Source organism: Neobacillus sp. NPDC097160 (assembly GCF_044762155.1).
In the GTDB taxonomy this organism is placed as follows: Bacteria; Bacillota; Bacilli; order Bacillales; family Cytobacillaceae; genus Neobacillus.
Genome location: NZ_JBIWDU010000006.1, coordinates 1 through 115343, shown reverse-complemented (window position 1 = coordinate 115343; position 115343 = coordinate 1). Strand labels below are relative to the sequence as shown.

Sequence of the window (115343 nt, the reverse complement as noted above, 5' to 3'; positions counted from 1 at the left end):
GAATACATGGATCCAAACATGGTTTCAAAAAGGATTTTTAGCAGGTAAAAGAAACCAGGTAAAATGATAATATACATCCCAAAATGGATCAAAATCTTGACTGGAGGGAAAATAGCAAACACATTCATCTGAGGCACAGTTCTTGCGATAATACCAAGGGCAACATCAACAATAAACAACGTTCCGATAAGTGGCGCTGCCATCATAAAGCCAATCATAAACATCTGCTGGACACATTCCATTAGAAAGGTAGACATGCGGCCGTCCGACCAGGCAGGAATAGTGGCTTGCAAGGAAATCCAATCAAAACTAGCTAATATCCCTTGAATGAGGAGATGATGACCATTTGTAGCAAGCAACACCAGGATGGCTAGGATATTTTTGAACCGCCCAGTTATTTGTGAATTCGTCCCAAAAGTAGGATCAAAAAGACTGGCCATGGAAAAGCCAATTTGCAGATCCAATAAAGCCCCTGCCAACTGGACAGCATAAAACAGGATATTCGCGACCATTCCTAACACAATACCAACCATAAACTCTTTAAGAATTAATAGGACCATTGTCCCCAGTGAAAAAGAGTGGATGGGTTCATTCAATAAACCGAAACATAATACACTAAGCACCACACTAAAGCCAATCTTATAAGTGTTCGGTATTTGACGTCCGGAAAATACTGGGACGGTAACCATAAATGAAGTGATTCTTACGAATACAAGTAAAAAATTCAACAAGGTAGAAGTGTCAATAGTCATCACTTACCCCACAAATTTAGAGAGATTACCTAATAAATTTTCCGTGAAATCAAGGACATGCCGCAACATCCATGCCCCAAAGAAAAGAAGGGCTAGGAATACCGCAACGATTTTTGGGACAAACGATAACGTCTGTTCTTGAATCTGTGTGGTAGCTTGAAAAATACTTACCAATAACCCGACCAATAAGGCGATACCGACAACCGGAGCGATGACAATAAGGATGGTATAAACAGTCTCTTGGGCAAGTCCGATGATCATTTCAGTCGTCATGGATTACACTTCCTTCTTAAAAACTCATGAGCAGTGATTGGAAAATTAAATGCCAACCATCTACTAAAATGAATAATAGGATTTTAAATGGCAATGAAATCATCACCGGAGGCAGCATCATCATCCCCATCGACATCAGGATACTCGAAACAATCATATCAATCACTAGGAATGGGATAAAGATAATAAATCCCATCTGAAAGGCTGTTTTTAATTCACTAATTGCATATGCCGGAACTAAAGCAGTTAAAGGAATGTCCTGCACGGTGTTAGGTTTATCCATCCCGGCATAATTCATAAAAAGTGCCAAATCTTTCTCACGTGTATGTTTAGCCATGAACTCCTTCAATGGCGTACTCCCTGCATCAAAGGCTTCTTGCTGCGTCAATTTCCCAGCCATAAATGGTTGTAATGCCTCATTGTTGATTTGCGAAAAAGTAGGACCCATGATAAAAAAAGTCATAAAGAGCGAGAGTCCAATCAATACTTGATTGGGTGGCATTTGTTGAGTACCAAGGGCATTACGAACAAAGCCAAGTACAACAATAATACGGGTAAAACTTGTCATTAAAATAAGTATGGCCGGTGCAATAGAAAGTACCGTAATTAAAAGAATAATTCGCAATGTATTTGAGACTTTATCCGGATCACTTGAGCCCATGTCAATTCCAGGAAGAATTGTTTGGGTGGGAACAGCGGCATAAACAGTAGAAAAGAACCCGAGTAAAAGTAGAGGAACAAGAATGGCTAATTTTCGTATCATTGATCCTATTCCTCCCCGTTTTCTTTCCTCATGTTTTGCATATGCTTTCGAAAAACACTGTTCCACCCTTTTATGGAATCCTTTGTTAACCAATTAGGTGGGTGTCCTTCCGCCTGATTTTCATAGCTTTCAAGAAGATGCTGATATTCTTCCCCTTGTGAAATAGTGCGGATTATCGTAATGTTCTCTCCTACTCCAACTATATATATCGTCTGACCAACGAGGAGAACCTGTAACGATTTGTTCGTACCAAGCACATGACCGCCTAATGGAAGAACGAGGCCATTTGTTTGTATTTGTCTGCTTCGTTTTGAAAGAAAGCGCAATAATCCAATCAATAAACCCATAACCAAAATAAAAGAGAGAATAAATTTGATAAATAAGGGAAACACGGAAGGTGACCCGTTATCCACGACTTTTGCATCTGGAGGTGACGGCTTCCTCTCACCTTTTTGGATAGAGTCATAGGCGGAAATCTCGCCGCTAGAAGATGAACCCGCGGCAAAAATGGTGGGTTGAAAAGAAAATAAATAAAAAAACAAAACAAATAAGAACATAGTGCGTTTCATGATTTTCTCCTTCCTTGGAGTTATTTCTAGTTGTTTAAATTTGCCGCGATCGTTGCTGCCAATTTGTTATCAGATTTCGCTATTTCCGTTAAAATTTGCGAACGACTTGTTGTCTTAATATTTTTCATGAGGTTCATAGCTACTTGTGAGTTCGTAGCCATCATTGTTCGAATAATGTTAGCCGATTGAGCAGGAGGCATCCCTGCAACGGTTTCAGCTAAGGTTTCCGTTGGATTTTCATGTATTAGAGCGAGCTCATGTACCTGAGCTGCAAGCTCAGTTTGATTAGTTTTATCAAGTCCCGCAATCTCTTTTAACAATATGGTAATTTGAGCTGCTTTCTTGACATCCTTCATGCTGCCTAGGATGCTGCCCTGCAATTCCTGATCTAGCTGAGATATCGTTAACGAAGCTTCCTCAAGGGGCATGGATACCAGCATTGCAGCTGCTTTAGATGCAGGTATACTGGCATAAATCCCTGATACTTGTTTCATTTGATCCTGAACTTCTTTTATCTGTTTATCTTCTAACTGTTTCTGTAAATCTTCATTGTTTTTCTTTAAAACCTTTATTTCATTTTGATTAGAACTTAGTTGTTTATTCAACTCGGTTAGTTCCTGTTCCCTTTTTTTCAAAACAGCTTCGTTGTTTAAATATTTTTCTTTCCAATCATTAACACCAACAGGCACTTCGGGTTCTGTAGAATTAGAATCAGGAATGATAAGATTCAAAACAGGTATTTTATTTCCCCAATCTTGAAATGTCTTCCAAACAGGAAATCCAACAAAATTTAACAGGAACAATATTAATAGAACGGTCATTAGTAACGAAATCCCCCAGAATAAAATACTTCCTAGTATTCCGCGTCGTTTTTCTGCCATTGGTTAATCTCCTTATGTCCTTCGGGTATAGCGTAAGACTGCCATTTCGTCCAGCATCGCCTGTTCACTTCGATTGAGTCGCTTTTGGAAAGCTTCCATTGATTTCTCTTTCCACTGGTTCCACATTTTTGTTTCCTGATTTTTATTGATGAGTACTTGGTGTTTTTGTTCTACTTCCTGATGAATTTGCTGTGATTGATCCTCCAACCGTTTCATCCGTAGGCTAACATGGTCAATTTCTTGTTGAAACGCTAAAATCTCTTTGACCGTTTTGCGATCTACATCATTGTATTGGTTGAAAACATTCTCCTTGACCGCTTCTAGCCCTTCCATTTCTTCAGCTAGTTCCAATTGTCGGAGTTTAGTAGTTCCGTACTCTTGCTTAGCAATTTCCTGTTCTTTTTCTTTGACGTCCAGTACTTTTTGAAAAGAAAACGTAAATTTCATCGAATCATCGCTCCAAATTGTGAAAGTAGGAAGGACTCTGCCTCCTCAAGTTGTGAAGCTTCATAAATTCCCTGTCGTAAAAAATTATCCATTGTTGGCTTTAGCCTCATCGCCAAATCGATGTCCCGATTCGAGCCCTTCTTATAGGCACCAATATTGATCAAGTCTTCGGCCTCGTTATAGGAGGCAAGTAATTTCTTGAAGTGTTGTGCTGCAGTTATATGCTCTTCAGACGTAATTTCGGTCATAACTCGGCTTGCGCTGTTTAAAACATCGATCGAAGGAAAAATCCCTTTCCCTGCAATCGCACGATTTAGGACAATATGTCCATCTAAAATTCCCCTCACTGCATCGGCAATCGGTTCGTTCATGTCGTCACCATCGACCAGAACCGTATAAATTGCTGAGATCGAGCCCTTCGGCCCAGTTCCAGCACGTTCCAAAAGTTGTGGCAGCATCGCAAACACAGACGGAGTATACCCCTTGGTCGTCGGGGGTTCACCAATCGCTAAACCAACTTCTCGTTGCGCCATAGCAAAACGGGTAACGGAATCCATCACAAGTAATACGTCCTTTCCTTGATCGCGGAAATACTCTGCAATGGACGTAGCTGTCAGGGCACCTTTTATCCGAATAAGGGCCGGTTGATCAGATGTCGCTACAATCACGACAGATTTTTTCAACCCTTCTTCGCCTAAGTTTTGTTCAATAAAATCAAGTACTTCACGTCCTCGCTCTCCAATAAGTGCGATAACGTTCACTTCAGCTGTCGTATTTCGCGAAATCATGCCAAGAAGTGTACTTTTTCCGACGCCACTCCCGGCAAAGATCCCCATTCTTTGCCCTTTACCCATAGTTAATAACCCATCAATCGTACGTACCCCTACCCCTAGAGGTGAATGAATCCGGGGTCGACTGAGTGGGTTAGGTGGGATTGCGTGCGTAGGCACTTCCTCTAACCCTAGCGGCAATGGCTTACCATCGATTGGTTGACCCAAACCATCTAGAATCCGTCCCAGTAATTGATTGCCAGCCTTAACCCTCATCGGCTTACCACTTGCGACCACATCACAGCCAGGACCTATTGAGCGTACCTCGCCAAGTGGCATTAGCAGCACTTTATTCTCCTTAATACCTACAACCTCGGCTTGAATAGGGGTTTGCGATTGAGAGGGATAGATTGAGCACAATTCACCAATTTTAACATCAGGGCCTTGGGATTCAATCGTAAGCCCGATGATTTGGGTGATTTTCCCATTGACTCTAACCGGGTCAATCGTCCGAATGAGATTGATATAATTTTCAGCTGATAATCCCACTTTCCGGCTCCCTTCTCGCTTCAAGAATTACTTTTTTGATTTCCTCAATTTGGGTATCAATCCGGGCATCGACACTGCCGTATGCGGTACGAATAATACAGCCTTTGAGTGAAACGGAATGGTCCGGGATAATTTTGATTTCTGTTTCTCCGTTAACAACAGCAACGAGCTGTATACGATGCGATTGAATAAAATCAAAATCTTCAGGATGAACACAGACTGTAATCGACTCCTTTTCTTTAAAGCGAAGAATATGTTGTTTAATTAACTCCACAAAATGTTCAGGATTACTTTCTAATTCCTGTTTAACAATTTGCGAAGCAATAACAGTACTCATCTCGAGTAAAAACGGTTCTGCTTCTGCGATAATTGATTCCTTTTGTTCATAAGCAACATTTAACAAATGTTGAACTTGCTCTAATTTCCCTTGATATTCTTGCTGTATCTTCAGAATTGCCTCCTGTTTTCCACTTGCTAATCCTTCCTCAAAACCTTGCTGTTTAGCTTCAAGTGTCAAGACCTCAAGCTTTTGCTGGTTTTCTTCCCACCATTGGTTGATTTTATCTGAAGTGGCGGATTCTATTGAACTTGCATTTTGCTCTGCCATTTCAATAATTGCTTTCGCTTCAGCTTTAGCAGCTTGTATCAATTGGTTAGCTTTTTGTGTCCCAAAAATCTCATTGCCTTCTTGCTGGGACTCTGTATCAGGTGCCTCTCCTTGTGCGTTAACGGCGAGCAGCGGCTGGGAAATGACCTTCACCTCTTCTATCAAAGAGAGATTAGTAGCCTTAAATACTTTAGAATAGGATGCCATCTGTTCCACCTCGAGCAATGACAATTTCACCCGCATCCTCTAAGCGGCGAATAACGAAAACGATTCTTCCTTGTGCTTCCTCGACATCCTTGACTCTGACTGGTCCGAGGAATTGCATCTCTTCTTCGAACGTTTCGACCATCCTTTCTGACATGTTCTCGAAAATAACCTTTTTGACTTCCGGGCTGGCTGCTTTCAGTGCAAGGAGTAAATCATTATTCTCCACTTCCTGAATAACACGCTGGATAGCACGGCGATCAAGATTAATAATATCCTCAAAGAGGAACATGCGCTTTTTGATTTCTTCCACCAATTCCTCATCTTTAACAGCAAGATTCTCTAAGATACCTTTTTCCGTTCCACGATCCACACCGTTTAGGATATTGACAATCGATTCAATTCCCCCTACCACACTGAAGTCTTCGCGGATGGTAGATGATAACTTTTGTTCCAAAATATTTTCTACTTCCTTAATTACATCCGGTGAAGTTTGCTCAAACAATGCGATTCGTCTGGCAACATCGAATTGAAGTTCACTAGGGAGTGAAGATAGAATCATTGATGCTTGTTGGGTCTCTAAATGAGCTAATACTAACGCAATGGTTTGAGGATGCTCATTTTGCAAGAATTGATAGATTTGCATGGCGTCAACACGGCGGGCAAACTCGAATGGTTTAACCTGGAGCTCTGACGTTAATCGATGTATTATCTGTTTGGCTTTATCCTTACCCAGTGCAGATTCCAACACATCCTGTGCAAAACTGATTCCCCCCATTGCCAAATAATCTTGAGCAATGCACATTTCATGAAATTCCTTCAATACTTCTTCTTTTTCTTTGGCATCCACTTTATGAATATTGGCGATTGCAAGTGTAAGCTGATCGATTTCCTCCTCTGGCAAATGGTTAAACACCTTAGAGGAGGATTCCTTTCCCATCGAAATGAGCAAAATCGCTGCTTTTTGTTTTCCGGTCAACTTTAAGGCTGTCGCCATGGAAATTACGCCTCCTCTTCATGTAGCAATGTTCTAATCACTTTTGCGAAATCTTCCGGCCTTTGATCAAGCAATTTCTTTAACTGGCTTTCAACACCCATATCTTGTTCTGCAAAATAGTCCGGTTCTACGACTGGTGTTTTATAGGCTTTATCCTCTTCTAACTCAAGGTCATTTTGTTTTCTTCGATTTACTAGCCACCAAATTAAACCGCCAATCAAAAGCAGTCCTAGGGCTATGCCGCCGGCAATATAAAGCCATTTCGTGGATGAGCCACTTCCCATAGTTGTGTTTGTGGCGAATGTATGCGGAAAAATTGTAATCCGTTGGTCAATCTCTTGTTGGGTTAAATCAGGATGTCCGAGAGCAGTCCGAACTGTATTAGCAACTATGTTTTGAATATTATCTTGTGTTGCCTTTGATAACTTATCAGGATTGGCCGAATCTGCCTCAACACCAACATTAATTGTAATATCTTCTATTTGATAAGGACTTTTAATAATCTCGTTATTAATTCGATTTACCTCATAGTTCACCTTGTTATTCGACTCTTCGTAACTACTATCACCACTTGAACTTTCACCAGGATATCCAGGAACATCGGTTTCGCCGGTTCCGACTACACCCCCAGCACTTGCTCCTGTCCCAGTGGCTGTTTTGGAGTTTTTATCTGAACTTATGACAATACCGTTATTATTTTCATCTACCGGTTTTACCAATTTTTCTTCTGTTTTCACTTTATCGAAATTCATTTTTAAAAAGGTATGGACATACACTTTTTTTGATCCAAGGATTGTCCCTAGCAAGCCTTGAAGATTCTGTTGGATATCTCGTTCCAAATTCTGCTGTATTTTTCGCTGTTCGTCATACTTATCAACTGTTTGATCATTATTGTTTGTTTCTTGTAGAGCTAATGTCTCGCTGTATTGATTCATAATGGTGATGTTTTCTACGGGCAGTTTCGGTACACTGCGCGAGACTAATGTGTAAAGTGCCTTAATCTGCTGGGAGTTAAGTTGCACCCCTGGCTCTACCTCTACCATTACTGAAGCACTAGCTGTTTGATCTTGACCTTGTCTGATAAATACAGAATCTTCAGGCAAAGTCAATATGACTTCCGCGTTTTTGATTCCATCAATATGTGTAAGTACTTCAGCGATTTGATTTTGCATCGCTTCACGTTCAAGAATGTTATATTGGCGGTCTGTTGCTCCGAATGAGAGATTTTGACCAAAAATATCGTAATTAATTTTGTTATCTTTTGGATATCCCTTTGAAGCAAGACTAACTACTAAATCGGATGCGTCTTTTTTTGGAACAAGAAGCATAGTTCCATTATCAGATATTTTATAGTTTGAATGCCCTTGTTTATCCAATTCTGCTTTTATGTCTCCTACTTCCCTTTGTGTCAATTGACCCGTATAGAGCGGGACATATTGCGGACGAGACGCGAAAAAGATAAACATCGATAAGGCAACAATTAGAAATAAAAATGTCCCTATAATGAGCCCTTTTTGTTTCAGGCTTCTTGCTCTCCAGTAATCGCTGAAGCGCTCTCCGGTATGTTTGATTTGATCTGTCCATGATCGATTCATTTCTCACCCTGCCTAGCTTTCCATCATTCTTTAAATTTGCATGCGCATCATTTCTTGGTATGCTTCCACAGCTTTATCCCTGACGGTTACTGTTAGTTCCAATGATATCTGCGCTTTCTGTGATGCAATCATTACATTATGTATATTATCAATCTCACCTGTGGCCACTTTTGTACTTAGGTCAGCGGCCTGCTTAACCGTGTTATCCACATTCTCCAAATATCCTTGGAGTACATCTCCAAATGAAGATTTAGTTTTATCCACTTCTACGTTTTGGAAAGGATTTTGATTAATTTTGATTAATCCACTACCTACATTAGAAATATTCATTCATACGCCCCCTAACGACCTAAATCTAAAGCTTTTAACATCATTGATTTCCCGGTATTGAACGTCGTAATATTTGCTTCATAGGCTCTAGATGCAGCAAGTAAGTCGACCATTTCCTTTGACAAGTCGACATTTGGTAATTTAACATATCCTTCATTATCTGCATCCGGGTTAGTAGGATCAAAAATCGTCTTGAATGGTGTTTTATCATCCACAATTCCCGTGACCCTTACCCCTTGCAGTTTGGTCTCGGACCCGGTTTGTTTTTTTATTTCCCCCTGTAAAACCTGATTAAAAGCTCTTTCCCTAGGTTCCATCACGACCATCTTACGACGATATGGTTCCCAATTTCCATTCACCAATTTCCCTCGAGTAGTTGAGGCGTTAGCAATATTGGAGGAGGTTACATCCATTCGTAATTTTTGAGCTGATAAGGCAGATGCACTTATATTTAAGGAATCAAACATAGCTTTTAACTCCTTCCTTTAATCGCAATTGATAATTGATGGAATTCACTAGTAAGTTGCTGCGTTAGTGTATAATACCACAACGAATTTTTTCCCATCCGAGACATTTCTTCATCGATATCAACGTTGTTCCCGTTGCTTTGCATGACAGTATTCGTATTGTTGACCGTTTTTGCAGAAGGAATGGCAGACGAATACCCAATCGCAAAATGGCGGGAGTCAGTCCGATTGCCTACAAACTTGGATTGATTGTTTATTTGTTGCTTTAATATATCCTCAAACACTACCTGCTTTGTTTTAAAACCAGGAGTTTCTGCATTGGCTATATTATTAGAAATTACCTGTTGCCGTAAACTGGATGCATCTAAAGCCGATTGTAGTATGGCAATATTATTCAAGCCGCTAACTCTCCTTTTCAACTTGAGCGTATTTATTTGATTATCTTTGATAAATATCAAAAATTAAAAACATTCTATATCAATATACTATAAAAAAGTGCTTCAAAGCTACCATTTTTTTCATAGCTGAAGTCTATATCACTGCTTGTTACACAGTAAGCCGTTCAAAAAACTTGGTCACCCCAGATACCCATTGATTGTTTAAACCGGACGGATCATTATCCGCGCCAATAGGAGCATACTTCGCACCAATCCCAGGAATACTTGATAAGCCTTTTCCTAAATAATTCTTACTAAGATTGCGAGCCATATCCATAATGCTATCTTCAATGGAGGAGTACGATTTCAAGCCATTAATACCCATCATTCCAGCAATATTATTTTTTTCATTGGCAGCACGAGATTTCCCATTCCCTGTTTCATGCTGAGCAATAGCTGTTAACAAAGCCGGATTGATATTAAACCGTTTTCCAGCGTTAACAAAAACCTCGCCCATTCCTTTTAATTTCCCGCCCAAAACTTGATTTAATTTATCTGCGTTTAATGTCTGGAATCGTAACGGTTCATTCGTGTTTAAAGGCATGTTTTGATTACTCGTATATTGGTTGATTTCATTCATAATATTTGGGACAAAGGAATTGATTTGTGGTTGTACTGTCGATTGTAATTCCTGCTGCATTAAAAGTTGATTTAAGACTGCGGTAAATAAATTCTCACCTCCGGAAGTGGTTCCCTCCATAGGCGACCGTAATTTTTGCGTCCTGGATAATGTATTAACTAGCATTGTTTTCGTAAACCAATCCTCACCATTAATCAATGGATAGCACCCTTTCATCCCAGATATTCTATGTAACACTATTCATCCAAATTGTTGATTTTCATCGATTAATTAGCAAAATTCAGAAGAAACGTGACCACGAAATATGAATATGTGGTCAAGCAAACGAATTGAAACTTTTTGTCTCATTATTCTCACTTTCCGTATTTGTTCTTCCCGTAGTATCCTATAGAGTATTAAATAATTTTTTCTAACATCCCGCTAACTTCCACTAATACCTCTTCTGAGACCATAGAAACATGTATTAATTTCCCATCTTTTATTTCCGCTTCTACCAACATAATCGTCTTTGAATCCTTTTTTTGCTTCATTACAAGAATCTGCTTTCCCTTGTATACAACATTTTTTACCAGGTAATACGTTTCATTGATTGGGTTTCCCATTGTTATTTTAATAGGTTTTACGAAGAAGGGTCTCATCTTTTTATATTCCATAAAATTATAAAGCTGACCATACGTTCGTTTGTCCATTACTTGTTGATGAGTCATGGATATCTTCCCTCCGTTAACGGGTTGTTAAAGAGTACATAAGTTCCTCCCAAATTGTCGCAAAAAAAGAACCTCACCTTTACCAAAGGGAGGTAATAGACAATAAATATCTTTGTAGACACAGAAAATCTATCCTCATCTAGACATTTAGTACCTATGAATAATACCTTAATCTTTTTGGTAAACTGGCTGACATAGTACAAAAGCACCTTAGTCCCTATAGCTTTGCGACACTGATTTTCATCAGGTGTGCCTTTATCTTGATTCGGTTTTTTTATATTCTTCTTAAATAATAGAATGTTTTACCATTAGCGAATATACTACTATTTTATCATTTTGTGTCGAAAATACTAGTTCAAAAGATATATTTTTTTGTTGTACCCAAAAAAAGATTCTTTTTTCAGTAATTTTGATTTGTGCCAGAATAATTTATGAACCTTTTACTCGTTCAATTTTTAGTCATTTTAAACAAAAAAATGCGTGATCACTCATCAGATAATGAGAGACCACGCATACTATTATTTTTTTGAGTCTAAAAAAACTCCATTTGTTTGTTTGATATACGGGCGGTACTTTTTAGTAACTTGTTCCTTTTGTTTCATTTGATTTAAGGAGTGTTGGGTTTCACTTATGTTTACTTTTAAAAGTGATGTCAAACGCTGATCAATGGTACGAGTTTCTTCCAACAATTGTTTTTCTTTAGCTGTATATTGGAAGCCTGGGATTTCAGCTCTCACCGTATCAACTTTGATCATTATGCTGTTCCGAGTATTTAATAGGTGATCAAATTTCTCATAATCATCATCTTTTAGTGCATGATTCATTTCTACAGTGATGTCATAAATACGTGTTATCAATTCGTCCATTGCTTTATCAGACCTTAGTTCTTAGTTTTATTTAGCTTCATTGCCGTAGACCATGTTTCCGATAATTCTAAAGCATATCCTTCCACTTCTTCTAAAATCTCAATTTTTTTACTAATGTTGGCCTCAATTAAACGAGACTTCATGAAATCATATAACGAAAGCAAAGAATCTGAGATGGAGTACCCTTTTTTTAAAGATACCATTAACTCGCTCACAATATCCTGGGCTCTTAGATTGTAACCGTGACTCTCCTCTAGATTATTATTTTGAAGCGCCATTTTAGAAAGCCGAATAAATTTAATCATTCCTTGGTATAACAAATATGTTAATTCTTCTGGTTTAGAAGTAATGACCGCTTGTTTTTGATAGGTTTGATATGGATTACTAAAAGCCATAATTGATTACTCCTCTCAATTTCCATTTCATTGATGTTATTATTTATATCGGTTGAAATAAAAAATAGTTAAGGAGAAAAGATAAAAATAAATTGATGTTTTTTTGCTAATACCGTTTTTACATTCATTTTAAGAATTAAATTTAACCGCTAACTTGAAGGACTACACCAAAACTATCAATGATGTAGTTAAGTCTTTGATTATATGATTTCAAATGTTGAATTTTGGCCGCGTCTCCCAACTTGTTAAATGCTGTTATTTCTTTTGCCAGCTTAGCAACCTCTAATTGTAATTCATCATTGCGCTTTTTCTCCAGAATAAACTGTTGTTCTTTTTTCATTAACTGTTCTCGCATAGCTTCTTTTTCGAGGTTGATTTCCGATTTCATACTCGCTATCTGCTGAACTGCGTCCTGGTTCTGAAGCGCCATGTTTGTCAGTTGGTATAAACTTCTTAGAAGTTCGTTTAGATTAATTCCCGGTAGCTGCTGTACGTTAGTGATTAATCCCGATAAAATGTCCAACAAATCATTGTCTTCAGAGGATTCCTTATTAATGACTTGATGTTCTGGAGATGGTTCATCTATGACTTCAGTGGATACCACGGGAACCTCATTTTCTGTAATGGTAATGAATTGATAAGCATTTTGGTTGGCTACTTCTTTATTATTTTTTGCCTTAATAAGTGAGTAATATTTATAATTTACAGACTGATAACCTCGTGTTAAGAGTTGGGCAACTTCATCCAATATCTCTGTTATATTTAGAGCACCTTCCTCTTGACGTTCGTTAATATATTGAAACATGAACTCAATTTCAGTTTTAGTCCATTTGCGGTTGACTTTTTTTGAATCATCAAGGGACGGGCTTCCAGGTTCAGAATTATTCATACTCAACATCATCAAATTATTAAAATAAAAAATTAAGGTTCCAGCGCTCAATTGGTTTTTATTTTCTAATTTTTGAATGAAATCTTGTTCTGATCGACCTACTTTTTGATTCACTAAAGCTTCTTTCATCTCAAATAATGCAGGTTTTAAACTCATTTGAATACCTCCTAAATGAATATGAGAATTGAACAGATTTGGTTTTACAAACATTTTTGCCTATTTACAAAAAGGTAAAACTAATTTTGTTTTTTTCAAACTCTCTCCATAAACGATGCTTTACAAAATGATTCGCTCTTATGAATTTTTTTTTGGGTGTACATCAAAAAGACTAAAAAATTTTATTATTATAAAAAATGGGACCGCTTCCATTTTCGATTCTTCTAGCGAAAAGGCTCAATATAATCATACTAACATTGTAAAGATTTGTAAACAATTTGTTAGAATTTTATAAAAAAGGGATTAAATCTTTACTTTTTTTGCTTAATCAGTTTACATAAATTATAGCCCTCCTTATTAAAGAGGGCCTATTATGTATTCTAGCTTTTTTTGACATGCTTTTGACTATCGTGTTTTCAATCGCATTTGTCTTTGTTTTTCAAAACAATGTTGAACGATTTTCATTTGATCCTTCTTATCCATCTTAGTAAACTTCATCGCAACATTTTTTCTTTCTTGGTCTTGTAAATGAATACGTATGATTTCGCCCTGAAAAGGAATTAGTGAGGATTCCTTGTTCTGCGTATTAGGAACGAACAAAGTCCCCGATACCTCCTCCCCCTTCTCTAGTTGTACATCCACTCCGCAGGAAAGTAGCAGTCCACCTGAGCTAATATTGATGGTGTATAACTTATTTTCATTGATAATAAGACGTAAATTGGAATTCACTCGAAAATTATCTCGACGTTGAATCCTGATAATCTCTCTTTCTTGTGGTTTGGTTATCCGGCATAAAGGAATATTGTCTTTTTTCTTTCCAATGATTTCTGAGTGGAATTTATATTGATGGTCATCTGCCATAAAAATGATATCCACTTTCGTTCCTTCTGTTAACAGTCCAATAATATTTCTATCCAAAGGGAGACTGATTAAAATATCATCCTCCCCAACTTCTGCAATAATAGACCGACACGATTGATCATGGTATTTAATATCAATGATAATGTTCTGATTTATCTTGGGATACATCGACAACACCTACTATCGTAATTATTCTAATTTTCTATTTAATTTTATCAAAATAATAGGATAAATGAAACGTTTTTTTGGAAATACTAACCAAATAAGTATCGAAGGTTTTTAAAACCATAATTTCCTACTTTATCTGTATTCTTTTTTGATAAAAAAAAAGCAAGCACAATATTGCATGTGCTGCCCTTAAAAAATTAACGTAAAAAATCAACTAAGGAAGTTTGAATGATTCGAGCTCCTATGGATAAAGCAGCACGCTGCACGTTCTCCTGTGACTTCAAATCGATAATAGCTCGAGAAATATCCACATCCTCTTCTTTTGAAACTAAACTTGTCGTAGATATCTCCAGCCCATCTAGGCGTGAAATGCTTAGCTCCATACGATTCATACGGGCACCTAATTCTGAGCGTTCCTTTAAAAGGTTATCCATCTGGCCATCTAATTTAGCTAAATGATCATTAGTTCCCGCCTCTGGTGAATGAAAATAGTCAACGATATCTGACAATACTTTAAAAATACCGCCATCCCCATCATTATTAAACACATTTGTTCCCTGTACATTGATTTGCACATTGTTTGTTTGACCGACCTGAACATTAAATGCTTCTTGGTTTTCATTTAGAAATGCTTTTGGTGAGCCCTCGGCATTTGGGTCATCTTTACTAAATCTAAACGGAGGGTTTTTAAAATCTGTTCCGGCAAAAATATATTTTCCGGCAATTTGCGAATTAGCGATTTCCCCCAGATGTTCTTTTAACTGATTGATTTCTTCCGCAATCGCATAGCGCGCACCCTCATCATTCGATCCGTTAAGACCTTGAACCGTCAGTTCTCGGACCCGCTGTATTACTGCGTTTACCTCACTGAGGGCGTCATCAGTAGTCGTCATCCAGGCAAATCCATCATCAGCATTTCGTTTGTATTGGTCAACATCGTTTAGTGAGGAGCGATAGGTCATGCCTCGAACCACTGTCACAGGATTGTCCGATGGTTTTGTTACTTTTTTACCCGATGATATTTGATTTTGATACTTTTCCATTGCACGATTGTTTTGCTGTAAATTATTCAACATATTTTGATTTAATATACTTTGTGTCACTCGAAAGCCCATTCAGTTCCCTCCTACAATCCCACACGGCCCATGCCATTGATTACTTTATCCAAACATTGATCCATTGCCGTTACCATCCGGGCAGCAGCGTTGTATGCCTGTTGGAATTTAATCATATTGGCCATTTCTTCATCCAAGGATACTCCTGAAATGGATTGGCGGCGATTCTCTACTTGATTGACAATCCCTTCCGTATTGTTCAACATTCGCTGCGCTTCTTGTGAATCAATCCCTAAATGCCCGATAATATTCCGATAAAGATCACCAATACCGGATTTAATTTTTGCCATATCCAGAGCGTTTTTGCCATTTCCTGTTGAGGACTGATCTGGAGATCCATTGTTTTCTTTAGTTGCTGCAGAAATTAAGTTTAAATTTACCATGATATCCGGATTTACATTCAAATCTTTTGCAGTAAAATCTGTTCCTATTTTTGTGAAAAATTCCACGCTTTTAAGAGGATTCCCACTTTCGTCTAATTCACCATGGATATTTTCCAAATTCAATCCACTCAGATGAACCTTATTTACTTCCTCAGCAAAAGTCCTGGCTAATTCATTAATTTTATCCATCATACTTGGAATCGTTGATTTCGAACCACCGTCTTTTATTCCATAAGATTCAATCCGTCCTAACAATTCACCGGATTCTAAACTAATGGGTTCGCCACCTATCGTAATGCCGTTTTCTACATCCACTACATCATCAATAACTATTTTAAGAGGATTGGCAGGGTTACTGCCTGATACTAAAAGCCCTCCGCCTACAGATACGTTGACCATCCCAGTATCTTTATCATTTCCATTCAAAATGGGTGTCACCTTAACATCGACAAGTTTTGATAGTTGGTCGATTAGCACATCACGTTGATCATATAAATCATTGGGCTGATAATCGTTTGCCACTAGTCGGGAAATTTGACCATTTAAATCACTAATTTGTTTTGCCAAAGAGTTTACTTCTTTCTCTTTGGTGGTAATGATATTTTTAAGGTCATCCTTAATTTGTTCTAAGGAGTCCGAAATATATTTGAAGGTTTCAACAACTGCCACACCGTTTTGCCTAACAACAGCACGTGCTGCGGAGCTGTCAGGATCCTTCGATAGTTCCTGCCATCCCTTCCAAAATTCGTCCAGAACATGGCCTAGTCCATCGTCTGATGGTTCGTTTAATATGTCTTCAATTTTAGATAAGGTATCACTTTTAGCTTCATAGTAACCCAATTTTTTGTTTTCACCACGAAATTGTGTATCCAAATATTCTTCCCTTAATCGTACTAGGCTATTAACATTGACACCCGTTCCTAGTTGTACTCCGTTATTGGAAATGGATGGGGTTGCTTGCATTTCTGCCCGCTGCCGTGTATAGCCAATCGTGTTGGCGTTGGATATGTTATGGCCTGTAGTGGAAAGTGCTGTTTGCTGGGCAGAAAGTCCTCTTTTTCCCAGCTCAATACCATGAAAGGTTGAAGTCATTCATTTTCCCTCTCTCTATCAAAAAATAAAAAATCGGTCTATACTTTTGCATCTAACATATTCGAATAACGATTCTTTGCATATGGTCCATACCCGATCGCAGGCTCTTTCCGAACGAGCATCCCAATCGAGTATTGAACATAAGAAAGGGATGTATGAATTAATTGTTGGTTGCTTTCATTTAAATGGGTGATTTTTTGAACCAGTCCGCGAAGTTGTTTAGTAATGTGCTCCAATGTGGTCTTAGTAGTGACATCGTTCTGAATATTGATTAGCTCCTCAAGCGTGAAGGATTGGCCCATAAGACCCTTTTGGGCTATATATCCTTGAACTAGTTTCGTTCTTTTCTGTTCAAGTTTTTCAATTTCATTGACACATGAACTTTCACGGTTAATTAGACTCTGAAGTTCCTGAATATTTCCACCAACAAGGACTGTTCTCTTCTCTTCAGCTAAGTCAAGTAATCGTTTATGGGCGTCGGTCATTTCTTCCAATGTTTGAATGAGTTTATCCAGGGATTCCATCTTCTTGTCTCCCATTAAGAATTGCTTTTCCAGAATTCAATCATCTTTGCAGCAACTTTACTGCTGTCAACTTTGTAAGTCCCATCTGTGATCTGCTGTTTCAATTCTTGCAGACGATTTTGCCGCTGGGCTTGTTCTGACATCATCGCTTGAGAGATTTCTCGGCCGCGTGATGATATTTTCACTTCCGCAGAAGCAGAGGTCTTTTTTTGTATATCTTGTATATTTGAACGGTTCTGTTGATTTTGGTAGGTAATAAAACCAGATTTTACATCATTGATTCGCACGTATAGCCCTCCCTACATTTCCTATATAATAATTATCGGTAATTGCTGGACAAAGTTTAATTATTACGCAATAAAATCATTGCATGATCATTCGATCTTGTCTTCACTTACAAAATGTCTACATATCATATCTAATTGTATCAAAGTGAAAGGGATTTAACATTAAGTATTTTGAAGGGTTTTGTTGGAGTTTGATTTGTTTTCCCGATAGTTGTTGGACCATGAAGAAGCGGCGGAAAGTTTCATGTCCTTATGACTTTCGCCGCATTCTATTCAAATGAGATTACATTTAAAATTCACGAGTGTTTATTGACATTAATCCCAACAAAGTCGATTTGGAGCTGTCCCTTTTGACGAAGATATACTTCCGTTTTTCCAGGTGTATAGTTATGGATCGGTTTGTGAGGAGTAGCAGCAATTTCAGCTCCACCTTGTTTCCAATTGATGTGAACCTCTGTTGGAGTATAATGAAATTTGACGGATCCGTAACTAGGGATAAAGGCAATGTTGAAATCTGCTGGGCCAGGATTCGCCTTTTCCATTGCAATGGACGCAAATGGATCGGTGTTATTCTCAATCGCTGCTAATTGATCTCCTTCTTGGGCAATTTGCGCTACAGCCTCTAATCCTTCCTGCTTGGAGAAGTCAGCCATTTCGGCACATAATAAACTTGTCTTCTTAAAGCCCAATTCATTCCAAGCCTGCTCTTGATCAATCTCAAGATGGGATGGCTGCCGTTCGATAGTCATCTCAGCAGGAGTCTGTTTAATTGATTGCTCTGCAGGAATTTGTTGGATTTCTTGGACCGGTTGGGTTATTCGCAACCCGATTTGGGCGTATGTTTGCTGCAATCGGATTTGCGGAATTTGCATAGAATCACCACCCTATTTCTTATTAATTTTTTAATTGTTAGGCCTTGCGATCAACTAATAGACCGAGATAATCTGTCATTGCCGCATACATATCAAGAAGTTTCTTCGAGGGAATTTCTTTAATAACTTCATCGGTTGTATCATCAACAATGGAAACATAATATTCTTTTAAACCCTCATGAAACTGGAATTTCAAGTGGGAATTGGAAGCTTTTAAAAAGTCATTCATACTATTGAGGACTTTTTCGGTCCTTTCCCTATTAAATGCTTGTTGTTTAGGCTGATCTGGTTCTTCCTCCGAGACTTCCCTTATTTTTGGAATAGATTCCACTGGTTTTACTTGAAAATCCGCTGATTGACTAATCGAACTAGACAACTTCTCTAACATGCCAAGCCCACCTTTAACAAGTTATATTTATTTGTGTTATCGGATGAGAGACGAAAATGTTTAGGGGAGTGTTTTTAACTTTGCATATACCGGAGCCGCTTTTTTGTTTACTAATCTATTCGGGATCACTTCCATATTTAGGGCATGTGCCGAATTGGAGATATCATTTGTTAAAACCACATAGTGCTAGATTTAAAAACCTTGACCTAAATCAAGGTTTTTAAATCCTCCATCTGTCAAAATAAAATGGTACATACTTACGAGGAGGGAAACACCGATGGAATTATTTACATATGAAGACATGAAAAAAATTGATAGAAAAGAATTAGGAAATATGATCCCTTTAGAGCTTTTCAGATCTGTTCGTTTAATTGGGATGTACCAAGGATTGCCTATGAATGGAAAGAATACAACCATTGCCGTAGGAAGAAAAATAGGCAGTACCCTGCCTGTCAGTAAAATTGACGAAGTCCTCTCCCATTTCGAGGAGTTAAGAATCGGAATTCCAACCATCATTGATTCGAAAGACGATGAGTATCTTGTAAAAATTGATGATTGTTTCTGCAAAGGACTTCCGGCACATCCAGGGAATAAAGTCTGTGATTTAGAGGGTGCTATTTTAGAAGGTGCCATTTCACGCTTCTATGATGGAAGAGTAATGGTCCACGAAGAAAAATGCAATGTAAACGGCGACAGCTGCTGTGAGTACCGAATTAAACTGTTATAACCAAAGATTGATTGTATACAGAAAAAGAACCGGGCAGGAGAAAACTGTCCGGTTTGTCTTTTTTTCCTTACCAACTGCATCTTTCGATTGTCTCCTTCAAGGAATTTTTCATCCTTTTAGATCTATGTTGCCACCTAGATAGGGTTGTGTTGCATGTTGGAGTGCCTTCAAGCTCGCATCCCCGATCATTTTGTTTATGAAATCTGCATTTCCTTCCCCTTGATCAATCGCTTTTTTCATGATTGAGATAGAAGCTTGTTGCTTGACTTGTCCTTGGGATAATGTAGTTGACAAAAGTGCAATATCCATGAAAACCATTACCTTTCTTTCTCTAATGGATTACTGTATATAATTGTTTTTCTAGGCATTGTATCACATTCTTTAAATTATCCATTTGACTATTTAGTTCTTCAATTTCACTCGAACTCAGCTCATGTATAAGTACATACTTTACTATTTCCTTCATTTCATGCAGTTTCACATTTATTTCATCTAAAATACGTGCTCGTTCTAAAGTCCATTGAAGCTGCTGCTCGAAAAACCTTTTCTGTTCTTGTTGGTTTTTATCCATCATTGTCCTTTCAGTAATTAGATTCCTTATATATGTTAGAGTATCAAAGTAGCTTCTAGAATACTAGTAATGTAATAAACATATTTTTCGAATCTATTACTCTTTACAATTATTCGGATGGCTCATAGAGCCTAGATTTTCATTTAATAAATTTATCAAGGAGCAACAGGTACAAGAGCAGATGGAAACTTTAAGAAATTCAATATGCTAATATTTCTTCAATTCATCAATAGTCCGCTTGATATCTACTGTGCCATCATCGTTCGTCTGAATATATTCAAGACGTTGTGCAATGGTCATTGTTTTGCCGCTGCTCATTTTAGCCGGCTTTTGTAGTGAAAGATTGTGTTTTTTAGATGCCAATAATATTTCTTTCATTCTCTTCATTCCAAGTTCCCGATTTTTCCCACCTTCTTCTGCTTTTATTTTCACACAAAGCCGTTTCTGCTCAAGTTGTAGATAATACCAATTATTGTTCTTAGGTTTCCACCAAAAAGCCCAAAAACCTCCAGCACGGTTCGGAACATAGCCCCATTCACCATTGATTTCTGTTTGTAGCTCTTGATAAAATCCTTGCCATGCGTAAGTGTCCCAAAATTTCACAGGCTTTGACTGAAAAGCAGTAATATCATCTTCAAGTTTCTGTAAATGATGATAATAATCTTGAAAGATGTTATTTTCTACGCCATTTTCTTTTCCCTTCTTCAAGATTTTTAGCATCATATTTCGCTTGAATGGTATATATCCAGCATGATCTATAGAACGATAATGGCTTTGATCAGCAATTTTATAGTATATCGGCAATTGAATCAGTTTTGGATATGCCTCATCCACTGCTTTACGATAGCGAATGAGCTGATTCGAATGGTCCTTTGTATACGTTTTATCTTCGATTAAAATAGCAAAGGTATTGTTCACAATGGCTAGAATATCCAGCGATTTAAATTGACGAGTAATTTCAATTGTTTCGACTGTTGGAACAGGAATGTTATGTACATTAAAAATCATCGTCATAAAATCCACAGCAGCTTTGTATAAGGGCCTATCAACTAATCGATATGTTTGCTTGCTCCAAGACAATAGCCAACAAAGAAAAGCATCCTGTGATAACTCACTCGTGGCAAAATGAAATAAGTTGGGAGTTTCTAGAAAAGCAGCTTGACTGTCACAAGCATTTTCAAGTAACAATTCTACATCATGATTGCCCTTATACTCCTCCCAATACCCTCGTGCGAGAAGCGATTCTACGTGCATCTGCGGGTAAATCACTGAATCTCGTAATTCTAAAATCCGCCCCTGGTCATCAGGGTATAATAATAAAAGCCGTTCATTTCCTTGCTGAGCAATCACTTTGGGAACTGAATAAATTCGCTTCGTATATCCACACTTTTCTCTACACACATAAGCAGGATATGCATCAACCACAAATCCGCCATCTTCAGTTTCTCGTAAACTCTCCGAAGCATCTTCCATTAACTTTGCCCCACAACGTGGACAAACCAACAATTTCATAAAAAATCTCCTCCTTGTAAATCTATGGATTTTATATATCTTCATAATATCCCCATTTTTATTAAGAGGACGGAATATAACATCTACCATTATCTTTATTAAACTAAAATTGATATGTAATAATGAATACTCCATTTCAGTTAGAGGCGAAAATGGATGGGGAACGTTCTCCAAATACCCTGACATAAATAAGAGACACTAGCAAAGCTAGTGTCTCTTTTATAAATTTTAAAATTAACGAAGAAGTTGTAGAACTCCTTGTGGTTGTTGGTTGGCTTGCTTTGCCGCTATGTCTTTCAATCATAGAATAGACTATATCTTCACCCTGAATTCTAGGGGCTGGGCACTTCGAACAGCTATTGCTGCCCTACGAGATTCATAGTCATAGTTTTCACCTTAGACCGTGTTCTCTAGTCGTTGAACCTTCTCCAGAGTTTCCTCACAGGAGCTTGGATGCTGATTATCCATTGTAACATCCTCATCATTTTCACACCTTCACGCTGACCGTTTCCAGTTACGTTGTGGTTGATGAAGCTTTAGGAAGTTCCAGCAATTCACCCAGTTATACTCTAGCTCGTTACCAAGCTAGACGCCCTTCTAATCATTATCTCAAGAGTTGTAATACTCCTTGAGGCATCTGATTAGATTGAGCCAACATTGCTTGTGCTGCTTGAGAAAGAATAGAGTTCTTAGTTTGGTTCATCATTTCTTTCGCCATGTCTACGTCACGAATACGAGATTCCGCAGCAGTTAAGTTTTCAGAAGATGTGTTCAAGTTGTTGATTGTGTGCTCTAAACGGTTTTGAACAGCACCAAGTTTTGAACGTTCAGATGAAACAGATTTAATAGCTGAATCCAATGATTTTAAAGCATTAGATGCTCCAGCTTGAGTAGAAACATCTACACCAGAAATCCCTAAAGCTGCTGAACGCATATCATTAATACCAAAAGTAATAGTTTGACCTTTGTTAGCACCAATTTGGAAAGTCATTCCGCCATTGCCAGATGCGTCTGTTTGAGCTTGACTCAATCCTAGGTCTGCAACAGCTGTCTTACCTGGTTTATCGCTAAGCGTTACTGGGCCACTCTCACTTAAGATTTCAAATCTACCATCTTTTGTAACATTTACTTTAACATCAGCAATATATCCTGGGTCCGCTGAAGAAGTAGCCCCTGATACTCCATTAGCAGCAAGTATTGCAGCATTGATGTCAGTCTGCATTTGAGTAGCTATAGTTGACATAGCTGAATTGTTCGCATAATTAGCTCCAGGTGTTACTTCCATACTAACTCCATTTATACTTACATTGTACAAATCAGTAGTTGCTACAGCTGTTCCATTATAAACACTTGTTCCGGCAGTTGTACCAGCACCACCAGCTGTCATAACTTTTAGAACACCAGAAGCTCCTGCAGTTACTTTAGAATCAGTACCTTTAGTTCCACTCTCAACAACTAAGTTTGTACCATCACTGTAAGCATTAACATGTGCTATATTTTTACCTGATGCATCAATTGCTTCATTGATTTTTTGACCAATCAACTCTGCAGCCTTCTGCATACTATTAGCATCTGTGTCCGCTGCTGTAAGTACAGCTTGTTCCTCTGCACTTAAATTCTGCCAATTAACATCTATAGATGTTCCATCAACATTAATTGTTTCTTTTACAAAATCAGTTCCAGCAGTTGCATTTGTAACTGCACCACTTATTTTACCAGCTGTCTGTTTTGCTACTATTGCTCCTGTAGTAGAATTCTGTCCAACAGAAGCCCCACCAGCAGATTTCAAGTTACCATTTAATAATTTCTGTGTATTAAATTCTGTCGTATTACCAATACGATCAATCTCTTCTTTTAACTGCTTAACTTCATCTTGAATCGCTTTACGATCTTCAGCAGTGTTTGTTCCATTTGCTGATTGGTCAGCTAGTTCACGAACACGTTGAAGGATTGAGTGTGTTTCGTTTAATGCACCTTCAGCTGTTTGAATCATTGAGATACCATCTTGTGCGTTTGCAGATGCTTGGTCTAATCCGCGGATTTGCGCGCGCATTTTTTCAGAGATTGCAAGACCAGCTGCATCATCGCCTGCACGGTTGATACGAAGGCCTGAAGATAATTTTTCCATTGATTTTGTTTGTCCAGTTGATGCAGTATTCAACTGACGCAATGTGTTCATTGCTGTAAGATTGTGGTTAATTTGCATTATTACTTTTCCTCCCTATTAATGAAACTAATTTTGTTTGGGATAATTCCCGTTTTAAAAATATCTATAATAAAACCCAATGGGTCTATTATCAAAATAAAAATAACTAGAATTGAATTTTGATAAAATTAAAATCTAAATACATTTTGATCTGTAGATAAGCGTTTCCCTTTGTACAATTCTTCTCGGAAAATCGTAATTTCTTTTGGTGCATCAATGGCAAATCTAAGCAGTCCAGAATTTGTTTGGAGAATCGTTACTTTTATGAAATCTCCAATTATTGTAGTGGGGTGGATTATTCTAGCCCCTCTATTTAACTTAGTAAGGCTTCCTTCATTCTGCTTTACTTGAGTTACACGAAGGTGTTTTGGTGCGTCAATGGCCAATCGCAATTTTGAACCCATTTGTAGAACAGTAACTTTAATGACATCGCCAATGATTACGGATTGTCCAATTTCTCTGCCTACAATTAGCATTGTGCTTTCCTCCAAAGGTTCATTTGCATTAGCAATTCTACTTATCAAGTCATTCTTTTGGAGTTTGTTAATGACTTTGTTTTTTCTTCTTACAACCAAAGGATTTACTTTGTATTTATACTTATCGGTCAATCAAACAATTTGTTTAGTAACTTCCGGCAATTTGTTTTAAGTGTATTTACCAAATGAATACCTTTGTATATATTCTTATCGGCGCATCAAACATTTAGTTTAGTCTTATTACCATTTAGTTTATTAACCTATTTTCATTTTTAATTCCTTTGTATTTATTATTATCGGAGTATCAAACAAATTGTTTAGCCTCTTACTCAAATATTTTTTATTGGAATAAAAAACATCGATAGAAAATAAAAATTCCACCAATAACAGCTAGTACTACCAATCAATCTTTCTTACTACTTTTCATTAAAAAAGTCATCCCACGATGGAATGACCCTTTTTATCAAAAATGAAATTATTAGTTGTTAAGTTGATTATACCAAAATGAACTCTGGTTATTTAGTTGTTGCAATGCCTTTTCCATGGCATTGAATTTCTTCCATAACATTTGCTCTTGTGCATTAACACGGTCTTGAGTTTTAGCGATTCGTTTATCGAGATCCGAAGCCTCTTTTGCCAAATCACTATTTATCGAACTTGTCCCCGGTGAACCAGCCTTTACTTTTAATTGTGATAAAATATCATCAATACGATCATAAACTCTAATTGCCAAGCCACTATTTTTGCGTTTGTCATTACTTGTTATGGTTGTATCTTTTGGATCATCTGTATCGAACCTGTTGGAAAACAATTTTTGAATATCAGTCAAATTACTTGTTAATAGAGATTTTAGTTTCGCTTCATCTAAAACTAATTTCCCATTGTCTCTATAATTCGTGCTTGTTGTAATTCCGATTTTTGAGAGCGAGTCAAAATCTGTATTTATCCCAACTCCCTGAACCGTTTCACTCAAACTGGTACGAAGCTGTGTAAGAAATTGGCGTATCGCGGGATCATTTGCTAATAAACCACTTTTCGCTTTATCCTCCCAGAGCTTAATATCCGCTTCTTTCATATCCTTTTTTTGTGCCTCAGTTAACGGTTGATAGTTTCGGTTTTTACTCTCTCCAAGCTTGTCATTTAAATCTTTTATTAGCTCATTATATTTATCAACAAAGGTTTTAAGTTTGTCAAAAATCTTATCTGTGTCTGCTGCTACACTCACAGAAGCGGGGTTATCCTCTGAGATTGCTGATTTTAATTTGATTTGCACACCATCATATGTAAATGTGTTATCGGATATAGTGATTTTTGTACCATTGATAACAACAGACCCCGATTTAGCGGGTTGTCCGTTGGAAAAGGTGCCCGCAGAAAATTGCTCAAGTGGGTCAATAGCATTGGTATCGCCATTCGTTATTCCCAATAGATTTTGCGCATCAGGATTTGCATTTGTTACTTTGATGGGTTTACCATCACCAGCCTCAGTACTAGTAAAAACTATAGATCCTCCAACAATCGCAGCATTGACTTTTGTGACATCACTTTTAGAATTAATGAGTGCGATTGCTTCATTAAATGAACTCGTTTTAGGTATTTTAATAGTACCAGTACCATCACCAGGATCATTTAAGGTAAATATAAAGTCTCCACTATTAACATCAGCATTTGGATCGATTTTGCCCGATCCATTAACGATTTTGGAATCAAAACTAACTGAACTACCCGTAGCCGGTTTTACAAGTTCTGCATTAGAAATAGTAAAGTTCATTCGTGTAGAAACACCCGCCATTGAAACATCAATACTTGTATTGCTCGATGTCGCTTTTTGCGCATTAAACGTACCTTGCAGTCGTAAATCTTGCATCGCGTCTCTGAAGCTTGCTATTTTCGTATTGATTTCCCGGTAAGCATCCGTTTTCCAACTGTTAAGTATTTTCGATTGTTGTAGTTTGTCTAGAGGGATTTTGTTTACTTTCATCATGTCACTGACTAATTTTTCAGTATCCAAACCAGATGCAAGTCCAGAAATATGTGTTGTTAAGTTAACCATATCATGTCGCTCCTTTATCAAAGTTTTTTATTAATAGCATTTTTATTATCATGCTGACAAAAATCATCAAAATAAACAGTTAATATTATTTGTCGGAAGAAAAAGAGAATAGTTTAAGGTGAAATTAACTGGTTCGATTAAACCACTAGAAAACTATGCAAAAAGCCGCAATCACCTAGCAGTCATTCAGCAGGTAGCGGCCAATTCTAAAAAATCACTTCAATATATTATTCGCAATCCCGGACATCTGATCAGCGTAGGAAACCGCCCTAGAATTTAATTGAAATCCGCGTTGCGCTATCATCAGATCTGTCATTTCTTTCGACAAATCCACATTCGATCCTTCTAAATAACCAGTTGATATTTGCGCCTCACCAGGGGTCATCATTCTCACATAGTTAGCCGCAGTTGCTCCATTAGTTAACGCGCTAGGATCAATCGCAAATTCATTATTCCCGGCATTCTGTAAGACATGCGGATTTTGAATATCGACAATGCCAACCTGCTGCGCTGAAAGGAATGCTGCGCCTTGCCCATTTTTATTTTTAAGCTGAATTTGACCTGTAGAATCAATATTTACCTCATATTGACCATCCAGTTCAATCGGCTTTCCATTCTGATCTAGCAAGAAGCCGCCATTTGCATTGACTAAATGATAGCTCCCCGGTTTATTTGCATCGGGACTTACATGGAAATTCCCATCTCGAGTAAACCTCACTTCGTTTGCCCCACCAGCGGTCGCAGATGGATACCCTACCTGGAAAAAACCATTTCCGGAGATCATCAGGTCAAAAGGATTGCCAGTTTGAATCGCTTGTCCTTGATCCATATCCAGTTGAGTTAGCCCTGTGCGTGTGCCATAACCAACTCGCAAACCATTTGGTGTAAGCCGTCCGATTTCCTGATTTGTCCGGCTTTGATTGTTAATTTGCGAAGCTAAAATCTCAGAAAAGCTTTGGTCCTTGCGTTTAAATCCGGTCGTGTTTACATTGGCAACATTATTTGCGGTCGTATCAATTTTTTGTTGGTATGCTTGCAATGCACCGGATGAGATAAATAATGACGTATTCAATTTCCTTATCCCCTATTCTTAACGTTATTTATCGCACATCAACAGTCTCACTGGTAGAGACTTCACGTTATCCGTTGATCTTTCCAATCGAGTATAGCTGCTGCAAGGAGTTATCATAAACGCCAATCACCTTTTGATTTGCCTCATACCCTCTGATTGCCATCATCATATCCGTCATCGTTTGGCCGGTATCGACATTTGATTGTTCAATGAAACCTTGATGAAGAGAAACCCCAGGGTTGGTACCTCCAGCGTCTTGGATAAATGGCACCGGATTCGCTGACTGGAATACATTTCCTCCTACCCTGCGAAGATCGAGTGGATTTTGCACCACCGCGATGCCAATCTGACCGGCCACCCTTGTTTTAGAAGGATCACTAGGATAAGCAATCAACTGGCCATCCGCGTTAATGGACAAATCCTCTTTTGAAATACTATCTGTGATCGTGACCGGTGTATGATCCGCCCCCAATACAAGATACCCTTCTGAGGTGACAAGATGACCATTTGCGTCTAAATCGAACTTCCCATTCCGTGTGTAGCCAACGGTACCATCAGGCATCTGAACGGCAAAGAAGGCAGCCGGCTTCACTTGCCGGCCATTAATCATTTGCGTAGGAATCCCTTGATCTTCAATCGCTAGGTCCAACGGATTAGACGTTTGAACGAGTGACCCTTGATTGAAACTTGGTATTCGTTCCTGTGTATATACTCCGTTAGATAGTTCTCCAATCCGAACCGCCTGTCCAGGTAATTGGAAGGCGCCGGCAGCTTGGACGTTTCCGTTTTCACTAAAGTCGCGAATGCGTTGCAATAATAGTTTTGGGAACGCCCGCTGGACCGCGTCATCCTTCTTATAGCCAGGTGTTTGCGCATTGGCTAGATTATCGGCTAAAGTCTCTTGTTTCCGTTCCAATGCAAACATTCCTGATGCTGCAGAGTACAAACCTCTTATCATGATTAAACCCCTTTCTTAAGTACGTGCTTGAGCAGCCAGTTGTAAAATGAAGGCTACTTCGCCGGAGCCTTTTTCAAGCTCCTTGGCAATTTGATCGACGGAAAGCCCTTGAGCCTGTAAATCAAAAATTTCCTTATAACGATCATTTAATAATAAATTCTGACCAGTGTTTGATTTCCTAGTAGCCTCTATTGATGCCTCCAATGCTTCCCTATCGCTCCGCCATTGCTCGGTCTCCTGTTGAAAGGTTTTACGAAAGTGATTTACGGCTATTTTTAACTCAGTAATTTCACGGGTTATTTGTTTTTGATTTTCGTTCATTTTTTGTTGTAATTTCTGCTGGGGTTCAAATTTATTGTTGAAGGAGACCCGAATAGCCAAATAAATCACGCCAATCAAATTGAGGCCTAACAGGATTTCAATTACATATTTTTGCACTTATTCGCTCCCTTTCTGTTTTTTCTTATGCAGCTAGAGTAAAGTAAAGTAAGAACCATGACATATTTGCCTTTTAAGTAAGGAAATACTACGTATAAAGGTTGATTAATAAGCCTTTAATTTCTCCAATTCGTTCCAATATAGAAAGACCGGCATTTTGTTGATTTAATACATGGTCCGTTAGTTCCATCAATTTGCGGTCGAGAACTTGAACCGTTTTCAGTGTTTGATTTCCACCATACGGATCCCAGCTGTCTGTTTGGTACAAACCCACCCCATTTTTTGTGACTTCGCCGATAAATTGTTTGACTAGGGTCTTGTATTTACTAAGTTCATGAAATGTTGGCTTTTCGCTTAGCACTCCCCCTTGCTGGTCAATATCTTGCATCAGTTGATGGAGGTGATCCTGGGTGAGTTCTTTGGAATAGGAGTTCATAATTCTTTGAAATGATGCTGTGTTGCTGGAAGAGCGGTCGGTTGTTGAGAGTCTTGGGTCAGCCATGTTCGTCCTAACCGGTTCTTGTATTTTCAAATGATTTCAACCTCAGCTTTCCGAATAAATATTACTCTATCTATCCTATCAAAATAAATCAAAATAATGAACTAATTATACCGTAACTCCTCACAAAATTCATTAGAAATTACTGAATATCTTTCTTGTAATAATAAGTATCTTTTGTGTGTACTGAGACAAAGTTACTCTCAAAACTTGAGATTGACTCTGCGTGTCCTAAAAATAAAAAACCATCATTTTTTAAGACTGTATGAAAACTCTCGATTACTTTTTTTATAATCTCTTCGTTAAAATAGAACAAGACATTTCGGCAGAAAATAAAATCGATTTGATGGAATTTGGCATACGAAGGATACTCGGTCAAGTTAAACTGTTCAAAGGAAACCATTTGTTTAATTTCATTTATCACCTCATAGCCAGCTTCTGTTTCAAAAAAATACTTTTTAAGATATTCCTTATTTTCCGGTAGTCTTCTAAATGCCAAAGAATTCTTTGGATAAAATCCTTTTTTTGCGTGATCCAATACCTTTTTATTTATATCGGAAGCGACAATTCTGACGCGATTACCTGTTGAATATTCTAATTCATGCGCTAAAATCGCAAGAGAATAGGCTTCATCACCCGTTGAACAAGGGATACACCACACATTGATTTGTTTGCCTGTCTGTTTCTTTAGGAGATTCTGAAATTCTTCTAGTTGGCTGAATTCTCTGAAAAAGTAGGTTTCATTTATCGTGATCTGGTCCACTAGTTTCTCCCATTCGATCGGGTCTATCTGTAAATAGACCAAATATTCTTCCAATGTTACCACCAATTCTTTTAGCCTTCTAGATACTTTCAATTCTAAATTTGCAAGATTCGTAGTGAAATCAATTCCGCAAAATTCCTTAATTGTTAAAGCTAATTCCATAAGTTTATTTATCAAATGATCTCTTCCTTTTTAAGCTGGAATCTGAAAAAACCCTTCCCCGAACAATGTGGAAACGTTCCATCCTTTAAGCCAATTATTTTAGATTTTCCATTTTTTATATTTAAATCAAAAAGATAAATATATATCCCATACTACCATAATTTTTCAGATTAAATTCAAACTTTTTGATCGTTTTTGTGATTTTTATATAACTTTATTAGTCTCTGTTGGTTTTTTATAAAAAGTTCCTCCACCAAACACGCCGGAAGCAAATCTGGTCCCTCCAGATTTTTTAGGGGTTAAATAATAAAACGCCTCCGCAAATTTCTGCGAAGGCATTTTATCCTATTACTCTAGTTTGGCAATTTGTGTATTTACTCCAGTGATAGCCTGGACTACCTCGTCAACTTCTATGGTTTCCGTTTCAATACTAGCATTTAATCCCTCTGTTTGTTTCTGTATGTTTCCAACTTCTAACGCTATTTCCTGACCGTATCTTGCTTGGTCATTCGTCGCTATCCTCATTTGTTTGACCATTTCTTTCATACCACTAATATTGCGAACGATTTCTTCAGCAGTAAGGGTCTGTTCCCTGGTGGCGTTTGTCACAGAGCTGGTTTGGGTGGTGACGTTTTCAATTGCTTCGAAAATTGCACGACCACCTTTCGCTTGTTCAATTGTTGCTTTACTGATTTGTTGTACTTGTTCTTTAATATTTGTAATTCCTATTACAATTTCATCCGCAGTGATTGATTGCTCTTTAGTAGAATAGGTCATTTCTGTTGCTTGCTCCGTAAAATCCTCAACCACTTTTGTGATGTCCTCACTATTCTTTATTTGTTCTTCCGTGGCTTTGGCAATTTGGTTCATTTCGTCAGTCACTTGGGTAATGCCTGTAGAAATTTTCTTAATTGCTTGGTTCGTTTTTTCCGCCAATTGATTGCCAACTTCTACTTTTTGTTCCCCTTCTTTGATGGAGGTGACGGCAATAACCGTTTCATTTTGAATCCCTTTGATGAGAAAGGCAATTTCTTTTGTAGCCAGAGTAGAACGTTCGGCAAGTTTACGGACTTCTTCGGCAACTACCGCAAACCCTTTTCCGTGTTCTCCAGCACGTGCGGCTTCAATCGCGGCATTTAGCGCTAATAGATTCGTCTGATTGGCGATATCATCAATGACTTCGATTATGCTGCTGATTTCTTCCGAACTTTTCCCTAAGTTCTCCATGACATCACTTGCATGGTTAATTACATGTGAAATTTCTTTCATCCCAGTTAAGGTTTCATTCAGAGAGGCTATACCTTCTATAGCATCATTTTTAACAGAGTTGCTAAGTTGGTTAACCGTATGTGCACTGTCTGCCACTTGCTGGATTGAAACGATCATTTCCTTGACTGTTTCGGAAGATTGTACAGCCGTAGTAGTTAGATTTACTGCATTTTTGCTTACCCCTTTAATGGACTTGCTCAATAATTCAATCGCCTTTGTAATTTGTTCCACGCCTGCTCCCGCATTCCCTACGTTAATCGCTACTTGTTCAATTGAAACGATCATTTCTTGAATAGCTGCAGAGGTTTCTTCGGCAGAAACGTCTAAATGATCTGCACTTTCCGCTACCAAATTAATAGATGCACTCATTTGCTCCACTGCTGCGGAAATTTCATCCACACCAGTTGCTGTTACATTCGTGTTCCCCGCTACCTGTTGAATGGAGGCAACTAGTTCACTTACAGATTCATTTGCTTTATTCATAGAAGCATCTAATTCTTGCGCACTGCTAGCGGTTTGATCAATCGATTGTTTAATTCCAGTGACAGATTTAGTGGTAATTTCGACATTTTTCACAACTCCAATAACCGAGCGCGAGATTACTTTTGCCATCAGGAATGCGATAACTACACCCAAAAGCGTTGAAACAGAAGAAATAATAATGATTAGGGTCTTGCTTGTATGTGCGGATTTTGAAGTTTTCTCCGAAGTTTTATCCAAAGCCTGTTCTCGATCAGTCTGAATTGCCGCTAATTGAGCAACTGCCTTTTCACCAATTGGACCACACTTATTAAACACCTCTGTAAACCCTTTCATATCCATCGCCCTTGACCTTTCCATAGCAATAGGGATCAATTTTTGATATTCATTAAATTGATGTACAAATTCATCAAGTCTTTGTTGGTCTTTTTTTTCTTTTAACATCGGGCGTAAAGTCTTTAAATTTACGTTAATTTGTTTAATATCTTCATTTAAAAATTTCTCTGACATATCCATCGTGGCTTGGTCATATGCTGTTCCGTGCTTTGCAACGAATAATCTTACCCGCGTCATATTTACGGTAAGCTTTCCGATTGTTGTTACTCGAACAACTTCCTTGTTGGTAATTTCATTAATAGAATTGGACATTTTATTTATGCTTATATAAGAACTAACACTAATCACCAAAAGTAATAATAAAATAGCAATAAAACTAGCCCATAATTTTGTTTTCATCGACAATTTAGTTATCATCCCTTTTTCCTCCCATTTGACTCACATATCTCTCATACTATCATTTTTCTTTTGATTAAATTCAAACATTTTGGTAGATTTTGTGTCTGTTTGATTTTTATATTTAGGTGTAAAATACAAAAAACATTCGCAAATTTTGGAGGGCACTGAAAAAGTCACTTTAAATTTAGGTGCTTTAAACTTGTCTGTTGATTTCCACTCCATTCACCGAGTTTTTATATTAGGCTTTATTTTAATAAAAGGTATAATTCCTCTAATAATAAGGGGATTATACCTTTTTTGTTGTATAATTATAGGTAATCAATTTCAAATGTTGGCATACAATTGCAAGGTGCCATGGCAATATTTACGGTGAATTTAAAAAGAATATTGAATCTAATAGATCAAAAATAGGAACATAATAGTCCCGATGACTGAAAAAAGACGACCTTAAAATTCTCAAATGTGAATTTTAAGTCGTCTTTTTTTAGTCTTGCTTTAGAAATTTTCGAAAAACCGAAGGTTTTTCAGTGCCCTCCAAATTTTGCGAATGCATTTTATCCGATCATCCTTTTACTTTAGTTTTACAATTTGTGTATTTACTTCTGTAATTGCTTGAACTACCTCTTCTACTTCATTTGTTTGCGTTTCAATGCTAGCATTTAATTCCCCGGTTTGCTTCTGAACATTTCCAACCTCTAAAGCGATTTCATGACCATATCTTACTTGGTCACTTGTCGATATCGTCATTTGTTGAACCATTTCTTTAATACTGCCGATATTGCGGACGATTTCTTCGGCAGTTAGAGCCTGTTCCTTAGTAGCATTTGTCACAGAACTAGACTGGGTTGTAACATTTACAACTGCATCGACGATGGCCTGGCCACCTTTCGCTTGTTCAGCCGTTGCCATGCTAATTTGCTGAACCTGTGTTTTTGTATTTGTAATCCCGATGACAATTTCTTCTGCTGTAGTTGATTGTTCATTTGTAGTATACGTCATTTCTGTTGCTTGCTCCATGAAATTCTCAATTGCTTTGGTGATGAATTCGCTATTCCTTGATTGCTCATCGGTGGCTTTGGCAATTAGATTCATTTCCTCTGTCACTTGGGCTATTCCTTCAGAAATTTTCGCAATTGCTAGATTCGTTTTTTCAGCCAGTTGATTACCAACCTTTACTTTATGAGCTCCCTCTTGGATAGAAGTGACAGCAACAGCCGTTTCATTTTGAATCCCTTTGATTCGAATAGCAATTTCTTTAGTTGCTGTAGCGGACCGTTCCGCAAGTTTCCGAACTTCATCTGCCACAACCGCAAATCCTTTTCCCTGTTCTCCTGCACGTGCCGCCTCAATCGCAGCGTTGAGCGCTAATAAATTCGTTTGATCGGCGATGTCATCAATGACCTCGATAATGCTGCCGATTTCTTCAGAACTTTTCCCTAAGTTCTCCATTACATTACTTGCTTGGTTAATCACTTGTGATATTTCTTTCATCCCATTTAAAGTTTCATTTAGCGAAATGGTTCCTTCAAGGGCATCATCCTTAACTGTGTTGCTAAGTTGGTTGACTGTTTGCACACTGTCTGCCACTTGCTTGATTGAAACGACCATTTCCTCAACCGTTTCCGACGATTGTTCAGCAGTCTGGTGCAAACTAACGGCATTTTTGCTAACCCCATTAATGGATTTACTCATTAATTCAATCGCTAAAGAGATTTGTTCCACACTTGCACCAACATTACCAGCATTTCCAGCAACTTGTTCGATAGAAGCTATCATTTCCTGAATCGCAGAGGATGTTTCTTCGGCAGAAGTATCCAAATGATTAGCACTTTCTGCAACTAAATTAATGGTAGCACTCATTTGTTCGATCGCAGCGGAGATTTCATCGACGCCGGAAGCTGTTACATTTGTGTTCCCTGCAGCCTGTTGAATAGAAGCAACCAGTTCGTTAACAGATTCGTTTGCTTTGTTCATCGATGCATCTAATTCATGGGCACTGATAGCCGTTTGATCAATAGACTTTTTAATTTCAATAATGGAATTATTGGTGATGCCTACATTTTTTACAACTCCTGAAACAGAACGACGAATTAGTCTCGTGATAAAAAATGCAATTAAGATGCTAAATAAAACAGCAACAATAGAAACAGCAATAACTTGTTTTGTAGATTGAGATGAGGTTTGCTCAGTAGTCTTGATGACTGCATCTGCATCATTTTCGATATTTTTAGCAAGCTTATCAAGAGAAATAACCGTTTTCTCTCCAAGAGGAGCCATTACCTCCAACTGTAGATGGGAAAATTCATAATTGTTGCTTTTAGAATCTTTAAAGAAAAATGGAATAATAGCTGCATAACCTTCAAAGTTTTTCCTGAACTCTTCTAATAATTTTTCATCTTTATTAGACTGATTTAGTTTTTCCATTTCATCTATATTGTTTCTTATCTTCACTAAATCCTCATTAACAAACTTCTCCATTTTATCTTTATCTTGCAGATTTTGTTCAAATGCATGTTGGGTAGAATATAGTCGTATACGGGTGAACTCCTCTTTTAAATTTCCAATCAATTTAATCTTTTTCACTTGTGTATTTCCTAAATAATGCGTTTGATCACTTAAATCGTTAATATTTTTGTAAGAAACAAAAGTGATTGCTGCTAGGAATAATATGATAATAATATAACTGCCCCATTGTTTCATATTCATTGACATTTTAAATGATCGTTTACGGAAAACTTTATGTAATACTTTACGATACCATTTATTTACCTCTTTTCTTGGCTCGTTGCTCGTTGATTTATTTGATGATTTTCTCCACATGTTTTACCATCTCCACTTCCGGATGAAAATATATGAAAGGCGCCTTCGCATTTTCTACGAAGGCGTTTCATCACATACAATTATTTAAGTTTTTCAATTTGAGTATTTACGTTAGTAATTGCATGAACTACTTCCTCTATTTCTTTTGTTTGCGTTTCAATGCTATCATTTAACTCTTCCGTTTGTTTCTGGACATTTCCAACCTCTACGGCGATTTCTTGGCCATATTTTGCTTGGTCATTTGTAGCAATCGTCATTTGTTGGACCATTTCTTTAATATTACTAATATTTCGAACGATTTCTTCGGCAGTAAGTGCCTGTTCTTTCGTTGCATTGGTCACCGAGCTAGATTGGGTTGTGACATTTTCAATTGCTGTTACGATTGCTTGACTGCCTTGTGCCTGTTCTGATGTAGCAATACTAATTTGGTGAACTTGTTCTTTTGTGTCATTAATCCCTCTGACAATTTCTTCGGCTGTGATTGATTGTTCTTTTGTAGATTGCGTCATTTCTGTTGCTTGTTTCGTTACATTCTCAACCGCTTTAGTGATAAATTCGCTATTTTGCGTTTGTTCTTCCGTCGCTTTGGCAATTTGGTTCATTTCTACAGTCACTTGGGCAATCCCTTCTGAAATTTTCTTGATTGCTTGATTCGTTTTTTCAGCCAATTGATTCCCAACATTTACTTTCTGCTCCCCATCTTTGATAGAAGTAACAGCAACAGTAGTTTCATTTTGGATGCCTTTGATTAGGACGGCGATTTCTTTTGTTGCTTTTGCAGACCGTTCGGCTAATTTACGGACCTCTTCGGCAACAACAGCAAATCCTTTTCCATGTTCTCCAGCACGTGCAGCTTCAATCGCAGCATTGAGTGCCAATAGATTGGTTTGTTCTGCGATATCATCAATGACTTCGATAATGCTACCAATTTCTTCAGAACTTTTCCCTAAGTTCTCGATTACATCACTCGTTTGGTTAATCACTTCAGAGATTTCTTTCATCCCATTCAAGGTTTCATTTAGAGAGATTGTTCCTTCAAGAGCATCATTCTTAACAGAGTTGCTGAGTTCGTTAACTGTTTGCGCACTTTCGGCCACTTGCTTAATGGAAACAACCATCTCCTCAACGGTTTCAGATGTTTGTTCAGCAGTATCAGTCAAACTAACTGCATTTTCGCTAACCCCTTTAATGGACTTGCTCATTTCTTCAATGGATGAAGAGATTTGTTCCACACTTACACTCGCATTCCCAACACTTACCGCTACTTGTTCGATTGAAGCCATCATTTCTTGAATAGCAGAAGATGTTTCTTCAGCCGAAGCATCTAAATAATCTGCACTTCCAGCAACCAAATTAATAGAAGCACTCATTTGTTCCACCGCGGCGGAGATTTCATCCACACCAGTAGCTGTTACATTGGTATTACCTGCAACCTGTTGAATAGAGGCCACCAGTTCGCTTATGGAATCGTTCGCCTTATTCATAGAAGCATCTAATTCATGTGCACTGATAGCCGTTTTATCAATAGATGTTTTTATTTCAGCTACCGAATTAGTAGTGGTATCTACATTTTTTACAACTCCATTAACTGCACGGCGAATAACTCTCGTAGTAATGAAGGAAATTAAAATGCTAAATAGAATAGCAATAATAGAAACCACAATAATTTGATTTACTGAACTCACAGAATTTTGTTTAGATTCTTTGACCATCATATCATTGAATTGGTCGATCCCAGCTCCAATGATATTAAGTGAATTGTCAGCTTTATCAGCGTAACTTGTCACTAGAAGTAACTGTTGTTGGATACTGTCAAAATTGTAACTTCTAGAATATTGGAAGAAAGATGGAGTATTTTCCATCAATTTTTCAAAGTTTTCACTGAAAGTTGCAATATCCTTTTTCGTTTCAGCAGTAACAACAAAATTATCCAGTACTTTTATATCTTTTCTAATTTGATTGGCGTCATCTTTTATTAGACTCTCAGCTTTTGCTTTATCTTCTTCATTTGTCGTAACCGAATGCTTGACTAACTCGTTACGAATTTGCGCTTGCTTTACTTTTATATCTCCCACTAATTTAATTTTCGTAATTTGTTCATTCCCTAATTTATTTATAATTCCACTTAAATTATTAATATTTTTATAAGAAACAAAAAATATAAAAGCTAAGAATAAGATGATGATGAGATAGCTCCCCCACTGTTGTACGCTCATTGGTATCTTCATTCTCATCTTATTTGGTGCTTTACTTGATGTTTTACTTGATGTTTTACGAAACATTTAACTTTCTCCTTCTGATTCTAATAATTCTTAACGAACTAAAACTCATCTTTTATTTTTTTTAATTCATCTAAATTCGTTGTGTCTTGTAGTAACTTTTCAATTTCTAACAGGATTAATAATCGATTGCCTTGTTTAGCAATTCCTTTCAGATAAGAAATATTTTTTTCCTCCAATAGATTGGGGTGTTGAATCGTGTCGGAAGTAATATCCAACACATCCGTTGCCGCATCGACCACAAGTCCGATTTCTTTATCACCAACCTGAACGATAATGATACGCATATCATCCGTTAGTTTTATTGTCTCCCCTGTTAGCGCAGTACGGACGTCAACAATAGGTGTCACTACTTCTCGAATTGAAGTAACTCCCAGTACATGGGGCTGCCGATTTGGATAAGGAGTAATGGCCTGCATTCGTTCAATAGAGACCACTTGATTGATATGTACTCCATACTCTTCCTTGCCGACTTTAAAAATGAGTGCCTTAAAATCTTGAAAATTGATTTGGTCCATCATATGAACCCCCTTTTCTTCATTAATAATATAGACCCGCTCCATTCAATAAATTACTATTTTCAGTCAGTGGTAGATTTCATTAGTTCTGCTAGCTTTATTAAAATAATCAATCGCCCTTCGACTTTGGCAATACCTCTAAAATAGTCGGCATTAAAACTACTGGAAGAAATCATTTCAATTGACTCAGGTTCCACATCAATCACATCACTGGTGTGATCAACAATTAATCCCAAATCAATATCCTCATATTTTACGATAATTACTCGTGTATTTTCAGTGTATTGTGCTTGTCCAAGGTTTAGTTTACTTCGAAGGTCAATAATCGGATTGACCTTTCCGCGAAGATTGATCACGCCTTTTACATACGATGGCGCATTGGGAACTCTGGTAATATGATCGATTCGTTCGATGGACTGCACTTGATCAATGTCTAATCCGTACTCTTCTTCTCCCAATTTAAAGGCGACTATTTTCAACATTTTCATTGAGAACGACCTTCCTTTCTATTTGATAAACTGATTAGAATCTATTATTAACGCGACTTCTCCGTTTCCAAGAATTGTTGCTCCTGATATAGCAAACAGGTTGTTTAAGAAACCTCCTAAAGATTTCAAAACTACCTCTTGCTGTCCAAGAACAGAATCAACCACTAACCCTACAGTCTTCGCTCCCTTTCGAACTATTACTATATAAAGCTGTTGTTCGTTGAACTCTATTTCGCATGAAGGTACATAGAATACATCATTTAAATAAACTAACGGAACAACTTGTCCACGGAACTGAATTACTTTTTGTCCATGCAGGTTTGAAACAGTATCTGGTGAAACCATCGTAATTTCCACAATCGAACTAAAAGGAATCGCGTAGGTTTCATCCTCCACCTTCACTAACATTGAATTAATGATTGATAAAGTTAGCGGCAGCTGGATGTGGAATATTGACCCTTGCCCTGGTGTCGAATCAATACTGATTACACCACCCAAAGATTCAATTTTTGTTTTCACAACATCAAGGCCCACACCACGTCCGGAAATATCTGATATTTTATCGGCCGTACTAAATCCGGATGAAAAAATTAAGGCATAAATTTGTTGATCTGTAAGCGATTTTGCTTCTTCTGACGATATGACGCCGCGCTCAATCGCCTTGCTCATCACTTTTTCACGGTTAATGCCCTTCCCATCATCAACCACTTCAATAAACACATGATTTCCACCGTGGTAGGCTTTCAAAAAAATTGTACCTTCTTCGTTTTTATTACTAGCTTTTCTTTCCTCTGCAGACTCAAGTCCATGATCTAGGGCATTTCGGAGGAGGTGGACCAATGGGTCTCCGATTTCATCAATGACTGTACGATCTAATTCTGTTTCTGCACCTTCCACCACTAATTGAACTTTCTTATTCAGTTCTTTTGCCAGGTCTCGCACCAGCCGAGGAAATCTATTAAATACCTGCTCTACAGGAACCATGCGCATGTTTAAAACGAGATCTTGCAGATCTGTTGATATTCGGGTCATATGCTCAACTGTCTCCGTTAGATCAGAAAGCCCTGATTTACGAGCTATTTGTTCTAGTCTTCCTCGGTCAATGATCAATTCACTGAATAAATTCATTAAATGGTCCAGTTTATCAATATCTACACGAATCGATTTTGAACGATGTTTTTTCTTGCTATCAGCCGAATCTTCTTTGTCTTGTGATTGGTTTATCTGACTTGGTTTATCAACGTCTTTTTCCAATACCATTTCTTGGTGTATTCGCTCTGATACGATGACTTCTTTGACTTCAGAGACATTTGCTAATTGTGTTTGAATCTCTTGCATCTCACGCTGTGACAACAGCAAAAGAGAAAATGAATCGCCAAAATTCTCTTCTTCTATTTTTTCTACAGTTGGATGGGTCTGAATGATTTCACCAAGTTCCTCGGCAACTTGAAATACCATGTAGGCCCGTACCGATTTCATCACACATCGATCATCTAATGTTACCGTGATTTGAAATACTTGGTTGCCAGTCAGCCTTGCTTCATTGATTACTGTATATTGATACTCATCAATCACTAGCTCCGCAGCAACAGCCACCTCAAGAGAGGCATCAAGAACGTCTGCATGATGCAAGCTGGATGGATTTTGAATTTGTTCTAGCTGTGATACGATATCCACAACATTTTCTTTTCCATCGCCACCCTGCTCGACGCTTTCTACCATTTTTTCGATGAAATCTACACACTTAAAAATGGCATCCATTATTTCTGTTGTGATAGCCAATTTGGAATTACGGAGAAGATCCAAAACGTTTTCCATTTCATGAGTCAATGACGCCAGGTCATCAAACCCCATCGACCCAGCCATCCCTTTAAGCGTGTGGGCTGACCGAAAGATTTCGTTAATAATACTCGTATTATTGGGCTCCATTTCCAGTTTTAACAATTCATCGTTTATTGCTTGCAAATGATCTTTTGATTCTTCGATAAACATTTCTAAATAATTACTTAAATCCATTTTAAACTCCCCTCGCAAATCGCAGACAATAGTGATTTAATATTGTAAAAGTGGTATATTAACCTCATATTACCATATTTTTTGACTCATCACTCAAATTATTTTGATAGTTTTATTGGATTTTGTCTTTTTTTGATAATTACATTAAAGTTTAGTGGTATTTTTGATAAAATTCTCTTTCTATCAAAAAAGTGAGTCAAGCGTCCATTGATAAAACACCTCCGCCAATTCTGCGAAAGTGTCTCATTCTCTACGTCAATTATTTTAGTTTTTTAACTTGCTGATTTACATCATTGATTGCGTGTAGCACTTCTTCCACTTCTCTGGTTTCTGTTTCAATTCCAGCTGTTAATTCTTCTGTTTGTTTATGAACGTTTCCAACCTCTAAGGCGATTTCTTGGCCATATCTTGCTTGATCATTCGTGGCAATCAGCATTTGTCGGACCATTTCTTTAATATTGGCGATATTTCGAACGATTTCTTCGGCAGTTAGAGCCTGCTCTTTTGTAGCACTTGTCACAGAACTAGATTGGATGGTAACATTTTCAATTGCAGCTGCGATTGCTTGACTCCCTTGTGCTTGTTCCGCCGTTGCCATACTTATTTGTTGCATCTGTTCTTTACCTTCGATAATGCCTTTAACGATTCCCTCAGCAGTAATTGCTTGTTCTTTTGTTGATAGCGTCATTTCTGTTGCTTGTTTCGCTACATTCTCAACCACTTTTGTGATGAATTCGCTATTCTTTGTTTGTTCCTCAGTGGCTTTGGCAATTTGGTTCATTTCCTCTGTTACTAGGACTATACCTTCAGAAATTTTCTTAATTGCTTGATTTGTTTTTTCCGCCAATTGATTTCCTACCTTAACTTTCTCTTCACCTTCTTTGATAGAAGTGACGGCAACAGCGGTTTCATTTTGAATATCTTTGATTAGGACAGCAATTTCTTTTGTTGCTTTTGCGGATCTTTCAGCTAATTTACGTACTTCATCGGCAACAACCGCAAATCCTCTTCCATGTTCACCCGCGCGTGCGGCTTCAATCGCGGCATTAAGAGCTAAAAGATTGGTTTGATCAGCGATATCATCAATAACTTCGATAATACTGCCAATTTCTTTGGAACTCTTTCCTAAGTTGGCAATTACATCACTTGCCTGATTAATCACCTGAGAAATTTCTTTCATCCCATTTAATGTTTCATTCAGTGAGATTGTTCCCTCAAACGCATCATTCTTAACGGAATTGCTAAGTTTGTTAACTGTATACGCACTGTCTGCTACTTGCTTAATCGATACGACCATTTCCTCAACCGTGTCAGAAGATTGTTCCGCCGTTGTAGTCAGATTAACTGCATTTTCGCTAAACTCTTTAATAGATTTACTTATTAACTCAATTGCCTTAGAAATTTGTTCTATACCTGTACCCGCATTACCAACGTTAATCGCTACTTGTTCAATAGAAACCATCATTTCTTGAATAGCTGAAGAAGTTTCTTCCGCAGAAGTATCCAAATTATCTGCACTTTCTGCAATTAAATTAATCGAAGCGCTCATTTGTTCCACCGCAGCGGAGATTTCGTCCACACCAGATGCAGTCACGTTGGTGTTCCCTGCTACCTGGTGAATAGAAGCAACCAGTTCGCTTACAGAATCATTTGCTTTATTCATAGAAGCATCTAATTCTTGTGCACTATTAGAGGTATTATCAATAGCCTTTTTAATCGTAGCAACGGAATTAGTTGTGACTTCTACATTTTTTACAACTTTAGTAACAGATTGACGAATAAGTCTGGTCACAAAGAAAGCAATTAAAACACTAAAAAGTACGGCTACAATAGAAACGATAATAATTTGATTAATGGAACCTGATGCATCTTGTCCAGTAGTTTTAATCATCTCATTATTGCTTTTTTGAACACCTTTTGCCAATTCATCAAGTGAGATGGTGGCTTTTCCTCCAAGTGCTGCTAATAACCCCATTTGCGCATGGACTGTTTCATACTCATTACTTTTAGATTCTTCAAAGAAAGTTGGTGTAAGGGCAACAAATTTTTCAAAATCTTTGCTGAATCCTTCTAGTAATTCATTATTAATTTTTCCATTAGTAGATTGGTTTAGTTTTTCGATTTCTTTTATATTTTTTCTTACCTTTTTAACATCTTCGGCCATAAATTTCTCGATATTTTCCTTATCCTGCGCGTTAGCCTCATACGCGTGTTTGGTTGCATAGAGACGAATATTGGTTACCTCTTCTTTCAAGTTACCAATTAATTCAATTTTTGGCACTTGCGTATTTCCTAAATAACTCATTTGAGAATTTAATTGGTTAATATTATTGTAGGAAACTAAAGAAATAGTACCTAAAAATAATAAAACGATGATAAAACTGCCCCATAATTTCACATTCATAGACAATCTATTTAACACTTTTCTTACTGCTGGTCTAAATGCCTTGCTTGATACGTTAATTGACGGTATTTTCAACATTATTTACCTTCTCCCCCGAATAGAATCAAATGACCTTTTATATTTCTTGATATATACCTCATTTTACCATGATTTTTGATCTTAAATCCAAATTATTTTGATAGTTTTAAATTTTAGATTCCTTTTCGTTCAACTTTTTTGGAATAACTCAGAATTTTGATTAAAACAGTAGGGGTCTTACAACTCGTTAAACAGGTCAAAAGGCTCTTTTCCATCAAACAGGTTTTTAACTCTTTCATATGATAAAACGCCAGCGCAAATTTTGCGAAGGCGTTTCATCACATCTCTCAATTATTTTAGTTTTTCTATTTGTATATTTACATCAGCGATTGCGTGTACTACCTCTTCCGCTTCTTTCGTTTGCGTTTCAATGCTAGTATTTAATTCTTCCGTTTGTTTCTGAACATTTTCAACCTCTAAGGCAATTTCTTGACCATATCTGGCCTGATCACTCGTCGCTATCGTCATTTGTTGAACCATTTCTTTAATACTTCTGATGCTTCGAACAATTTCTCCGGCTGTTAGGGCCTGTTCTCTAGTTGCATTAGTTACTGAGCTGGTTTGGGTTGTGACATTTTCAATTGCGTCTACGATGGCGATACCGCCTTTTGCTTGTTCAGCCGTTGCCATGCTGATTTGCTGAACTTGTTTTTTTGTATTAATTATGCCCGTGACGATTTCTTCAGCCGTAATTGATTGTTCTTTTGTTGAATAAGTCATTTCTATTGCTTGGTCCGTAAAATTTTCAACCACTTTTGTGATGAATTCGCTATTACTCGTTTGTTCTTCCGTGGCTTTGGCAATTTGGTTCATTTCCTCTGTCACTTGGGCAATACCTTCAGTTATTTTCTTAATAGCCTGATTCGTTTTTTCTGCCAGTTGATTTCCAATATTAACTTTATCGGCACCTGTTTTGATTGACGTGACGGCAACAGCCGTTTCAGTTTGAATCCCTTTGATTAAGACTGAAATTTCTTTTGTTGCCATTGCAGAACGTTCGGCTAGTTTACGCACCTCATCTGCAACAACCGCAAATCCTTTTCCATGCTCTCCGGCACGTGCAGCCTCGATCGCGGCATTGAGTGCTAATAGATTCGTTTGTTCAGCGATATCATCAATAACTTTGATAATGCTGCCAATTTCTTCCGAACTTTTTCCCAAGTTCTCCATCACATCACTTGCTTGGCTAATCACCTGAGAAATCTCTTTCATCCCATTCAATGTTTCATTCAGCGAGACAGTTCCTTCAAGGGCATCATTCTTAACAGAATTACTAAGTTGGTTGACAGTTTGCGCACCGTCAGCCACTTTCTCAATTGAAACGACCATTTCTTCAACCGTTTTAGATGATTGTTCAGCAGTCTGGTGTAAACTAACAGCATTTTCACTAACCGCCTTAATAGATTTGCTCATTAATTCAATTGCTAAAGAGATTTGTTCTACACTTGCACCCGCATTACCAGCATTTTCAGCCACTTGTTCGACAGAAACCATCATTTCTTGGATAGCAGACGATGTTTCTTCCGCTGAAGCATCTAATTGTCCAGCACTTTCTGCAACTAAATTAATTGTCGCACTCATTTGTTCAATCGCAGCAGATATTTCATCTACTCCAGTTGCTGTTATATTGGTGGACCCCGCTACCTGTTGAATAGAAGCAACAAGTTCGCTTACAGAATGGTTAGTTTTGTTCATGGAAGTATCTAATTCCTGTGAACTATTGGTGGTTTGATTAATTAATTTTTTAATTTCACTAACAGAATTTGTGGTAATATCAACATTTTTTACTACTCTGATAACAGCTCTACGAATGAGTCTAGTCATTAGGAATGCTATAAGAACACTAAAAAGAGAGGCTATAACAGACAGGATTAATACTTCATAATTAAACTTATTTGAATCTTGGACGGATGCTTTGAGGGTATCATTGGCACCTTTTTGGGCAACCATATTGAGGTCACCAAGTGAAGTGAAGATTTTTTCTTCCTGAGTCGCCAATAACCCTATTTGTGTATGTATTAAGTCATAATTGTTGCTTCTAGATGTCTCAAAGAATGATGGAAGACTTCCAACATATTCTTCAAAGTTTTCACTGAATTCAGTTAATAACTTTTTATCTTGAGTAGAAAGGTCTAGTTTATCCATTTCTTTTATATTCTTTCTTACCTTTGTGATATCTTCATTAACTACCTTCTCCATGTTTAATTTATCAGCTTCACCACGCTCAAATGCCTGTTTCGTTGAATATAAACTAATACGGGAAAAGTCTTCTTTTAAGCTTCCTACTAATACAATCTTTGGTACGTCCGTTTTTCCTATATATTGAGTTTGATCTCTTAGGTGGTTTACATTATTATAAGAAACATCTGTTACCACTACAAAAAATAAGATCACGATGATATAACTGCCCCACTGTTTCACATTCATTGAAACTTTTCTCAACATTATTTATCTCTCCTTTTTTAGCCTCAAATACCTTCCCATGATAAATATATACACCTCATAATAGCATAATTTTTTACATTTTAACCAAACCTTTTTGAAGTCTTTTTGACTTTTTTGTTTTTTTTGAAAATGATTGGTTGTTTGATAATAGCTCAAAACCCCTTTCCATCAAACTAAGATTTCTCCCTTTAATCAAATTAAAAAAAGCGAGAGTGACCGGAACCGATCATGTCTCGCTTGTTTATTTTAAGTATTGGGATATATAACCACCCGCCAATTCCTTCTGTTCATGGCTGCGGTCTCCTTTTTCCTTTTCTTCTCTTTTAGCAATGTTATTGGCCAATTTATTAAGAGTATCCATGCAGTCTGCGCATTTTCTTCCCTTGTTTATCATATTTCCGCACGTTTCACAGGGATAAGATAGTTTAGGGAAATGATCAACCAAAATTCGACCTGCCCAGATAAAATGACGGATTTGAGTTACCGAAACGCCAGTCTCATCGCTTAGTTCTTGAATCGTAATTCCGGAATGCTCCCGCAAATACGCGGCTGCCTTCAGAAAATCATCTTCTTGTTTTTGATTACAACTGTCACAAATATTTCTTAGGCGCAGGAAGAGCTTCCCGCATTTTGGACAATTCGATAATTGCGGTGTACCCAAAAGTTCCCCTCCTTATTTTTCCTTTTCCTTAAAATGGTAAAACCAGGAATCGAGGGTAATTAGCTTGCTATCACTTTATTAATCGAGTCAATGACCCGGTCAGCTTGGAATGGCTTTACAATGAAATCTTTCGCACCTGCTTGAATCGCCTCTAATACCATCGGTTGTTGTCCCATAGCCGAACACATAATGATCTTAGCTTGTGGATGAAGTGCTCTAATTTGCTTAACAGACGTAATTCCATCCATTTCAGGCATCGTAATGTCCATTGTCACTACATCTGGCTGCAGTTCCTGGTATTTTTCTATGGCTTCTACTCCATTCACTGCTTCTCCAACAACCTCCAGTCCATTCTTGTTCAAAATATCTTTTAACATCATGCGCATAAAAGCTGCATCATCTACGATTAAAACCCTTGCCATATTATGCTCCTCCAATATTCATTATTGTTATTTACATAGTCATCTTGGATAGACGATCAACAGGGCTAATAATGTCTGTGATCCGTACACCGAAGTTCTCTTCGATCACGACCACTTCCCCTTTGGCAATTAACTTATGGTTTGCTAGGATATCCACAGGTTCGCCTGCCAATTTATCTAGTTGTATAACGGCACCCGGCCCCAATTCAAGGATTTTTCGAATTTGCATTTCCGTACGTCCCAACTCCACGGTAATCCCCAACGGAATATCATATAACATATCGATATTACCTGGACCATTATTTGCACCGTTAGCTGCTGATTTCTCTGAGAAAGCAGCATATTCGACTTTTTGTACGTTGGCATTGGCCGTAGTTTGTATAGGGCTTTGTGGAATTGATACTACGTTAGACTGCGGAACAGCAGTGGTTTGGACTGACACTTCCTGAATAGGTGTAGCTACGGCTTCCTCTATAACCGAACTAGGTACGTCTGTACTAGCGGGAAAAAGGATTTGTTGAATCATCTCTTTTGCGAAAGATAAAGGTATTAACTGGATCATATTAGAATCAATGAGGCTTCCTACTCTTAAACGAAAGGAAACTTCGATGATAATATCTTCTTCAAATTGTTCTAATTTTTTTGGCGGTAAACCGAGTACATCTATGGAAGGCGGAGAAATATCCACTTTTTGCTGAAACAAAGTCGACATGGAGGTAGCGGCTGACCCCATCATCTGATTCATAGCTTCTTGAACAGCACTTAAATGCAGTTCCGAAAGTTCAAAGTCCCCCCCTGTACCATCACCGCCCATCATCAAATCGGCAATAATTTTGGCATCATTTTCTTTGATCATCAACATATTTTTACCTCGGATGCCTTCCGTGTAGTCTACGTGTACGGCTACTTTCTTTTCCTGTATGACCTCTTCCATTCGATCCCGCTCAATAACAGAGAGTGTAGGCGTAGTGATCTCTACCCGTTGGTTCAACAGTGTAGATAGAGCCGTGGTAGAACTTCCTAACGATATATTCCCAATCTCGCCTAATGCGTCTTTCTCCATGGAGCTTAAAAAATCATCGATAGATAACGATTTTGCATCTGTTTGATTGAACAGCGCATTGATCTCTTCTTGTGATAGTAAACCATCGCCCATTTTATTGATCATCTCCTTCCGAGTCGATTATTTGTTCAATCTGAACAGCGTAATGCCCTTTTTGAAGGCCGGGGTTGCCCAGAAACCTCGTCAATTGTCCTACTTTGACTTCTAGTTTCCCAGTTTCAATTCCAATCACATCTCCAATTTGCAGGTTGAAGAGATCGGAAACTTGTAAGGTTGCCTTGCCGATTTCAGCAACCACGGGGATATTTACTGTGTCTAGATTATCCTTCAAAATATCATGCTGTGGAACGGCGGTCTTCGCCATGGATGAAAGCCATTGATGTGTAGATAATTTTGGCAGTACTGGTTCCACGATGAAATGCGGCAAACAAAGTGTCATCCGACCCGTTATTTCCCCTATTGTAGTTCGGAGTGCGATGATAATCACTGTATCATTTGGGGATGCGATTTGAATAAATTGCGGATTGGATTCAATCGCTTCCCATTTCACCTTAATATTTTCAATGTTTTTCCATGCCTCTTGGTACATGTCAAACGCACGAGTAAAAATCTTTTGCATGAGCACCGTCTCGATTTCTGTTAAAGTTCCGTTTCGATTAGACGGATCCCCTTGTCCTCCTAGCAAACGTTCTAAGATGGAGTAGGCCACTTGTGGATTTATTTCCATGACCATTTTTTCATCCATCGGTTTCACCTCAAAAATGTTCAAAATTGTTCGCGAGGGGATGGACGCGATAAATTCCTGATAGTTTACTTGATCTACCAGGTCGATTTCAATTTGAACAAACGTTCTGAGTTGAGCTGAAAGATAGGATGTCAGTAATCGGGTAAAATTTTCATGTATTCTGGTAATGCTGCGTAATTGCTCCTTAGAATACCGCATCGCCCGTTTGAAATCATATACTTTTACTTTTTCCTTCTGTTCTGTTACATCGGATGCTTGCAATTCGCCATTATTTAAGGCTGATAAAAGGGCATCGATTTCAAGTTGCGATAATATATCTGCCAATGGGCATCCCCCTAACTCTTCCCTGAGTTATTGAATCTTGTTATTCTTTGAAAATATTTTTATCGTTTCAAATTAACAATTTCTTCCAAAATTGAATCCGAAGTAGTTATTGTTCGCGCGTTTGCCTGGAAGCCACGCTGAGCTATAATCATTTCAGTAAATTCTTCGGTTAAATCAACGTTAGACATTTCTAGAACACCGGAAATAATTTGCCCGCCTTTGTTGTCCTCAATTCGTCCAAAATCAGGTTGCCCGGAGTTTGCAGTTACTTCAAACAATGTATTCCCGACCTTTTTTAAACCTCCCGGGTTGAGAACGACACTTGTACCTACTGAAATGTTATCGTCTTGATTTACTGCAGAGTTGTTCAGATAATATTTATCATTAGTGGCATCATATGCTAATTTCCCACTATTCCCCGATTCATCAACCACGTTTATATAACCATTATAATCGATTGAATAGGACGTGAATTTCACTAGTTTTGTCACTGGGTCACCATTACCATCGACAATATTCCCATTACCATCTACCTTGTAAGGAGTAGGATTACCAGAAAGATCCGTAACGCTTCCAGTACCACTACCATCATCCAAATAACCATCGGCAAGAGTTAATGGTTTATTATAGTCTGTTATATTAATTGGAGCTTGAAATAGATTCCCTAAATTATCCTTGTACACCCCTAACACTAAATATCCGTTGGAGTTTACTAGATCACCATTTGCATCGCGTGTGAAATTACCGGCTTTTGTTAAGTATTGTGTACCCCCTCCATATTCAGGAGTAACAACAAAATACGCATCTCCATCGATAGCTAGATCGGTACCAACATTTGTTGTCATTGGACTTCCAGGAGTATGAATCGTATCAACTGACGCAATTCTTGATCCGAGACCAATCTGCATTGGATTCACCCCACCACGCACGCCCGTTGGCGCGACCGCTCCACCAATGTTTTTATTCATAATATCTTGAAACACGACTCGGCCCTTCTTGAATCCTACTGTATTGACATTGGCGATATTATTTCCGATGACATCAAGTTTCGTTTGTGAGCCCTTCAATCCGGAAACACCGGAGTATAGTGAATTTAACATAATGTGTTCCTCCTTATTTTCTAGTCTTTTTGATTGATTTATTTCGAAGCAGTTATGACTTGCTTAATCTCGGTAACACTTTCCGTAGGGACTTTTTCATTCCCAACTATATAATAATAGTTTCCGTCTTGCGAAGATACCCCAGTTACCACACCAGTTAGAGGAGATAAGCTCCCTTCTGGTGTCCAGCTAATCTCTTTTCCAATCGCTGCAGTATATTGATTCATTTGGCTACTGGCAAATTTCTCAAACGATTTATTTAGGTTCGTCATTTGTTCCAAGGAACTAAAAGTTGCCAACTGGGCAATAAAATCTTTATCCTGAAGAGGACTAGAAGGATCTTGGTTTGACAACTGTGTGACAAGAATCCGAAGAAAGTCGTCCTTTCCAAGAATGTTTTTTTGTTCGAAAGACTTAGTATTATTGTATAAAGAATTGTTTTTGGAAACAGTGGTGACATCCACCCAAGTACTCATTTACGATAGCTCCCTTCTATGCTGTAAAATCTATTTGTGAGACTGTCCTTGGAACAGCTCCTCTATATGGAACAGGCATGGGCTCTTTCTCTATTTCGGTTTCATCCGACTCATTCTGTTTTTTTGAAACATTTTGATCTGTTGTGAATGTCCGTTGCTCATGGGATGAATGAGAACCACCTTGAGAAAAAGCTAAGTTCGCTTGATTCGCATCCAAGGATACAGGTGTTTGCTGCACAATTTCCAGATTTTTTACTAGTAAACCTTGCTGTTGTAATGCCTGCTTTAGTTGGTGAAGCTGACCCTCAAGCGCTTCTTTCGCCAATCCTGTTTCCGCCAAAATTTGTGCCGATATTTGTCCTTGTTGAGAGGTTATTTTGATCTCTATATGGCCTAAATGTTCAGGATATAAAGAGAATCTTGCCTCTGTGCTTCCTAATTGTCCATTGGTACTCCTCAAATAACCGCCAATCCATCCGCTCACTTCCGGGACAAATTCGGAGACAGAAAGAATAGGCGAAGATGGGGCAGACTTCGATACGTTCCATCCTTCAGATTCATGCTGCTGATTTATAATAACCGTCTGTCCAGTAGATTTTGTTAAATCTTCCAACTGCTGATGAATTGGAATTGGGTCAAATTTACCTTCCTCACGGAACTTTGCTGTTTGTGCTGAAGTGAAAGATTGTTTCTCTTGAAAAGAAATAGCCTCATCTTGAGAAAGGGACAGGTCTTCCTGATTCGATACCATAGGATCCAAATTGGAAAACAAAGAACTGGGTGATGTGAGTACATTATCCAAGATCATTTGCATTTTGCCTTCAATATTATTAGGAATTTCAATAGTGTTTTGTTTGTCTTGTAACTGAAATTCACTAATAAAATGTGCTAATCGCTGTATCAATATGCTCGAGTCCAAGGTTGATTCTTGATTAATGCCTTCCACCCTATGTAACCAATGAGCCAATGCCTTACTGTAGTCTGAAGTGACCTGATGGTGTTGATTTAACAACGCCGCCGATCCTTCCGGTGTTTGTGACTCACTTCCTGAATAACTATTATCTAGTTGGTCCCGCGATATGGTGTATATATGTTGAACTTGCTTAGTTTCCGAAACTAAAGATGTTTTTATTTTCCACCGTTCATCTGTATTAAGATTGGTCAGATTAGTTTGGAAGTTACCTTTTGTTTCAGATACATTTTGCAGAGGAAACGCCCCTGTCTTCCCATTCTGAATAGTATTAATGCTATCCGTCTGAATTTTGTTATCAAAAAAGAACGGATTTTTAAACGAATGTCTAATAACCGGTGTTGTGCCAACAAATTTGTTTCCTGTTTTTGATTCATCCAAAACCAATTGGATTTTGTCTCCAATATCAACAGGTACTTCAATAGAGTTTTGTTTGTCTTGTGACTGTAATTCACCAATTACCTTTTCTAACCGCTGCATTACCTGACTCGGATTCAAGGTTTCCGTTGGATTCGTGTTTTCCACCTTTTGTATCCACTGGTCCAGTCCTTTATTGTCATCAGTAGTAGTCTGTTTTAGTGAATCTACCATTGGAGACTTTGCCGGTATCATAGTTTTGTTTGCTGAATATGAATTATTAGGTGAATCCTGGGGTGTTTCCTGTGTATACTGTCTATGCTGGATCCCTGCAATCCATGCAGCCAAAATGGAGTCTAATTCCAACCACTCTTCTTCATTGGGAAAGGTTTGCTCTATTAGTTTGCTCTCTTCCATATCAGATTCATTTTGGATAGTAGAATCTGCTGACTGCCGGTCTGACGCTATTGTTCGACCTGAAAAGTTATACCTAGCAAATATCTGATCGAAGGAATTCACTGGAGCATTAGTTTGTGAAGTTGACTTTTGTCTTCCACCATTCGACAGATTTGTTTGATTTATTTTGATAGGAAATTGCGTAACTTCCAAACATCTTCCATCCTTTCGATTGGATAATAAATTTCAATTACTTTACATTATAACTCATATACATGTTTACGTCATGAGGTTTTTTGGGTACTTTCAAAATATTATTGTATCTTCTTTCAAATGATTTATGATTGATTACGAGAAATTATTGCTACTTTATTTTAAAAAATAGAAAAAACAGGCAATAGGAATCAATCCGTACCTGTTTTTTCTTTGTCGCCAAGGTATTTAACAATATAATTTCTAATATTGGATATTCGAATGCTTTAGTAATTATTTTTGTCTTCATCTTCTGTTAGAGTCTGTTTGATAGTTTTTGATATTTTTTATTCCCTATTGGATTCGTAGCAATAATTATTTGCTATGCTTAAATAAAATAATCTTTTCTTTATTTTTATTGGACGAGTTAAATTTTCCATGGTCACTAATCAAGAAATAAAGGACATTATTTCTTGATACATTTGTGAACGAACAAACTGTCCATCTGCATACCCTGCTTCTAAGACAGCTTTGGGCATTCCATAAACTATGCAGGAATCCTTTGCCTCTACAAATACATTTCCCTGATACTTTTTCACTACACCACACCCTTGCATCCCGTCTACTCCCATACCAGTTAAAATTACAGCCAATAACTGATTAGTGAAGATAGGTGCTGCTGACTCAAGTGTAATATCAATAGAAGGCTTGTATAGAGCTTCACCATCTACATCGTTATCCACATTAAAGATTACAGTACCATCAGTTTTATTTTCAAACCTAGTTTGATAACCCGAGGGTGCAATATAAATTGTTCCCCCCTGTACTGCTGTCCCATTTTGTGCTTCTTTAACCTCTAATTGACACAATGTATCAAACCGCTCAGACAAAGGTTTGGTAAAACCCGGTGGCATATGTTGAGCAACAACAATGGGAATTGAGAAATCCGCAGGAAAATGAGGAAGAATTGTTTGTAAGGCAGAAGGACCTCCAGTTGAACAACCGATGAAAATGAGACCAGAACGCTGACGCTTCATTTTTCTGACTTCTTTTGGCAGCTGGAGAACCGTAGTGGCTACATGCGGGATTTTGGCTTCCACAATCCCTTTTAATCGCTTTAAAAATTCCTGGCAACGATCTTCTCCATCCTGATTCTTGATTAGACTTTCTTTTAAAAAGAAATCAACCGCCCCTAGTTCTAGTGCATGTAATGTTTCCTTCGCTCCTTCTTTGGTTCGGGAGCTTAACATGACCACTGAAACCGGGGATGTTTGCATAATTTGCTCCAATGCTTGCAATCCATTCATTTTCGGCATTTCTACATCCATGGTGACTAGATCTGGCTTTAACCGATGAACCTTGTCAACAGCCTCGACCCCGTTCCTTGCAATGCCAATCACATGAAATTGTGAGTCCTCCTCAAGTATATGGCTAATTGCTCTTCTCATAAATGCAGAGTCATCAACCACTAATACTCTGTACTGTTTCATCCCGATCAGATTCCTTTCGATAATAAAAAGTCTTATCTGAGTCCACTTTTTTAAACCCCAAGGTCATATCCGTAATGGATTCAGCATGACCAAGAAACAGGTATCCTCCATCTGATAATTTTTGATGTAAGCTTTGGATTACCCGCTTGGTCGTTTCTTGATCAAAATAGATCAAAACATTCCGACAAAAAATGATGTCAAACTCAGCTAGTTGAGCTATTTCATCTTGATCAAGGAGATTTAAATACTTAAATTGAATCATTTTTTGAATGGAAGGATTAATTTGGTATCCGCCGTCTTTATCTGTAAAATATTTCTTCAAAAGGTTTTCAGGGGTTCTTCGAAAGGCAAACGACCCATGATGATACCATCCCATTTCAGCTTTTCGAAGAACCTTTTTGTTAATATCTGTAGCAATAATCTCGACCGAACCAGGTAGGAATTTCCCCGTTTCCTGAATCAACATGGCTAATGTATAGGGTTCCTCACCGCTTGAACAAGCTGCACTCCATATTCGTATCGGTCGATTTCTATTTTTTCTTTTTATCAGGGACAAAACATAGGAACAACACTCGTTTAATTGGTTCTCTTCCCGATAGAAGTATGTTTCATTGATTGTTAATAACTCGACAAGAATATCCCATTCTTTAGGTGACATTTTCAAGTATTGACAATATTCCCAATGGGAGAAGCCGAGTTCCATTAGTCGTTTTGAAATTTTTTCTTTTAGTGTGGGAAGACGGTCAGCAAACCGCAACCCACAATAGTTATAAATGATTTGGCTTAATGTAACTAGTCCGTTATCTTGCACGTTTATCACCTTTAACTTTCCCTGTTCAGCTAATATTGTGGAGACTCCTAAATGTTTCATATTTTACATTGTTAGTATAAAATTACTGGATAAATAGTACCACGTCAAATAAAAACGTTATTGTCGAATTTTGACAAGTGACGTACAATAGCATTATGAAAATATTTTAAAAACATCAAAGGAGAAAACAATGTCAAGTATTTTTGGAATTTTGTTAGCATTGCTAGTGATTGGGTATGGGATGTTTTTAAAAGGGGCTTCACTGTCAGCATTAATCAATCCTGCAGCCTTCCTAATTATTTTTGGAGGAACGATTTCTGCAGTCATTATCGCTTTCCCGTTTAGTGAACTCAAGAAGTTTCCTTTTGTTTTAAAAATTGCCCTTTTTGAACCGAAACAGCCTTCAAAATCTCAACGAATTTCTGATTTAGTAATATGTGCAGAAATTGCAAAAAAAGAAGGAATTCTTGCACTTGAAGAATTAGCGAATACTATAACGGATCCTTTTTTCAAAAAAGGACTTGAAATGGTTATTGACGGTCATGATGTTGAGTTCATTGAAGAGGTCTTGTTAGACGAGGTAGCAGCGATCGACAAGCGACATAAATCAGGGGCATTACTTTTTTCACAGGCGGGAACATATGCCCCAACCTTAGGCGTTCTCGGAGCTGTAATTGGACTTATTGCCTCACTTGGAAATTTAAATAATGTCGACAAGTTAGGCCATTCTATTTCCGCTGCCTTTATTGCAACCTTATTAGGAATCTTTTCGGGATATGTGTTGTGGCACCCGATAGCCAATAAATTAAAAAGACTCTCTAAACTAGAACAAGAGTTTAAAATTCTTACTATTGAAGGGTTGCTTGCAGTCTGTCAAGGTGTTTCTCCTAGTGCATTAGAAAAGAAATTAACTGTGTATACCACACCAAAGGAACAAAAAAAGTTTGAAAAGAAAATCGAGGAAAATGTTCATGAGAAAACCGCGTAAACATTTCGAAGAAGAGCAAGATGAGCATGTGGATGAATCTTGGCTGATTCCTTATGCTGACATAATGACGCTGTTGTTGGCCTTATTTATTGTCTTATTTGCAGCAAGTAATATAAATGTCTCCAAGTATGAAGCAATAATGAACGCACTAAAATCAGAGTTAACAGGGACCAAAGTTGAGAATAATCAAAAAGGCCTTGCACCAATTCCGTCATCAAAAAGCACAGCAGCAGTTCCTCAAAAACAGGAACCCGTTCAAAATGATGAGCCACGCAAAAGTAAAGAAGAGATTGAACTTGATAATTTGAAGGAAAAATTACAAAAATATATAGCCGACAATGGTCTTAAAGCGGTAATTACTCTCGCCGATACCAAAAGAGGTGTGGAAGTCACTTTACAGGAAGTCATTTTATTTGACTCCGGAAAAGCTGACCTTAAACCGAATTCTTTTCAAACATTGGATGGTTTGGTTGGTTTAATTAATACCGTCCCAAATCCAATTAGTATTGAGGGTTATACCGATAATGTTCCTGTTGGAAAGTCCGGTTTCTCCTCAAATTGGGAGTTATCCTCTTCAAGAGCCCTAAGCGTTCTCTACTATTTTGAATCGAAAAATATAGCAGGCAACCGGCTCCAATTTACAGGATACGGAGAATCACACCCACTATACCCTAATGATTCAGACCAACATCGGCAGGAAAATCGACGTGTGACAATTGTCATTCTTCGTGCTAATTAAGAAAGTGAATATCTTAATCTTACGAAATAGAAAATTTTTATAGAAGCCAAACTCACCCTGGATGGTAGAGTTTGGCTTTTTTGTTTAATAGTTAATTTGTTTAACCATTTGCACCTGCTCCGTCGCTTTCGTAATTCCATTTTCTATTAAGTATTGTGTTTTTTTTTAATAATCGCCATTTTGCGTCTCTCCTTACGGGTGAAATAAACATTAAACCACTTTCTGGCGCATAACACCTTTCATTTACCGAGTGAGCACTTTTTCCCTCTTCACTGTCAATGAAAGAAAGACAGAATCCCCCTACATCGCATGTGCGCCGCCATCAACAACCACAATGTCGCCAGTGACAAAATCCGATGCCGGTGCTGCTAAAAATAAGGCAACCCCTTTAAGATCCGTTTCGGAGCCAAATTTTCGCAGCGGCGTGCCTTCCAAAATCGCCTCACCGCCCTGGTCTAGCAGCCCTTTGGACATTTTCGTTGGGAAAAATCCAGGTGCAATCGCATTTACATAAATTCCTTGCGGTCCCCATTTTACAGCCAAATCCTTTGTAAAGGTAATGACTGCACCTTTACTAGCGTTATAGCCAATGGCATTCATATATTTTGGGTTACTGCCTTTTAATCCGGCAACCGATGCAATATTGATTATTTTTCCTGATTTTTGTTCAAGCATCACTTTTCCGACCGCCTGGGACACTAAAAATGTACCGGTCACATTCACATTTATTACCTTTTGCCAAGCCTCGAGCGGCATCTCCTCAACCGGGGCTCCCCAGGTAGCACCGCTATTGTTTACGAGAATATCAATTCTCCCGAACTTTTCCATAACACATTCAACGACATGATTAACATCCGCAGGGTTGGTTACATCACATTTTAAGGCAATGCTCTCAACCCCAAGATTTTTCAAGCTCTCACTTACTTCCTCACAGGCTTCGACTCTCCTCGAACAGACCACCACGTTCGCCCCAGCTTCAGCAAATCCTTCAGCAATCTGCTGTCCAAGACCCCTTCCTCCGCCTGTTACAATCGCTACTTTACCAGATAAATCAAACAGCTTACTTACATGCATGGACAATGCCCCCTTCTATAAAAATCATCGGTATTTTTTTAATTCGTATCTGGCAATCGCACGCTTATGAACTTCATCTGGACCATCTGCCAATCTTAATGTCCGGATATTCGCCCAACTTGCAGCAAGCGGCGTATCCTCGCTAACACCTGCAGCCCCAAAGGCTTGAATTGCCCGATCAATAATCTTCAGGGCCATATTAGGGGCAATCACTTTAATCATCGCAATTTCTGCCTTTGCTTCTTTATTCCCAACAGTATCCATCATGTAAGCTGCTTTGAGCGTGAGCAATCTTGCTTGTTCAATTTCAATTCTTGCCTCAGCAATCCACTCCTGGATCACCCCTTGCTCAGAAAGTTTTTTCCCAAAGGCAATCCGACTCTGAACACGCTTACACAATTCCTCAAGGGCCCGTTCCGCCGCTCCAATTGTTCTCATACAATGGTGAATTCTTCCTGGCCCAAGCCGCCCTTGAGCGATGGCAAAGCCTTTTCCTTCACCCCACAGCATATTGGACGCTGGTACGCGAACATTTTTATATTCAATTTCTGCATGACCGTGTGGGGCATGGTCATAGCCAAAGACCGGTAATACCCTTTTAATGGTCACCCCAGGTGCGTCAAGTGGGACAAGAATCATTGATTGCTGTTCATGTGTGGGAGCAGAAGGATCATTCTTCCCCATAACAATCGCAATTTTACAGCGCGGATCCCCTGCACCTGATGACCACCATTTTGATCCATTAATAACATATTCCTCACCATCGCGGACAATACTAGACTGAATATTTGTTGCATCTGATGAGGCCACATCTGGTTCCGTCATCGAAAAACAAGAACGAATCTCCCCTTCTAATAAATGTCTCAGCCATTTGTCCTTTTGTTCCTCGGTTCCATAACGGACAAGAACTTCCATATTTCCAGTGTCTGGGGCGGCGCAATTGAAAACCTCCGGGGCAATCGCTGACCGGCCCATTATTTCACATAGTGGTGCATATTCTGTATTGGTTAGACCGGCACCATACTCACTCTCTGGTAAAAATAAATTCCATAATCCGTGCTGTTTTGCTTTCTCTTTTAGCTCCTCCATAATTGGAGGGATTTTTGAAAAAGGGTCATTTATATCTATCTGCTCTTGATAGAGCTTTTCGTTTGGATAAATATACTCCTCCATAAATGCTGTCAGTTTTTTCTGATACTCATTTACCTTTACGGAATAACTGAAATTCATTCTACTCACTCCTTTTAACATACAAACTAGTTGGTGTGTTGTAAAAATTTTTAGAATATTCAATCCAACGAACATCTGCCCGCCTTCACGGCAAAAATAAGCCCAGCAGCAAAAGGGAAGGCCTTATTGGTGCTGGGATCTTTTGTACGATGCCAATCATTCTCATACAATCTAATATTGGTGAAATACTACCTCACCTTTTAAAACATCATTGCCCTGCTGATTAACTGCTTGGACAGTAAACCTTAGCGTCTGATCCTGTTTTTCTTTTACTGTTGCCTTGAGGGTAACGACATCATTTAAAAATACCATCCCTTTAAAGCGAATCGAGTAATCCTGAATAAAGCCATCCTCATAATATTCGGTAAATAGCTTCGCCAAATTTCCCATCGTCCACATGCCATGGGCAATAATTCCCGGCAAGCCCGCCTTTTTCGCCTCATCATCTATTGTATGAATCGGGTTAAAATCGCCTGAAGCACCTGCATATTTAATCAAGTCCAGCCTGGAGACAGGCTCAAGCTGAATTTCCTTTAGCAATTCACCGACTTGTAATTCCGCCGATATACTCATCAAGTTAACACCTTCCTCACAGCTTCAGATATGACAATCGTTGAAGACGAACTAAAAATGGTCGTTCCCGTCAAATCTTCGCCAAAGCTCTCCAAAATGAGAAACCCCATCTCACCAAAGTTCCCTTTTTTCTCAAAATACTTCTTCACGATTGAATAACAGTAAATTTCTTCCCCAACCAATAAAGGCCTTTCGTAATGGAATGTTTGTTCACCATGAATCAGTCCTTTATTTGGCAGGTTCATTCCTGCAATCACACCATAGTCAAATACCCTTGGGAAGGTCGGCGGTGCAATATTGTTTTTATACCTTGAAAGTTTTCCGGTATCCTCATCAAAATAGATCGGATGAAGGTCTCCAATGGCTTCCGCAAATTTCTTAACGGCACCTCTTTCGACGACATTTTTCACCTTGTTCGATTGCTTGCCGATTTGATCTTTGAACAATTCAACTTCACCTCATTACGAAATTAATTTTTCGGACCGCCTGCAACATAAATAACTTGACCATTAACGAAGGATGATTTCTCGTCAGCAAAGAAAGCAACAGCATTGGCGATATCCGCCGGCTTCCCGCTTCTGCCGACCGGGATTGCAGCAACACTTGCTTGAATTAATTGCTCAAAAGGAACCCCAATTCTTGCAGCTGTTTCCTTCGTCATTTCGGTTTCAATAAAACCAGGTGCAACGGAGTTTGCGGTGATTCCGTATTTTCCTAATTCAATCGCCAATGTTTTCGTAAAGCCCTGCAATCCTGCTTTTGCCGCAGCATAATTGGCCTGGCCGCGATTTCCAAGTGCAGAAGTAGAAGAAATATTGATGATGCGCCCATATTTTTGCTCAACCATATATTTTTGCACGGCACGGGCGGCATTAAAGGATCCCTTTAAATGCACATCCATAACCGTTTGCCAATCGGAATCCGTCATTTTAAATAACATATTATCACGGATCACCCCTGCATTATTGACCAAAATATCAACAGACCCAAACGTCTCGTAAACTTCTTTAACGGCGCTTTCCACCTGTTCCGCCTCGACAACATTTGCGACCTTTGAATAGACTTCGTATCCTTTTTCTTTTAATTCGCTTGTGGTTTCGCTTAATGCTTCTTCATTTAAATCGATGAAGGCCACCTTTGCCCCTTCTTGTGCCAAAAGCTCTACAATTCCTCTTCCAATTCCACGGCTGCCGCCCGTTACAAATGCAACTCTCCCTGCAAATCTGCCTGTCATTTTTCTTCCTCCCGAAATAAAAAATTGAATAGAAAATGCATACAGTATATGTTTAAACGTATTGCCCAACCTTCACATGACCTTTTATAAGGTTACGAGCAATAATCATTCGTTGAATTTCATCGGTGCCATCGTAAATTCTCCAAAGCCTTGCCTCACGGTACCAGCGCTCAATCGGTAATTCCCTTGTGTACCCCATTCCGCCATGAATTTGCAGGACTCGGTCGACGACATTGTTACCCATATTGGCGCCATATAATTTTGCCATCGAAGCTAAGTGACGATTATCTTCGCCGTTATCAAGCGTAAAGGCTGCATTTAAAACCAGCCATTTGGCTGCTTCAATTTCCACGGCTGAGTCCGCAATCTGCCATTGGATTGCCTGCCGTTCCGCAATTGGTTTCCCAAAGGTTATCCGTTCTTTTGCATAGTCAATCGCCATTTGTAATAATCGTTCAGCGGCACCGACTGCCCTTGCACCAACAACCCATCTTGCAAAACCAATCCATTCAAGGCCGAGATTATAGCCCTTGTTTAATTCACCAAGAATATTTTCTTCCGGAACGCGGACATTTTCGAATACTAAGCCGGCAGGACCCCATTCTCCCATCGTATGTATATACTCGGATTTCCAGCCCATGTCACGATCCACAATAAAGCACGTTACGCCTTCACGTCCATTTGTTGATTGGTGTAAATCCTTATCCGTAATCGCGATTGCCATGACAAAGTCTGCTTCGTTGCCTCCAGTAATGAAGGTCTTTTCCCCATTTAATACCCATTCATTTCCATCCTTCACAGCGGCCATTTTAATATTTCTGGTATCAGACCCTGCACCAGGCTCGGTCATGGCAAAGCATGATTTCTTTTCGCCGTTAATGGTTGGAAGTAAATATTTTTTCTTTTGTTCATCATTACCGTAATAAAGAATATTATCTGCTGAGCCGCCAAACTGAAATGGTACAAATGTTTTGGAGATTTCCATTAAGACGATCGCCATCATCATTTGACCAAGATCTGCACCGCCATACTCTTCAGGTGTGTTAATTCCCCAAAACCCAGCTTCTTTTGCCTTTAATTGCAGCTCTTTTAGCTTTCCGGGCGGGAGACTTGGTTTGCCTTCCCGTTCATTTCGTAAGACATCGTTTTCAAGTGGAATGAGTTCTTTTTCAACAAATCTTCTAATTGTTTTCTGGACCATTTTTTGTTCATCCGTCAAACGCAAATGCATGCCATTCACTCCATTCTTATTCTTGAAATCTAGCTTTTAATTCTTAAAAAGAATATGCATGAATCACCATACGCATACCTACCGGTTAGTATGTTAGTTTAATTTTATTCCGAAATTTCAGATAATACAAGGGTAATTTTAATTAAATTTTCTTTTCTTGGTTATTTTCCTGCCTTTTTACAAATGATAAAGATGATATTCATTACGAATATCATCGTTTCAAAGTATCCTATGATGAGGTGATTTTTTATGAGCTACAAAGATCAATTAGATCCGCACTCAGAACTCTTTCACCAAAATACGACGCGTCGAAGGTTTGCCAGGTCACAAGTAAATGGACAAACTCAATTGACGCAAAATGCGATCATCTTAAGGAGCAATGCCAAGGCCCACCGTTGGTAAACATCTTGGCATCGAAACGAAAAGTGGCTGCAAGGGAAGTTGTATCCATTTGAAGAAAAGACCCTTCACGGAAACTATTTCGGGAAAGGGTCTTTCTTTTTTTATTGAATTTGTACCCTCCGACCTATATTATAAAATCTAACTACATAATTTTTGGGAGTGGCATGAGAATGTTTGAAGAATTCACAATTAGAGATGCAGAAATACGTGATATACCAATCATAATAGATATTTACAATTCAACCGTTCCAGGTAGATTGGTTACAGCAGATTTAGAGCCAGTATCTGTAGAAAGCAGGATGCATTGGTTCAACGATCATTCTCCTGCTTTTCGTCCATTATGGGTTGTGGAGATGGACGACAGAATTTGCGCATGGGTAAGCTTTCAATCGTTTTACGGCAGACCCGCTTATAATGGAACAGCAGAAATCAGTATTTATATTCATCACGATTTTCGTGGTAAAAAACTTGGCAAATATCTTATTCAAAAAGCCATTGACGCCTGCCCAAAGCTTGAAATCAAGACATTACTTGGGTTTATTTTTGGACATAACGAACCAAGTATTAAACTTTTCAATAGCTTTGGTTTTGAAAAGTGGGCACACCTTCCGAATGTGGCAGAATTGGATGGCGTCGAAAGAGATTTACTTATCCTTGGCAAAAGAATCGTTTAATCGCAAAATAAAGCAGTGATGTTTTTCGAACCATTTTCACTGTTTCTCATTATATTATCTCCAAAAGGATTTTCCAAAAATGCATTATTCCAAATTAATTCAATTTCTAGTACTATATACAATAGAAGAAAAATATTTCTTACATTCTTGGACACGTTGCTTCCTTGAAAGAATTGGAGATTTTCATGAGCAAAAAAAAGCTCGTTATCCTTTACTTCATTACTAGTTTAATTTGGATATATGGTTCAAATTATTTAATCGAACAATTTGTACCTTCCTCTCTCATTCCGATTGTTGAGAGATCGAAAGAAATCTTTTATATCCTTGTCACGGGTGGGTTCATTTATTTTTTTCTCGATAAAAAACAAGAATTATCTGTTTCTCGCGAGGATCAACAACGTTTATCCACGTTAATTAATTCAATGGTTGACTTTGTTAATTTCAAAGACGGCGATGGTAGATGGATTGAAGCGAATGATTTTGGCTTGCAATTATTCCAGCTTGAACATGTAGATTATCGCGGGAAAAAGGACTCAGAATTAGCGGGATATTCAGAGGTTTATGCCGATGCCCTTAGGTACTGTGAAATTTCGGATGAAGAAGCATGGAAAAATGGTGAATTTACCCGTATCGAGGAATACCTTCACGTTCCTGACGGTTCAACCAAAATATTTGATACCATCAAAGTCCCACTATTCCATTCTGATGGATCAAGACAAGGATTGGTCATTATTGGACGGGATATTACAGAAAAAAAGGAAATGGCAAGACAATTAGCAGAAAGCCAGCAGCAATATAAATCCTTATTTGAGTACAGTCCGGATATCGTTTATATGTTGGATTTGGATGGAAAAATTACAAATCTAAACCCACACTTTGATGTTATTACTGGCTTCAATCGTGAAGAGATGATCGGGAAAAATGTTAAAATCCTATTACCGAAAAAGTATAAAAGATTCTTGCACCGCTTTATTTCCTCGGTTGCAGAAGAAGGTAAGCCGGTCATGTATGAAATAACAATTCCACATGTGAATGGAAATGCGATTACTTTACAATGTACGTCACTTCCTATCATTATCAATGGCAACATAACAGGAATTATCGGGTATGGCAGGGATGTCACCACCTTAAGGAAAACTGAGGAGCGTCTAAGAAGAACAGAAAAACTTTCTGTTGTCGGAGAATTATCCGCTAGTGTGGCACATGAAATTCGCAATCCTTTAACCTCCTTAAAGGGTTTTGTCCAATTGTTGCAAGTGGAAGATGCCAAGCACCAATTTTATTATCAAATCATGTTAGATGAATTAAATCGAATCAATCACATTGTTGGTGAACTCCTGCTTTTAGCTAAACCGCAGCATCTTAAATTTACCAAAGCAGAAATTCAAAAACTATTAAATGATGTCATTTCATTATTAAGAACTGAAGCTAGCTATTACAATGTTCAAATGGCGTCCATTTTTCCGGAACAAGGCATCCATCTTGAATGTGAGCCAAATCAGCTCAAGCAATTGTTTATCAATATTATTAAGAATGCAATTGAAGCGTCAATCAATGGCGGGAACGTAGCGATTGGCCTCGAACTGGTTGAGAATAATCAGGTTTTAATTACAGTAAAAGACAATGGCTGTGGTATTTCGAAGGAAAGGTTAGCTAAAATTGGCGAGCCATTCTACTCTTCGAAGGAAAAAGGGACTGGCTTAGGCCTAACGGTCAGCTATAAAATTGTTCAAACCCACAAAGGCACCATCCGTTTTGAAAGTCAAAGAAATCATGGAACCACGGTTTCCATGACCCTGCCCCTTAGTCAGAAAGGGCATATAAATTAAAAAACAACAAGTGGTTTCATGTGCTTGTTGTTTTTTTCTTTCGATTTCGGAAGAAGGCAATGATGAGTAATAGGGTGGGAATGATAATTTGAAATGGCCAATGCAAATAAACAGGGACCACCCGTAACCCTTCCTGGATATGTTCTGCATAATTCGCCGCGATTGTTACAGAGGCTATCAGGATAATTAACCCAATAGGGAAACTTAGCTTCTGATGGTTTTTAAAGCGAAATAGGTCTGTCGCTCCGATCACAGCTGCATAGAAAAATATGGAAATTTTAAAGAAACCGCCGATGACTATATAAAGCATAAACAAAACATCTAGTCGTTCAAAAAAATTAGCCAATTGAATTTTACCAATAGTGGTTAGCAGCGGGAAATTAGAACGTTGAAATAGATCTACCCCTAACGTCGCTACATTTATGGCACAAGTGATCGTTACATTAATTCCGGCTAGAATCATCCCGCCCATACAAGCAAGTTTTACTTTTTTATGATCATTTAAATAAGGAAGCAGCATGGTAAAAACGACCATTTCACCAAATGGAAAGGTGATAGTTCCCCTATAAAATGTGATGAGCACAGGCTTCCAGCCATATTCTAAAACTGGTTGAAGATATTCGAGATGAATTAATCCCGAAAAGAGAATGAGAAGGAAGCCAATCGATGCCATCAAATAGATGACACCAAAAAATAGTTCCCCCACTCGTGCAATCACTTCAAATCCCTTATGAACCGCATATATGATTGTAAGCAGCATCAAGGAATTAATGACAATGAGCGGGGTATTAAAATAAATGGTCGTTGTTAATAATTCACCAAAATCACGCAATACTCTTGTCGAACAATAGATGAAATAGATGATATACAAAAGGCCAAGCGGCCATCCAATCCATTTCCCGGTAATTTTTTGCACATAGCTCGTAAATGGCAGTGTTGGATAATACTTATAAAGCTGAAAATAAACGAGAAATAGCACTAAGCCCCCTGCTAAACCTAACAGCATGGACATCCACGCATCTTGTTTTGCCGAAACCCCGAGGCCCACAAGAATCGCACTGCCCATTTCAAACAGGACCACTAATATAAACATTTGCGATGCTTTGATTTTTGCCTTTTCCATTGCGTTATCCCCTTTTCCCAGGGCCAATTATTAAGATCAGACCAAAACGTCTATGTACGAATCAAGGGAGAACCGTACAGATTATCCTACCAATCAATCAAATGAAATTGCATCATTGAAACATAACAACAGGCTGCCTTATGAGCTTATTGTTTTTTTCTTTCGATTTCGGAAGAAGGCAATGATGAGTAATAGGGTGGGGATGATAATTTGAAACGGCCATTGAATATAAACGGGTACCATCTTTATCCCCTCTTGAATATGTTCCGCATAATTCGATGCAATCGTTACAGAGGCTAACAGGATAATTAAACCAATGGGAAAACTTAGCTTCTGATGGTTTTTAAAGTGAAACAGGTCTGTTGCTCCGACTACCGCTGCGTAGAAAAATATTGAAATTTTAAAGAAACCGCCGATCACTAAATAAAGCATAAATAGAACATCCAATCGTTCAATAAAATTTGCCAATTGAATTTTACCGATAGTGGTTAGCAGCGGGAAATTTGAGCGTTCGAACAGATCCACCCCTAACGTAGCCACATTTATGACAGCCGTGATGGTAACATTAATTCCCGCTAAAATCATCCCGAACATACAAGCAGTTTTTACTTTTTTTTTATCATTTAAATAGGGTAGCAGCATCGTAAAAACAATCATTTCTCCAAATGGACGCAAGTTCGTTTCCCTAAGAAATGTGATGAATACAGGCTTCCAGCCAAACTCTAACACTGGTTGGAGATTTTCGAGATGAATTAATCCTGAAAAGAGAATGAGAAGGAATCCAGCCGATGCCATCAGGTAGATGACACCAAAAAATAGTTCCCCCACTCTTGCCATCACTTCAATCCCCTTACGTACGCCATATATAATTGTTAGCATCATTAACGAATTAATAACGATGAGCGGGGTATTAAAATAAATTGTAGTCGTTAACAATTCTCCAAAATCACGCAATACCCTTGTAGCAAAGTACATAAAATAGATGATATACAACAGTCCTAGCAGCCTGCCAATCCATTTCCCGGTAATTTCTTGAACATAACTCGTAAATGGCAATTCAGGGTAATAGGTATAAAGCTGGTAATAAATGAGAAATATTAGTAAACCGCAAGCTAACCCTAACAAGATAGCGATCCATGCGTCTTGTTTTGCCGCAAATCCCGGAACTATAAGAATCGCACTCCCCATTTCAAACAGGACCACTAATATAAACATTTGCGATGCTTTGATTTTTGCCTTCTCCATTGCGTTTTCCCCTCTTCTAAGGGTCATTTATTAAAATCTGACCAGAACGGCTTTGTCCGAATCCCTTCGCGGCGGGTAAAGGAATTAACCTCCACCGTTACTTCAAGGTTCGCAAAATGGTCGCCCCAATTCTCTTTTAATTTGTTCCATAGCTTCGGGTCCTTCCTGTGAACACTTTCACCAAACCCCAAAATATCAGCCTTCATTTTTTGTGCTTCTTTTACTGTAGCTAAAATTTGCCTTTTTATTTCTTTTTCAATCAGTCTGTCAATTTTCTCTATCTCAGTTGGATTCATTAAGTCTACATTTGTATTCGCTTCGCTAATCCAGCCCTCATCTTCAATCGCAATATGGATCACTGGCTTTTCATTTTTAATCTTTACTGAAACCTTTGTTTTACTTCTTAATAGGGCCATTGTTATCGCATCTTTCTTGCCGTTCCAATCTATATTCACAGCAGTGCTTTTTATCCGATCCAAAATCCAAATCACGCCACGAGCCTTTTCGCGAGTAATCCAGCCAACTAATTTTCCCTTTTTAAAAATGGCTAATCCATCAGCGGCAATCACAGCCTCAGTTCTTGTATGCTGCAGTTCGTTTGCCGCCCCTACCATATCCTTGTTACCGGTGATTTTAAACCCATTAACAATGGGTTCTTTTCCTTTACTGACAAGCCCTTCCAGGAAATAATCGATATTGATGCTCATATTTTCGCCAAACATCGCTTCTGTCGCTTTAATCTCTTTGGTAATTTTATTGACTGGCATTTTATCAAGGTTTGCAAGTGCAGACACCAATAATTCTGCGGAACCACCTCTCATGACCACGAGCTCTGTTGTGGTTCTAAATTCCGGATCCCTGTCCAATGCATCTATAATGTCAAGAAGGCCATTTCTTGCCACTTCTTCGCTTACGACAATTAAATTAGTATGTGCGTAATATAAGCGGCGTGAAATTTTTTTAGTCGCCTTTCTGGCAGCCTCTGTTAACGTGTCCCCGGAGCTTTTATAAACGGCAATTGGCAGTCCTTGTCCCCCACCATTTTGACCGGATGACACATTTCCAGGATTCACAATTTGAAACGATACATCAAACTTTTTATGTTCACCCTTGTCAATTCCCATTGCCATAACAAAGGCTAGATCGGTCAATTCCTTTTGATTCCAGCAGGCGCTAAGGATAGGTAAAAGCAGTACCACAAGTAAGGGAATAACAAAAATTTTTCTCATCATGATTCACCATTTGAAGTTTGATTATTTTCCTCTTGTTTTGGCGGGCCCGGTTTTTGATTCTCTCCAGTCCTGGCGATATTCCCTTTACTGATAAACATTGGCCGATTTTTCATTGCCCATATCGGAAAACGAACAAACACATCCTGTTGATTGTTTATATTGAAAGGTGCTAAAGGCATCATATATGGGATACCAAATGAACGTAATGAACATAAATGGATGGCCATAAACATTAGACCCAACATGACTCCATAGAAACCCAATACTGTTGCAAGGCCCATCAGGACAAAACGAATTAACCTGGCTGCAATAGCCATGGCGAAACTTGGTGTGGAAAAGTTGGCAATGGCTGTAAGTGAAACTACGATTACCATTACAGGTGACACGATACCGGCTTGCACTGCCGCTTGTCCAATGACAAGCGCTCCAACGATAGAAACAGCCTGACCAACAGCTCTTGGAAGCCTTAAACCAGCCTCTCTTAATATTTCAAAAAGAATCTCCATTATTAATGCCTCGATAAAGGCTGGGAAAGGTACATTTTCTCTTTGCGCCGCAATTGCAATCGCCATTGTGGTTGGAATCATCTCCTGGTGAAAGGTTGTCGCGGCGATATAGACAGCCGGTCCAATTAATGCAATAAAGAAGGACAAAATTCTTAAAATTCGAATGCCAGTTGAAATATCAAATCGTGAGTAATAATCATCAGGAGCTTGGAAAAATTGAATAAAAATCGCCGGAGCAGTGACAACAAATGGGGTACCATCAACAATAATGGCAATCCTGCCTTCAAGTATATGTGAACTAACGACATCCGGTCTTTCGGAATAATACGTTGTGGGAAATGTTGTCCATGATTGATCTTCAATCAATTGTTCCACATATCCGGAAGCCTGGATTGAATCCATGTTGATTCGTTTTAAGCGCTCTTTTATCTCTTGGACAATTTTTTCATTCGCAATCCCTTTCAGATACATAATCCCAACATCAGTTTGTGACACCCTGCCAATTTTCATGGTCTCTAACCATAAATTCGGACTTTTAATTCTTCGTCGGATTAAAGCTGTGTTCGTTCTTAATGTTTCTGTGAAGGAGTCCTTGGGACCACGGATGGCTAATTGGGTGGAAGGCTCAGTGATTGAGCGCTTATCCCAGCCCTTTGTTTCCACATTAACGGCCTTGTTATAGCCATCTAAAAAAAATAAACTATTTCCGGATAGCAGAGAATCATAAACCTGATTCCAGTCGGTGATAATCTGAATATTCCCCAGATTTACCGATTTTTCTGCCAATAATTGAAAGGAATCGTGAAGGTTGTCGAACTCTCTGTCCAATAAAGACTCAATAAAATATTCACTAATCAATTCTTCATTCACTAAACCATCTACATAAACGCAAGTTCCTCTTTTTCGGTCAAATGTAAATTCACGGAAGACTATATCCGTACTGTTCCCAAACTCTTGCTTAATTTGGGTCATATTATCTTGACAATCCCTCAGGATAGATAAATCCTCCGGTTTTTGTGGATCTTGCTTTTGCCGGTAATTATCGTTTTGTCTCTTTTTCTGCTTCTTTTTCAACATATTCGATAAAATTGACATAAGCTCCACCCCACTTAACATTTCATATTGGGTATTTTCCCCAACATGCTCTGATATATCCATTTCATCCAAGAAACTTTCCGTATAAAGACTTCATGAATTCAAAACAATAAACATAATTGGATTGAAGGTGAAATTATTGAAGCAGTTTTTCGTGGCTACTTTATTAGCAATTGGGATGTTTGCTCTCATGATTTTATTGGATCTTTTAATCGGTACCACCCCGAAAGGAATCATTTGGAAAACAATAAATCCGTTTCGGGTAATGGAGCCGGCGGAATATATTATTGTCATTTTATTTATCCTATTTTTTCTTGGACAATCCCTAACGTCATTCCTTAAAAAGAAAAAACAACAGAGCCAGCCCCCGTCAAATTAATATTCCATTAGCGGGTCTGTTCAACAGAAAAGAGCCCGCAATTATTGCGGGCTCTTTTCGTTATTCGTTTCTTGTATATCTATATACTGTTTTCGCTTGAAGATACGTAAAATAGCTTTGGCTCTTTCCTTCCATTTTCTTTTTCTTTCTTCATTCGGACCGTATACATATCGATTCCAAAAATAATAGATGGATTCCTCGATCACTATGAATAAGCCGAAAAATAATGCAGTAGTTGTCATCCAATACGACATTTTCCAGGGCCCCTTTTCAAAAGGATGATTTATCCTAAAAATAGAAGTACTGTCAATTAAGCTATTAAACTATTTCTTTTACCATTGTATCAAACATTTACCAAATTGTGGACATTTTTACGACTCACTATAAAAAACCTCTCATCTACTGTTTATATTGTACTTTCTGCACTTGTGAATCTGGATTTATTTCCTGCGGTGAAGAAAATGATACTTCCAAGCGCGATGATGGCCAATACCCAAAACATCATTTGTCCTTGGTAATGGCTAAGAAGATAGCCGCCAATTACCGGTCCGAGAAAGTTCCCAATCTTGCGGAATTGGGCCGCTCCAAAATAGGTGCCACGCATATGTTCCGGGGCAAGTGTATCAATCATCATGCTGTTGGAAGGGAAAATCAAAATTTCGCCCACGGTCAATAAAACCATAGCAAGAATTGCTACCACCCAGCCATTTACAAAGCTAAAACAGATTAATCCTGCAGCTATAAAAAATGCTCCAACCACCATGACCTGCATTAATTTAAATTTTTCAGCAACATGGCTGATCGGGATCTGCAAAAATACGACCATCAGAGCATTAATCGTAATGAGCATTGAAAAAATAACCACACCATTTTCTAGCTTTCCTTCTAATATTTGTGGCAAATTTGAGTCAATTTGAACATAGCCCATATTAACCAAAATGATTCCAATGATTAAATACCTTAAGGACTTATCTGTTTTAATAATCCGAAAAGCATCACCAATGGATACTGTCTTTTTACTTTGTTCCTTATGTGGAATTACCAATCGCTGTATAAAGTAAACCAAGACAATCGCATAAATAAAATAGGTCGTCCCAGTAATAGCAAATGATAATTTTGCCGAAGTATTTGCTAAATACGCTCCAAGCAACGGCCCGACGGATGCTCCCATATTTATCGCTGTATAGCGTAAGGAGTAAACCTTCATCCTTTTTTCCTTATCCGTTAAATCCGCCATCAATGCTTGTGATGTTGGTTCAAAGAATGATGTACAAAGCCCGTTTAGAGCATTTAACAGGATAAACCAGCCTTGGCCGGCAGCAATCGTAAACCCATAATAGACAAAAGCTAACGTAAACAATGCCGTAAGCATAATCGGTTTTCGGCCAAACCGATCTGATAAATGGCCGCCAATAAATCCACCTGCTGTTGCCATTAACGGACTCATCCCAACAGTTAAACCGATAATAATGGGCGAAAGATCCATATGCCTTGATAAATAGATTGATAGGAATGGCAGCGTCATAAAGGCGGAGCCCCTTGTTAACACGGTACCAATTAATAAAACCCAGACAATCGGATGGAACTGTCCAATATAGTTTTTAATACTTGCCATCTGAAATTCCTCGCAATTTTTAGTCTATTTAACTAGTTAAACAATTTATTTATCCAAAGTAAAGAAATTTTCCATTTTTTACTCATAAAAAAAGTCAGATCCACGTGGAACTGACTCTTTCGCTTAATTTGGATCCTTATACTTTAACGCCCGCTCGCTGTCACCGTACCCTTTGGTTGTCGGGTCCTGAACAATTCCTAACATGGATAACAATACAAAAATGGCATTTACAAACGTTAAAATAGAATTTTGAATGGCATCGGTTAATTGAAAATCAATCAGTCCTAAAGAATTTAAGCCTGCTAACACCATTTGCGCTACGATCAAAATTTGTGAAACAAACGCGATCACCCAGTTCCGATTTTTAAAACGGACTTTCCAGTTAATCATTTTCCCATCCCTTTCCTAATATTCTTTCTATTAACATATGCTTGCCCTAGAAAATGATTGTCCACGAATGCCACGGTTGCTTTTAATTTAATTTATTGTATAAAAAGACTAATATTGGTCTTTTTTATACAGAAAACTTATAATAGATAAAGCGAAAATTCCTTTTTGAAAGTAAGGAGAAAGTATGGAGAAATTACACACATTTCGGGATATGATCGTCCGTTTTTGGAAAAAGAAACATCTAACGCAAATCATCCTATTGATAATCCTAATTGTTGTATTAGGGACCATCCTCTATTTTGGCTGGCTTGCAACAAGGGCAAATGTGGAATCTTTGAAGGAAGGCCTAAGTCAGCCGACAGTCATCTATGACCATAATGGTAAAGTGGCAAGCAATGTTGCCACCAATCGGACGAAAGGCGTAAAAATCGAGGAATTGCCGAAATATGTTCCAAATGCAGTTGTCGCAATTGAAGATGAACGTTTTTATGAACATAGCGGTTTTGATGTGAAGGGAATTGCCCGTGCCTTTTTCAGCAACTTGTTTGCCCGAAGGGTTACTGGAGGCGGCAGCACGTTAACACAGCAGTTAACAAAAAATGCCCTGCTCTCACCGGAACGTACCTATAAGCGAAAAGCAGAGGAATTATTTTTGGCGGTGAAAATCGAAAAGGTTTATACAAAAGAAGAAATTTTGCAAATGTATATCAATCAGGTTTATTTTGGCAGTAATTCCTGGGGCATCAGTAGTGCGTCGAAAAAATACTTTAATAAGAATATTCAAGATGTAACGATCAGTGAGGCTGCGATGTTAGCTGGACTGCTCCATTCACCGAATTACCTTGATCCTTATAAAAATTATGACTTGGCCATGAAACGTCGAAATGTCGTCTTAGGGAAGATGAAGGAGCTTGGCTTTATTTCTGCCACAGAGTACAACACGGCGAAAAAGGAAAAAATTCGCCTTCATGATGGCGGCGGCAGCTTTGTTGAGCGAAAATATCCCTATTACGTGGATGCTGTTTTAAATGAGGCTATTTCTAAATATGGCGTAACCCAAGAAGAGATTTTAACTAGAGGATACCGAATTTATACGGAATTGGATCAAAACCTGCAAGCAGGACTTGAAAAAGTGTATAGCAATAACGCTTTGTTCCCTAGAGGAAAAGGAAATACATTAGTCCAAAGCGGATCTGTTCTAATGGATCCAGCCTCAGGGGGAGTTAGAGCACTTGTTGGCGGCCGTGGTGAGCATGTGTTCCGCGGTTTTAACAGGGCCACCCAATTACGGGCACAGCCGGGTTCATCGATAAAACCCCTTGCTGTCTATACACCAGCCCTTGAAAATGGCTATGACTATTCGTCCGAACTTGTCGATGAACCAACCTCCTTCGGTAATTACAAACCGGAAAATTTTTCGAAAACGTTTCAAGGTAAGGTTCAAATGTACAAGGCTCTTGAAGATTCACTAAATGTCCCGGCTGTTTGGCTGTTAAATGAGATTGGCCTTAATAAGGGCTTAGATTCATTAAAACGGTTTGGCATCCCTACGGAAAAGGAAGACAAAAATTTAGCCATTGCCCTTGGCGGCATGAGTAAAGGTGTCTCGCCCTTGCAAATGGCGAATGCGTTTACGGCTTTTCCAAATGACGGGAAGCGGCAGGATAGTCACTTAATTTCCAAAATTGTCGGCCCGACTGGTAAAATCATCGCAGAGCGGGAGGCGAAAACAACAAAGGTAACATCCAAAAAGGTTGCTGACGAAATGACTTCAATGCTACTGAATGTAGTGGAATCAGGAACAGGTCAGCGGGCGCATATACCGGATGTCCAAATTGCCGGAAAAACAGGCTCGACCCAGCTTCCATTCGGGGATGGTAACGGTACCAAGGATCAATGGATGGTCGGTTATACCCCGAATATTGTTGGCGCTATATGGATTGGCTATGACCAAACAGACAAAGACCATTACCTGCCCAGCTCGGGTTCCGCCAATGTTGTTCCGATTTTTAAAGAAATGATGAAGGAGTCTGTGCCATTCCTTCCAAAAGAAAGTTTTGATGTGGCTTCGATTAATGCCCAACTCGCTGGAGAGGAACCAAATAAGAAAAGCATCAATGATCAAGCAAAGGAAATTAGCAAAGAATTGAATGACAATGCGAAGAAAATTGGCTCTGTGATAAAAGAACAAGCCCCAGAATGGAAAAAAGGCTTGGATAAGGCATTATATACAATTGGAAAAGGGATTGATTCACTTGTGGAGAAGGCTAAAAGCCTAAGAGAATAGCACGCCTTATTTGGCGTGCTATTTCTTTATTATCTTCTTTTTATTTGTAGCGGAAGGAAAAAGCGCCCCGCAATCATTCTTACATTTTCTTCCTGATCGACATGGTAAACAACTATAAAACATGTCGACGGACCAGATGATTTTCCAACATCCACGCTTGTGCTCACCATTTCCTGATTAAACCTTTCATTTGGAAATATCTGATTTAACTCAGCTAAGATTCCTTTTGAGCCAACAGGCCAGATCATCACATCGTTAGCATGACTTATCTCGTAAAACACGGAAAGAGGTGCAATATCATCCGTTTGATCCATCACTTCATTACCAACTAAAGGCAGCCCTATTACGGCAAATCTCACTTTATCAGAGAACGGGAACTCCTTTTTTTTCCCAGTGGATTTTCGCCCAATGACAATTAAACCAACTGCAGACTGTAGTAAAGAAAAATTACTTTCCGTACTGCCTGTAATGGAAACACCCTTCAAACCAAGTTCTCGTAATCCTTTTTTGATGCCTTGTAAGAGCTCTTCCCATGGTTCATTTCCGCAAAAGTTGTGGAGAATGACAGAAATGGGGTTTGCCCCTGCAGCGATACATTCCATGACCGCCACTCTAAACGAGTAATAGGCAACCGTTTCGTATGGTACATGAACAGAGTCCTGTTGCTTCATTCCAATCGCACCGCTATTATCACAAGCAATTATGAGGGATTCCTCACTATTAAAAGAAATGGTGATAATATCCCTCATGGTTTTACCTCATTCTTAACTAACTTTCCTAAGAACATGGAAGAAAGTCGTGGAATAACCACTATGGCGATTCCTGTATTAAGGATGGAACCGATTAGCAAGGACGGAACAATTGCCAAATAAAAGCCTAGATTCATTAAAAATATAAACGGCAGCGGTGCAGCAATTGCATTCCCAAGTATAAAGAGCACAACCGCCGAAATCTTACGGCTGTTTCGATAAAATCTTCCAAAAATCCACACAAGTACAGCCATTTCCGCTGCGATTAAAAAGTGCATCGGGCCTAAAGGAAAGCCGCCTATTACGGCGGACAATAAATGACCAAATGCAGCCACGATGGCTCCTGCACCGCTGCCAAGTAAGGCAGCGGCGATTAGGGCCGGAAAGATATCCAACGCAACACTGCCTACAATTGCAGGGATTTTTATCGCAGCGCCAACAGCAGACAATGCCGTTAACATGGCAAGAGAGCTTACCATCTTTCCTTTCATCAATGACCCTCCTTCCGCTTTCCATCTCTAAACACGATAGCACTGCGCTCGTATTCCACATCACCGACATGCAGGCGAGCGTTGATGACCCTTGCTAAAGCGAAAAAATAATCAGAGAGTCGGTTTAAGTACATTAATGCTAATTCAGGTGTTTTTGGATCTGCCTTCATTAGCGTCACAACCAATCGCTCTGCTCGTCTTGTAACCGTCCGTGCAATATGAATGGAAGCAGAAGGCTTTGTGCCGCCAGGTAAAATAAATCGTTCCAATTCTGGTGCCTCTTCAATATATTCATCAATTTTTTGTTCCAGGTAGTCAATCGATTCTTGCTGAAGCTTCATCACTCGCTTTTCTGAAACATTTGCAAGGTCACCGCCACAGTCAAATAATTCGTGTTGAATTTTTTCAAGATCATGAAGGACATCCTTGAAAATTTCCTGATCAAGTTCTTGGATTGCCTGCCCAACAAAGCAGTTTACTTCATCAACAGTTCCGTAAGCTTCTACTCTTGTATCATCTTTATCTACCCTGCCGCCGATAATACTTGTTTTCCCTTTGTCGCCTGTTCTTGTATAAATTCTCATCAATAATTCCTCCTTATTTAATCGTTTGGTTTAATCCATACCATATGACATCGACTTTGTCTGATTTTGCTGCTAGATCCTGATAGGCCCACCCAGTTACATCGCGCCATACTCGATTTTCTTCTTCCAGTGGGACAATTCCTTTTGTGATATCAGTGCCAATCACAATAAATTTTCGTTCCGCCTTTGCCTTTTCCCAAGAACTCCAATCCTCAAGACATCTAATCCAAATTTCACGGCAGCGGTCAGAATCGTATTGCTTCGTTAACTCTTTCAACCATAATTCGATTCCCTCAAGAACGGTCACAACATGGTTGTTTTCCGGTAACTTGACTGGAAGCGGAATACTGTCATAGGCAGATAACCATTGTTCTTCCTTTTTACCACAATAATTCTTTCTTACCCAGGCTCGTTTGCCATTAAAGGCACCTCCAGTAATGAAGTGCATCGTCTGTCCCCCTTTAAGGATTCTCTCGTAAAAACAAGCTCAAACCCTTGATCATGCTGAGCCTGAAAGCTCCAAAAGTCTTTCTCTTCCGGTGCATATATAGATAAAAGATATCTGATGACTCCGCCGTGGGTGACGACCGCGCAGCTCTTTAGCTGTTGCGAAAGAACGATCTGAATCATCTTATTCCAGCCAGCCTGAACCCTCCTAGTAAACTCATGAAACGATTCTCCTTTAGGTGGATAAACACTCTGCGGATCTGACAGCCATTGGCGATAGCGTTCGTTTTCTTTTAAATCCTCGTATGTTTGCCCTTCCCATTCACCGAAATTCATTTCACGAAAAGCTTCTATTATTATAGGTTTTTGATGTGGAAAGAATAGGTTTGATGTGGAAAGGCATCTTTGCAAATCACTGCTAAAATAGGATTCATAGCTTTTTAACGGTGACATTTTTCTTGACTCAGCCAATAAGGGAGAATCATTCCAGCCTAAATAGGCTTTCCGTTTATTTTCTTCTGTTACACCATGACGAAATAATGCAATAACCACACGGTCATCCACAGAATTAACTCAGTCCCTTCCACTGATGCTCCCACTACATCCCCCGTAATACCGCCAAACCATTTCACAGCTTTCCGACGAAAAATGAAAACACAGACGGCAGCGGCAATAACTAATACAGCAAAAAGAAAGCTACTTTTTTCATATAACAGAATAATAATGAGAAAAAAGACAATATACAGCGGATAAACCCATAGTACCCGAGGCTTTGCCGCGCTTTGAAATAATGAGCCCAATCCTTCATTTTTGGCTGATTTAACCGTTAACAGCAGGACACCCATGACACTTTTACTCAAAAAGGGGATTCCCATTATAAAGATGTAAGTTACGTATTCAACATTCAAAGTACCTTCGTAAATAAATAAAAACCGGCAGCTTAATAAAACGACAAGTGATAGGACCCCGAATGCACCTGTTCTAGGATCCTTCATGATTTCCAATCGTTTCTCTCGATTCTGATAGGAAAAATAAGCGTCACTCGCGTCCATCCAGCCATCCAGATGAATTCCTCCTGTCAGAAGAATTGTAGTCAGCCAAAGCATGAAAGCAACAGCTATATGAGAAAAAGGTGTAAATTCATTGAACACATAAAATAGACTTGAATAGATTAGCCCCTGAACTAAACCTAGGAGTGGGAAAGTTTGCACAGCCTTTCGTAGGTGTTCCTTATCCATCGGTAATTCATAGGGAAACGGCAGTGCCGTAAAAAATTGAACGTTGATCAAGAATCCTTTAAAGATTTTGATCATCTTCTCCCCCATTGATGGATGATCTCTTTTAAAAGATCCCATTTTAAGTGGCGCTTCATATTATCGGCAAGTTTCTCAAATCTTTCATCCGATCCATCTTTTTCAATCATAATTTCGGTTGCCACTGATAATGAATCCTCAACTTCTATCATATGATTTTCGATAAATGGCAAGACACCTAATACAGGAATGCCTGTTTTTTCTTCTATTAGTTTTATACCATCCTCGAATAACGAGAGATCACCGCGGAATTTATTTATGATGATCCCTTTGACCCTTTGCCTCTCTGAAGGTTTTAATAGATCAAGTGTTCCAATAATACTCGCAAACACTCCACCCCGGTCAATATCAGCCACGAGCACCACTGGTACATCGGCCAATTCCGCAACCTTCATATTGACCATTTCGCTATCGTTTAAATTAAGTTCAACTGGACTGCCAGCCCCTTCGATTACCACCATTTCATATTCACTTTCTAATTGAATTAGGGATTCCTTAATTACCTCTATCCCCTTTTCATAAAATTGGTCTCGATACTCTTTGCCGGAAAAGGTTTCAATTGCTTTTCCAAGGTAAACCACCTCTGAAGTCTGATCAGACCTTGGTTTTAATAAAATCGGGTTCATCCAAACTGTCGGCCGGATTCGGGCAGCTTCCGCTTGAATTCCTTGTGCCCGGCTCATCTCGTTTCCGTCAACCGTGAGATAGGAATAATTCGACATGTTTTGTGATTTGAATGGAGCAACTTTTACTCCCTCATTGGCGAAGATTCGGCACAATGCCGTTACAATTAAACTTTTTCCGACGTCTGATGCAGTACCTTGAATCATGACTCCTTTCATTGTCCTGCTCCCTTCCTAATGATTGGAATCCCTGCTTCTACGATAATAGCTTGATCCGCTTCTCTCACTAAATCTTGATGGATTTGTCCCAGCATGCGACCATATAAAAAGACGAGCTCTGAGCCCATCAGGGACTCGTGTAATACTTCATTACTAACCACAATCATGGTGCCGGCTCGATTTTTTATCGCGATAATCCCGGTAATTATATCTTCTTTAATTTGTTTTAAATAGGACCCATTCCAGGTTTGTTCAGTAGAAAATAGTTCATTATTCAACAGTGTTGTAACACAATCTAACAAAATAATATCATTGTCAGAAATAGAATCAGCAAGAGTTCCAATTTGAATAGGCTTTTCGATCGTTTTCCATTGATATTCCCCAGTTTGTCTATCTTTCTGGTGCATTTCAATTCGTTTTTGCATTTCTGAATCAGATGGAACACCAGTAGCTATATAATATAATTGTCCATCTTTATTGCGCTTCCGCTCAATTGCTAGTTTTTCCGCGAGGCTGCTTTTACCGCTTCTGACACCGCCAGTAATGAAGATTAATGATTGATATTGCGGATTAGAACCATGTGACGGCCAATTCAACGAGCATCCCTCCGAGCCATAATAATAGTAAAAATAAGAAAACAGTTCTCCCTAAAATTGCATTCGCCTTTAGGATGTGATCCGATTGTATCGGGTTAAGAGGCTCCCCCATTTTTGCTCTATTAGAGATCATCCCTTTGTAATAGTTTCTGCCGCCAAGTTGAATGCCTAAAATGGCCGCAACCGCTGCTTCCCCCCAGCCGCTGTTTGGGCTCGGATGCTTTTTCGCATCCCGGAACAAGATCGCCCAAGCTTTTTGATAGCTGGTCCTTTCCGGACGTTTTCCAAGCAGCATGATGATTCCTGTCAGGCGACTTGGAATCCAATTCATCACATCATCCCATTTCGCAGATGCCCAGCCAAACTCTTTATATCTTTCATTCATGTGCCCAACCATCGAGTCACACGTATTTGCTGCCCGGTAAACCATCGCTAGCGGTGCCCCGCCAATAAGTGCCCAGAACAAAGGTGCTGTCACGCCATCACTTGTATTTTCAGCAACGGTTTCAATCGTTCCCCTTGCTATTTCACTTTCATCAAGTTGTTCCGTATCGCGGCCGACAATATAGGAAAGTTTTGTTCTTGCTGCCACTAAGTCCCCGGATTTTAACGGATCATAGACTTCAAGCGCCGCTTCCTTCAAGCTTTTTTGCGCAATGGTTGTCGAAATGATGATACTTTCTACAAATACCCCAACAAGTGGATGAATCTTGTATCCTATTAAAACGAAAATCAACACAAGAGAAAAAACAAACAGTAAGACAAAAAGGAGCATTGAAACTCCCTTCCATCTCTTAGACTGTCCGTGATTCCAACGCTTTTCAAATGAGGAGATCATCTTCCCGATCCATCTTACCGGATGCGGCCAATGAGGGGGATCTCCGACAAACAAATCAATGATATAAGCAAACGTAATGGCGATTAAGTGATAAACGATCATGTTTGTTTCCTTTTTTTCGATTTCTTAACTGCCTCTGTCGTACATTGATATACAGCCTTACTAATTAGCTGTCCTAACGGAGAAATCGTTCCGGCGTATTCTAACACCTTTCCGGTTTGCGTGGCTGCAATTAAAATACTATCAGTTGAAGTCCCGGTAGCAATGGTCCCTGTAACTTCATCTAGCACCTCAAGATCATGCATCACCTTTACTTTTGCTTCCGTAGCGGTCATAATGCTTTGAATAAAGGCTTCCTCTGTTAACTCTCCATTAACGAAAATCCACGTATTAATCGTTCCCGGTGTCATTTGATAGACATGCCGCTCACTTTTCGACGCATCAATCGCATTTCCCACCCCGGCGGTAACAACCACAAAGATCGAGAAATCCTCCTGTTCGAATCGCTGGTAAAACACATCCTCGAGATACACCGCTGTCATCATGCCCACTGTTGCCGACGGTTCAAAGCCTTTTGTTTTTAAAAAGTCAGCCATCTCCGCCCGATGATCATCACAATTATATTCCTTACTCACATGACGATTGACAAATGTTTGATGCCAGCCCGTCCCTGAGCCAACCACGCCCGAAGACATGGTTCTTAAAGGAACTGGAGACTCTAGTTCGATAAACTCACTTGAAACGCATACCATTGCTTCAGTGATTTCAATATGCTCCATTTCCTGTTTTACATCAGGCAGTAACACCATTTGCGGTGCAGCCACCTTTGGATGGGGATGCCTTTGAATTTTTGTATGATAAACATCCCTGATTCGATCCTCTTTAAGAACTTCGTTAGGAATATGATTTATATTAATGGTCCCCTTTTCGAGCAGGAGCAAGCGGTCGCAGTATAATCCAGCAAGATTTAAATCATGGAAGATCGAGATTACAGTTAATCCTTTTTCCATTGTCCATAACTTTAAAAGGTCTAACAATTCTTTCTGATACGATAGGTCTAAGTGATTTGTCGGTTCATCCAATAGCAGGATTTCCGGCTCTTGGGCAAGGGCCTGGGCAAGAAATACCCTTTGCTTTTCACCGCCTGATAACGCCTGTATATTTTTATGTTGAAAGGAGGAAATGCCGGTCTGGTCCATTACCCTTTGGACGACCGCTTCATCCTCATCCGACCAGGTTTGAAACCAGCCCTTTTGATGCGCATATCTTCCAAGTGATACGGTTTCTTTAACAGTATAGGAGAATGTTTGGGAAGAATGCTGGGAAAGAACCGCCACCATTTGCGCAAGCTGCTTAATGCCATATTCCTGCAGCTTTTTTCCGCTAATATAAATCTCACCCTGTTTAATCGGCAAGATCCCGCTAATCATTTTTAACAGAGTTGTTTTTCCGCTGCCATTTGGCCCTAATACCCCGAACAACTCCCCTTGATTTACATCAAACGAAATGTTCTTTAATACAGACTCATCTCCATATCCACCTGAAACGTGCTGAACACTGAGCATTTTCTATCAACTTCTTTCCATCCTTTTTCTCTGCAGCAGGATCACCGCAAATACCGGCGCCCCAATTAAAGCGGTTATCACCCCAATTGGTAATTCAGTAGGTGAAATAATCGTTCGCGACAGAAGGTCGGCTAAGATTAAGAATCCACTTCCTGTCAGGATCGATAACGGAAGAAGGTAGCGGTGGTCTGGCCCCCACAAGATTCTTGAAAGATGGGGAATGACCAGCCCAACAAATCCAATCGTTCCGGAAACGGCAACCGCAGCTCCTGTTAAAATTGAACCGGCTGATAAAATGATGAGCTTCCTTTTTTGAACATTGACCCCAAGGTGGTGTGCTCTCTCTTCCCCAAACGACATTGCATTTAATTCCTTTGCATTAAGCATCAGGATGGCCGACCCAATGACAAAAAACGGCAAAATAATTTTTATGTATTCCCAGCCTCTCATCGATACACTTCCCAAGAGCCAGCCAATAATTTGCCGTAACTCATCTCCTGTTAGTGCAATCATAAGTGAAATAAAGGCGCCTAAAAAGGAGCTAAAAATAATTCCTGTTAAAATAATCGTTTCTACTCTCATGGACCGTTCAATTTTCCTGGCAAAGGCAAGAACGAGGAAAATGGTCAAAAAAGAAAATAGGATACTTAGTAATGGCAATGTGAATATCCCGATAAATGGGATAGATAAATGAAAGAACAGCGTCAGAACCGCCCCGACGGAAGCGCCGGATGAGACCCCTAATGTATACGGATCAGCTAACGGATTTCTTAACAGACCTTGAAATGCCGCCCCCGCAATTGCAAGGGACGCTCCCACAAGACCCGCTAATATCACCCTTGGCAGGCGAATATTCAACACAATACTCGTATACATCGGATCAATGGAATCAAGTGAAAGAAACCCAAATAGCTTTGCCATGATAATGTGAATAATCGTCCCCACCGGAACCGAAACAGTTCCGATGGAGATACCAAGTAACATAGAGATCAACAGAAAAATTCCTGCTAATGGAAAAGCTACATATTTATTATTTAAAAACTTCTGGATAAATAGCCTTTGCAAGATCTTCTACTCCTTCAACGATTCTAGGACCTGAGCGTGTCACTCGATCGGAATCTACGTCGATTACTTGCTTATTTTTTACTGCGTTGACATTTTCCCAGCCTTTTCTGCCTAACACTTGCTCAGCTGGTTTTGCCTCTTCATAGCCGCCATATGTAGTGATGATTACATCCGGATTTCGTTTAATGATCTCTTCTTGATCAAGCTGGATCCAGCCCTCTTGATCGTTTGCAAGGTTTTCGGCATTAATCACGGTTAACATTTCATTCATAAACGTATTATTCCCAGTTGTAAAAATATCTGGCGCAGGTGATACTTCAATAAATACGGTTTTCTTTTCTTTTATGTCCTTTGCCTTTTCCTTAATTTCAGCTAATTTTTCCTTCATCCCTTGAATAAGCTCGTCCGCTTTCTTCGCTTCTCCAGTAGCTTTACCAATCATACTGATAGAATCAAACACTTGGTCAAAATTTTGTGCATCATTCACAACGAGGACGGCAATTCCGGCATCTTTTAACTGCTGAAGGCCTGCTTCAGAATTATGTGCAGTAGAGGCATGGGCTAATACTAAATTTGGCTGTAAAGAGATTATTTTTTCAAGATTAACTTCCATACCGCCTATTTTCTCTTTTTTCGTTACCTCTTCAGGATAATTATCAAAATCAGAAACACCGACAATTTCTTTATCAGCACCTAACGCGTAGGCAATTTCCGTATTACTTGGGATCAAAGAGACGATTTTTTCAGGCTTATTTTCTAAAACGACGTCATTCCCTGATGCATCTTTAATGGTAACTGGAAAGGCAACTTCCGCTTTTTTCTCAACACCAGTAGTATTGTCCTCTTTAACTTGCTCTTTCTTTTCCCCACAGCCTGCTAAAACTCCTACTGCTAATAATACGGCAAATAATAGTGCATACCATTTCTTCATGTTTCTTCTCCCTGCTTTCTGTGTAGTTAAAATGTAAGTAACAAAAAAGAAGTCCTGCTAGTGGCAATAAAAAAACATCTCCATACTAATGAAGATGTTGGTACGATTAGATTTCCATTACTCATAAAAAGTAATAGGGCACTAGCCTCAACACCTCCCTATCCTCGTAGGTTTATTGGCGCACAAGAATTAGGCAGGTTTCCTGGCTCATGATCATCGCATCCTATGTCTTCCCATCCAATTAGACAGTGACAAAATATAGGTTGCTCCCATTTACAGTGGCGGGACCGCGTTGGTTTCTCACCAACTTCCCTTTTAAGCTAAAAGTCGTTAAAGACTCACTAGCACCTATTTCCATTATTCATTTTTTGTTAAGTCTATTATTATATAAATTTTAACATTTGTATAGTTTTCTGCTTTAAAGCGGAAAAGCAATCCTTTAAAAAATTTAGATCTCTAATCGATTCTTTTTGTTTCTCTAGATGACAAGACCTCCATCAACACTAAGAATAGTACCATTAATAAAACTCGCATCATCAGAGGCTAAATATAAGTACGCAGATGCAATATCTTCAGGTTTACCCAACTTACGTAAAGGAGTTTTGGCCTCCATTAAATCGAGTATTTTTTGTGGTACTTTAGCAGTCATATCAGTAACAATAAACCCAGGTGCTACTGCATTGACACGGATTCCTTTTGGTCCAAATTCTTTTGCCCAACTTTTTGTTAATCCGATGACACCAGCCTTTGTTGCAGCATAATTTGTTTGACCGATGTTGCCGTGAATTCCAACTACTGAAGAAGCATTAAGGATGACTCCCTCTCCCTGCTCTATCATTATCGGAACCACTTCTTTTGTACATTTAAACACACCAGTTAGGTTGACAGAGATTACCTTTTCCCATGATCCCTCGTCCATTTTTGTCAGCAATCCATCAATCGTAATTCCAGCATTATTAACTAAAATATCAACTTTTCCATATTTATCGACCGTTTCATTTACCATCAAATGAATTTGCTTTGAGTCTGTCACATTACATTGAATAAATGTAATAGATCCATATTCTTCTAACTCGTTGACTGCTGTTAGTCCTGCATCTGGATTCACATCACTGATGATAACAGCGGCACCTTCTTGCAAAAATTTCTTAGCCGTAATTTTGCCGATCCCATTTGCTCCACCCGTTATAATAGCAACTTTTCCTTTGAGTTTCATAATGGCCTCCTGAAAATAGATAATAGATTAGTAGTGAATGGATTGTGTTACCCTTCGAAAAATTCATTTACATGAAGGAGGTACTACGATTCCTTAAAGTTTCGTTTGTCAATGACTCGCTTCGCTTTAAATTGGGTTCTTTCCAATGTGCCGATTGGAAGTAGGTCAATATTAAATGTAACCCCGACTTCGCGTTTGAGTTCCTTAGAAATTTGCTTTTTTAGATCTTGATTGCTTCTGGTCCCCAACGTTTCGCATTGGATTGTTACTTCGTCCATAATATTATCCCGGGTAACAATCATAACGAACTCTTCACCAAGCCCGTCAATTTTTCTTATTACATTTTCCAATAAACTTGCATACACATTTACACCCCGAACAGTGACCATATCATCAATCCGGCCATAAATACCTTTAGGCAGTCTTGGGTAGACCCGCCCACAAGGACAAGGCTCATCAGTCCAAGTTGTTAAATCTCCGGACCAATAGCGGATTAACGGCTGAGAGGTTCTTTCCAGTGGAGTGTATACCGGTACTCCTTCTTCCCCGTATGGAACTAGTTTTTTGCTCTGTTGATCGACTACTTCTGTATAAACGACATCCTGCCATAAATGAACCCCTTTACGATGCTCACATTCTGTATTGCTCATCCATGGCGTCACTTCTGCCATTGTCCCAGAGTCTATACAGATGGCATCAAAGGTCTCTTCAATTTTTTTCTTAGTAGAGGGAACTCCCGCTCCAGGTTCACCTGAAAAAAACAATATTCTAAAACCGAATTCTTTTGGGTCAACTCCTAATTCTTTGGCCTTTTCTGCTAGATACAAAGCATAGGAGGGAGTACCGTAAAATACTGTCGGTTTTACCTCCTTAAGCCAAGATACTGCTTTCTCTGTTTGCCCTGCCTGCCCTGCGCCAAATGGAAAGGTTTTTGCCCCGAGCCTTTCAGCACCAATTAAAGCTCCCCAGCTTCCTATATAGAGACTAAGCGGTGAGGCAATAAACACTAAGTCACTGGGTCTCATTCCAAAACTCCACATAATTCGGGCGTGCTGATGGGCAATCCTTTCCCAATCATCCTTGCCAAAGGAAAAGACAGTTGGTTTTCCAGTTGTTCCTGAAGTTCCTTGAATCCGATGTACTTCAGAAAAAGGAATGCAAACATTTGAACCAAACGGCTGATTCTCCAGTAAATCTTGTCGTACCTCTGCTTTTGTCGTGATCGGAACTTGGTCAAATTCTTTTAAACTCTTAATATCATCTGGATGAAAATCTACTTTACTCCATTTTCGTTTGTAGAAATCAGAATGTTTAAAAGCATACTCCATGACTTTCTTTAATTTATAAAATACCAACTCATCAAGTTCCTCTTTCGAAGCGGTTTCTATGTCTTTATACCAAAATTTTTCATTCACATCCGGGATATATTGAGTATCATATTTTGGCGGCCATTGCTGCAAAAGAGCAGTTTTTTGCATTTTATTGTTCACCCTTTACGTTTAATTTGACTTCCGTATCTTAAAAATTTTCTAGCTAAATAAAATTCTTGGCTGCCAAAGGTGGTGAGGAAGATTCTCACCACCTTCGATTCTTTAGGAAACGCCGTGCTTTACGTTGGATCGGATAAAATCGGCAATACTTTCAATTCTAGTTTCAGGGCCAAATACTTCTGCAATGCCGGCCTCTTTCAGTAATGGAATATCGTCTTCAGGAATGACCCCGCCCATGATCACTAAGGATTCAACACCCTTTTCTTTGGCTATTTGGACAACCTTTGGCCCTAATGTCAAATGATTTCCACCGAGTGTACTTAATCCAATAACATCCGCACCTTCTTGAATCGCTGCATCCACAATCTGTTCAGGAAATTGATTGCCTAAATACACCACTTCCATCCCCTCATCCCGCAGCATTCTAGAAACGACCAAAGCACCGCGCCAATGGATATCTAAACCTAATTTCGCCATTACAACTTTAACTTGCATATAGAAGTCCTCCTTTTATTTTCCTGATTGACCTGAATCCTAAGCTAATGGGAACTGCCATAACCCAAATTCCTCACGAAAAACCTCTTCAATTTCCCCTAAAGTGGCATATTCGATCACGGCTGCCTTAATATACGGCATGAGATTAACATCTTCATGGCATTTTTGTCGCAGCACATTTAATGCATGCTCGACTTTTTCTTGATTTCTCTTTTGACGGAGTTTTTCTAATTTTTCTTTTTGGCGCTTCTCGGCAGATTCAGGATACCTAAACACTTCTACTTTTGTTTTACTCTGTTCTGTAGGGAAGTAATTCAACCCAACAATTTTATGCTTGCCACTCTCAATATCCTTCTGCATTTCATAGGCAAAATTAGATATTTCACGATGCAACCAGCCTGTTTCCACCACCGAAACCAAGCCGCCCCTTGATTCAATTTCAGCTATATAATCGCGAATTCGCTGGGCCATTTCTTGTGTTAATTTTTCAACAAAATAGGAACCAGCCAGCGGGTCAACGGTATTTACTACATTCGTTTCTGCTTGGATAATTTGTTGCGTTCTTATTGAAATAAGTGCGGATTCTTCTGTTGGAGCGGAATATGCTTCATCATAAGAGTCAACATGTAAGGACTGGGCACCGCCTAATACAGCAGCAAGTCCTTGAATCGCAGATCGGGCAATATTATTGAGCGGTTCAACCTTTGTCAACGTAATTCCTGCTGTCTGAACATGGAATCGCATAAGATGAGATTTAGGGTGCTGCGCATTAAATCTGTCCTTCATCACTTCATGCCACACAAGTCTAGAGGCACGGCATTTGGCAATTTCCTCAAAGAAGTCATTAAATAGATTCCAGAAAAATGATAATCGTTTGGCAAAATCATCAATTTTATTCCCTCTTCTGATTAACTCTTCTGAAGTCGCAATGGCATTGGCAATGGCACAGGCAACTTCTTGAACCGCGGTTGTTCCGGCTTCCCGTAAATTGTAGCCATTGTAACTTACAGGATTCCATCTAGGAAGATTCTTACTGGCATACTCGATGGCATCACATTGTAATCGAAAAGAAGCTTTCGGCGGTAGAACCTCGAGCGAACTTCCAATTGCTGTTTCCATTAAGAAGTCATTTTGATTGGTGCCGGAAAGTTTCTCTAAAGGGATTCCCTTCTTTTCTGCCATTGCCGCAAACATAGCCATTAACACGACCGTTGTGCTTGGGAGATGGGTGACGATATTGCTGGAAATTTCATCAATAGGAATTCCCTCATACAACGCCTCAATATCTTCAATTGAGTCAATAGCAACCCCTGCCGCTCCAACGTGCCCCTCAGCTTCCGGATCATCTGAATCATAGCCGCGGATTGTAGGAAGATCCAACACAACACTCGTCCCTGTGGCACCATTTTTTAATAAGAATTTAAAGCGTTCATTCGTATCCTCCGGTGTTCCAAAACCGGCAATTTGCCTAACGGTAAACAGCCTGCCGCGGTACATATTCGGGTAGACTCCGCGAACATATGGCGCTTCTCCTGAAAAACCAATATCTTTCAGGTAATCGATATCTTTAATATCTTCGGGAGTGTAGAGCAGGTTAACTGGAATTCCTGAATCAGAATAATAGTTCCCTTCACCATCTTTTCCTTTTACTGTATTACCTTGCCAGCGCTCTTTTTGCGCTTCAATTACCTGAATGACCTCTTGATCAAAAAGTTTCTTTTGGCTTAGATTCGTCGTATTGTTTACCATAGTTACCTCCAAATAAAATGTTTTTTATTTTGAAACTAATTGATTGACAATCTCATGTGAAACCGTAAAAGGGTCAATATTTCCACTTCTTACATCTTGAATCTGACTCTTGATGTATTCATCTGTTTGAGTCAATTCATCAACTTTAGTGGTAAGCAAATGTAAAATCATATGATTTAATCTTGTCATATTTCTTGTTTGCCGCTTCTCCTTCCATGAGCCTGAACGTAACAAGAAGGATTTGTGATTAAAAATTTGTTCCACTAACTCTTTTATCCCTTCATCTCTAGTTGCTACGGTCTTAAGAATCGGTAAATCCCAATCCTTTCTTCCGGATTCTCTAACCATCAATCTCAAATCCTTCACACTTTCATCAGCTCCTGGCCGATCGGCTTGGTTGATGACAAAAACATCAGCAATCTCCATAATCCCTGCTTTCAAGGTCTGCAATGAATCCCCCAAACCCGGAACATTTACGAGTATGACAGTGTCAGAGACTTCCAAAACATCAAACTCTATCTGTCCTACTCCGACTGTTTCAATTAATATGAGGTCCATTTTAAAAGCGCCGAAGACCTGGACAATATCTGCCGTTGAGGCTGCTAAACCTCCGAGATTTCCCCTTGTAGCAAGGCTTTTAATAAAAACATCCGGAAGTTTGGCAAGTTCTTGCATTCTTATTCGATCACCTAACAGAGCACCATTCGTAAATGGACTAGTTGGATCAACGCAAACCACAGCAATCTTTAAGCCTTGTGCTGCAAAAGCTTTACAAAGTTTACTGACTAATGTACTTTTACCGGCACCAGGGGGGCCAGTAATTCCAACGATATGGGCTTTACTTTCATTGGAATAGCAGGATTTAAGTATTTCGGTACTTAGTGGAGTTTGATTTTCTACTTCCTTAAGTAATTTACCTAAGGTAAGATTGTCTTTCTTCTCTAGCCATTTTGGCATTTTTCTAGGAACCCCCCTTATTAAAAAAAATTGGACTATTCAACCTTTTTTTGGATAAGTTCAGCTTGTGCACATGTTAAATGCGAAGAAATTACTCGCTCTGCTTCCTCTGAATCCTTATTCACAATTGCCTTGTAGATTAACCAATGCTCTTCCTGGAAACGTTTCAATATATCTGGTGACCTTGACAATTCACTTCTAGTTGTTTTGATTTGTTCACCTAACAAATCTGAAATCACCTCAACCAAAATTTGCAGCATTTTATTTTGAGAGGCAGAGACAATAGATTGATGGAATAGAAAGTCATATTTAGCCTGCTCTTCTTCGTCTTCGTAACTTAATTGGTCCATCTCCTGCAAAATGGTTTCGATTCTTTGTAAATCCTTTTCATTTCTTCTTTCAGCGGTAAATTTTACTGCTCCCATTTCCAAAATAGTCCGAACTTCAAACAATTCATTTGTATTTAACCCTTTTGAGATGGCAACTAATGACATGATATTTTTTAAATTTTCCGGGTCAGCCTGTTTAATAATCGTTCCTTCACCCGATTTTCCCTCGATGATCCCTAAAACACTTAAAACCTTAAACGCCTCTCTAAGTGAGGAACGGCTGATTCCCATCGATTCAGAAAGCTCAATTTCGTTAGGCAGTTTCTGACCGATTTTCAATTTCTTTGTAATCAGCAGCTTCTTTATTTGATCTAACACTTCTTCAAACTTTTTCTTTTTATTTATGACAGTAAACATACAGATCCCTCTCTCCTTTTTATGTATTGTAGGATTGTCAGACAAAGGGAGTAGACTTACGAACAACATTTTCTTATATGATTGAATGCATTCGTTAGATGTTTGTGTACCATGGCCTGTGAACAGCCAATCATTTTGGAAATCTCCGTCTTACTATATCCTCTAAAATAATGAAGATGGACGACTTTTCGTTGTTTTTCATTCAAATAATCCATGTACATTTTCACCAAAATATTATTAATTGCCTGATCCTCTACACTTTGAGCTTTTGTTCTTACGTTTAAGAGCGGTTCATTGTCCCGGTTGTTGCTGTAAATGGTTTTGTATTCTTGATAAATTACTTCCTGCATCCCATAAACAAGGGCAAAGGCATCATCCTTGCTTATGTCAAAGTGTTTCATTGTTTCTGAAATGGTAGGGTCTGTTTGATGGCTGATCCAATACTCACTATGAAAGCTTTTATATTTTGGATAAAGCTCCCGAATCCGTTGCGGAATCACGATCATGTTTGAATTATTAGATCTTGAAAAATTTCTTAATTCCCCCTGAATAGACAGGTAGGTGTAACTTACCCATTCATTCGGAGTGTGCGATAAATCCATCTTTCGAATCGCATTAAAAAGACCAATGTATGCGGATTGAAGTAAATCTTCCCATTCCACTTTGTTGACAGCCATAAATTTTGCTGGAGACTTTGTATAATCCTTTATGACATACTTTACAAACTTGTTCGCCTCATCAGACTGTATTAATTCATTTAAGAAAGTCTTATTTTCTTTTGCATAAGACAAAATATTTTTATTTAGCAAAAACATGATTTTCTCTCCTATTTTTAAAAAGTTGGTCAAGATTTTAAATTTTCCCGCCACTATGATAATATGAAAGGGGGAGCGGTACTTGTCATGATTCTTGACCAACAAACTGCTATACTTTTAATCTAACACTTGGTTTGCGGAGACCATAAAACGTGTTAAGATGGCACCAATTAAGGCAAGTGCCGCACCTAAAAATAAAACATACTGCCAGGATCCTAAAGAAACAATTAAAAATCCTGTTAATGCAGGTGCAATGATGCCTGCGACTGTTCCGGAAGTGTTCATAATTCCGGATAAAGTTCCTGCTGTTTTCGGACCAATATCGATTGGCAATGTCCAAAACATCGTAAAGTTAATGCCTAGGCATGTTACAGAAAGAGTAATATAAGCAAGTGCAGCCCATTCATTAGGAGTATAGGCGCCTAATGCCATGAAAATAGCTGTTCCTAAAAATGAAATATACATAGGAATTCTTCTTGATTGTGTAAGAGAATATTTTTTGGACAAACGATCTGATAAGAGTCCGGCCAGGTTCATCGCAATAAATGCTCCTAACCATGGGAGCGCACCGTATATGCCCACTTTCAACATCGTAAAGCCTCTTTCCTTCATGAAATAGGCTGGAAGCCAGGTCAGATATAGGTACCAATTGTAATTTTGAAAGAAATAGATCAAGGTAATGCCCCAGACTTCTTTTACACGGAATAGTTTCGACCATGGAATTTTGACCTTCTTACTTTCTTCAGCAGTCCTTTCGTCTTTCATTTCTGCTAATTCTTCAGGAGTGATGAATGGGTGGTCTTTTGGGTTATCGGTGGCAATTTTTATCCAAATAATCGCCCAAATAATACCTAAGATTCCAAAGAGATAAAAGGAAGCATGCCAATTGAATTTTGTAGTCAGCCATGTTGTAATCGGTGCGGTAATCATGACCCCAATTGCCATCCCTGACATATTGAGACCCTGCCAGCGTCCTCTAGAATGTTTCGGCGACCATTTAGAAACTACCGAGGTATGTGATGGGAAATTTACAGCTTCACCCACTCCGAGTAAAAAGCGAATGACCAAGATGGAAGCAAAACTCCAGGCTAAAGGTGTAAGGATCGTAAATACTGACCAAAGTACTACCCCAATTGCAAGAAATTTAACTCCGCCCCATTTGTCCGACATCCACCCTGCCGGTATTCCTAGCAAAATATAGCCGACAAAGAAGGCTGATGCAAGAAGTCCAAATTGTTGTTCGTTCCAGCCAAATTGCTCCATCATCGTGACGGCAACTATTGAAATATTAGAGCGATCAGTATAGGCAAGGACTGTACTTAAAAAGATAAAAAACATGACGACCCAACGTGCCTTGATCTTCCTATTCATTTTCGGACCAGGGACTTTAACCTCTGCATTTCCAGACAGTGGACTTGTCATAAAATAGTACCATCTCCTTTATTCAATTATCCTTTGCCTTCTTCCATATTCTACTATTCATTAATTAGTGGTTCTATTTCCCTCCTTTTCTACGAGCTATTGAAAGCGCTGACAATTAAATGTACAAAGTTACGACATGAGTGTGAAATTTATGAGGTGTCTAGATGAATTTTGCAGGATACTTGATGAATAAGCTAGAAGGAGCTAAAAGTAGGTTAATCCGTTTGTCTGACAAACAACCTAATTTGTTTATTATGTTAAGGGATTCTATTTTACTTGTCAATACAATATTTCAAATTTTAAATCTTTTATAAATATTTTAACTATTTTGTAAATGATAAATCATATACTATAAAAGCTTCTTAACTTTTTCTATTCCACCACCAAATCCCTTATTCTGTATAAAATAATTCACGATCAATTGTACTCAATATCTCATAACTGGTCTTAGTAATTAAAATATCGTCTTCTATCATTACCGCTCCAAGACCTGGTACCATAAATTTAGGTTCTATAGTAATAACGGCACCATCAGGCAGCGGTTGTGTAAAACCCAAACCTAAAACTGGATCTTCATCTATTTCTAAACCAATTGAGTGACCGATATATTTACCACGACTGTTTCCTACACCCATAAAATTTTCTAATAACCCTTCGTTTTTTGCCAATTGTTCAGCAAATAAATACAATTCTTCTCCCGTTACACCAGGTCTTATTTTATCAATTACACTTAAATGCAGCTCAACTAACCGATTCCATAGATCCAGTTGTTTAACAGATGGTTTACCTAAACAATAAGTACGTGCCATATCTGCATGATAGCCTTCCCTACATATTCCATAGTCAACCACCACAAGGTCACCTGTTTGAATTTTTCGTTTTGAAGCCCCCCACGGTAAACTTTCGCTCATTCCAATTCCTGTTACTGTCATGGCATGCCCAGAAACTTCCCAGGCATTTGGACCTGAAGTAACTATGCCACCGCCTGGTAAACATCCATCCCAGCGTCGAAACCAAACAACACCATCCCCACCATTTTTCCTCACGGCATACTCCATATTGGCAGCTAATTCATATTCTGTCATCCCTGTTTCTAAGGTACGTAATATTGCCTTATGGCCTTCCTTCCATAATTCAATTGACTTTCTAATGCTCTCAATCTCTGTGAAGTCTTTTACCAAACGCTGCTGCATAATCAATTTCGAAACGTTAACTATAGTGTAATCACGTAAATTCTTTTGGAGACTAAAGCCAATATTTGTTGGTAATACATCCTTTTGGACCCCAATATGGCTTCCCTTTTGGGGCAATACATTTAGATCACTAAGGATGGAAAGCATATCTTTCATGCTAGTTGCTTGGAACGTTTGGGCCATCCAAGTGGCCTCTTTTGTCATTTCATGTGCCCTTCTGGTGAAAAGGATTGGTTCACCACTTTCGGGAATAAATAAATTTGACGGCTGGGCCGTCCCGGAATAATAAAACAGATCTCTAGAATACATAATGAGTGCAGCACTAATATTATTTAATTTTAAGTTTTTCTGCAGGTTTTTTATCCGTATTTGAAAAATTTCATCATTTTTCCTCACTGGCCTCACACCTTTCATGAGTGTTTTATAGCTTTAGGCAATAGCAATTTTATTAATATATTAAAAAATACAATAAAATTAACCATATTAAACATTTAATAAGTATAGAAGAGCAGTAATTGAAAAGAAACTTGCTAAAGTCGTGATAAATGTTGTATTCGCTACCATCTCTGGACCAGAATTATATTCATTCGCAATAATTGTCATAATTACTGCAGTTGGCATTGAATGCTGAATAATTAAAACTTTAGCTAGAATACCACCTATACCTAAGGAATAAACTGTTGCAAATATCACTATTGGTGCTATTATGATTTTCAATAAACCAGATACTATTGTTGCACTTAAATATCCTTTAAAATTTGTTCTTGAAAGTTGAATGCCCAATAGAATTAGAGCAAGTGGAATCATTACTTCTCCAACCATACTAATAGGATTAAATAAAAAGTCTGGTATCTCAATTCCGAAGACATTTACAACTATCGCAAGAATTGAAGCGTATGTAGTTGGTAAAAGGAATAATTTCTTTAGTGCCTTTTTCCAATTATTCCTTGAAAATGAAGCAAAATAGATACCTAACGAGTACATCAAAATAAAATTCATAACCACAATTACGATAGCTAACGTAAATGCATATTAGATATAGGAGATGGGTCGATATCAGTAAATTTTCCAAATAAGTACCCAACAAATAAAATGATCATCACCGGAAATATCACATCTAAATTCAATTTATCACCTTATTCATTTTAAAGTTACCTTCAACTTACTGTATCTAATTGGTGTCAATGATCACATTATTGCAATATTCTGATATCAAATAACCTAGTAATAGTATAATCGGAAAGTGCATTTCTTTCCAATTAATAATTTTTTCATTTTATATTCTGATTCTTAATTTTTTTTATATTAAATTGAGGATATTACATGTCCCCTTTAACTCTATGCAAAATATATAGCGCTGACATTTCCCACAGAGGCTACATTATCGGACGTCACTTCAGCAGAAACTTTAAAGTCCACCTTTTTCTTAGACTCACACTTTCCTACCACTTTAGCTCGACAGGTAAGGGATTGACCTGGAAAAACCATACCAATAAAGCGAACTTGCAAATCGCTAACGAAGCCATGATTGCCGACAATTTGACTAACAAATTCGCCTAGGACCCCCATGCTGATCATACCGTGCACAATAATACCCGGTAATCCAACTTCTTTTGCAAGCTCATCATCATGGTGGATCATATGGTAATCCCCGGCCGCTCCAGAGTATTTTACTAACTGAACTTTTTCAATCGGTGGTGTAACAAATTCAAGTTCTTCATCCAATTGTAGCTCATTCCATTCTTTAACCATCCGAATCCCTCCCTTTTAACGATCAATAATGGTGGTTTTTGATTGGAAAACTAAATTGCTATTTACATCTACTCCTCGTGTTTCAAGAATATAAAAGGTAAGCATTCCCGACCTTCCTTCTCTTTCAAAAATCTCGACTGGTTCAATCGTACAACGTATTACATCTCCCGCCACAATTGGACGTTCATAATGAAATTCCTGTCCTCCATGAACCGATCGAATCATACCTACGCTAATTACGGGCTTCAACATACTGAGAATAAACTTCCAAGGAAATGTAGGCGGGGCAACTAAACTATTGTACCCTTGTTGTTTTGCAAACTCTTCATCTCTATACAATGGGTTATCCAAACCCAACGCATCGGAGAAAACCCGTATAGCGCCTTTTTCCACTTCAAATTCAAATTCATCACTTCTTCTTCCATTTAGTAAGCTATCTATCATCTTCATACTCCTACGATAAATTTTGTGTTTCGAATAGTTTTCTTTTCTTTTCTATTTCACGCAATTCTCCTCTTCTAACCTTACCTGATACGGTTTTTGGTAGGGATGAAACAAATTCAATTTCTCGCGGGTATTTATATGGCGCGGTAAAAGTTTTCACATGTTCTTGCAGTTCCTTAACGAGATCATCAGTAGCAATAATATCTTCCTCTAAAACCACAAAAGCTTTTACAATGAAGCCCCGCACTTGATCAGGACTAGCCACAACAGCACATTCCTTTACAAGATTATGTCTGTTTAAAGCCTCTTCAACTTCAGAAGGTCCAATTGTGTACCCAGAGCTGACAATAATATCATCTGATCGACCCTCAAACCAAAAATACCCATCTTCATCCATCCTAGCCAGATCCCCGGTGATATACCAGTCACCACGAAATGCTGCTGAAGTGCGTTCAGGATCATTGAGATACCCTTTAAATAAAGATGGCACACTACGATAGACAGCAATCATTCCGACTTGACCAACTTGTACTGGATTTCCACTTTCATCAATAATGCTTACCTTGTTGCCTAGGGTTGGTTTTCCCATTGACCCTGTTTTTGCTTTCATGCCGTCTAATGTAGCAACAAGTAATGTATTTTCAGTTTGTCCATACCCATCTCTAACCTGTACATTAAAATATTTCTTAAATGTTTCAGTAACCTGGTGATCTAGTGGTTCACCACAACTGAGCGTATTTCTCAGAGAAGGTAGCCTATATTGGTCTAATCCACTTGATTTCGCCATTAGTCGGTATTCTGTTGGTGTCGTACATAAAACATTTACTTTGTACTTATCTAATAATTCCAGGTACTTTTCCGCATTTAGTCTTCCTAGATATGAGACACTTGAAGCTCCCACTCCCAAGGTGCATGTAAAAGCGTTTTGTTGCCACATTGCCCATCCAGGACTTCCTGTACACCAAACAACATCATCGGATCGCAGATTCAACCAGAATTTTGTAGAAACGGCTTGATGAGCATATGCCCAACTATGTTGATGAATAACGCCCTTTGGATTACCTGTTGTACCTGATGTATAATTTAGGAAAGCCATATCATCTGAACGTGTTTGAACGATTTTCAATTCTGAAGACATTTTTTGAATTAATATTTCGTAATTCTCCCAACCTGCGACTTCCTCGCCAATCACAATAAAATATTTTAGGCTTTTTACTTCTGGACGAATTTCATTCATTTTCTCCGCTAAAGAATGGTGGCAAATGATCGCTTTTGCTTGAGAATGTTTAATCCTATATAGCAAATCCTTTTGTCTTAACATTTCTGTACCTGGTGAAACTACCAATCCCAGCTTCAGCGCAGCTACATAAGTAATGTACGTCTCTGGTATACGCGGGAGTATAATAATAACCGTGTCCCCTTTTTTTAACCCCATACTTTTTAAGGCATTTCCAAATTTATTGGATAATTCCCGTAACTCTTGATAGGTTACGACCCTTGAATGATTTGCATTATCCTCCCAATAAATAGCGACCTTAGTTTCTCCATCGCCATGGCGATCGATGTCCCCAACCATGTTATAGTATTCTGGGGCGATTAAATCAGATTCTTCAACCATATTTTAACCTCCACTTATCTGCAAAAGACGCAAAGAATGTTAAACTATCTATTTAATGAAACATGCCTTGACAGTAACAAACTATCAAGGCTTTAATAGGAGCTTCAAATACTTAAATTATAGGATTAGGTTGTTCAGTATTAACAGAAGCAAAGTGTTCGCCTATTTCACCTAAACCTTTTGCTGCCTTAGCCATGCTTAATGGGTCATTATATACAGCTATTTTTCTATCATGTATCATTTTAACTGTTTCCGGTGTGACCACGGTTGACATAAGAACTGGTATGTTAGGATGTGATACTTGAACTTCTTCAATTCCTTTTAAAAACTGTTCCAAAATAGTTTTATTATAACCAAGATCTGAAATATACGTTAGAACCATATCGTAGGAACCATTACCTAACACGATTTTCATAAACTCTCCCATGAGATGAGGTTGATTTACTAATTGTGCTGTCATATCAATTGGATTATTAGCAGACGCATAAGGAATTAATTCTAAGAGCTGCTTTTTAACATCTGAGTCTGTTTGAGGAACAATTAAACCTAATTCCGGCAGTTGATCTGCATACATTACAGCAATGGCACCAGATATACTAAGAACTGCAACACGTTTACCTATTGGCAAAATACCATTCGAACATGCATAGGAAACATCTAACATTTCTTGAATACTATCTACCTGATACACTCCATTTTTCTTAAAGATTGAATCGTAATCACTGTTAGGGCCTACGCGAGTAGCAGTGTGAGATAAGGAAGCCTTTTTACCATTTTCACCTCGGGCGACCTTGAATACGACTACAGGCTTCATATTGTTTCTAGCTAGCTCTAAGGATTGGCGTAATTTTTCTGTATCTTCAATCCCTTCAATATAACAAGCAATGACGTCCGTGTTTGGATCTTCCGCAAAATAGGCAATACAGTCAGCTACATCAACATCTGATTGGTTTCCAGTTCCAACAAAATAATTTAAACCAATTTGTCTTTGCGCAGCCAAAGTATAGATAAAAGCACATAACGCTCCACTCTGGCTAACAATAGCTATTCTGCCTTTAGGTACACTTCCTAAATGAGGCGCAACACCGAAATTCCCTATGGCTCCCGTTAGTAAATTGAACATTCCTACTGTATTTGGACCGCAGATCCTCATTTGATGTTCCTTACCAATACGTACCATTTCTGCTTCAATTTCTGCTCCTTCACCCCCTACTTCTGCAAATCCCGAACTCATGACAATGACCGAACGAACTCCCCGCTCTCCACATTCCTTAACCGTACTTAATACTTTGGAACCTGGAACGATGATCAGGGCTAAATCAATCTCACCTGGTACTTCGCTAATAGATGGATAGCATGTTAAGCCAGCAATCTCCTTATATTTTGGATTTACAGGATAAATACTTCCTTGATAGTTAAAATCTATCGTGGCTTTGAGTGGACGTCCACCAATCTTTGTTAAGTCTGAAGTTGCTCCAATTATTGCAATACTTTTCGGATCAATTAAAGGTCTTAGCGTTTCAATTTGCGACTTCATTTCCCCTCCACCAATCAATACGTTTTAATTTGGGATATCCCTTATTGTGAACGGTTTCAAAAGAAAATAAGTTTTTATCAACTCATGACAACACTGCTTCCTGCCTTCATTAACTCCCCTTGCTTGACCTTGTCATTAAGTAAATTAGTAGCAATAGAACGACGAAGCATTTCGTCAGATCCTTCGAAGATACGCCATACCCGCACCTCACGATACCAACGTTCAATAGGAGATTCTTTCGTATAGCCAATTCCACCATGAATTTGCATCACTCGGTCCACGACTCTATTAATCATATTTGTTGAATATAATTTTGACATAGAGGATTGGTGGCGGAACTGAATACTATCTTTACCGTCTTTCCATGAGCCTTCTTCTTTTGCCATCCACGCAGCACGTAAGAATATCCATTTAGCAGCTTCAATTTCAGTAGCAGAATCAGCAATCATCCATTGAATGGCTTGTCTTTCTGCAAGCGGTTTTCCAAATGAAACCCGGTTATTTGACCATTCAATGGCCATATTTAACAGTCTCTCTGCACCGCCGATACACCATGAAGGAATAACCCAGCCACGATTATGATTAATAAACGTCATTGCATATTTAAAGCCGTCACCTACTTCACCAATCACATTCTCCTCTGGCACCCGAACATTTTCAAAAACGAGTGTTGCAGGATCATGCCATCCTCCACCCATTGTCTCAATACGTTCAGATCGCCACCCCATGTCGCGATCGACTAGGAAACAAGTAATGCCTCCATCTCTGCCTTTTGTCTTATCTGTCGCTGCAAACAAGATGGCAAAATCAGCATGGTTACCATAGGTAATAAAAATCTTTTCACCGTTAATAATCCATTCATCTCCCTGTTTAACGGCTGTTGTTGACATAGAAGCAGGGTCTGAACCAGAGCTGGATTCAGTCAACGCAAAGCAGGCTTGACGTTTTCCTTCCACAATCGGTAATAAATATCGCTTTTTTTGTTCTTCATTAAGCGCTATATAAAGAATATTAGGGGCGTGTCCTCCAAATTCAAACGGAACGAATGTCCGATGAAGTTCCATATCAATTAATCCTGCCATTACCGGATCCAAATTGGCTCCACCATATTCTTCGGGGGCATTAATTCCCCAAAATCCAATATCTTTTGCTTTGTATTGCAGTCTGCGAATTTCTTCTTCGCTAAGTCCGCGCCGATCACCTTCGCGTTCTCTTCTTAGAACTTCGTTTTCGAGCGGCATTAGTTCCTTTTCGACAAAATTGCGGACAGTTTCTTGTACCATTCTTTGCTCATCAGTTAATCTAAAGTCCATTTTTCAATCTCCTTTACTATTTTTTATTTAATTCAAATATTTTGCATGAATATTTTGAATTTTCCATCCCTATTTCAATCATAAACTCAAAATTTGGTAATTTCCAATTGAAAAAACTATTTTTTTATTGCTCTTTCCCAAATTTTTTTTATATGAAATTTTTAGCTCTCTCCTGTTAATTTTTCAGAATATCGTTTTACTATTTTTTGTACCAGTTGTTTCTCATCCGTTCTTCTATCATCCAGTTCCCCCTTCTACATTTCAATTTCATCGTTGTAATATTCTGAATAAATTTTATAATAGAAAATAGATAGGGTAAATTAAGTATTATTTAACGTTACTTAAATTTTTCCTAAGGAAGGAGGGAGGTAAAACATGCAAATTCAACAAATTGAATATATTATCGAAGTCGCAAAAACAGAATCTATTTCTGAAGCAGCACAAAATCTTCATGTCTCCGCTGCTACTATCAGCCAATCGATATCAAATTTGGAAAAAGAATTCGGAATAAGAATATTTAGAAGGTCAAGAGTAGGAACAAAACCAACAGAAAGAGGAAAAGTAATCATAGAAAAAGCCTATGTCATTCAAAATAAAATACTTGAGTTAGAACTAGAGGCAAAGTCACATAGCACAATGATGGATAAAGAACTAAAGATTGTTGGCAGTCCGAGTACTTTACTTACTTTTTTACCTAAAGCGATATCACTATTTAAGAAGAAATTTTCGAACACTGAAATTACAATTGAAGAGAATCAGAATGTAATTAAAGAAATGTTAAATAACGAGAATGATCTTGGTTTCATATCTGTGGATGAGATGACATGGATTAAATCGGGAAACTCAAATAAAAATGTATTACATTTTGATACCTTATTTCAGGGAAGAATGTTTGTTTGTGTAAATAAAGACTCTCCACTCGCGTTCAAAGAAAGCATCACTCCTGAGGACTTACTGGATCATACGCTACTATTACATTCTATTACTAAACCTATTTATGAAGATCTATTACTCCAATACGGCCCTATTAAAATGTTATTTGAATCTACAAATACGGAAACGATAATAAAATCGATTACATCCGGGATAGGTATTAGTTTTCTATCTGAGTTCACTATAAAAGACGATCAAAGAGTTTTAGATGGTCAAATAATCCCAGTTCCGTTAGTAAATTATGAACGATCCAATTTAACTTGTGGATTTGTTCGTTCGAAAAAAAGGCATTTCTCACCATCCGCAAGAGGGCTTATCCAAATAATAAAAGAACAAATTAAACAAGGGAATTATTAATCATTTCAATCAAAAAAAGTTACCACACAACATGTTAAAAGTGGCGGGCATCTGCCTAGCCACTTTCCTCGAACTAAAAAGGGAAAAAGAAGCTGATTAAAAAGAGTGATAAATTCTTGAAAAACCTTTCTTAACGCCCTTGCCATTGCGGCTTTCGTTTTTCTATAAAGGCTTTAATCCCTTCCATACTATCTTCATTGCCAATCACTTGTTGTAAATAATCTTGATTAATAGCCCAAGCTTCTTCGGGATGATCTAATGAAACATCGAGACTGCGGTAAACAATATCTTTACTAGCACGAATTGCAAGGGGGGCATTTTCTGTAATTCTTACTGCTAAAGTAAAGGCCTCATCAATCAACTTTTCGTGAGGAACAACACGATTGACTAACCCCCAATGTTTAGCTTCTTCTGCAGAAAACGAGTCTCCTGTTAAAATATACTCCATAGCCACTTTCAAAGGAATTTGCCTTGGTAGCCGTAAAAGGCCACCCCCGCCGGCAAGGAGCCCTTTTTTTACCTCAGGAAGCCCAAAAGTTGCTTTTTCTGAAGCAACAATTAGATCACAAGCTAATGCAATTTCTGCCCCTCCACCGAGTGCGAAACCATTGACAGCAGCAATGATCGGTTTGTTTATATAATGTTGCGCTATACCACCATAGCCCCATTTTTCGCTGCCTTCAGGTATTACGTTCCATCCATTAGCCCCTACCTTTTCTTTTAAATCTGATCCTGCACAAAAAGCCCTATCCCCGGCACCCGTCAAGACCGCACACCACAAATTGGAATCTTCACCAAATTCTTCTAACGCTAGTCCTAATCCGGCCCAGACTTGCGCATTAACGGCGTTTAATGCTTCGGGACGATTGATGGTAATCAGCGCAACCTTGCCTCGTCGTTCAAATAATACAGCGTTGTTACTCATTTCGTATTCCACCCTTCATCATCTATATTTCATCTATGTCTTATTCTTTGAATTCTTGGTTAACGCCCTTGCCACTCAGGCTTCCGTTTTTCTATGAAGGCTTTAATCCCTTCCATACTATCCTCATTTCCAATAACTTGTTGCAAATATTTTTGATTAATAGCCCAAGCTTCATTGGGATGGTCTAATGCCGCATCAAGACCTCGGTAAACAATATCTTTACTGGCACGAATAGATAGGGGGGCGTTTTCTGTGATTTTATCTGCTAATGCTAAAGCTTCTTCTAGCAACTGTTCATGAGGAACAACACGATTGACTAATCCCCAATGTTCTGCCTCAACTGCAGAAAATGAGTCTCCTATTAAAATATATTCCATGGCTACTTTCAATGGAATTTGTCTTGGGAGACGCAAAAGTCCTCCAGCACCAGGAATAAGCCCTTTTTTTACTTCTGGAAGCCCGAATGTTGCTTTCTCTGAGGCCACAATTAAGTCGCAAGCTAAGGCAATTTCTGTTCCTCCTCCGAGTGCAAAACCATTGACAGCAGCAATAATCGGTTTGTTCATATAGTGTTGGACAATTCCTGCAAAGCCCCATTTTTCACCGCCCTCAGGTATGATACTTTCCCCTTTGGACACTGCCTTTTCCTTTAAATCTGCTCCAGCACAAAATGATCTATCACCAGCACCCGTTAAGACTGAACACAACAAATTAGGATCTTCAGCAAAATCATTAAAAGCGTGGCCTAACTCGTTCCAGACTTGTGTATTAATCGCGTTTAAAGCCTCAGGACGATTGATGGTAATCAGAGCAACCTTGCCTTGACGTTCAAATAATACAGCACTGCTACTCATTTTGTTTTCCTCCTTTCACACTTTACAATGCGGATCTATTTTAAATAAAACGACTCTACCTCTATCTTATTATGGCGGAGTATTCAGGGTAAATTAGGTTGTTTTTAAGGGTAGTTTAATTTTTCCTAATTGAATATCCTATACTTGAAGCTTGTTAATAATAATGTCGAAAATTCAGTGTCTCATGCCTAAATGCAGCTAATGAAAAAAGACTATCGAGATTATTCTCGACAGCCTGAAAGTATATTTCATTGCAGCCTTATTAAACTTCCGATGGTATTCGGTTTGTTTTAACCTCGTGACCTATAAAAGAATAAATCATTTTCTTAAGGTATTTTTCTATCAATGAATTTTTTCGATAAATGACATTTACTTTATTGGGGATGCTGCTTATTTCATCAATCTCCTTCGTTATAATTTGATTTTTTTCACTTTCATCAATCCCAAGAAAAGGAGAAAAACTTATCCCCCAATTGTTTTTTACAAATGTTTTCAATATATCTTGATTCTTTACTTGTATCCGCCTTAAATCCGGAATGCCTTCTAATTTCTGTTCAATACTTGACCAGACTGGATGATTAGGGCTGTAACAAATTAATGTTTCTAAAAATAAATCGTCTAGTGTTATAGTTACTTGGTCTGCTAATCTATGGTTTTCACCTAATATTAAAACAAATTTATCATCAAATAGATATTCAGAAACAAGATCTTCCTCATATGAAACAAGATTTCTGACAAATACAAGATCAAGTTCACCTTTTTTCACTTTGTCAATTAAAGGAATAGAATCCTCACCCTCAGTTATTGAAAGCAAGATATTATTCTCTTTAAGGGCACCCGCTGTTTCTAAGATAAAAGAAGAAGAAACACCAGGACAAAATCCAACTTTAATAATTGGCGTTTTGGACTTTCTTACTGCCTCAATTGAGTTGTTCATGTAAGTAATAATTTTACTAGCATACTCAATAAATACCTCCCCTTCAAGGGTCAATACTATATTTTTCCCATCTCTTTGAAACAGTCTACAATTTAGTTCATTTTCTAAATTTTTAATTCTAGCTGTAACAGTCGGCTGTGTAACATTCAGTACCTCCGCCGTTTTTGAAAAATTTCTATATTCTACAATTGATAAGAATGTTTCTAATTGTGTACTATCCATATTTTTCTCTCCTTATGATTAGTGCTTATTATCGAGTGAAAAAATGTGTTAGATGTAATAAGGCTTTTTAACCTGTATTAGTGAATGATTTCGACATAAAAGCCTTATATCCTTTATTTAAATTAATTGAATGCGAATATTAAAAAAATTAAAACACTCCCCTATTCTGTATTTATATGTATATGTAAAGTTAAAAGCCCCGATCAGCAAGATCAAATACGCCTGTGGAGATTGGGTAAAACGCAAAAAGGCTTCCTGCTACAATATGCAGCAGGAAGCCCTTTCTTCAAAAAACTGTAAGGATGATTAGAAGGATTCCAAATTAACAGGTTAAACAATCAATTATTGATGCTGCTTTTGATTTTCTCTTCAATCTTTCCTGTTGAAGCAAATTTTGGATCTGGTTTTCCGCCCCACCTATCCAATGTAAGAGGGCCAGGCTCCAATATACGTGCATCTCTGCCATTTTCCTCGGGGATTTCTTCCATTCCAAAGCTATATTCCAGTGTCATTTCATCCGGATCTAAGAAGTAGAAAAAGATGCTGGTTGATGGCTCATGACGTCCCGGTCCAAAGGCTACAGGAACGTCTCCATTCAAAATTCTATTTCGTGCAATGCCAATATCATCTATGTCTGTTACCATGAAGTTTACATGATGCAGTTTGTTCTCCTTATTTTTAATTAATGCAAATGAATGATGTAATGGATTAGGGAAACACCTTATCCAGACGGCGTTATCTCCCAGGTGATCCGATACTCTAAAGTTTAATACTTCAGTGAAAAAATCTAATGCTTTTTCCACATCCTGCACATTTAGAACAACATGACCTAATCGTTCGATTTTAGTATGTTTTGGTACAAAATCTTTAATTATGTGCATCATTTTACTGTAATACTCGAGCTCTAAACCTGTATTTGGCTCAATAATTCGGAAAGATCTACCCTGTTTGAGCTCTTCAAGTTCATCCTTTTCAACTTCTACTGGCTGAAGTCCCCGCTTTACAAACTCTCGATATGCAAGCTCTAGTTCTGCATCATTTTCCATTTGAAAACCAACTCGTTTAATACCAGGTTCCCTAGTGGATGGATATAAAACTATATTATGATGATCATTACTGCATCGAAAAAAAGAAGGTCCATTCTCATTCTCCTCCACTAATTGCAACCCAACCATTTTATCGTAGAATTCAGTAGACTTTTTGATATTACTTACATTTAAGGCTACATAACCAATTTTTTTGTATCTAAACACGGATAATTCCTCCTTTTATTATGATTATAAAATAATACTTATTTTCCCTTGAGGTCTTAAACTGTCCAGTTTAAGAATCACTTTCTTTTCTTTGATTTTCAGTTCATTATTTTCCAAAACTAATATATATTCCAAAACCCCAACAAAACAGTCCAGCTTTTCCCGTTTTGTTCGGTAAGTTGTAAAATTACATCTTACAGTGGCACTATTACTCTGTTCATCTAAATCTTTGATTCTAATATTATGAAGATTACGCACGGTTGTAGAATGAGGATATTCGACATGTGCCTCTCTTTTTAACAATCTTTTCGCTCTTTGCTCCAACCGATCTCGATCATCGTGAGCGAAATAAACGGACTTATTATGATCCGCATTAGGGTTTCCGATTGGTGGAATCAAATACATTCCTTCCGATGAGAATAGCGCAGCCCACTCTTCTAGCTTCCATTCATCAAGAAGCTCCGCTTCATGATATAAAAAGTCCTCAATTTCTTGAAGGGATTTTTTCATGACTTTCCTCCTTCGATTCTTCTTTAGTCATGATTTCATTGTATCTTCTCCAAAAAGCACGCATTTGTTCTTCATCGTTTGATTTAGGCTCTTCCCTAATCATCCCTTTTGAGATATCATTCCATTGTACTTCTTTATTATTTTGAAAACCTTCTTGGCATAGCTCAAGAGCCTCGTTGTCATCAGGAGTTGCAAAACCGCCCGGTCCCAAAAATTCTAAGAAATTATCATTTCGTCTTTGGCGAAACTTTTCATTTTCATTTTTAGGTGCTAAAGCATAGCCTGTAACTTCCATGAAATCAGGTTGAGTCGGATAAAATGTGCGTACTGTGATAGCCATGATGTCATTAATAACGAGGTTCGGAAATATAATAATATTACGATTAAAATTTGCAATTCTATCTGCTCTTTCATGCCCGAACTTCTCTATTAAATTATTCTTAATTTCGTCGATTTCCCGTTTTCCATCTTCTCCCCACGCTGGCATCCAACGCGCAACTGGTCTTCCCCATGCACCTGTATATTCAATAACAGCATGGCCATTTCCTAAGTCAGTAGCTTTTCCTTCATAATCCCCTTTCGATAATTCACCACCACGGGTAGCTACAATATCAAAGTACGTTTTATGCGTCGGGATACCATGATAGGAATCAGCACTATTTTCAGCCAATAGCTTCCAATTCGCCCGCATGCTGTATTCCTGAGGATCTCCTAAAATCTCCATACCCTCCTCTGATTGGTCTGCTACTAAATCGATATATTCTTTCGCATTTCCTAAGTAATCTTCCAAAGAAATCGCCTTGTCATCAAAGTTTACAAATACAAATCCCCTATATATTTCAAGACGAGTAACCTCGCGTAAGTTTTTCGACCCATCACAATTAAAGGTTTTCGGAAATCCTTCTTTATCCGGCATCCCTATTAATTCTCCCTTATTATCAAAGCTCCAGGCGTGATAAAAGCAACGGAAGACTTTTGTATTACCACTGCCTTCGCGGCAAACCAGTGCACCTCGATGGGGGCATGTGTTATAAAGCGCCCTAATGATTCCATCTTTTCCTCTATTAAATAGTAAATTCCTTCCACCTACCTTTTTTCTTTTAAAATCTCCTTTGTTTGGGAGCTCTGACTCATGACCAATATATAACCAGCTTGTGCTAAAAATTCTCTCGCGTTCTTTTTCCAAAATCTCTTGATCAATAAATACCTTTCGATTCACCAAAAATTCATACTTTTGTTTGTCTTCAATAATATAACTTTCCATCCATCGCCCCTCCTTGATAATTTAATAGATTAAAAGGAATCTAGATCTTCATTGATGAAATATTAAAAAATTTGAGTGCATTTTTAAATGTAATGCCATCCTTATCAGCTTGACTCATATCTGTATTTTCAATCCAGTGACCGGGGAATTTCTCTCGAATAGAAAAAGGATAATCAGAACCAATCATCAATTGCTCTACTCCCACCATATTTGTTAAATGAGTAATCGTATTAACATCATAGACAAGTGTGTCATAGAAAATCTTCTTCGCATAATAACTCGGTGGGTGAGGAATGATCCTTCTAATATCATCCATTGTTTCCCACCCATAATTTAATCGAGGCAATATAGACAAAAATGATCCGCCGCCATGGCTGACATAAACCTTTAAGTTAGGAAACTTTTCTAAAATGCCGCCTGTAATGAGTGAGGCGATTGCCACTCCAATCTCTGTCGTAAAGCCAATAAAATTAGACAATAAGGGGGGGCCAACATTTCTTTCCTTCCCAAAAGGATGAAGGGCGTGAATAAATATGGATATTTGCTCTGCCTCTGCTTCTGCAAAAAACGGTGTAAAAAATGGATCACCAATTGATTTCCCATTGATGTTTGTTCCAATTTCAACACCAAGTAATCCAAAATCCTTTTTTAAATTTTTTATTTCTCTTGCTGCCATTTCAGGATCCTGTAATGGCAGCATGCCTAAGCCATAAAATCGATCAGGATTGAAGGCTATAAATTCCGCTAATTGAAAATTAATATACCGGGAAAAATCCAGCGTATCTTTTGCATCAAACCAATAAGACAGTAATTCTGGCATAGGTGATAGCACCTGAGTGTCCACTGCTTCTTGATTCATATCAGATATTCTACGTTGAGGACTCCAGCATTGGTCTGTAATTGTCCTAAAATTTTTTCCAGATATCATCACATGTTTATGATCAGCCTTACCACAAACACATTGTGTTACGGGCCATCGCTCCCCTCCGGCCCGATTCGCCATAGATGGCAAATGTTCCGGAACAAAGTGAGTATGGACATCTATAATCACCGAATTTAACCTCCTTTACATCTAACTGAACTATCGGCTCCATACACCTCGTTTTATAACATCGTACTTCCACCATTCACACTAATGACTTGCCCTGTAATAAACTTTGCTCGATCCGATGCTAGAAACCATACTGCATCTGCAATCTCTTCTACGTATGCCCCTCTGCCCTTAGGAATGATGTCAATATATTTCTTCGCTAGTTCAGGATCCTTTTCTCGGAATTTTTCCAATGGTTCAGATTCTACCGCAGGAGGAGCAACTGTATTGACTGTAATATCATATTTAGCAAATTCTCTTGCTAATCCAGTCGTTAAGGCATGGACTCCGCCTTTTGCAGCATTATATGCTGCATGTTCCCATAATCCATTTCGTACCGAATCAGCCCCTATATTAATAATCCTTCCATAATCTTGTTTAATCATTTGAGGCAAAATCTTATAACACGGCCAAATGGTGGTCCATAAATTGCGATCAATGGTCGTCTTTAATGTTTCTCTTGTGTGTGAAAGGAAAGGTAAAATCACTCCTCCTCCAGCGTTATTCACAAGGATGTCAATACGATCCCATCGATTTAATGTTTGTTCTACTAAAGCTTCTACGTTTTCTTCTACCGATAGGTCACCAACATAATAATCAATTTCTCCACCGTATAATTGTGCTATCTCTTCAGCAGCTATTCTTGTTCGTTCCTCCCCGGTTCCAGTAACGACTACTTTAGCTCCTTCTTTAGAAAGTGTATTGGCAATTGCGTTACCAATTCCCCGTGATGAACCTGTAACGATTGCAACTTTTCCTTTTAATGATTGGTTTTGTTGTGGACTTGTCATGAATAGCCACCTTCCTTTTCGAGTATTCTAAATAGTGGGAATATAATTTAGGCTTGACTTCTCATACCACGCAAATGTAAGCAGTTTCATTTTTTTGATCAATTGTAAATAGATGAATCCTATGTGGAAAATATTTTATAAGATTGTCTCTACTTATCCTAAAAGAAACCATTTAATTTACAGAAAAATAAAAATATTTACTATACTCATAGTATATGGCCACATATCAATAAATTCCAATTAAAAAATTTTCTAGTTTAGTACCTTTATCAAAATTTTATTTATGGCCATTATTTTCGATTTATCTTATTAAACAACTACTTATTCTCGAAAAAGATTCAGATTTAATAGGCAAACCGGAAAAATACCCGTTCGTTGCTTATTGACTTAAAATGACGGGGGGTGTTTTCTGAATCCTTTCGTAAATAGTGACAAAATAGAAAAGGGAAGCAGTAGGTAACCTAGCTTCCATCTTTTGCGATATGCTAAACTTCAATTCTCTTAATTTCATTTGTCCCTAAACTTTTTCCTTCGGACCCATCAAGACATACCATTATTTTGCTAATTCTAAACGACAAGGAGCACCTCTATCTCCCCCGCCACCCTCGTTACAGCCAACTTATAAAAGGCTCACTGCATTATTAATATTGGTTTAATAGAAATTCCCTTTTTAGAATCCTCAAAAGCTTCATTAATTTCATCAAAATTATAAAATTTAACTAGCTTATCAAATGGAAATAGTCCCTTTTTATAATAGTCTATTAGATCAGTAATAAATAATTTAGGAACTGTATTGCCTTCAATTACTCCGATAAGTGTTTTACCTAGTGATAAAGAAGGAAAATTAATTTCCATTGCCGGTGTAATACCGATGCTTGCAATTTTTGAAAGCATCCGAGAGGCTTCAATGCTTTGATTAACAACAGCAGGTACACCTGTTGCTTCCACTGCGTAATGAGTACCACCATTTGTAATCGACATTATTTCTTCTACAATATTAAGTTCATTGCTATTTAATGCATGAGTTGCACCAAGCTCTTTTGCAAGTTCTAAGCGATTTTGGTGGATATCTACAGCAATGATATTTTTACATCCAGCAATTTTCGCAGCCATTACTGCGCTTAGCCCTACTGCACCACATCCGTAAATCGCTATCGAGGTTCCAAATTCAGGTTTTAATGCTTTTAACACGGCACCACTTCCTGTTTGGATACCACAACCTAATGGGCCTAGTAAGGCTAAATCTACTTCTTTATCTACTTTCACCAAATTGCGCTCATTGGCAATCGCAAATGTTCCAAAGGACGATTGCCCAAAGAAAGTTGAAATCCCGTGATTATGCTGGTACAATCGATGCGTACCATCTTCCATCTTTCCACCAAAGTTTAATTCCATAAAACGATTACAATACGAAGGATGGCCGGAAAGGCAATTTTCACATTGTCCGCATGCTGCATAAGATATAACAACATGATCCCCTTTTTCCAAACTTGTCACGCTTGAACCGACTTTTTCTACAATTCCTGAGCCCTCATGTCCTAAAATTGCTGGAAATGGTGACATACCTACATCTCGTGCCACAGCATCCGTATGACAGACACCCGTTGCGACTATTTTTATTAAAACTTCGTTTGCTGTTGGTTCAGAAATCTCAACTTCTTCTAGTGAAAAATTCACTCCTTGTGCATGTGTAATAGCTGCTTTTATTTTCAAATTAGTTTCTCCCTCTTTCTAATTCAATTTACTGAGAATAAAAGATGCATAGATTTAAACCTATTATATTTGTCTTTTTTATATTGTATTTACTATGGTAGATACCAGCTGGAATAATCTAAATAACGATATCTGATTCCTTCGTATTAAAAATTTCCTCCAGTGTCTGGTATTTTGCTTTTTCAAGAATATTTAGTCTAGCTCTTAATTGTTTTTCGGCAAATTGTGTAACAGCTTCTGGAGTCACTCCAAATGAAATCTTTTTAATGAATTCAGCTGATATAATAGCTGTAATCGGCTCATATGACTGAAGTTTTTCTAAGGCTCTATCTAATAAATGAGGATTTTCACTTATTTGACGCTGCAACATATATGTTCCGAATGCGATATGCCGCGATTCATCACGCTTAAGTTTGTTTATACCTTCTAGTAATCCAGGCATTTTATTTACCGAACCTAGTGCTTGTTCAAAGTACCAGTATGACGATTCAGCTGAAACACCTTCAGCATACATATTGTAGGTAACACATGCATCTACAATTGCTTCAGGTGATGGGTCATGCCGCAGTCGTCCCATCGTTTCTTCTGTAGCATGAAATAGCATATGATGACCCTCTCCAACAAGATGCGATAGATCTCTATCAATTCCTAGATTTTCTATCACTGTCCTGAAAAAATCTATATGTTTTGCTTCTTCAAAAAGGAAGGTGGTCAAATACATTTCTTCTTCAATCCATCTTTTGTTCGCACAAGTCATGATAAGTGGAAGAATATCAGTAGTAACCGCTTCTTCACCACCGGCAAAATATGCGAGCAATGTCGTAACTTCATCACGCTGGTCATCGGTTAATGTCTTCCAGTCTTCTTTATCCTGGCTAAAATCAATATCAGCTGGATTCCAAACACCATATTTTTTTGCGTTGTTAAATAGTCTATACGGAAGTGACTTTTTATTGATGGCATTACTTACTGAAGAATAACTGCGCATAATTATACCTCCTCAAATTTAGAATAAGTCTTAGAAAATAAACTTGTAAAAATGGTGGTGATTGTTTACAAAAGAGATGGAGTTAAGAGTTATTTAATTCTTTATCGTATCCGAATTGCGTGAGGTTCTATATACTCTGAAATCCCAAACTCTGTAAATTCGCGGCCCATTCCACTTTGTTTTACTCCACCAAAGGGCATTCTTATATCAATTTTGTCAATGCTATGTCCATTGACAAATGTAAAGCCAGCCTCTACTTGACGAGCAACTTCGGCTGCACGGTCTACGTCAGAAGACCAAACTGAAGAACCTAATCCATACATACTGTCATTTGCCATTTCGATTGCTTGTTCTACCGATTGGTACGGAATTAATGGGATGACTGGACCGAATTGTTCATTACATGATAAGTCTGCGGTATGTTCTATATCACGTACCACTGTTGGAAGGATGTAATAACCATTATCCCATTCTTCCGGTTGTACTTTCTTACCTAATTCAAATACAGTAGCATTGCTCCGCTTAGATTGGTCTATTAGATTCTTGACCAATTGATATTGAGCTTGGTTGTTGATAGCACCCATTGTCGAACGCTCATCCAATCCATGACCCACTTTTATTTCATTAACATACTCACACAATGTATTTGAAAATGTACGATAAATTGTTTGAGGAACGTATACTCTTTTCACGGCAAAACAAATTTGTCCGGCACGAGAAAAAATCCCCTTTACTAAGTCGGGCATGATCCTATTTGCATTCACATCATCTAAAATAATGGCAGCATCATTACCTCCTAGTTCTAGTGTCAGTTTCTTAATGGAAGATGCTGCAGCTGCCATGACATGCTTAGCCGTTTCCGTTCCACCCGTAAAAGAAATTTTTGTCACTAAAGGATGAGTTGTCAGCACTTTTGCAACATCACCATCACCATTCACTACATTTATGACACCTGGCGGTAGTACTTTTGCCATTCTTTGTAAAGCCATGGTTAACGCCGCAGGAGAGTTTGGGGACGGTTTCACAACTGCTGTATTACCAGATATTAGGCCTGGTGCGAGCTTCATCATCGTAATTGAAACAGGATAGTTCCATGGAACGATTGCGATAAAAACACCTCTTGGTTTTTTATGAACCTCTACAATAGCGCTTTCATTTTCAAACACCTGTGGTGCTAAGTAGGCTTCTGCAATTCCCGCTGTAGCCTGCGTACCTCCAACACCATATCCAAAATCTGTTTGAGCTTCCGACAATAACCCTCCATGCTCTCTGGATGCCAATGGACATAACTCGGGCATCGATTGCTCTAATTGTTCAATAGCAGTCAATACTTTTTGAATTCTTTCACTTACACTCATTTCCCGCCATGATAAATAAGCCTCATGAGCAGCTCTCACTGCATGATCAGCATTCTCTATTGTTCCTTTTGCAACATTTGCTACGATATCTGTATGACGTCCGGGATCTTTAATTTCGTAGAAATCTCCTGAGTGAACTTCTTGGTTATTAATCCACATATTAACTTGCTTTGTTAACACTTTCATGAAATCCCCCCTAATATACTAGTTAAGTAGCTTAAGATATTTTTAAAGAAAATTGTGAACTGCATCGGCAAGAAAGAATCGTCTAGTTACCCCCTTTCAATAATGAAGTTTATTAACTTAATATCATAATATTTAAAAAATTACGAAAGGTATATATGTGTACCCGTTAAAATTATGTACCATTATTGAAGAAACCTGTTAATGGAAATCTACAATAGCAACTTATTTTTTCGTGTATATCGCTGAAAATAGGAACCAATTCTTCAATATTTCATACAAAAAAGGGATCTCACAAATAGTTAATTTCAACTTTTTGTGAGATCCCTTTTAAATATATGCACTTAAACATATCTTCCTTAATTAATTGTTTAATCTCCATAACCCGAAAAGTATAAGAATATGGACAGCTAAATGAGCATTAACAAAGTCCTTTGAATTCGTTAAATCTATTTTAGAAATTTCATTGATTCGTTTTAGTCGGTATCTAACAGCACCTTCAGATATCATCATTTCACGTGAAGTTTGGGTAACGCTCCCTTGAAATTCCAACAAATAATAAAGCGTTCTCAAAAGTTCTCCGTTACTTTCCTTATCGTATTTAATAATATCTTTTAGAAAGGTTACGCCAAACCTTTCAAGGTCAGTTACGTTGCTTGAGTTAAGCAAAAATCCTAAATATCCCAGTTCATCAAATGAAATAACATTCGATAAACTTCCCTCTTTACTAGCAATTTGAATGGACTTATTCGCTTCGTTATAGCCTTTTTGAAAATGATCAATCCCCTTAAAAAGAACACTTATACCTAGACTTACTTTAGTCATAACTTTGTTAGAAATAAGTTTTACAAGTTGTTCACCAAAGCTCTTCGTATCGGTCTTCATCTCTTTCAGTAATTCATCAGGTATAAGAAGGATAATTTTATCTACTAATGTAGAAATCAAAATATTGTTTTTAAATAACTGTAAATAATAATTGACATGATCAATTATTCCATTATAAAAATCAATTAAGTTTTCATTCTGGACACCTTCATTATCTATATTTATG

Annotated in this window: 114 protein-coding genes and 2 riboswitches (1 of these 116 running past the window's edge); of the genes, 9 read left to right on the top strand and 105 right to left on the bottom strand. The window is 38.4% G+C overall.

Translation table 11 applies throughout. The annotated features are described in order from the left end of the window. From fliR to flaG, 25 genes are all read right to left on the bottom strand, one after another. Positions 1-752, bottom strand: the 5' portion of a protein-coding gene (gene fliR, locus ACIQXV_RS10365; protein ID WP_402958497.1) for a flagellar biosynthetic protein FliR. It extends 25 nt beyond the left edge of the window; only the first 752 of its 777 coding nucleotides appear in the window; it begins with the start codon at positions 750-752; the stop codon falls past the left edge of the window. 3 nt (positions 753-755) lie between these two features. Then, on the bottom strand, positions 756-1025 hold the full coding sequence (fliQ, locus tag ACIQXV_RS10360; RefSeq protein ID WP_402958495.1) for a flagellar biosynthesis protein FliQ: 270 nt from the start codon (positions 1023-1025) through the stop codon (positions 756-758). Between the two features lie 16 nt (positions 1026-1041). Continuing rightward, positions 1042-1785: a flagellar type III secretion system pore protein FliP gene (gene fliP, locus ACIQXV_RS10355; RefSeq protein ID WP_402958794.1), complete on the bottom strand. Its 744-nt coding sequence runs from the start codon at positions 1783-1785 to the stop codon at positions 1042-1044. A gap of 8 nt (positions 1786-1793) precedes the next feature. After that, on the bottom strand, positions 1794-2357 hold the full coding sequence (locus ACIQXV_RS10350) for a flagellar biosynthetic protein FliO (RefSeq protein WP_402958493.1): 564 nt from the start codon (positions 2355-2357) through the stop codon (positions 1794-1796). Positions 2358-2383: 26 nt separating this feature from the next. Continuing rightward, positions 2384-3238, bottom strand: coding sequence for a MotE family protein (locus tag ACIQXV_RS10345; protein ID WP_402958491.1), 855 nt, complete (start codon positions 3236-3238; stop codon positions 2384-2386). Positions 3239-3250: 12 nt separating this feature from the next. Continuing rightward, positions 3251-3685, bottom strand: a complete 435-nt coding sequence (fliJ, locus tag ACIQXV_RS10340) for a flagellar export protein FliJ (protein ID WP_402958489.1) — start codon at positions 3683-3685, stop codon at positions 3251-3253. After that, entirely contained in the window at positions 3682-5004 is a 1323-nt protein-coding gene (fliI, locus tag ACIQXV_RS10335) for a flagellar protein export ATPase FliI (protein ID WP_402958487.1), read from the bottom strand. Before fliI ends, fliJ begins: the two co-directional genes overlap by 4 nt. Then, positions 4988-5848, bottom strand: coding sequence for a FliH/SctL family protein (locus ACIQXV_RS10330; protein ID WP_402958486.1), 861 nt, complete (start codon positions 5846-5848; stop codon positions 4988-4990). Before ACIQXV_RS10330 ends, fliI begins: the two co-directional genes overlap by 17 nt. Next, positions 5802-6812: a flagellar motor switch protein FliG gene (gene fliG, locus ACIQXV_RS10325; RefSeq protein ID WP_402958485.1), complete on the bottom strand. Its 1011-nt coding sequence runs from the start codon at positions 6810-6812 to the stop codon at positions 5802-5804. The genes ACIQXV_RS10330 and fliG overlap by 47 nt, the downstream gene beginning before the upstream one ends. 5 nt (positions 6813-6817) lie before the next feature. Next, positions 6818-8407: a flagellar basal-body MS-ring/collar protein FliF gene (fliF, locus tag ACIQXV_RS10320; protein ID WP_402958483.1), complete on the bottom strand. Its 1590-nt coding sequence runs from the start codon at positions 8405-8407 to the stop codon at positions 6818-6820. Positions 8408-8437: 30 nt separating this feature from the next. Beyond that, a complete protein-coding gene (gene fliE, locus ACIQXV_RS10315) occupies positions 8438-8737 on the bottom strand; it encodes a flagellar hook-basal body complex protein FliE (RefSeq protein WP_402958481.1) in 300 nt (99 codons plus the stop codon). An 11-nt stretch (positions 8738-8748) separates the two neighbouring features. Next, positions 8749-9204 (bottom strand): flagellar basal body rod protein FlgC, encoded by a 456-nt coding sequence (gene flgC / locus ACIQXV_RS10310; RefSeq protein WP_402958479.1) that lies wholly within the window; start codon positions 9202-9204, stop codon positions 8749-8751. A 5-nt stretch (positions 9205-9209) separates the two neighbouring features. Then, the gene (gene flgB, locus ACIQXV_RS10305) at positions 9210-9602 is read right to left on the bottom strand and encodes a flagellar basal body rod protein FlgB (RefSeq protein WP_402958477.1); all 393 of its coding nucleotides are present in this window, start codon (positions 9600-9602) and stop codon (positions 9210-9212) included. 148 nt (positions 9603-9750) lie between these two features. Beyond that, on the bottom strand, positions 9751-10419 hold the full coding sequence (locus ACIQXV_RS10300; protein WP_402958475.1) for a glucosaminidase domain-containing protein: 669 nt from the start codon (positions 10417-10419) through the stop codon (positions 9751-9753). 197 nt (positions 10420-10616) lie between these two features. Beyond that, positions 10617-10928 carry a hypothetical protein gene (locus ACIQXV_RS10295; RefSeq protein WP_402958473.1) on the bottom strand — a complete coding sequence of 104 codons (312 nt, stop codon included), beginning with the start codon at positions 10926-10928 and terminating at the stop codon, positions 10617-10619. Positions 10929-11105: 177 nt separating this feature from the next. Continuing rightward, a riboswitch (cyclic di-GMP riboswitch) is annotated at positions 11106-11192 on the bottom strand. A gap of 254 nt (positions 11193-11446) precedes the next feature. After that, the gene (gene fliT / locus ACIQXV_RS10290; protein ID WP_402958471.1) at positions 11447-11794 is read right to left on the bottom strand and encodes a flagellar protein FliT; all 348 of its coding nucleotides are present in this window, start codon (positions 11792-11794) and stop codon (positions 11447-11449) included. Positions 11795-11808: 14 nt separating this feature from the next. Next, positions 11809-12189 (bottom strand): flagellar export chaperone FliS, encoded by a 381-nt coding sequence (fliS, locus tag ACIQXV_RS10285; protein ID WP_402958469.1) that lies wholly within the window; start codon positions 12187-12189, stop codon positions 11809-11811. A 142-nt stretch (positions 12190-12331) separates the two neighbouring features. Next, on the bottom strand, positions 12332-13234 hold the full coding sequence (locus ACIQXV_RS10280; protein ID WP_402958467.1) for a hypothetical protein: 903 nt from the start codon (positions 13232-13234) through the stop codon (positions 12332-12334). 405 nt (positions 13235-13639) lie between these two features. Next, entirely contained in the window at positions 13640-14263 is a 624-nt protein-coding gene (locus ACIQXV_RS10275; protein WP_402958465.1) for a flagellar brake protein, read from the bottom strand. Between the two features lie 197 nt (positions 14264-14460). Next, positions 14461-15378 carry a flagellar hook-associated protein FlgL gene (flgL, locus tag ACIQXV_RS10270; RefSeq protein ID WP_402958463.1) on the bottom strand — a complete coding sequence of 306 codons (918 nt, stop codon included), beginning with the start codon at positions 15376-15378 and terminating at the stop codon, positions 14461-14463. Positions 15379-15389: 11 nt separating this feature from the next. Beyond that, positions 15390-16853 carry a flagellar hook-associated protein FlgK gene (flgK, locus tag ACIQXV_RS10265; RefSeq protein ID WP_402958461.1) on the bottom strand — a complete coding sequence of 488 codons (1464 nt, stop codon included), beginning with the start codon at positions 16851-16853 and terminating at the stop codon, positions 15390-15392. 38 nt (positions 16854-16891) lie between these two features. Then, entirely contained in the window at positions 16892-17377 is a 486-nt protein-coding gene (locus ACIQXV_RS10260) for a flagellar protein FlgN (RefSeq protein ID WP_402958459.1), read from the bottom strand. Between the two features lie 14 nt (positions 17378-17391). Further along, positions 17392-17664, bottom strand: a complete 273-nt coding sequence (flgM, locus tag ACIQXV_RS10255) for a flagellar biosynthesis anti-sigma factor FlgM (RefSeq protein WP_402958457.1) — start codon at positions 17662-17664, stop codon at positions 17392-17394. 296 nt (positions 17665-17960) lie between these two features. Further along, positions 17961-18536, bottom strand: a complete 576-nt coding sequence (locus ACIQXV_RS10250) for a DUF6470 family protein (protein ID WP_402958455.1) — start codon at positions 18534-18536, stop codon at positions 17961-17963. A gap of 37 nt (positions 18537-18573) precedes the next feature. Next, positions 18574-18924: a flagellar protein FlaG gene (gene flaG, locus ACIQXV_RS10245; protein ID WP_402958453.1), complete on the bottom strand. Its 351-nt coding sequence runs from the start codon at positions 18922-18924 to the stop codon at positions 18574-18576. A gap of 277 nt (positions 18925-19201) precedes the next feature. On the opposite strand from flaG, the gene ACIQXV_RS10240 reads away from it, so the two are divergent. After that, positions 19202-19651 carry a V4R domain-containing protein gene (locus ACIQXV_RS10240; protein ID WP_402958452.1) on the top strand — a complete coding sequence of 150 codons (450 nt, stop codon included), beginning with the start codon at positions 19202-19204 and terminating at the stop codon, positions 19649-19651. 108 nt (positions 19652-19759) lie between these two features. Here ACIQXV_RS10240 and ACIQXV_RS10235 read toward each other — a convergent pair whose 3' ends face one another. From ACIQXV_RS10235 to ACIQXV_RS10100, 28 genes are all read right to left on the bottom strand, one after another. Continuing rightward, a complete protein-coding gene (locus ACIQXV_RS10235) occupies positions 19760-19945 on the bottom strand; it encodes a YjfB family protein (RefSeq protein ID WP_402958451.1) in 186 nt (61 codons plus the stop codon). Between the two features lie 37 nt (positions 19946-19982). Beyond that, a complete protein-coding gene (locus ACIQXV_RS10230) occupies positions 19983-20222 on the bottom strand; it encodes a hypothetical protein (protein ID WP_402958450.1) in 240 nt (79 codons plus the stop codon). A 207-nt stretch (positions 20223-20429) separates the two neighbouring features. Continuing rightward, complete coding sequence (locus ACIQXV_RS10225) at positions 20430-21734, bottom strand: PD-(D/E)XK nuclease family protein (RefSeq protein ID WP_402958449.1); 1305 nt, start codon at positions 21732-21734, stop codon at positions 20430-20432. A gap of 604 nt (positions 21735-22338) precedes the next feature. Beyond that, a complete protein-coding gene (locus ACIQXV_RS10220; RefSeq protein WP_402958447.1) occupies positions 22339-23940 on the bottom strand; it encodes a flagellin N-terminal helical domain-containing protein in 1602 nt (533 codons plus the stop codon). 128 nt (positions 23941-24068) lie between these two features. Beyond that, positions 24069-24416, bottom strand: a complete 348-nt coding sequence (locus ACIQXV_RS10215) for a carbon storage regulator (RefSeq protein WP_402958445.1) — start codon at positions 24414-24416, stop codon at positions 24069-24071. Positions 24417-24894: 478 nt separating this feature from the next. After that, complete coding sequence (gene fliD / locus ACIQXV_RS10210) at positions 24895-26469, bottom strand: flagellar filament capping protein FliD (RefSeq protein WP_402958443.1); 1575 nt, start codon at positions 26467-26469, stop codon at positions 24895-24897. Positions 26470-26683: 214 nt separating this feature from the next. Continuing rightward, positions 26684-27541 (bottom strand): flagellar hook-basal body protein, encoded by an 858-nt coding sequence (locus ACIQXV_RS10205; protein WP_402958441.1) that lies wholly within the window; start codon positions 27539-27541, stop codon positions 26684-26686. 67 nt (positions 27542-27608) lie between these two features. Then, on the bottom strand, positions 27609-28499 hold the full coding sequence (locus tag ACIQXV_RS10200; protein ID WP_402958439.1) for a flagellar hook-basal body protein: 891 nt from the start codon (positions 28497-28499) through the stop codon (positions 27609-27611). Between the two features lie 15 nt (positions 28500-28514). Beyond that, entirely contained in the window at positions 28515-28937 is a 423-nt protein-coding gene (locus tag ACIQXV_RS10195; RefSeq protein WP_402958437.1) for a DUF6115 domain-containing protein, read from the bottom strand. A gap of 88 nt (positions 28938-29025) precedes the next feature. Continuing rightward, entirely contained in the window at positions 29026-29469 is a 444-nt protein-coding gene (locus ACIQXV_RS10190) for a YaaR family protein (protein WP_402958435.1), read from the bottom strand. A gap of 109 nt (positions 29470-29578) precedes the next feature. After that, positions 29579-30376, bottom strand: a complete 798-nt coding sequence (locus ACIQXV_RS10185) for a CheR family methyltransferase (RefSeq protein ID WP_402958433.1) — start codon at positions 30374-30376, stop codon at positions 29579-29581. Positions 30377-30709: 333 nt separating this feature from the next. Then, positions 30710-32863, bottom strand: coding sequence for a HAMP domain-containing methyl-accepting chemotaxis protein (locus ACIQXV_RS10180; RefSeq protein ID WP_402958432.1), 2154 nt, complete (start codon positions 32861-32863; stop codon positions 30710-30712). Between the two features lie 552 nt (positions 32864-33415). Then, positions 33416-35665: a methyl-accepting chemotaxis protein gene (locus ACIQXV_RS10175; RefSeq protein WP_402958430.1), complete on the bottom strand. Its 2250-nt coding sequence runs from the start codon at positions 35663-35665 to the stop codon at positions 33416-33418. A gap of 80 nt (positions 35666-35745) precedes the next feature. Further along, complete coding sequence (locus ACIQXV_RS10170; RefSeq protein WP_402958429.1) at positions 35746-37947, bottom strand: methyl-accepting chemotaxis protein; 2202 nt, start codon at positions 37945-37947, stop codon at positions 35746-35748. A gap of 38 nt (positions 37948-37985) precedes the next feature. Further along, the gene (locus ACIQXV_RS10165) at positions 37986-38465 is read right to left on the bottom strand and encodes a chemotaxis protein CheW (protein ID WP_402958427.1); all 480 of its coding nucleotides are present in this window, start codon (positions 38463-38465) and stop codon (positions 37986-37988) included. Between the two features lie 59 nt (positions 38466-38524). Next, a complete protein-coding gene (locus tag ACIQXV_RS10160) occupies positions 38525-38950 on the bottom strand; it encodes a chemotaxis protein CheW (RefSeq protein ID WP_402958425.1) in 426 nt (141 codons plus the stop codon). Between the two features lie 18 nt (positions 38951-38968). Then, a complete protein-coding gene (locus tag ACIQXV_RS10155) occupies positions 38969-40966 on the bottom strand; it encodes a chemotaxis protein CheA (protein WP_402958424.1) in 1998 nt (665 codons plus the stop codon). A gap of 259 nt (positions 40967-41225) precedes the next feature. After that, a complete protein-coding gene (locus ACIQXV_RS10150) occupies positions 41226-43448 on the bottom strand; it encodes a HAMP domain-containing methyl-accepting chemotaxis protein (protein WP_402958422.1) in 2223 nt (740 codons plus the stop codon). 291 nt (positions 43449-43739) lie between these two features. Then, on the bottom strand, positions 43740-45893 hold the full coding sequence (locus ACIQXV_RS10145) for a HAMP domain-containing methyl-accepting chemotaxis protein (RefSeq protein WP_402958420.1): 2154 nt from the start codon (positions 45891-45893) through the stop codon (positions 43740-43742). A gap of 241 nt (positions 45894-46134) precedes the next feature. Next, on the bottom strand, positions 46135-46554 hold the full coding sequence (locus ACIQXV_RS10140) for a hypothetical protein (protein ID WP_402958418.1): 420 nt from the start codon (positions 46552-46554) through the stop codon (positions 46135-46137). A 59-nt stretch (positions 46555-46613) separates the two neighbouring features. Further along, positions 46614-46976 carry a response regulator gene (locus ACIQXV_RS10135; protein WP_402958416.1) on the bottom strand — a complete coding sequence of 121 codons (363 nt, stop codon included), beginning with the start codon at positions 46974-46976 and terminating at the stop codon, positions 46614-46616. Between the two features lie 31 nt (positions 46977-47007). Then, positions 47008-48132 carry a flagellar motor switch phosphatase FliY gene (gene fliY, locus ACIQXV_RS10130; protein WP_402958414.1) on the bottom strand — a complete coding sequence of 375 codons (1125 nt, stop codon included), beginning with the start codon at positions 48130-48132 and terminating at the stop codon, positions 47008-47010. 1 nt (position 48133) lies between these two features. Next, on the bottom strand, positions 48134-49108 hold the full coding sequence (gene fliM / locus ACIQXV_RS10125) for a flagellar motor switch protein FliM (protein ID WP_402958412.1): 975 nt from the start codon (positions 49106-49108) through the stop codon (positions 48134-48136). Between the two features lie 59 nt (positions 49109-49167). Then, the gene (locus ACIQXV_RS10120) at positions 49168-50208 is read right to left on the bottom strand and encodes a flagellar hook-basal body complex protein (RefSeq protein ID WP_402958410.1); all 1041 of its coding nucleotides are present in this window, start codon (positions 50206-50208) and stop codon (positions 49168-49170) included. A gap of 38 nt (positions 50209-50246) precedes the next feature. Further along, positions 50247-50684 (bottom strand): flagellar hook assembly protein FlgD, encoded by a 438-nt coding sequence (gene flgD, locus ACIQXV_RS10115; protein ID WP_402958408.1) that lies wholly within the window; start codon positions 50682-50684, stop codon positions 50247-50249. A 16-nt stretch (positions 50685-50700) separates the two neighbouring features. Further along, entirely contained in the window at positions 50701-52620 is a 1920-nt protein-coding gene (locus tag ACIQXV_RS10110) for a flagellar hook-length control protein FliK (RefSeq protein WP_402958406.1), read from the bottom strand. 428 nt (positions 52621-53048) lie between these two features. Then, entirely contained in the window at positions 53049-54089 is a 1041-nt protein-coding gene (locus ACIQXV_RS10105) for a protein-glutamate methylesterase/protein-glutamine glutaminase (protein ID WP_402958404.1), read from the bottom strand. Continuing rightward, positions 54061-54909, bottom strand: a complete 849-nt coding sequence (locus tag ACIQXV_RS10100; protein WP_402958402.1) for a CheR family methyltransferase — start codon at positions 54907-54909, stop codon at positions 54061-54063. The genes ACIQXV_RS10105 and ACIQXV_RS10100 overlap by 29 nt, the downstream gene beginning before the upstream one ends. A 181-nt stretch (positions 54910-55090) precedes the next feature. Between ACIQXV_RS10100 and motA the strand changes: the two genes are divergently transcribed. Both motA and ACIQXV_RS10090 read left to right on the top strand, forming a co-directional pair. Then, positions 55091-55888, top strand: coding sequence for a flagellar motor stator protein MotA (motA, locus tag ACIQXV_RS10095; protein ID WP_402958400.1), 798 nt, complete (start codon positions 55091-55093; stop codon positions 55886-55888). Then, positions 55872-56627, top strand: a complete 756-nt coding sequence (locus ACIQXV_RS10090) for a flagellar motor protein MotB (RefSeq protein WP_402958398.1) — start codon at positions 55872-55874, stop codon at positions 56625-56627. The genes motA and ACIQXV_RS10090 overlap by 17 nt, the downstream gene beginning before the upstream one ends. Before the next feature lie 300 nt (positions 56628-56927). Here ACIQXV_RS10090 and ACIQXV_RS10085 read toward each other — a convergent pair whose 3' ends face one another. From ACIQXV_RS10085 to ACIQXV_RS10060, 6 genes are all read right to left on the bottom strand, one after another. Beyond that, positions 56928-57701 carry an SDR family oxidoreductase gene (locus ACIQXV_RS10085; protein ID WP_402958396.1) on the bottom strand — a complete coding sequence of 258 codons (774 nt, stop codon included), beginning with the start codon at positions 57699-57701 and terminating at the stop codon, positions 56928-56930. A 24-nt stretch (positions 57702-57725) separates the two neighbouring features. Continuing rightward, positions 57726-58931: an acyl-CoA dehydrogenase family protein gene (locus ACIQXV_RS10080; protein ID WP_402958394.1), complete on the bottom strand. Its 1206-nt coding sequence runs from the start codon at positions 58929-58931 to the stop codon at positions 57726-57728. A 171-nt stretch (positions 58932-59102) separates the two neighbouring features. Next, on the bottom strand, positions 59103-59504 hold the full coding sequence (locus ACIQXV_RS10075; RefSeq protein WP_402958392.1) for a MaoC family dehydratase: 402 nt from the start codon (positions 59502-59504) through the stop codon (positions 59103-59105). Next, entirely contained in the window at positions 59504-59950 is a 447-nt protein-coding gene (locus ACIQXV_RS10070) for a MaoC family dehydratase N-terminal domain-containing protein (protein ID WP_402958390.1), read from the bottom strand. The genes ACIQXV_RS10075 and ACIQXV_RS10070 overlap by 1 nt, the downstream gene beginning before the upstream one ends. 23 nt (positions 59951-59973) lie before the next feature. Beyond that, positions 59974-60738 carry a 3-oxoacyl-ACP reductase FabG gene (fabG, locus tag ACIQXV_RS10065; RefSeq protein ID WP_402958388.1) on the bottom strand — a complete coding sequence of 255 codons (765 nt, stop codon included), beginning with the start codon at positions 60736-60738 and terminating at the stop codon, positions 59974-59976. Positions 60739-60790: 52 nt separating this feature from the next. Continuing rightward, positions 60791-61969, bottom strand: coding sequence for an acyl-CoA dehydrogenase family protein (locus tag ACIQXV_RS10060; RefSeq protein ID WP_402958386.1), 1179 nt, complete (start codon positions 61967-61969; stop codon positions 60791-60793). 249 nt (positions 61970-62218) lie between these two features. Here ACIQXV_RS10060 and ACIQXV_RS10055 point away from each other — a divergent pair, with 249 nt between their 5' ends. The 3 genes from ACIQXV_RS10055 to ACIQXV_RS10045 all read left to right on the top strand — a co-directional run bounded on the left by ACIQXV_RS10055 (position 62219) and on the right by ACIQXV_RS10045 (position 64874). Next, positions 62219-62371 carry a YpzG family protein gene (locus ACIQXV_RS10055; RefSeq protein ID WP_402958384.1) on the top strand — a complete coding sequence of 51 codons (153 nt, stop codon included), beginning with the start codon at positions 62219-62221 and terminating at the stop codon, positions 62369-62371. Between the two features lie 170 nt (positions 62372-62541). Beyond that, positions 62542-63045 carry a GNAT family N-acetyltransferase gene (locus ACIQXV_RS10050; protein ID WP_402958382.1) on the top strand — a complete coding sequence of 168 codons (504 nt, stop codon included), beginning with the start codon at positions 62542-62544 and terminating at the stop codon, positions 63043-63045. Between the two features lie 185 nt (positions 63046-63230). Continuing rightward, entirely contained in the window at positions 63231-64874 is a 1644-nt protein-coding gene (locus ACIQXV_RS10045) for a PAS domain S-box protein (RefSeq protein WP_402958380.1), read from the top strand. 16 nt (positions 64875-64890) lie between these two features. On the opposite strand, the gene ACIQXV_RS10040 is transcribed toward ACIQXV_RS10045, so the two are convergent. From ACIQXV_RS10040 to ACIQXV_RS10025, 4 genes are all read right to left on the bottom strand, one after another. Next, positions 64891-65997 (bottom strand): GerAB/ArcD/ProY family transporter, encoded by a 1107-nt coding sequence (locus tag ACIQXV_RS10040; RefSeq protein ID WP_402958378.1) that lies wholly within the window; start codon positions 65995-65997, stop codon positions 64891-64893. A 138-nt stretch (positions 65998-66135) separates the two neighbouring features. Then, complete coding sequence (locus ACIQXV_RS10035) at positions 66136-67242, bottom strand: GerAB/ArcD/ProY family transporter (RefSeq protein ID WP_402958377.1); 1107 nt, start codon at positions 67240-67242, stop codon at positions 66136-66138. A gap of 23 nt (positions 67243-67265) precedes the next feature. Continuing rightward, positions 67266-68474, bottom strand: coding sequence for a Ger(x)C family spore germination protein (locus ACIQXV_RS10030; RefSeq protein ID WP_402958375.1), 1209 nt, complete (start codon positions 68472-68474; stop codon positions 67266-67268). Continuing rightward, positions 68471-70075 carry a spore germination protein gene (locus tag ACIQXV_RS10025; RefSeq protein ID WP_402958373.1) on the bottom strand — a complete coding sequence of 535 codons (1605 nt, stop codon included), beginning with the start codon at positions 70073-70075 and terminating at the stop codon, positions 68471-68473. The genes ACIQXV_RS10030 and ACIQXV_RS10025 overlap by 4 nt, the downstream gene beginning before the upstream one ends. A 139-nt stretch (positions 70076-70214) precedes the next feature. Here ACIQXV_RS10025 and ACIQXV_RS10020 point away from each other — a divergent pair, with 139 nt between their 5' ends. After that, positions 70215-70454, top strand: coding sequence for a YczF family membrane protein (locus ACIQXV_RS10020; RefSeq protein ID WP_402958371.1), 240 nt, complete (start codon positions 70215-70217; stop codon positions 70452-70454). Positions 70455-70495: 41 nt separating this feature from the next. Here ACIQXV_RS10020 and ACIQXV_RS10015 read toward each other — a convergent pair whose 3' ends face one another. From ACIQXV_RS10015 to ACIQXV_RS10005, 3 genes are all read right to left on the bottom strand, one after another. Then, the gene (locus tag ACIQXV_RS10015) at positions 70496-70708 is read right to left on the bottom strand and encodes a hypothetical protein (RefSeq protein ID WP_402958369.1); all 213 of its coding nucleotides are present in this window, start codon (positions 70706-70708) and stop codon (positions 70496-70498) included. Between the two features lie 152 nt (positions 70709-70860). Beyond that, positions 70861-72069, bottom strand: a complete 1209-nt coding sequence (locus ACIQXV_RS10010) for an MDR family MFS transporter (RefSeq protein ID WP_402958368.1) — start codon at positions 72067-72069, stop codon at positions 70861-70863. A gap of 123 nt (positions 72070-72192) precedes the next feature. Then, on the bottom strand, positions 72193-72459 hold the full coding sequence (locus tag ACIQXV_RS10005; RefSeq protein ID WP_402958366.1) for a phage holin: 267 nt from the start codon (positions 72457-72459) through the stop codon (positions 72193-72195). A 184-nt stretch (positions 72460-72643) separates the two neighbouring features. Between ACIQXV_RS10005 and ACIQXV_RS10000 the strand changes: the two genes are divergently transcribed. Beyond that, positions 72644-74746, top strand: coding sequence for a transglycosylase domain-containing protein (locus ACIQXV_RS10000; protein ID WP_402958364.1), 2103 nt, complete (start codon positions 72644-72646; stop codon positions 74744-74746). Positions 74747-74775: 29 nt separating this feature from the next. Here the strand turns inward: ACIQXV_RS10000 and ACIQXV_RS09995 are convergent, their stop codons facing one another. The 27 genes from ACIQXV_RS09995 to ACIQXV_RS09865 all read right to left on the bottom strand — a co-directional run bounded on the left by ACIQXV_RS09995 (position 74776) and on the right by ACIQXV_RS09865 (position 100914). Beyond that, the gene (locus ACIQXV_RS09995; RefSeq protein WP_402958362.1) at positions 74776-75495 is read right to left on the bottom strand and encodes an ATP-binding protein; all 720 of its coding nucleotides are present in this window, start codon (positions 75493-75495) and stop codon (positions 74776-74778) included. Continuing rightward, complete coding sequence (locus tag ACIQXV_RS09990; RefSeq protein WP_402958360.1) at positions 75492-75986, bottom strand: ECF transporter S component; 495 nt, start codon at positions 75984-75986, stop codon at positions 75492-75494. The genes ACIQXV_RS09995 and ACIQXV_RS09990 overlap by 4 nt, the downstream gene beginning before the upstream one ends. After that, the gene (locus tag ACIQXV_RS09985; RefSeq protein WP_402958358.1) at positions 75986-76570 is read right to left on the bottom strand and encodes a cob(I)yrinic acid a,c-diamide adenosyltransferase; all 585 of its coding nucleotides are present in this window, start codon (positions 76568-76570) and stop codon (positions 75986-75988) included. Before ACIQXV_RS09985 ends, ACIQXV_RS09990 begins: the two co-directional genes overlap by 1 nt. A gap of 13 nt (positions 76571-76583) precedes the next feature. After that, positions 76584-77018: a bifunctional adenosylcobinamide kinase/adenosylcobinamide-phosphate guanylyltransferase gene (locus tag ACIQXV_RS09980; protein WP_402958357.1), complete on the bottom strand. Its 435-nt coding sequence runs from the start codon at positions 77016-77018 to the stop codon at positions 76584-76586. Beyond that, entirely contained in the window at positions 76970-77569 is a 600-nt protein-coding gene (locus ACIQXV_RS09975; RefSeq protein ID WP_402958355.1) for a histidine phosphatase family protein, read from the bottom strand. Before ACIQXV_RS09975 ends, ACIQXV_RS09980 begins: the two co-directional genes overlap by 49 nt. Beyond that, positions 77539-78330, bottom strand: coding sequence for an adenosylcobinamide-GDP ribazoletransferase (gene cobS / locus ACIQXV_RS09970; protein WP_402958353.1), 792 nt, complete (start codon positions 78328-78330; stop codon positions 77539-77541). The genes ACIQXV_RS09975 and cobS overlap by 31 nt, the downstream gene beginning before the upstream one ends. Then, entirely contained in the window at positions 78327-79172 is an 846-nt protein-coding gene (locus tag ACIQXV_RS09965; RefSeq protein ID WP_402958351.1) for a cobyric acid synthase, read from the bottom strand. The genes cobS and ACIQXV_RS09965 overlap by 4 nt, the downstream gene beginning before the upstream one ends. Further along, on the bottom strand, positions 79169-79768 hold the full coding sequence (locus ACIQXV_RS09960) for a bifunctional adenosylcobinamide kinase/adenosylcobinamide-phosphate guanylyltransferase (RefSeq protein WP_402958349.1): 600 nt from the start codon (positions 79766-79768) through the stop codon (positions 79169-79171). The genes ACIQXV_RS09965 and ACIQXV_RS09960 overlap by 4 nt, the downstream gene beginning before the upstream one ends. Then, positions 79743-80708 (bottom strand): adenosylcobinamide-phosphate synthase CbiB, encoded by a 966-nt coding sequence (gene cbiB, locus ACIQXV_RS09955; RefSeq protein ID WP_402958347.1) that lies wholly within the window; start codon positions 80706-80708, stop codon positions 79743-79745. Before cbiB ends, ACIQXV_RS09960 begins: the two co-directional genes overlap by 26 nt. Continuing rightward, positions 80705-82171 carry an adenosylcobinamide amidohydrolase gene (locus tag ACIQXV_RS09950; RefSeq protein ID WP_402958345.1) on the bottom strand — a complete coding sequence of 489 codons (1467 nt, stop codon included), beginning with the start codon at positions 82169-82171 and terminating at the stop codon, positions 80705-80707. The genes cbiB and ACIQXV_RS09950 overlap by 4 nt, the downstream gene beginning before the upstream one ends. A 6-nt stretch (positions 82172-82177) precedes the next feature. Further along, positions 82178-83236: a FecCD family ABC transporter permease gene (locus ACIQXV_RS09945; RefSeq protein WP_402958343.1), complete on the bottom strand. Its 1059-nt coding sequence runs from the start codon at positions 83234-83236 to the stop codon at positions 82178-82180. Further along, a complete protein-coding gene (locus ACIQXV_RS09940; protein WP_402958341.1) occupies positions 83202-84167 on the bottom strand; it encodes an ABC transporter substrate-binding protein in 966 nt (321 codons plus the stop codon). Before ACIQXV_RS09940 ends, ACIQXV_RS09945 begins: the two co-directional genes overlap by 35 nt. 175 nt (positions 84168-84342) lie before the next feature. After that, positions 84343-84534, bottom strand: a riboswitch (cobalamin riboswitch). A 111-nt stretch (positions 84535-84645) separates the two neighbouring features. Next, complete coding sequence (gene fabG, locus ACIQXV_RS09935; protein ID WP_402958339.1) at positions 84646-85383, bottom strand: 3-oxoacyl-ACP reductase FabG; 738 nt, start codon at positions 85381-85383, stop codon at positions 84646-84648. Between the two features lie 83 nt (positions 85384-85466). Beyond that, positions 85467-86861 carry a phenylacetate--CoA ligase family protein gene (locus ACIQXV_RS09930; RefSeq protein ID WP_402958338.1) on the bottom strand — a complete coding sequence of 465 codons (1395 nt, stop codon included), beginning with the start codon at positions 86859-86861 and terminating at the stop codon, positions 85467-85469. Positions 86862-86975: 114 nt separating this feature from the next. Then, positions 86976-87368 carry a cobalamin B12-binding domain-containing protein gene (locus ACIQXV_RS09925; protein WP_402958336.1) on the bottom strand — a complete coding sequence of 131 codons (393 nt, stop codon included), beginning with the start codon at positions 87366-87368 and terminating at the stop codon, positions 86976-86978. Between the two features lie 39 nt (positions 87369-87407). Then, positions 87408-89117, bottom strand: coding sequence for an acyl-CoA mutase large subunit family protein (locus ACIQXV_RS09920; RefSeq protein WP_402958334.1), 1710 nt, complete (start codon positions 89115-89117; stop codon positions 87408-87410). A gap of 24 nt (positions 89118-89141) precedes the next feature. Further along, positions 89142-90074: a methylmalonyl Co-A mutase-associated GTPase MeaB gene (meaB, locus tag ACIQXV_RS09915; protein ID WP_402958332.1), complete on the bottom strand. Its 933-nt coding sequence runs from the start codon at positions 90072-90074 to the stop codon at positions 89142-89144. 35 nt (positions 90075-90109) lie between these two features. Further along, entirely contained in the window at positions 90110-90820 is a 711-nt protein-coding gene (locus ACIQXV_RS09910; protein ID WP_402958330.1) for a FadR/GntR family transcriptional regulator, read from the bottom strand. A gap of 56 nt (positions 90821-90876) precedes the next feature. Beyond that, positions 90877-91635, bottom strand: coding sequence for a sigma-70 family RNA polymerase sigma factor (locus tag ACIQXV_RS09905; protein ID WP_402958328.1), 759 nt, complete (start codon positions 91633-91635; stop codon positions 90877-90879). A gap of 117 nt (positions 91636-91752) precedes the next feature. Further along, entirely contained in the window at positions 91753-93057 is a 1305-nt protein-coding gene (locus ACIQXV_RS09900) for an MFS transporter (protein ID WP_402958326.1), read from the bottom strand. A 392-nt stretch (positions 93058-93449) separates the two neighbouring features. Further along, entirely contained in the window at positions 93450-94646 is a 1197-nt protein-coding gene (locus tag ACIQXV_RS09895) for a M24 family metallopeptidase (protein ID WP_402958324.1), read from the bottom strand. Between the two features lie 87 nt (positions 94647-94733). Beyond that, entirely contained in the window at positions 94734-95234 is a 501-nt protein-coding gene (locus ACIQXV_RS09890; protein WP_402958322.1) for an AEC family transporter, read from the bottom strand. Between the two features lie 354 nt (positions 95235-95588). Beyond that, positions 95589-96002: a MaoC/PaaZ C-terminal domain-containing protein gene (locus tag ACIQXV_RS09885; RefSeq protein WP_402958320.1), complete on the bottom strand. Its 414-nt coding sequence runs from the start codon at positions 96000-96002 to the stop codon at positions 95589-95591. A 15-nt stretch (positions 96003-96017) separates the two neighbouring features. After that, the gene (locus ACIQXV_RS09880; protein WP_402958318.1) at positions 96018-96446 is read right to left on the bottom strand and encodes an FAS1-like dehydratase domain-containing protein; all 429 of its coding nucleotides are present in this window, start codon (positions 96444-96446) and stop codon (positions 96018-96020) included. A 10-nt stretch (positions 96447-96456) separates the two neighbouring features. Further along, complete coding sequence (locus tag ACIQXV_RS09875; RefSeq protein WP_402958316.1) at positions 96457-98064, bottom strand: acetate--CoA ligase; 1608 nt, start codon at positions 98062-98064, stop codon at positions 96457-96459. A gap of 112 nt (positions 98065-98176) precedes the next feature. Then, positions 98177-99601 carry an acetate--CoA ligase family protein gene (locus ACIQXV_RS09870; protein WP_402958314.1) on the bottom strand — a complete coding sequence of 475 codons (1425 nt, stop codon included), beginning with the start codon at positions 99599-99601 and terminating at the stop codon, positions 98177-98179. Positions 99602-99678: 77 nt separating this feature from the next. Further along, positions 99679-100914 (bottom strand): acyl-CoA dehydrogenase family protein, encoded by a 1236-nt coding sequence (locus ACIQXV_RS09865; RefSeq protein ID WP_402958312.1) that lies wholly within the window; start codon positions 100912-100914, stop codon positions 99679-99681. A 375-nt stretch (positions 100915-101289) separates the two neighbouring features. On the opposite strand from ACIQXV_RS09865, the gene ACIQXV_RS09860 reads away from it, so the two are divergent. After that, positions 101290-102204, top strand: coding sequence for a LysR family transcriptional regulator (locus ACIQXV_RS09860; RefSeq protein ID WP_402958310.1), 915 nt, complete (start codon positions 101290-101292; stop codon positions 102202-102204). Between the two features lie 130 nt (positions 102205-102334). Here the strand turns inward: ACIQXV_RS09860 and ACIQXV_RS09855 are convergent, their stop codons facing one another. The 12 genes from ACIQXV_RS09855 to ACIQXV_RS09800 all read right to left on the bottom strand — a co-directional run. Then, on the bottom strand, positions 102335-103129 hold the full coding sequence (locus ACIQXV_RS09855) for a crotonase/enoyl-CoA hydratase family protein (protein ID WP_402958308.1): 795 nt from the start codon (positions 103127-103129) through the stop codon (positions 102335-102337). A gap of 59 nt (positions 103130-103188) precedes the next feature. After that, positions 103189-103983 (bottom strand): crotonase/enoyl-CoA hydratase family protein, encoded by a 795-nt coding sequence (locus ACIQXV_RS09850; RefSeq protein ID WP_402958306.1) that lies wholly within the window; start codon positions 103981-103983, stop codon positions 103189-103191. Between the two features lie 262 nt (positions 103984-104245). Next, complete coding sequence (locus ACIQXV_RS09845) at positions 104246-105142, bottom strand: LysR family transcriptional regulator (RefSeq protein WP_402958304.1); 897 nt, start codon at positions 105140-105142, stop codon at positions 104246-104248. A gap of 338 nt (positions 105143-105480) precedes the next feature. Further along, positions 105481-106395: a VOC family protein gene (locus tag ACIQXV_RS09840; RefSeq protein ID WP_402958302.1), complete on the bottom strand. Its 915-nt coding sequence runs from the start codon at positions 106393-106395 to the stop codon at positions 105481-105483. A 24-nt stretch (positions 106396-106419) separates the two neighbouring features. Then, positions 106420-106905, bottom strand: coding sequence for an aromatic-ring-hydroxylating dioxygenase subunit beta (locus tag ACIQXV_RS09835; RefSeq protein WP_402958301.1), 486 nt, complete (start codon positions 106903-106905; stop codon positions 106420-106422). Then, positions 106880-108169, bottom strand: a complete 1290-nt coding sequence (locus ACIQXV_RS09830; RefSeq protein WP_402958299.1) for an aromatic ring-hydroxylating oxygenase subunit alpha — start codon at positions 108167-108169, stop codon at positions 106880-106882. Before ACIQXV_RS09830 ends, ACIQXV_RS09835 begins: the two co-directional genes overlap by 26 nt. A gap of 40 nt (positions 108170-108209) precedes the next feature. Continuing rightward, on the bottom strand, positions 108210-109220 hold the full coding sequence (locus ACIQXV_RS09825; RefSeq protein ID WP_402958297.1) for an amidohydrolase family protein: 1011 nt from the start codon (positions 109218-109220) through the stop codon (positions 108210-108212). A gap of 53 nt (positions 109221-109273) precedes the next feature. Further along, entirely contained in the window at positions 109274-110050 is a 777-nt protein-coding gene (locus ACIQXV_RS09820; RefSeq protein ID WP_402958295.1) for an SDR family NAD(P)-dependent oxidoreductase, read from the bottom strand. Positions 110051-110680: 630 nt separating this feature from the next. Next, a complete protein-coding gene (locus tag ACIQXV_RS09815; RefSeq protein WP_402958293.1) occupies positions 110681-111763 on the bottom strand; it encodes an NAD(P)-dependent alcohol dehydrogenase in 1083 nt (360 codons plus the stop codon). A gap of 118 nt (positions 111764-111881) precedes the next feature. After that, a complete protein-coding gene (locus ACIQXV_RS09810) occupies positions 111882-112751 on the bottom strand; it encodes a R2-like ligand-binding oxidase (protein ID WP_402958291.1) in 870 nt (289 codons plus the stop codon). Between the two features lie 101 nt (positions 112752-112852). Then, positions 112853-114295, bottom strand: a complete 1443-nt coding sequence (locus ACIQXV_RS09805) for an aldehyde dehydrogenase family protein (RefSeq protein ID WP_402958289.1) — start codon at positions 114293-114295, stop codon at positions 112853-112855. Between the two features lie 360 nt (positions 114296-114655). Next, positions 114656-115343: PucR family transcriptional regulator (locus ACIQXV_RS09800; RefSeq protein WP_402958287.1), on the bottom strand; the 688-nt coding region annotated here is incomplete at its 5' end.

Coding starts and splice junctions, on each gene's coding strand:
- ACIQXV_RS10015 (WP_402958369.1), bottom strand. CDS start 70,708: ATGTCGTATTGGATGACAACTACTGCATTATTTTTCGGCTTATTCATA.
- ACIQXV_RS10030 (WP_402958375.1), bottom strand. CDS start 68,474: ATGATGAGAAAAATTTTTGTTATTCCCTTACTTGTGGTACTGCTTTTA.
- ACIQXV_RS09885 (WP_402958320.1), bottom strand. CDS start 96,002: ATGGTTAAAGAATGGAATGAGCTACAATTGGATGAAGAACTTGAATTT.
- ACIQXV_RS10050 (WP_402958382.1), top strand. CDS start 62,542: ATGTTTGAAGAATTCACAATTAGAGATGCAGAAATACGTGATATACCA.
- ACIQXV_RS09805 (WP_402958289.1), bottom strand. CDS start 114,295: ATGAAAGTGTTAACAAAGCAAGTTAATATGTGGATTAATAACCAAGAA.
- ACIQXV_RS10155 (WP_402958424.1), bottom strand. CDS start 40,966: ATGGATTTAAGTAATTATTTAGAAATGTTTATCGAAGAATCAAAAGAT.
- fliQ (WP_402958495.1), bottom strand. CDS start 1,025: ATGACGACTGAAATGATCATCGGACTTGCCCAAGAGACTGTTTATACC.
- ACIQXV_RS10165 (WP_402958427.1), bottom strand. CDS start 38,465: ATGATGGACCAAATCAATTTTCAAGATTTTAAGGCACTCATTTTTAAA.
- ACIQXV_RS10135 (WP_402958416.1), bottom strand. CDS start 46,976: ATGGCAAGGGTTTTAATCGTAGATGATGCAGCTTTTATGCGCATGATG.
- ACIQXV_RS10040 (WP_402958378.1), bottom strand. CDS start 65,997: ATGGAAAAGGCAAAAATCAAAGCATCGCAAATGTTTATATTAGTGGTC.
- flaG (WP_402958453.1), bottom strand. CDS start 18,924: ATGTTAGAGAAGTTGTCTAGTTCGATTAGTCAATCAGCGGATTTTCAA.
- ACIQXV_RS10060 (WP_402958386.1), bottom strand. CDS start 61,969: ATGCATTTGCGTTTGACGGATGAACAAAAAATGGTCCAGAAAACAATT.
- ACIQXV_RS10090 (WP_402958398.1), top strand. CDS start 55,872: ATGAGAAAACCGCGTAAACATTTCGAAGAAGAGCAAGATGAGCATGTG.
- ACIQXV_RS09810 (WP_402958291.1), bottom strand. CDS start 112,751: ATGCGCAGTTATTCTTCAGTAAGTAATGCCATCAATAAAAAGTCACTT.
- fliE (WP_402958481.1), bottom strand. CDS start 8,737: ATGAATATTTCTAATGTAGGTAGTGGATTAATCAAAATTAATCAAAAT.
- ACIQXV_RS09965 (WP_402958351.1), bottom strand. CDS start 79,172: ATGAAAGGAGTCATGATTCAAGGTACTGCATCAGACGTCGGAAAAAGT.
- ACIQXV_RS10345 (WP_402958491.1), bottom strand. CDS start 3,238: ATGGCAGAAAAACGACGCGGAATACTAGGAAGTATTTTATTCTGGGGG.
- fliF (WP_402958483.1), bottom strand. CDS start 8,407: ATGAATCGATCATGGACAGATCAAATCAAACATACCGGAGAGCGCTTC.
- ACIQXV_RS10170 (WP_402958429.1), bottom strand. CDS start 37,947: ATGTTTCGTAAAACATCAAGTAAAACATCAAGTAAAGCACCAAATAAG.
- ACIQXV_RS09985 (WP_402958358.1), bottom strand. CDS start 76,570: ATGAGAATTTATACAAGAACAGGCGACAAAGGGAAAACAAGTATTATC.
- fliS (WP_402958469.1), bottom strand. CDS start 12,189: ATGGCTTTTAGTAATCCATATCAAACCTATCAAAAACAAGCGGTCATT.
- flgL (WP_402958463.1), bottom strand. CDS start 15,378: ATGGGCTTTCGAGTGACACAAAGTATATTAAATCAAAATATGTTGAAT.
- ACIQXV_RS10240 (WP_402958452.1), top strand. CDS start 19,202: ATGGAATTATTTACATATGAAGACATGAAAAAAATTGATAGAAAAGAA.
- ACIQXV_RS10295 (WP_402958473.1), bottom strand. CDS start 10,928: ATGACTCATCAACAAGTAATGGACAAACGAACGTATGGTCAGCTTTAT.
- ACIQXV_RS10180 (WP_402958432.1), bottom strand. CDS start 32,863: ATGATAACTAAATTGTCGATGAAAACAAAATTATGGGCTAGTTTTATT.
- ACIQXV_RS09940 (WP_402958341.1), bottom strand. CDS start 84,167: ATGAAGAAATGGTATGCACTATTATTTGCCGTATTATTAGCAGTAGGA.
- ACIQXV_RS09835 (WP_402958301.1), bottom strand. CDS start 106,905: ATGAAAAAATCCCTTCAAGAAATTGAGGACTTTTTATATCATGAAGCG.
- ACIQXV_RS10280 (WP_402958467.1), bottom strand. CDS start 13,234: ATGAGTTTAAAACCTGCATTATTTGAGATGAAAGAAGCTTTAGTGAAT.
- ACIQXV_RS10045 (WP_402958380.1), top strand. CDS start 63,231: ATGAGCAAAAAAAAGCTCGTTATCCTTTACTTCATTACTAGTTTAATT.
- cbiB (WP_402958347.1), bottom strand. CDS start 80,708: ATGATCGTTTATCACTTAATCGCCATTACGTTTGCTTATATCATTGAT.
- ACIQXV_RS09920 (WP_402958334.1), bottom strand. CDS start 89,117: ATGGTAAACAATACGACGAATCTAAGCCAAAAGAAACTTTTTGATCAA.
- ACIQXV_RS09910 (WP_402958330.1), bottom strand. CDS start 90,820: ATGTTTACTGTCATAAATAAAAAGAAAAAGTTTGAAGAAGTGTTAGAT.
- ACIQXV_RS10000 (WP_402958364.1), top strand. CDS start 72,644: ATGGAGAAATTACACACATTTCGGGATATGATCGTCCGTTTTTGGAAA.
- fliT (WP_402958471.1), bottom strand. CDS start 11,794: ATGGACGAATTGATAACACGTATTTATGACATCACTGTAGAAATGAAT.
- ACIQXV_RS10160 (WP_402958425.1), bottom strand. CDS start 38,950: ATGAAAATGTTGAAAATAGTCGCCTTTAAATTGGGAGAAGAAGAGTAC.
- ACIQXV_RS10150 (WP_402958422.1), bottom strand. CDS start 43,448: ATGTTGAAAATACCGTCAATTAACGTATCAAGCAAGGCATTTAGACCA.
- fliG (WP_402958485.1), bottom strand. CDS start 6,812: ATGGCGACAGCCTTAAAGTTGACCGGAAAACAAAAAGCAGCGATTTTG.
- ACIQXV_RS09930 (WP_402958338.1), bottom strand. CDS start 86,861: ATGCAAAAAACTGCTCTTTTGCAGCAATGGCCGCCAAAATATGATACT.
- fabG (WP_402958388.1), bottom strand. CDS start 60,738: ATGACAGGCAGATTTGCAGGGAGAGTTGCATTTGTAACGGGCGGCAGC.
- ACIQXV_RS09905 (WP_402958328.1), bottom strand. CDS start 91,635: ATGTTTTTGCTAAATAAAAATATTTTGTCTTATGCAAAAGAAAATAAG.
- ACIQXV_RS09880 (WP_402958318.1), bottom strand. CDS start 96,446: ATGATAGATAGCTTACTAAATGGAAGAAGAAGTGATGAATTTGAATTT.
- motA (WP_402958400.1), top strand. CDS start 55,091: ATGTCAAGTATTTTTGGAATTTTGTTAGCATTGCTAGTGATTGGGTAT.
- ACIQXV_RS09980 (WP_402958357.1), bottom strand. CDS start 77,018: ATGCACTTCATTACTGGAGGTGCCTTTAATGGCAAACGAGCCTGGGTA.
- ACIQXV_RS10200 (WP_402958439.1), bottom strand. CDS start 28,499: ATGATAAGAGGTTTGTACTCTGCAGCATCAGGAATGTTTGCATTGGAA.
- cobS (WP_402958353.1), bottom strand. CDS start 78,330: ATGATCAAAATCTTTAAAGGATTCTTGATCAACGTTCAATTTTTTACG.
- ACIQXV_RS09890 (WP_402958322.1), bottom strand. CDS start 95,234: ATGTACTCGTTAGGTATCTATTTTGCTTCATTTTCAAGGAATAATTGG.
- ACIQXV_RS09860 (WP_402958310.1), top strand. CDS start 101,290: ATGCAAATTCAACAAATTGAATATATTATCGAAGTCGCAAAAACAGAA.
- ACIQXV_RS09925 (WP_402958336.1), bottom strand. CDS start 87,368: ATGCAAGTTAAAGTTGTAATGGCGAAATTAGGTTTAGATATCCATTGG.
- ACIQXV_RS10055 (WP_402958384.1), top strand. CDS start 62,219: ATGAGCTACAAAGATCAATTAGATCCGCACTCAGAACTCTTTCACCAA.
- ACIQXV_RS10075 (WP_402958392.1), bottom strand. CDS start 59,504: ATGAGTATATCGGCGGAATTACAAGTCGGTGAATTGCTAAAGGAAATT.
- ACIQXV_RS10350 (WP_402958493.1), bottom strand. CDS start 2,357: ATGAAACGCACTATGTTCTTATTTGTTTTGTTTTTTTATTTATTTTCT.
- ACIQXV_RS10260 (WP_402958459.1), bottom strand. CDS start 17,377: ATGGAATCCCTGGATAAACTCATTCAAACATTGGAAGAAATGACCGAC.
- ACIQXV_RS10120 (WP_402958410.1), bottom strand. CDS start 50,208: ATGTTAAATTCACTATACTCCGGTGTTTCCGGATTGAAGGGCTCACAA.
- ACIQXV_RS09865 (WP_402958312.1), bottom strand. CDS start 100,914: ATGGACTTTAGATTAACTGATGAGCAAAGAATGGTACAAGAAACTGTC.
- ACIQXV_RS09850 (WP_402958306.1), bottom strand. CDS start 103,983: ATGAGTAGCAGTGCTGTATTATTTGAACGTCAAGGCAAGGTTGCTCTG.
- fliY (WP_402958414.1), bottom strand. CDS start 48,132: ATGGGCGATGGTTTACTATCACAAGAAGAGATCAATGCGCTGTTCAAT.
- ACIQXV_RS10105 (WP_402958404.1), bottom strand. CDS start 54,089: ATGAAACAGTACAGAGTATTAGTGGTTGATGACTCTGCATTTATGAGA.
- meaB (WP_402958332.1), bottom strand. CDS start 90,074: ATGCCAAAATGGCTAGAGAAGAAAGACAATCTTACCTTAGGTAAATTA.
- ACIQXV_RS09995 (WP_402958362.1), bottom strand. CDS start 75,495: ATGAGGGATATTATCACCATTTCTTTTAATAGTGAGGAATCCCTCATA.
- ACIQXV_RS09830 (WP_402958299.1), bottom strand. CDS start 108,169: ATGGAAAGTTATATTATTGAAGACAAACAAAAGTATGAATTTTTGGTG.
- ACIQXV_RS10230 (WP_402958450.1), bottom strand. CDS start 20,222: ATGGATAAAAACCAACAAGAACAGAAAAGGTTTTTCGAGCAGCAGCTT.
- fliJ (WP_402958489.1), bottom strand. CDS start 3,685: ATGAAATTTACGTTTTCTTTTCAAAAAGTACTGGACGTCAAAGAAAAA.
- ACIQXV_RS09900 (WP_402958326.1), bottom strand. CDS start 93,057: ATGACAAGTCCACTGTCTGGAAATGCAGAGGTTAAAGTCCCTGGTCCG.
- ACIQXV_RS10175 (WP_402958430.1), bottom strand. CDS start 35,665: ATGTGGAGAAAATCATCAAATAAATCAACGAGCAACGAGCCAAGAAAA.
- fabG (WP_402958339.1), bottom strand. CDS start 85,383: ATGAAACTCAAAGGAAAAGTTGCTATTATAACGGGTGGAGCAAATGGG.
- ACIQXV_RS09855 (WP_402958308.1), bottom strand. CDS start 103,129: ATGAGTAACAACGCTGTATTATTTGAACGACGAGGCAAGGTTGCGCTG.
- ACIQXV_RS09820 (WP_402958295.1), bottom strand. CDS start 110,050: ATGACAAGTCCACAACAAAACCAATCATTAAAAGGAAAAGTTGCAATC.
- ACIQXV_RS10145 (WP_402958420.1), bottom strand. CDS start 45,893: ATGTTGAGAAAAGTTTCAATGAATGTGAAACAGTGGGGCAGTTATATC.
- ACIQXV_RS10080 (WP_402958394.1), bottom strand. CDS start 58,931: ATGAATTTCAGTTATTCCGTAAAGGTAAATGAGTATCAGAAAAAACTG.
- ACIQXV_RS10010 (WP_402958368.1), bottom strand. CDS start 72,069: ATGGCAAGTATTAAAAACTATATTGGACAGTTCCATCCGATTGTCTGG.
- ACIQXV_RS10025 (WP_402958373.1), bottom strand. CDS start 70,075: ATGTCAATTTTATCGAATATGTTGAAAAAGAAGCAGAAAAAGAGACAA.
- ACIQXV_RS09950 (WP_402958345.1), bottom strand. CDS start 82,171: ATGCTCAGTGTTCAGCACGTTTCAGGTGGATATGGAGATGAGTCTGTA.
- flgK (WP_402958461.1), bottom strand. CDS start 16,853: ATGACTTCAACCTTTCATGGTATTGAGCTGGGAAAAAGAGGACTTTCT.
- ACIQXV_RS10085 (WP_402958396.1), bottom strand. CDS start 57,701: ATGCATGTAAGTAAGCTGTTTGATTTATCTGGTAAAGTAGCGATTGTA.
- ACIQXV_RS10215 (WP_402958445.1), bottom strand. CDS start 24,416: ATGCTAATTGTAGGCAGAGAAATTGGACAATCCGTAATCATTGGCGAT.
- ACIQXV_RS10225 (WP_402958449.1), bottom strand. CDS start 21,734: ATGAAATTGTTGGTTTGTCCACGTTGTGGGGCAAAGTTAATGGAAGAT.
- flgC (WP_402958479.1), bottom strand. CDS start 9,204: ATGTTTGATTCCTTAAATATAAGTGCATCTGCCTTATCAGCTCAAAAA.
- ACIQXV_RS09875 (WP_402958316.1), bottom strand. CDS start 98,064: ATGGTTGAAGAATCTGATTTAATCGCCCCAGAATACTATAACATGGTT.
- ACIQXV_RS09870 (WP_402958314.1), bottom strand. CDS start 99,601: ATGAAGTCGCAAATTGAAACGCTAAGACCTTTAATTGATCCGAAAAGT.
- ACIQXV_RS10220 (WP_402958447.1), bottom strand. CDS start 23,940: ATGCAAATTAACCACAATCTTACAGCAATGAACACATTGCGTCAGTTG.
- fliD (WP_402958443.1), bottom strand. CDS start 26,469: ATGGTTAACTTAACAACACATATTTCTGGACTTGCATCTGGTTTGGAT.
- ACIQXV_RS10035 (WP_402958377.1), bottom strand. CDS start 67,242: ATGGAGAAGGCAAAAATCAAAGCATCGCAAATGTTTATATTAGTGGTC.
- ACIQXV_RS10250 (WP_402958455.1), bottom strand. CDS start 18,536: ATGCAAATTCCGCAAATCCGATTGCAGCAAACATACGCCCAAATCGGG.
- ACIQXV_RS09990 (WP_402958360.1), bottom strand. CDS start 75,986: ATGAAAGGAAAGATGGTAAGCTCTCTTGCCATGTTAACGGCATTGTCT.
- flgD (WP_402958408.1), bottom strand. CDS start 50,684: ATGAGTACTTGGGTGGATGTCACCACTGTTTCCAAAAACAATTCTTTA.
- ACIQXV_RS09845 (WP_402958304.1), bottom strand. CDS start 105,142: ATGGATAGTACACAATTAGAAACATTCTTATCAATTGTAGAATATAGA.
- ACIQXV_RS10275 (WP_402958465.1), bottom strand. CDS start 14,263: ATGTATCCCAAGATAAATCAGAACATTATCATTGATATTAAATACCAT.
- ACIQXV_RS10005 (WP_402958366.1), bottom strand. CDS start 72,459: ATGATTAACTGGAAAGTCCGTTTTAAAAATCGGAACTGGGTGATCGCG.